Source organism: Pseudomonas sp. ANT_J28 (assembly GCF_008370005.1).
In the GTDB taxonomy this organism is placed as follows: domain Bacteria; phylum Pseudomonadota; class Gammaproteobacteria; order Pseudomonadales; family Pseudomonadaceae; genus Aquipseudomonas; species Aquipseudomonas frigoris.
The window spans coordinates 1-115343 of record NZ_VOBM01000013.1 but is presented as its reverse complement, the minus strand read 5'-3'; the positions used below and the strand labels follow the sequence as shown (position 1 = coordinate 115343).

Annotated in this window: 100 protein-coding genes, 1 other RNA gene and 2 pseudogenes (1 of these 103 running past the window's edge); 54 read left to right on the top strand and 49 right to left on the bottom strand. The window is 59.1% G+C overall.

Annotation, left to right across the window (positions count from 1 at the left end):
- Nucleotides 1–162: the start of a phage major capsid protein, P2 family gene (locus tag FQ187_RS11675; protein ID WP_149629575.1), read on the bottom strand. Its footprint begins 858 nt before the window's first position; the window shows 162 of its 1020 coding nt (coding positions 1–162); it begins with the start codon at nt 160–162; its stop codon lies beyond the left edge, outside the window.
- Nucleotide 163: 1 nt separating this feature from the next.
- Nucleotides 164–1090 carry a GPO family capsid scaffolding protein gene (locus tag FQ187_RS11670; protein WP_149629574.1) on the bottom strand — a complete coding sequence of 309 codons (927 nt, stop codon included), beginning with the start codon at nt 1088–1090 and terminating at the stop codon, nt 164–166.
- Nucleotides 1091–1252: 162 nt separating this feature from the next.
- On the opposite strand from FQ187_RS11670, the gene FQ187_RS11665 reads away from it, so the two are divergent.
- The 3 genes from FQ187_RS11665 to FQ187_RS11655 all read left to right on the top strand — a co-directional run bounded on the left by FQ187_RS11665 (nt 1253) and on the right by FQ187_RS11655 (nt 4407).
- Complete coding sequence (locus FQ187_RS11665) at nt 1253–3295, top strand: terminase large subunit domain-containing protein (RefSeq protein ID WP_149629573.1); 2043 nt, start codon at nt 1253–1255, stop codon at nt 3293–3295.
- Nucleotides 3207–4076: a phage portal protein gene (locus tag FQ187_RS11660; RefSeq protein ID WP_178122709.1), complete on the top strand. Its 870-nt coding sequence runs from the start codon at nt 3207–3209 to the stop codon at nt 4074–4076. The genes FQ187_RS11665 and FQ187_RS11660 overlap by 89 nt, the downstream gene beginning before the upstream one ends.
- A 73-nt stretch (nt 4077–4149) precedes the next feature.
- Complete coding sequence (locus FQ187_RS11655) at nt 4150–4407, top strand: ogr/Delta-like zinc finger family protein (RefSeq protein WP_149629572.1); 258 nt, start codon at nt 4150–4152, stop codon at nt 4405–4407.
- Between the two features lie 68 nt (nt 4408–4475).
- Here the strand turns inward: FQ187_RS11655 and FQ187_RS11650 are convergent, their stop codons facing one another.
- Both FQ187_RS11650 and FQ187_RS11645 read right to left on the bottom strand, forming a co-directional pair.
- Nucleotides 4476–4661: a hypothetical protein gene (locus FQ187_RS11650; protein WP_149629571.1), complete on the bottom strand. Its 186-nt coding sequence runs from the start codon at nt 4659–4661 to the stop codon at nt 4476–4478.
- 101 nt (nt 4662–4762) lie between these two features.
- Nucleotides 4763–5110, bottom strand: a complete 348-nt coding sequence (locus FQ187_RS11645; protein ID WP_178122711.1) for a helix-turn-helix domain-containing protein — start codon at nt 5108–5110, stop codon at nt 4763–4765.
- 92 nt (nt 5111–5202) lie between these two features.
- Between FQ187_RS11645 and FQ187_RS11640 the strand changes: the two genes are divergently transcribed.
- From FQ187_RS11640 to FQ187_RS11605, 8 genes are all read left to right on the top strand, one after another.
- Nucleotides 5203–5403, top strand: coding sequence for a DNA-binding protein (locus FQ187_RS11640; RefSeq protein WP_149629570.1), 201 nt, complete (start codon nt 5203–5205; stop codon nt 5401–5403).
- A 29-nt stretch (nt 5404–5432) separates the two neighbouring features.
- Nucleotides 5433–5912: a YmfL family putative regulatory protein gene (locus FQ187_RS11635; RefSeq protein ID WP_149629569.1), complete on the top strand. Its 480-nt coding sequence runs from the start codon at nt 5433–5435 to the stop codon at nt 5910–5912.
- Nucleotides 5909–6274, top strand: coding sequence for a hypothetical protein (locus FQ187_RS11630; protein ID WP_149629568.1), 366 nt, complete (start codon nt 5909–5911; stop codon nt 6272–6274). Before FQ187_RS11635 ends, FQ187_RS11630 begins: the two co-directional genes overlap by 4 nt.
- Nucleotides 6275–6346: 72 nt before the next feature.
- On the top strand, nt 6347–6580 hold the full coding sequence (locus FQ187_RS11625; RefSeq protein WP_149629567.1) for a hypothetical protein: 234 nt from the start codon (nt 6347–6349) through the stop codon (nt 6578–6580).
- Nucleotides 6581–6583: 3 nt separating this feature from the next.
- Nucleotides 6584–9379 (top strand): toprim domain-containing protein, encoded by a 2796-nt coding sequence (locus tag FQ187_RS11620; RefSeq protein ID WP_149629566.1) that lies wholly within the window; start codon nt 6584–6586, stop codon nt 9377–9379.
- A gap of 15 nt (nt 9380–9394) precedes the next feature.
- Nucleotides 9395–9688 carry a hypothetical protein gene (locus FQ187_RS11615; protein WP_149629565.1) on the top strand — a complete coding sequence of 98 codons (294 nt, stop codon included), beginning with the start codon at nt 9395–9397 and terminating at the stop codon, nt 9686–9688.
- Between the two features lie 64 nt (nt 9689–9752).
- Nucleotides 9753–10052, top strand: a complete 300-nt coding sequence (locus FQ187_RS11610) for a hypothetical protein (RefSeq protein ID WP_149629564.1) — start codon at nt 9753–9755, stop codon at nt 10050–10052.
- Nucleotides 10049–10324, top strand: coding sequence for a pyocin activator PrtN family protein (locus tag FQ187_RS11605; RefSeq protein WP_134100886.1), 276 nt, complete (start codon nt 10049–10051; stop codon nt 10322–10324). Before FQ187_RS11610 ends, FQ187_RS11605 begins: the two co-directional genes overlap by 4 nt.
- 1 nt (nt 10325) lies before the next feature.
- Here FQ187_RS11605 and FQ187_RS11600 read toward each other — a convergent pair whose 3' ends face one another.
- Nucleotides 10326–11450: a tyrosine-type recombinase/integrase gene (locus tag FQ187_RS11600; protein ID WP_149629563.1), complete on the bottom strand. Its 1125-nt coding sequence runs from the start codon at nt 11448–11450 to the stop codon at nt 10326–10328.
- Between the two features lie 101 nt (nt 11451–11551).
- Between FQ187_RS11600 and dusA the strand changes: the two genes are divergently transcribed.
- Both dusA and tal read left to right on the top strand, forming a co-directional pair.
- Nucleotides 11552–12562, top strand: coding sequence for a tRNA dihydrouridine(20/20a) synthase DusA (dusA, locus tag FQ187_RS11595; RefSeq protein ID WP_149629562.1), 1011 nt, complete (start codon nt 11552–11554; stop codon nt 12560–12562).
- A 178-nt stretch (nt 12563–12740) separates the two neighbouring features.
- Nucleotides 12741–13667, top strand: coding sequence for a transaldolase (gene tal / locus FQ187_RS11590; protein ID WP_149629561.1), 927 nt, complete (start codon nt 12741–12743; stop codon nt 13665–13667).
- A 72-nt stretch (nt 13668–13739) separates the two neighbouring features.
- On the opposite strand, the gene rssC is transcribed toward tal, so the two are convergent.
- From rssC to FQ187_RS11575, 3 genes are all read right to left on the bottom strand, one after another.
- A complete protein-coding gene (rssC, locus tag FQ187_RS11585) occupies nt 13740–14222 on the bottom strand; it encodes an anti-sigma factor antagonist RssC (RefSeq protein ID WP_007935262.1) in 483 nt (160 codons plus the stop codon).
- The gene (gene rssB, locus FQ187_RS11580; protein WP_149629560.1) at nt 14222–15403 is read right to left on the bottom strand and encodes a two-component system response regulator RssB; all 1182 of its coding nucleotides are present in this window, start codon (nt 15401–15403) and stop codon (nt 14222–14224) included. Before rssB ends, rssC begins: the two co-directional genes overlap by 1 nt.
- Nucleotides 15404–15756: 353 nt before the next feature.
- A complete protein-coding gene (locus FQ187_RS11575) occupies nt 15757–16446 on the bottom strand; it encodes a VacJ family lipoprotein (protein WP_149629559.1) in 690 nt (229 codons plus the stop codon).
- A gap of 181 nt (nt 16447–16627) precedes the next feature.
- Here FQ187_RS11575 and FQ187_RS11570 point away from each other — a divergent pair, with 181 nt between their 5' ends.
- Nucleotides 16628–17248, top strand: a complete 621-nt coding sequence (locus tag FQ187_RS11570; RefSeq protein ID WP_149629558.1) for an HAD family phosphatase — start codon at nt 16628–16630, stop codon at nt 17246–17248.
- A gap of 110 nt (nt 17249–17358) precedes the next feature.
- Nucleotides 17359–17622 (top strand): DUF4404 family protein, encoded by a 264-nt coding sequence (locus tag FQ187_RS11565; protein ID WP_129442940.1) that lies wholly within the window; start codon nt 17359–17361, stop codon nt 17620–17622.
- A gap of 172 nt (nt 17623–17794) precedes the next feature.
- Here the strand turns inward: FQ187_RS11565 and queF are convergent, their stop codons facing one another.
- Together queF and FQ187_RS11550 are read right to left on the bottom strand one after the other, a co-directional pair.
- Nucleotides 17795–18625, bottom strand: coding sequence for an NADPH-dependent 7-cyano-7-deazaguanine reductase QueF (gene queF, locus FQ187_RS11555; protein ID WP_149629557.1), 831 nt, complete (start codon nt 18623–18625; stop codon nt 17795–17797).
- A gap of 61 nt (nt 18626–18686) precedes the next feature.
- A pseudogene (locus FQ187_RS11550) lies at nt 18687–18922 on the bottom strand (plastocyanin/azurin family copper-binding protein); the annotation flags it as partial.
- Between the two features lie 186 nt (nt 18923–19108).
- Between FQ187_RS11550 and FQ187_RS11545 the strand changes: the two are divergent.
- Entirely contained in the window at nt 19109–19789 is a 681-nt protein-coding gene (locus FQ187_RS11545; protein ID WP_149629556.1) for a heavy metal response regulator transcription factor, read from the top strand.
- Nucleotides 19789–21135, top strand: coding sequence for a heavy metal sensor histidine kinase (locus FQ187_RS11540; RefSeq protein WP_149629555.1), 1347 nt, complete (start codon nt 19789–19791; stop codon nt 21133–21135). The genes FQ187_RS11545 and FQ187_RS11540 overlap by 1 nt, the downstream gene beginning before the upstream one ends.
- 48 nt (nt 21136–21183) lie before the next feature.
- On the opposite strand, the gene FQ187_RS11535 is transcribed toward FQ187_RS11540, so the two are convergent.
- From FQ187_RS11535 to FQ187_RS11525, 3 genes are all read right to left on the bottom strand, one after another.
- A complete protein-coding gene (locus FQ187_RS11535) occupies nt 21184–22428 on the bottom strand; it encodes a lipoprotein-releasing ABC transporter permease subunit (RefSeq protein ID WP_149629554.1) in 1245 nt (414 codons plus the stop codon).
- A 66-nt stretch (nt 22429–22494) separates the two neighbouring features.
- On the bottom strand, nt 22495–23178 hold the full coding sequence (lolD, locus tag FQ187_RS11530) for a lipoprotein-releasing ABC transporter ATP-binding protein LolD (RefSeq protein ID WP_178122708.1): 684 nt from the start codon (nt 23176–23178) through the stop codon (nt 22495–22497).
- Nucleotides 23179–23185: 7 nt separating this feature from the next.
- A complete protein-coding gene (locus FQ187_RS11525) occupies nt 23186–24436 on the bottom strand; it encodes a lipoprotein-releasing ABC transporter permease subunit (RefSeq protein ID WP_149629552.1) in 1251 nt (416 codons plus the stop codon).
- A 94-nt stretch (nt 24437–24530) separates the two neighbouring features.
- On the opposite strand from FQ187_RS11525, the gene FQ187_RS11520 reads away from it, so the two are divergent.
- Complete coding sequence (locus FQ187_RS11520) at nt 24531–25112, top strand: PilZ domain-containing protein (RefSeq protein ID WP_149629551.1); 582 nt, start codon at nt 24531–24533, stop codon at nt 25110–25112.
- 14 nt (nt 25113–25126) lie between these two features.
- Nucleotides 25127–25849, top strand: a complete 723-nt coding sequence (locus FQ187_RS11515; protein WP_056744312.1) for a glycerophosphodiester phosphodiesterase family protein — start codon at nt 25127–25129, stop codon at nt 25847–25849.
- Nucleotides 25850–25891: 42 nt separating this feature from the next.
- On the opposite strand, the gene sthA is transcribed toward FQ187_RS11515, so the two are convergent.
- From sthA to FQ187_RS11480, 7 genes are all read right to left on the bottom strand, one after another.
- Nucleotides 25892–27286, bottom strand: coding sequence for a Si-specific NAD(P)(+) transhydrogenase (sthA, locus tag FQ187_RS11510; protein WP_129442932.1), 1395 nt, complete (start codon nt 27284–27286; stop codon nt 25892–25894).
- A 207-nt stretch (nt 27287–27493) separates the two neighbouring features.
- Nucleotides 27494–28474 (bottom strand): FAD:protein FMN transferase, encoded by a 981-nt coding sequence (locus FQ187_RS11505; RefSeq protein ID WP_256667301.1) that lies wholly within the window; start codon nt 28472–28474, stop codon nt 27494–27496.
- 160 nt (nt 28475–28634) lie between these two features.
- The gene (locus tag FQ187_RS11500) at nt 28635–30074 is read right to left on the bottom strand and encodes an efflux transporter outer membrane subunit (RefSeq protein WP_149629549.1); all 1440 of its coding nucleotides are present in this window, start codon (nt 30072–30074) and stop codon (nt 28635–28637) included.
- 9 nt (nt 30075–30083) lie between these two features.
- Nucleotides 30084–32234, bottom strand: coding sequence for a glycosyltransferase family 2 protein (locus FQ187_RS11495; RefSeq protein ID WP_149629548.1), 2151 nt, complete (start codon nt 32232–32234; stop codon nt 30084–30086).
- 1 nt (nt 32235) lies between these two features.
- Nucleotides 32236–33420, bottom strand: a complete 1185-nt coding sequence (locus FQ187_RS11490) for a hypothetical protein (protein ID WP_256667299.1) — start codon at nt 33418–33420, stop codon at nt 32236–32238.
- Nucleotides 33421–33476: 56 nt separating this feature from the next.
- Nucleotides 33477–34682, bottom strand: coding sequence for an HlyD family efflux transporter periplasmic adaptor subunit (locus FQ187_RS11485; RefSeq protein ID WP_149629546.1), 1206 nt, complete (start codon nt 34680–34682; stop codon nt 33477–33479).
- 527 nt (nt 34683–35209) lie between these two features.
- Nucleotides 35210–36673 (bottom strand): glyceraldehyde-3-phosphate dehydrogenase, encoded by a 1464-nt coding sequence (locus FQ187_RS11480; protein WP_129442924.1) that lies wholly within the window; start codon nt 36671–36673, stop codon nt 35210–35212.
- Between the two features lie 363 nt (nt 36674–37036).
- Between FQ187_RS11480 and mfd the strand changes: the two genes are divergently transcribed.
- The 3 genes from mfd to FQ187_RS11465 are packed head-to-tail and all read left to right on the top strand — an operon-like array spanning nt 37037 to nt 43765.
- Nucleotides 37037–40486, top strand: coding sequence for a transcription-repair coupling factor (gene mfd, locus FQ187_RS11475; RefSeq protein ID WP_149629545.1), 3450 nt, complete (start codon nt 37037–37039; stop codon nt 40484–40486).
- Nucleotides 40487–40496: 10 nt separating this feature from the next.
- Nucleotides 40497–41063, top strand: a complete 567-nt coding sequence (locus tag FQ187_RS11470) for a CsiV family protein (RefSeq protein WP_149629544.1) — start codon at nt 40497–40499, stop codon at nt 41061–41063.
- An 11-nt stretch (nt 41064–41074) separates the two neighbouring features.
- Nucleotides 41075–43765, top strand: coding sequence for a DEAD/DEAH box helicase (locus FQ187_RS11465; RefSeq protein ID WP_149629543.1), 2691 nt, complete (start codon nt 41075–41077; stop codon nt 43763–43765).
- Between the two features lie 96 nt (nt 43766–43861).
- Here FQ187_RS11465 and FQ187_RS11460 read toward each other — a convergent pair whose 3' ends face one another.
- From FQ187_RS11460 to FQ187_RS11450, 3 genes are all read right to left on the bottom strand, one after another.
- Nucleotides 43862–44599: an S-methyl-5'-thioinosine phosphorylase gene (locus FQ187_RS11460; protein WP_149629542.1), complete on the bottom strand. Its 738-nt coding sequence runs from the start codon at nt 44597–44599 to the stop codon at nt 43862–43864.
- Nucleotides 44600–44611: 12 nt separating this feature from the next.
- Nucleotides 44612–45610, bottom strand: coding sequence for a beta-N-acetylhexosaminidase (gene nagZ / locus FQ187_RS11455; protein ID WP_178122710.1), 999 nt, complete (start codon nt 45608–45610; stop codon nt 44612–44614).
- 170 nt (nt 45611–45780) lie between these two features.
- Nucleotides 45781–46488: a TetR/AcrR family transcriptional regulator gene (locus FQ187_RS11450; protein WP_033061916.1), complete on the bottom strand. Its 708-nt coding sequence runs from the start codon at nt 46486–46488 to the stop codon at nt 45781–45783.
- 229 nt (nt 46489–46717) lie between these two features.
- Here FQ187_RS11450 and lexA point away from each other — a divergent pair, with 229 nt between their 5' ends.
- Nucleotides 46718–47326, top strand: coding sequence for a transcriptional repressor LexA (gene lexA / locus FQ187_RS11445; protein WP_007933171.1), 609 nt, complete (start codon nt 46718–46720; stop codon nt 47324–47326).
- Between the two features lie 10 nt (nt 47327–47336).
- The gene (gene sulA, locus FQ187_RS11440; protein ID WP_149629540.1) at nt 47337–47810 is read left to right on the top strand and encodes an SOS-induced cell division inhibitor SulA; all 474 of its coding nucleotides are present in this window, start codon (nt 47337–47339) and stop codon (nt 47808–47810) included.
- Nucleotides 47811–47904: 94 nt separating this feature from the next.
- Here sulA and FQ187_RS11435 read toward each other — a convergent pair whose 3' ends face one another.
- The 7 genes from FQ187_RS11435 to FQ187_RS11405 form a co-directional block, all read right to left on the bottom strand.
- Nucleotides 47905–48138 carry a hypothetical protein gene (locus tag FQ187_RS11435; protein WP_140893639.1) on the bottom strand — a complete coding sequence of 78 codons (234 nt, stop codon included), beginning with the start codon at nt 48136–48138 and terminating at the stop codon, nt 47905–47907.
- 139 nt (nt 48139–48277) lie between these two features.
- On the bottom strand, nt 48278–48802 hold the full coding sequence (locus FQ187_RS11430) for a DUF6586 family protein (RefSeq protein ID WP_074875126.1): 525 nt from the start codon (nt 48800–48802) through the stop codon (nt 48278–48280).
- 141 nt (nt 48803–48943) lie between these two features.
- A complete protein-coding gene (gene topA, locus FQ187_RS11425; protein WP_149629539.1) occupies nt 48944–51577 on the bottom strand; it encodes a type I DNA topoisomerase in 2634 nt (877 codons plus the stop codon).
- A gap of 114 nt (nt 51578–51691) precedes the next feature.
- On the bottom strand, nt 51692–51928 hold the full coding sequence (locus FQ187_RS11420; protein ID WP_046047845.1) for a DUF1653 domain-containing protein: 237 nt from the start codon (nt 51926–51928) through the stop codon (nt 51692–51694).
- Between the two features lie 100 nt (nt 51929–52028).
- Complete coding sequence (fadA, locus tag FQ187_RS11415) at nt 52029–53204, bottom strand: acetyl-CoA C-acyltransferase FadA (protein WP_149629538.1); 1176 nt, start codon at nt 53202–53204, stop codon at nt 52029–52031.
- 29 nt (nt 53205–53233) lie between these two features.
- Nucleotides 53234–55381 carry a fatty acid oxidation complex subunit alpha FadB gene (fadB, locus tag FQ187_RS11410; RefSeq protein WP_149629537.1) on the bottom strand — a complete coding sequence of 716 codons (2148 nt, stop codon included), beginning with the start codon at nt 55379–55381 and terminating at the stop codon, nt 53234–53236.
- 540 nt (nt 55382–55921) lie between these two features.
- Entirely contained in the window at nt 55922–56359 is a 438-nt protein-coding gene (locus FQ187_RS11405; protein WP_149629536.1) for a hypothetical protein, read from the bottom strand.
- Between the two features lie 104 nt (nt 56360–56463).
- Between FQ187_RS11405 and FQ187_RS11400 the strand changes: the two genes are divergently transcribed.
- Nucleotides 56464–56901 (top strand): universal stress protein, encoded by a 438-nt coding sequence (locus tag FQ187_RS11400; RefSeq protein ID WP_008151425.1) that lies wholly within the window; start codon nt 56464–56466, stop codon nt 56899–56901.
- Between the two features lie 192 nt (nt 56902–57093).
- Here the strand turns inward: FQ187_RS11400 and FQ187_RS11395 are convergent, their stop codons facing one another.
- Entirely contained in the window at nt 57094–59013 is a 1920-nt protein-coding gene (locus FQ187_RS11395; protein ID WP_149629535.1) for an ATP-binding cassette domain-containing protein, read from the bottom strand.
- A gap of 213 nt (nt 59014–59226) precedes the next feature.
- Here FQ187_RS11395 and FQ187_RS11390 point away from each other — a divergent pair, with 213 nt between their 5' ends.
- Nucleotides 59227–61155, top strand: coding sequence for a transglycosylase SLT domain-containing protein (locus tag FQ187_RS11390; protein ID WP_149629534.1), 1929 nt, complete (start codon nt 59227–59229; stop codon nt 61153–61155).
- Between the two features lie 79 nt (nt 61156–61234).
- Here FQ187_RS11390 and FQ187_RS11385 read toward each other — a convergent pair whose 3' ends face one another.
- Nucleotides 61235–63028 (bottom strand): ABC transporter transmembrane domain-containing protein, encoded by a 1794-nt coding sequence (locus tag FQ187_RS11385; RefSeq protein WP_178122707.1) that lies wholly within the window; start codon nt 63026–63028, stop codon nt 61235–61237.
- Between the two features lie 260 nt (nt 63029–63288).
- Between FQ187_RS11385 and FQ187_RS11380 the strand changes: the two genes are divergently transcribed.
- The gene (locus FQ187_RS11380; protein ID WP_033061931.1) at nt 63289–63468 is read left to right on the top strand and encodes a PA1571 family protein; all 180 of its coding nucleotides are present in this window, start codon (nt 63289–63291) and stop codon (nt 63466–63468) included.
- An 85-nt stretch (nt 63469–63553) separates the two neighbouring features.
- Here the strand turns inward: FQ187_RS11380 and pdxB are convergent, their stop codons facing one another.
- Entirely contained in the window at nt 63554–64696 is a 1143-nt protein-coding gene (gene pdxB, locus FQ187_RS11375) for a 4-phosphoerythronate dehydrogenase PdxB (RefSeq protein ID WP_149629533.1), read from the bottom strand.
- Between the two features lie 175 nt (nt 64697–64871).
- Between pdxB and FQ187_RS11370 the strand changes: the two genes are divergently transcribed.
- A complete protein-coding gene (locus tag FQ187_RS11370) occupies nt 64872–66281 on the top strand; it encodes an MATE family efflux transporter (protein ID WP_149629532.1) in 1410 nt (469 codons plus the stop codon).
- Here FQ187_RS11370 and tusA read toward each other — a convergent pair.
- Together tusA and rlmM are read right to left on the bottom strand one after the other, a co-directional pair.
- Entirely contained in the window at nt 66278–66529 is a 252-nt protein-coding gene (tusA, locus tag FQ187_RS11365; protein ID WP_149629531.1) for a sulfurtransferase TusA, read from the bottom strand. The two genes, FQ187_RS11370 and tusA, sit on opposite strands and share 4 nt — an antisense overlap.
- Nucleotides 66530–66706: 177 nt before the next feature.
- Nucleotides 66707–67780, bottom strand: a complete 1074-nt coding sequence (gene rlmM, locus FQ187_RS11355) for a 23S rRNA (cytidine(2498)-2'-O)-methyltransferase RlmM (RefSeq protein ID WP_033055643.1) — start codon at nt 67778–67780, stop codon at nt 66707–66709.
- A gap of 222 nt (nt 67781–68002) precedes the next feature.
- Here rlmM and acnA point away from each other — a divergent pair, with 222 nt between their 5' ends.
- The 3 genes from acnA to FQ187_RS11340 all read left to right on the top strand — a co-directional run bounded on the left by acnA (nt 68003) and on the right by FQ187_RS11340 (nt 73367).
- Nucleotides 68003–70744 carry an aconitate hydratase AcnA gene (gene acnA / locus FQ187_RS11350; RefSeq protein WP_149629530.1) on the top strand — a complete coding sequence of 914 codons (2742 nt, stop codon included), beginning with the start codon at nt 68003–68005 and terminating at the stop codon, nt 70742–70744.
- Between the two features lie 162 nt (nt 70745–70906).
- Nucleotides 70907–71698 carry a CPBP family intramembrane glutamic endopeptidase gene (locus tag FQ187_RS11345; RefSeq protein ID WP_149629529.1) on the top strand — a complete coding sequence of 264 codons (792 nt, stop codon included), beginning with the start codon at nt 70907–70909 and terminating at the stop codon, nt 71696–71698.
- Between the two features lie 103 nt (nt 71699–71801).
- Complete coding sequence (locus FQ187_RS11340) at nt 71802–73367, top strand: PAS domain-containing methyl-accepting chemotaxis protein (protein WP_149629528.1); 1566 nt, start codon at nt 71802–71804, stop codon at nt 73365–73367.
- A 205-nt stretch (nt 73368–73572) separates the two neighbouring features.
- Here FQ187_RS11340 and FQ187_RS11335 read toward each other — a convergent pair whose 3' ends face one another.
- A complete protein-coding gene (locus tag FQ187_RS11335; protein ID WP_149629527.1) occupies nt 73573–74250 on the bottom strand; it encodes an alpha/beta family hydrolase in 678 nt (225 codons plus the stop codon).
- 109 nt (nt 74251–74359) lie between these two features.
- Here FQ187_RS11335 and ccoN (FQ187_RS11330) point away from each other — a divergent pair, with 109 nt between their 5' ends.
- The 8 genes from ccoN (FQ187_RS11330) (at nt 74360) to ccoP (FQ187_RS11295) (ending at nt 81267) form a co-directional block, all read left to right on the top strand.
- Nucleotides 74360–75784: a cytochrome-c oxidase, cbb3-type subunit I gene (gene ccoN / locus FQ187_RS11330; protein ID WP_149629526.1), complete on the top strand. Its 1425-nt coding sequence runs from the start codon at nt 74360–74362 to the stop codon at nt 75782–75784.
- Nucleotides 75785–75794: 10 nt separating this feature from the next.
- The gene (ccoO, locus tag FQ187_RS11325; RefSeq protein WP_008157297.1) at nt 75795–76403 is read left to right on the top strand and encodes a cytochrome-c oxidase, cbb3-type subunit II; all 609 of its coding nucleotides are present in this window, start codon (nt 75795–75797) and stop codon (nt 76401–76403) included.
- A gap of 3 nt (nt 76404–76406) precedes the next feature.
- Nucleotides 76407–76613 (top strand): cbb3-type cytochrome c oxidase subunit 3, encoded by a 207-nt coding sequence (locus tag FQ187_RS11320; protein WP_149629525.1) that lies wholly within the window; start codon nt 76407–76409, stop codon nt 76611–76613.
- Nucleotides 76610–77563 (top strand): cytochrome-c oxidase, cbb3-type subunit III, encoded by a 954-nt coding sequence (gene ccoP / locus FQ187_RS11315; protein ID WP_149629524.1) that lies wholly within the window; start codon nt 76610–76612, stop codon nt 77561–77563. The genes FQ187_RS11320 and ccoP (FQ187_RS11315) overlap by 4 nt, the downstream gene beginning before the upstream one ends.
- A gap of 482 nt (nt 77564–78045) precedes the next feature.
- Complete coding sequence (ccoN, locus tag FQ187_RS11310) at nt 78046–79488, top strand: cytochrome-c oxidase, cbb3-type subunit I (protein ID WP_008157290.1); 1443 nt, start codon at nt 78046–78048, stop codon at nt 79486–79488.
- The gene (gene ccoO, locus FQ187_RS11305; protein ID WP_018925301.1) at nt 79488–80096 is read left to right on the top strand and encodes a cytochrome-c oxidase, cbb3-type subunit II; all 609 of its coding nucleotides are present in this window, start codon (nt 79488–79490) and stop codon (nt 80094–80096) included. The genes ccoN (FQ187_RS11310) and ccoO (FQ187_RS11305) overlap by 1 nt, the downstream gene beginning before the upstream one ends.
- A gap of 5 nt (nt 80097–80101) precedes the next feature.
- Nucleotides 80102–80287, top strand: coding sequence for a CcoQ/FixQ family Cbb3-type cytochrome c oxidase assembly chaperone (locus FQ187_RS11300; protein WP_003175465.1), 186 nt, complete (start codon nt 80102–80104; stop codon nt 80285–80287).
- Nucleotides 80284–81267 (top strand): cytochrome-c oxidase, cbb3-type subunit III, encoded by a 984-nt coding sequence (gene ccoP / locus FQ187_RS11295; protein WP_149629523.1) that lies wholly within the window; start codon nt 80284–80286, stop codon nt 81265–81267. Before FQ187_RS11300 ends, ccoP (FQ187_RS11295) begins: the two co-directional genes overlap by 4 nt.
- A 79-nt stretch (nt 81268–81346) precedes the next feature.
- Here ccoP (FQ187_RS11295) and FQ187_RS11290 read toward each other — a convergent pair whose 3' ends face one another.
- Nucleotides 81347–82360 carry a metallophosphoesterase gene (locus FQ187_RS11290; RefSeq protein WP_149629522.1) on the bottom strand — a complete coding sequence of 338 codons (1014 nt, stop codon included), beginning with the start codon at nt 82358–82360 and terminating at the stop codon, nt 81347–81349.
- Nucleotides 82361–82819: 459 nt separating this feature from the next.
- Between FQ187_RS11290 and ccoG the strand changes: the two genes are divergently transcribed.
- The 8 genes from ccoG (at nt 82820) to FQ187_RS11250 (ending at nt 91140) form a co-directional block, all read left to right on the top strand.
- Nucleotides 82820–84232: a cytochrome c oxidase accessory protein CcoG gene (gene ccoG / locus FQ187_RS11285; protein ID WP_149629521.1), complete on the top strand. Its 1413-nt coding sequence runs from the start codon at nt 82820–82822 to the stop codon at nt 84230–84232.
- Between the two features lie 11 nt (nt 84233–84243).
- Entirely contained in the window at nt 84244–84777 is a 534-nt protein-coding gene (locus FQ187_RS11280) for a FixH family protein (RefSeq protein WP_149629520.1), read from the top strand.
- A gap of 32 nt (nt 84778–84809) precedes the next feature.
- Nucleotides 84810–87260 carry a heavy metal translocating P-type ATPase gene (locus FQ187_RS11275; RefSeq protein ID WP_149629519.1) on the top strand — a complete coding sequence of 817 codons (2451 nt, stop codon included), beginning with the start codon at nt 84810–84812 and terminating at the stop codon, nt 87258–87260.
- Between the two features lie 22 nt (nt 87261–87282).
- A complete protein-coding gene (gene ccoS, locus FQ187_RS11270) occupies nt 87283–87501 on the top strand; it encodes a cbb3-type cytochrome oxidase assembly protein CcoS (protein ID WP_007905420.1) in 219 nt (72 codons plus the stop codon).
- On the top strand, nt 87494–88177 hold the full coding sequence (locus FQ187_RS11265) for a sulfite exporter TauE/SafE family protein (RefSeq protein WP_149629518.1): 684 nt from the start codon (nt 87494–87496) through the stop codon (nt 88175–88177). The genes ccoS and FQ187_RS11265 overlap by 8 nt, the downstream gene beginning before the upstream one ends.
- An 88-nt stretch (nt 88178–88265) precedes the next feature.
- A complete protein-coding gene (hemN, locus tag FQ187_RS11260; protein ID WP_149629601.1) occupies nt 88266–89648 on the top strand; it encodes an oxygen-independent coproporphyrinogen III oxidase in 1383 nt (460 codons plus the stop codon).
- Between the two features lie 129 nt (nt 89649–89777).
- A complete protein-coding gene (gene fnr, locus FQ187_RS11255; protein WP_046047868.1) occupies nt 89778–90512 on the top strand; it encodes a fumarate/nitrate reduction transcriptional regulator Fnr in 735 nt (244 codons plus the stop codon).
- A 79-nt stretch (nt 90513–90591) separates the two neighbouring features.
- Entirely contained in the window at nt 90592–91140 is a 549-nt protein-coding gene (locus FQ187_RS11250; protein WP_149629517.1) for an adenine phosphoribosyltransferase, read from the top strand.
- A 111-nt stretch (nt 91141–91251) separates the two neighbouring features.
- On the opposite strand, the gene recR is transcribed toward FQ187_RS11250, so the two are convergent.
- The 4 genes from recR to dnaX form a co-directional block, all read right to left on the bottom strand.
- Complete coding sequence (recR, locus tag FQ187_RS11245) at nt 91252–91854, bottom strand: recombination mediator RecR (protein ID WP_046047871.1); 603 nt, start codon at nt 91852–91854, stop codon at nt 91252–91254.
- 65 nt (nt 91855–91919) lie between these two features.
- Complete coding sequence (locus tag FQ187_RS11240; protein ID WP_149629516.1) at nt 91920–92954, bottom strand: NADP-dependent oxidoreductase; 1035 nt, start codon at nt 92952–92954, stop codon at nt 91920–91922.
- Nucleotides 92955–93140: 186 nt separating this feature from the next.
- The gene (locus FQ187_RS11235; protein ID WP_008028561.1) at nt 93141–93479 is read right to left on the bottom strand and encodes a YbaB/EbfC family nucleoid-associated protein; all 339 of its coding nucleotides are present in this window, start codon (nt 93477–93479) and stop codon (nt 93141–93143) included.
- Between the two features lie 67 nt (nt 93480–93546).
- On the bottom strand, nt 93547–95643 hold the full coding sequence (gene dnaX, locus FQ187_RS11230; protein WP_149629515.1) for a DNA polymerase III subunit gamma/tau: 2097 nt from the start codon (nt 95641–95643) through the stop codon (nt 93547–93549).
- Between the two features lie 222 nt (nt 95644–95865).
- Here dnaX and FQ187_RS30325 point away from each other — a divergent pair.
- Nucleotides 95866–96110 (top strand): annotated as a pseudogene (locus FQ187_RS30325) (hypothetical protein); the annotation flags it as partial.
- Here FQ187_RS30325 and FQ187_RS11220 read toward each other — a convergent pair.
- On the bottom strand, nt 96107–97807 hold the full coding sequence (locus FQ187_RS11220) for a bifunctional diguanylate cyclase/phosphodiesterase (RefSeq protein WP_149629514.1): 1701 nt from the start codon (nt 97805–97807) through the stop codon (nt 96107–96109). The pseudogene FQ187_RS30325 and the gene FQ187_RS11220 sit on opposite strands and share 4 nt — an antisense overlap.
- A 288-nt stretch (nt 97808–98095) precedes the next feature.
- Here FQ187_RS11220 and FQ187_RS11215 point away from each other — a divergent pair, with 288 nt between their 5' ends.
- Entirely contained in the window at nt 98096–98404 is a 309-nt protein-coding gene (locus tag FQ187_RS11215) for a helix-turn-helix domain-containing protein (protein ID WP_149629513.1), read from the top strand.
- 181 nt (nt 98405–98585) lie between these two features.
- On the opposite strand, the gene ffs is transcribed toward FQ187_RS11215, so the two are convergent.
- The 6 genes from ffs to FQ187_RS11185 all read right to left on the bottom strand — a co-directional run bounded on the left by ffs (nt 98586) and on the right by FQ187_RS11185 (nt 107761).
- Nucleotides 98586–98682: signal recognition particle sRNA small type (gene ffs, locus FQ187_RS11210), an RNA gene on the bottom strand.
- A gap of 110 nt (nt 98683–98792) precedes the next feature.
- Complete coding sequence (locus tag FQ187_RS11205; protein WP_149629512.1) at nt 98793–99959, bottom strand: putative zinc-binding metallopeptidase; 1167 nt, start codon at nt 99957–99959, stop codon at nt 98793–98795.
- Nucleotides 99960–100048: 89 nt separating this feature from the next.
- On the bottom strand, nt 100049–102406 hold the full coding sequence (ligA, locus tag FQ187_RS11200) for an NAD-dependent DNA ligase LigA (RefSeq protein WP_149629511.1): 2358 nt from the start codon (nt 102404–102406) through the stop codon (nt 100049–100051).
- Between the two features lie 91 nt (nt 102407–102497).
- Nucleotides 102498–103352, bottom strand: coding sequence for a cell division protein ZipA (gene zipA, locus FQ187_RS11195; protein ID WP_111450622.1), 855 nt, complete (start codon nt 103350–103352; stop codon nt 102498–102500).
- A 258-nt stretch (nt 103353–103610) separates the two neighbouring features.
- Complete coding sequence (smc, locus tag FQ187_RS11190; RefSeq protein ID WP_149629510.1) at nt 103611–107099, bottom strand: chromosome segregation protein SMC; 3489 nt, start codon at nt 107097–107099, stop codon at nt 103611–103613.
- Between the two features lie 2 nt (nt 107100–107101).
- Nucleotides 107102–107761 (bottom strand): GntR family transcriptional regulator, encoded by a 660-nt coding sequence (locus tag FQ187_RS11185; RefSeq protein WP_134421778.1) that lies wholly within the window; start codon nt 107759–107761, stop codon nt 107102–107104.
- Nucleotides 107762–108027: 266 nt separating this feature from the next.
- Here FQ187_RS11185 and xdhA point away from each other — a divergent pair, with 266 nt between their 5' ends.
- From xdhA to guaD, 4 genes are all read left to right on the top strand, one after another.
- Nucleotides 108028–109482 carry a xanthine dehydrogenase small subunit gene (gene xdhA / locus FQ187_RS11180; protein ID WP_149629509.1) on the top strand — a complete coding sequence of 485 codons (1455 nt, stop codon included), beginning with the start codon at nt 108028–108030 and terminating at the stop codon, nt 109480–109482.
- Entirely contained in the window at nt 109475–111874 is a 2400-nt protein-coding gene (xdhB, locus tag FQ187_RS11175) for a xanthine dehydrogenase molybdopterin binding subunit (protein ID WP_149629508.1), read from the top strand. The genes xdhA and xdhB overlap by 8 nt, the downstream gene beginning before the upstream one ends.
- Nucleotides 111875–112011: 137 nt before the next feature.
- Nucleotides 112012–112857 carry a xanthine dehydrogenase accessory protein XdhC gene (gene xdhC, locus FQ187_RS11170; RefSeq protein WP_149629507.1) on the top strand — a complete coding sequence of 282 codons (846 nt, stop codon included), beginning with the start codon at nt 112012–112014 and terminating at the stop codon, nt 112855–112857.
- A gap of 23 nt (nt 112858–112880) precedes the next feature.
- Complete coding sequence (guaD, locus tag FQ187_RS11165; RefSeq protein WP_149629506.1) at nt 112881–114185, top strand: guanine deaminase; 1305 nt, start codon at nt 112881–112883, stop codon at nt 114183–114185.
- Nucleotides 114186–114261: 76 nt separating this feature from the next.
- Here guaD and FQ187_RS11160 read toward each other — a convergent pair whose 3' ends face one another.
- A complete protein-coding gene (locus FQ187_RS11160) occupies nt 114262–115026 on the bottom strand; it encodes a GntR family transcriptional regulator (protein ID WP_149629505.1) in 765 nt (254 codons plus the stop codon).
- Between the two features lie 102 nt (nt 115027–115128).
- On the opposite strand from FQ187_RS11160, the gene FQ187_RS30135 reads away from it, so the two are divergent.
- A partial coding sequence (locus tag FQ187_RS30135; RefSeq protein ID WP_218580701.1) for a hypothetical protein occupies nt 115129–115343 on the top strand: 215 nt, incomplete at its 3' end.

Sequence of the window (115343 nt, the reverse complement as noted above, 5' to 3'; positions counted from 1 at the left end):
CAGGAAATCCGACTTGGCAGTAATTGCGTCGTTCAGTTCCTGGGCAACGCTCGGCTCAACGCTGAACTGCTTGCTGGACAACTCCACGCCGTAGGTTTCGGCGATGGCGAGTTGTAGCTGCGCGTACATTTTGGCGCCGTAGGCGCTCAGAGAATGGGCCATGTCAGAGCACCCGCGCTTTGGCTTTGTCGGCGGCGCCAGTGGTGCGCGGCAACTGACGACCCGTGGTGGTGTTCTGCAGCGTGCTGAACTGTTTGGAAAGGTTCGACAGCGCGGCCAGAACGGCATTGTTTGAGGCGCCGCCCTGACGGCGGAATTCGCGCTCTTCTTCGGCCGTAGTGACGATCTCGTCAACGGCTGCGCTCACATCATCGATCGGGGCTTGCTCGGGCTCAGGTGCTTCTGCAGCAGCAGGCTCGATCACAGCCTGAATGCCGGCAGCGACGACCAGCAGCTGCGCCAGCAGGGCTTTCAAAGCCGTTGCGGTAGCTTCATCCATTGGGGGTTTGCTCTCGGTTGGGGTTTGCGGGGTGGTGTCGGTGGGGCTGTCTTCCGCGCTGAAGCGCTTGAAGAAGCCAGTGAGCAATGCAGTCAGCTTGCCCAGCTCGCCCTTGGGTTCGTTTTCGCAGAAGGTGCCCAGCTCGACAGAAGACGCGAAGTAAGCCTCCCGGCTGGTACGGCTGGAAAAGTAGAGTTCCTGGGTGCCAGTGCTGGCGGGCTCGTCAGTGACAGCGATACCGGTCATGTAGGCTTTGCCACGGCCACGGAAATTCGGACGAATCTCAATGCTGGTGAAGACTTTCTCACCGGCATCGTTCAGGCGCAGCAGCTTGTCGTTGGGCTTTAACTGCGCCTCCAGAGCGACTTGGCCAGGCTCCAGATCCTCGCCCTCTTCGACCAGGCGCACGGCAAATACAGTGCCGTGCGAGCCGAACCAACGATCGTGCTCACACCAGATAACGGCGGTGTACAACGTCGGGTTGTAGGTTTCCGCGATGTCGCGCAGTTCCTGGGGCAGGATCTCGCGGCCATCCACGGTCGGGCCGCTAGTGGCAACACGTTTCCAGTAGGAGACAAGGGAACGGGGCATGAGTGGTGACTGCGCTCAATCGTTGAATGAGCCGCCACGATAGGGAGCCGTTTATCCCCAAACAAACGCTTTGCTTCGGCTCGATTCGTAGAAGAAAACTCTACGTAGAACGCCGCCTTTAACCCCGCGTTTTCAGGATTTTCGCCGCATAGACTGCGGCCCATGAACTACCCGACCGAAGTCAAAGAAGCCGCAAAACGCCTGTACTTACGCCGCTGTTCGGTGAAGGAAATCCAGGCGCATTTGAAGCTGCCCAACATCCGCATCGTCTATTACTGGATCCGGCAAGGGTGCTGGGACGAGATGCTGACGGACGAAGAACCGCTGACCGCCATCAGCCGGCGGATCACCCTGATCCTGGAGAAAACCGACACGCTCACAAAGGGCGAACTCGACGAGCTGGAGCGCCTGACCACCCTGCGCGAACGCCTGATTAAGCAGTCGTCAAAATCCGCGCCGGCGGCGCCGTCCGACAGTCCGGACGAATCCCGGGAGCGCCCGTCAGGCCAGCGCCGCGATCGGAGCGAAGGCGGTGGCAAGAAGCGCGAAAAGAAAGCCAAGAACGACATCAGTGGCCTGACCGAAGTCGACTTCCTCGATAAGTTCATCTCCAAGATGTATGGCTATCAAAAAGAGCTGTTCGCGGCGAAACAAAACCCGCTGACGCGGCGGGTCCGCAACATCCTGAAAAGCCGTCAGGTCGGCCTGACTTACTACTTCGCCGGCGAAGCGTTCATGGACGCCGTGCTGAGTGGTGATAACCAGGTGTTCCTGTCCGCCAGCCGCTCGCAGTCGGAGATCTTTCGCAGCTACATCATCCAGTTTGCCCAGCAGTGGTTCGGCATCGAGCTGACCGGCAACCCCATCACGCTCAGCAACGGCGCCGAACTGCGCTTTCTCAGCACCAACAGCAGCACCGCCCAGGGCTACCACGGGCATGTCTACGTGGACGAATACTTCTGGATCCGCGACTTCGAAAAACTCAGCACCGTGGCCAGCGCCATGGGTACCCACAAAAAATGGCGCAAAACCTATTTCTCGACGCCCAGTGCGGTGTCGCACCAGGCGTACCCGTTCTGGTCGGGTGAAGAGTTTCGCAACAGCAAACGGGGCAAAAAGGCGGGTGGTGTGTGGCCCATCGAATCGGCCTACACGCAGGGCGCGCTGTGTCCGGACGGCCAATGGCGCAAGACCATCACCATTGCCGATGCCATCGCCGGCGGCTGCGATTTGTTCGACCTCGAGCAGCTGCAGCTGGAGTACGACGAGGACAAATTCCAGCAGCTGTTCTACTGCAAATTCATCGACAGCTCGCAGAGCGCCTTCGGTCTCAAAGACCTGGAGCGCTGCTATTCCGATCTGTCGTTGTGGGAGGACTACAACCCCGAGCTGGATCGCCCGTTCGGCAACAGCCCCGTCTGGCTCGGTTACGACCCGAGCCGCACCCGCGACGACTCCACCTGTGTGGTCATCGCGCCGCCGCTCGAACCCGGGGCGAAATTCCGCATCCTGGAAAAGCACAGCTGGCGTGGGCACTCGTTCACCCACCAGGCCGCCCAAGTCAAAAAGCTGACCGAACGCTTTAACGTGCAACACATCGGCATCGACGTCACCGGCGTGGGCCATGGCGTGTTCGACCTGGTGCGCGATTTCTACGCCAGGGTCACGCCCATTCACTACAGCCTTGAGGCCAAAAACACCTTGGTGCTCAAGGCCCAGGACACGATTCAAGGCAGCCGCATCGAGTGGGACGCGGGCTGGACGGACATCGCCCAGGCGTTCCTGACGATTAAACGTGGCGCCACCAGCAGTGGCCAGATCACCTACAGCGCTTCGCGCACTGACGCCACCGGTCACGCCGACATCGCTTGGGCAATCATGCATGCCTTGGCCAACGAACCCCTAAACACCAACAAGCGGCGCCGCAGCCGCTACGTGACGAGCACCCATAGCAGCCATGGCCAACCACAAACGCAGAAAACCACCGCAAGCTCCACGACCACAGCAACCCATGCGGTCCTTCACGTTCGGGGAGCCCGAGCAAGTGCTGTCCGGCAACATCGGCGAGTACGTGGGAGTTTTTCCCAGCGACGACGGCAAGATCTACAAGCCGCCGGTGTCGCGTGTCGGCCTGGCCAAGCTGTTGCGCGCCAACGCGCACCACGGCGCCATTCCGAAGTTCAAGCGCAACCTGCTGCTGCGTGAATTCATCGCCTCGGCCGGCTGCACCACCGAGACGATGGGCCGCGCCGCGCTGGATTACATGGTGTTCGGCGAGGCGTACTTCTACAACGATACAAACGCCTTCGGACAGGTGCTGGAGCTGCAGCACCTGCCGGCCATCAACATGCGGGTCAAGGTCGGCGGCGGCTTCGTGATGCTGCTGCCCGACAGCAAAGAAATGGAGTTTGACCAGGACGAGATTTCGCACGTCCTGGACTACGACGTGGAACAGAACATCTACGGCGTTCCGGACTACCTGGGCGGCCTGCAGGCGCTGCTGCTCAACGAAGCCGCGACCCTGTTCCGTCGCCGGTACTACAGCAACGGCGCACACGCGGGCTACATCTTCTACACCAACGACCCCGATCTGACGGAAGAGGACGAGGAAGATCTGCGAGCACAGATCAGTGCCAGCAAGGGTGTGGGTAACTTTCGCTCGATGTTCGTCAACATTCCCAACGGCAAGGAAAACGCGATCCAGATCATTCCGGTGGGGGACTTTCAGGCCAAAGACGAGCTGGAGAAAGTAAAGAACATCACGCGCAACGACGTCATCGCGGCTTGGCGAATGAACCCTGCATTGGCCGGCATCATCCCGGAAAACAACGGCGGTTTTGGCGACATCGAGAAGATCGATCGCGTGTACACCAGTAATGAAATCCGGCCGATCTGCCAGCTGTTCAACCAGTTGAATGACCGCCTTCGCGAAGACAGGCGATTCGCCTGGAAATATCAGCTAACGCCAGTTGATACCACTGCATGATGTTACCAGCGTAGAGATAACCACTAAATCTTGTGGCAAGATGGTGGCGATTAGCTGCCCTGGGGAGGGACATATGCGAGTGACATGTAAGTGCGGGAACAAGGGGTTAATCCGGGATAGCAAGCCGCAGTCTCCGGATTTTGTGACGCTCTACTGCCAGTGCCTGGACGTCCAGTGCGGGCATACATGGGTAGCCCATCTGACGTTCTCCCACACACTGAGCCCGTCAGCGCAGACCTTCGAACGCATGTTGTTCGACCGACTCCGCGAAATGCCCAGGGCGAAACAGCGGGAGTTGTTCGAACAGCTTGGGGCGCAGGCGGTGGCGTGAGGCGCAAATCGCCAACTCTGATGCGTCGGCGATCGGTTACACCAAATCGGGATTAGACGATCAAGGCATCAGCTGTTGGCTGACTCTTTAGGACTGATGGCAAGAACCTCAGAAAGCCGGCGGAGCTGACCTTGCTCCTGTTCACTCAATGACCGGTAAAGGCCAATGAGACGGCACTCCGCTTTGCTCAGGTTATGCCATTCGAATTCGGCAAAACCCACGCAAACGGGCTCTTTTTTGACGCGATCCAACATGCTAACTACTCCATAAATTGCATGGCTGAATCGGCGTTGACGGGGCGAGGTCCAGATTTGAAACGAAGGGGCAGCGAATGCCGCACAAGCTTTGTTACAAGTTAATTCTGCTGACGAACAGCGTCATCAGCCATGGCTTGCAGAAAACGACGTATCGCCTCTTGGTCGAATGGCGTAATGCTTCTGAACTGATTTATCAATTCCTCCTCGGCCGCTGAAAACAGCTGACCGATCGGCGTGGAACGGCGGCCCGTCAGAACGTAAGCCGCATCAGCGCCTTGTTCTTCAAGTGCAGCAACATAACGAAGGTCGAGCGAACTCGCTCCCAGCTCATAGTTCTTTTGTGTCCCCCGACTGACTCCTAAAAGCACTCCAAACTCTGTTTGATTCAGCCCTAGACGCTCGCGCTCTTCCCTCAGGCGTTCACCTACTCGATCAGCTATGAGCATTTTTTTAGTCACCACCATTGACTTGATCAATTTTTTGACCAAGAATCGCCACAGACAAACACAAGTAAACACAACTAAACAGAGTGCGCACTATGCCCGCCACCGTTACAACCGAGCAAGCCCGAGAGTCGTTAGATCGCAGAGGTATGAGTATTGCGGAGTTCAGCCGAAAGCACGGTCTGAACAAAAATTTAGTCAGCGACCTATTGAACGGAAGGATCAAAGGTCGCCGGGGGGAGGCACATCGCGCCGCTGTACTTCTAGGTATCAAAGACGGCGTTATCGAACAGTAACGGCACTGACCAACAGGGAACAGTAGAAGATGAAAAGCCCCGTTCTAGAGACGCGCAAGGAAACTATGCGCGAGATCATTCGCAGCTACCCCAATGGACGCGAAGGCGCTGCAGCTCGCCTGGGAATGAAAGTCAAAAAGTTCGACAACCACGCTTATGAAAGCGCGGGCTGCAGTCCACTGACTGACGCTCAGGTTTACATGCTGGAGCAAGCAAGCGGCACCATCCATTTTCCAAATTATGTTGCGCAGATGTACGGCGGATTGTTTGTGGCGGTCGCCGACCCCGAAACGCTGGATAACGTCGAGCTGTATGCCCGATCGGTTCAGGTGTCAGCGAAACGCGGCTGCGTTGACCAGGCGATCGCCCGGGCACTGGAAGACGGCTCGATCAACGAAGAAGAAGCCGAAATCATCCTCAACGCTCACAACCTCCACATGGCGGCACGCCACGCCGAAGTGCTGGCAGCCATCGACCTGTACCGCGCCAAACCGGGGAAAGGCCAATGAACAATCTACCAGCAGTACAGGAGTATCAAGACATGCTCAAAGCCGCGGCTTTTGCGTTCCTTGAACGGCACCGGTGCGAACACCTGGGCGATGATCAGCAACTGTTCAAGCGAGCTGTTCAGCACCTCGTAGCAGATTACAACGCTGTGGCTCAGCACGCCGAACGGTTGGTGCATCTGGCCAGCAGCGAGATGTCAGCGGTGAGCGACCGGCAGCGACTGGACATTATCAGCAGCACATCCACGCACACCGTGATCTTTGATACAGCCACCGGCAACGCCTGGGCAATCCCGGTCAGCCTGATCTACGAACGCATCCTCATTGCTCCCGATAACGGGCGCTTCCGCATCACCACTTCGTAATACCCACCCAATAAATCCCCTGTCCCACCGCCGTGGGTTTGGGTGAGCTGCGCCCGAAATTGAGGTTTGACGATGGAAAACGCCCTGAACATCAACGCAAAACTGACGCCTCTAGAGGCTCAAGCGCTCTTGGCCAACCTGCGCGAGCAGTACCGTCTCAACTTCAACGAACTCTGGTACGCAGACCAATTCCGCCTGATTCCCGATGGACTGCGCCACGGCTCAATCCTCGCCAACTGCCCCGTGATGGCCGCTCAGAAACACCTTATCGGCGCCCTCTCCCTCTTCCTCAAGAAAGTGAAGTAACCCATGAAAGAGCAACTGCGCAGCGACGTGATCGAGCGCCTGAAAACCGATTACGGGCTTAAGCACCGGGCAAGCACTGACTACATGCGCGGCGGCACCTGCCCGAAATGCCGTCAGAAAACCCTGTACACACGGTTTTCGGCTCCATGGCTGGTGATCTGCGGCAGGCCTGAAAAGTGCGCTCACACGTTGCATGTGAAGGAGCTGTACGACGACCTGTTTGAGGACTGGAGCAAACGTGCGCCGGCAACCGATCAACACCCGAACGCAACCGCCCGTGCCTATCTGGAGTTCGCCCGGGGCTTTCGCATCGAGCTGATCCAGGGCTGGTTCACCCAGGAAAGCTTCTACTCCGGCGAACACAACGCCGGCAGCGCTACCGTTCGCTTTGCGTTGGAGAAGGGTGGCTGGTGGGAACGCCTGATCGACCGACCGCACCGCTTTGGAAAGATGAAAGCCCGGTTCAAATCGAAGGACAGCTATCGCGGCGTCTGGTGGTGCCCACCCTGCGTGGACCTGCTGGAAGCGAAAGAGATCTGGATCGTCGAGGGCATCTTTGACGCCATCGCCCTTGTTCACAACGACATCGTCGCGGTGTCGGCAATGTCCTCGAATGCCTTCCCCGAGGAGTCACTGCGAGCTCTCGCCCGTGACCGCGAAGGGAAGCTGCCCAAGCTGGTTTGGGCACTCGACAACGAATCGGGCGCCCACGCCTACACCAAGCGCTGGGCGAAGCAGGCGCGAGTCCTTGGGTTCGTCTGCGAGGCTGCCCAGATCCCGCTTCGTGACGGCCGGAAGAACGATTGGAACGATCTGCATCAGCGTTGGGGCTTCATCGAAGACGAAAGCGAACAAGCCGACCAGGTCGCTGCTGATCTCAAACAAGCACGTCACCAAGGCGCCCTGCTGCTGGCGGAGAGCGCCGCCGAAAAAGCGCTGCTGATGTACGACTGGAACAAGCGCGGTGAATTCCACCTGGGCTTCGGCAGCCGCCTGTACTGGTTCAAGTTGGACATGGAGAAATTCAACCGGGCGATGCAGGACATCGAGGACAGCGAAAACCACGACGACCAGTTGCTCAATCAATCACAACAGCGCGAGAAAGCGCTGCAGCAATCCGGGAGCGTGGTCGAGATCGCCAACTGCTACCCACAAGCCCTGTATTTCCAGCGAAACGAGGTCACGGACGAGTCCTGGTACTACCTGCGCGTTGACTTCCCGCACGACTCCGAAAGCGTGAAAAACACCTTCACCAGCGGCCAGCTTTCTGCTGCCAGCGAATTCAAAAAACGACTGCTCGGTATGGCTGCTGGCGCCATGTACACCGGGAGCGGTCAACAACTGGACAAACTTATGAAGGATCAACTGTTCGGCATCAAAACCGTGTCGACGATCGACTATGTGGGCTACAGCAAGGAATACGGCTGCTACGTCTACGACGACATTGCGATCAAGGATGGCGTCTCCTACAAGGTCAACAGCGAGGACTATTTCGAGTTCGGAAAACTGCGTCTGAAGACACTGCAAAAAGGCGTGCCCATCAAGCTGCAGCGCGATGGCAAAGACTTCAACGAAGCATGGCTGCAGTTGCTGTGGACGTGCTTCGGCGCACAAGGCCTGGTTGCGTTGGTGTTCTTTTTCGGCTCGCTGTTCTGTGAGCAGATCCGAGGATGCTACCAGTCGTTTCCTTTTCTGGAGGCCACCGGCGAGGCCGGCGCCGGCAAGACCACCCTGTTGAACCTCTTATGGAAACTGCTCGGCCGGGAAGGCTATGAAGGCTTCGATCCGATGAAGTCGACAAAAGCTGGCCGCTCGCGACTGATGGGCCAGGTGTCGGGGATGCCCGTCGTGTTCCTTGAGGCCGACCGTCACGGCGATGATCGATCGCACGCCAAGACGTTCGAGTGGGACGAACTCAAAGACTTCTACGGCGGCGGCACCTTGGCCACCAAAGGTGTGAAGACTGCCGGCAACGAAACCTATGAACCGCCGTTTCGCGGGACGATCGCTATCAGCCAGAACGCCGCTGTGGTCGCCCATGAGGCGATCATGACCCGGATCGTGAAACTTCACTTCATCCGTCCGATCGTCACCCCGCAAAGCCGTGTTGCGGCGGACAAGTTGAACGCCCTGGACGGCGGCACGCTGAGCCACTTCCTGATTCAAGCGGTAGGTAAAGAATCGGCCGTGCTCGAGCTTTTCGCCCAGCGCATGCCCGAACACGAAGCCAAGCTGCGCCGCCTGCATACCCACTGCTTTGCTTGCGGCACCGAGTATCCCAACGAACAAGGCAACTGCCGCAGTTGCGGGTATGACCTGCGCGGGTACATCCGCGTCGAGCGGATCAGCAAGAACCACGCGCAACTGCTTTCACTGCTCGACGCGCTGCGTTTGATTCTGAAACTGGACGAGCCCCAAGTCGCAGCTACCCAACGTCAGATCGTGCGTATGGCGATCGAACGTCAGGCCTCGATCAGCTCCGACCACCCGGCCGTTGTCGAGTTTTGGGAGGTGTACGACTACCTCGAATCGCTCAGTGGAGACCCCGTGGTCGACCACAGCAGTGACCCGAGCGTCATCGCAATCAACCTCAACGAATTCAGCGAACGCGCCGCCGAACACAAACAGAAACTGGCCGACGTGGCCACCCTGCGCGACCTGCTGAAAGAGTCCCGCTCCCACAAGTTCCTGGATAGCAACAAGGCCGTGCACAGCGCAGTACGTGCCGCGTTGAACAACCGCAACCCGTGTTCACTACCCCGGCCGACGACAGTGAAGTGCTGGACATTCAAGGCTTAAAGGAGAGTACGACCAATGCAAATTCAAGTGTTTATGGGCAATGCCGGCGACGGCAAAACCAGCAAGCTGCAGGCAGTTCAAGACCGACTGGAGTTTGCAGGCGAGAGCGCGCCGATCATCCAGGCAGGTGCTTACGGGGAGGACGGCTTGCTGGAGATTCTGGAAGTTCGGGCAGCAGGTGGTCAACGCGAGATTCTGGTGGACGACTGCAGCAGGCAACAGATTTTGAGCGTACTGGAGTGGCAATCGTGCACTGAGGAAGATTCTGATTACGCCGACCTGGTTATCCACCTTGCCCGCCAGGACTGACGGGCAAGAGAAACGATGTCGAGGAGTTGGCCTCCCCGACATCAACCACCACTGAGGGCAGACCATGCAAGCACAGCACCAAAGCAGCAGCGATTCGAAGGCTAACACATTGGCCAACATTGACGCCCAGTCCGCCCGGCATCTGATGGCTATTCGGATTGTCGGCACCGCGTTGTTCGACTACCAGGTGCGGAAAACCGCTTATGCGCGGATCCGCCTTGAGTGCCTTACCGGCTTCGCCAAAGAGCTTGGCGACATTGATGCGGCTGAGTTCGCCGTTGTGGCTCAGCTGTTAACTGGCGATTCATCGTCGTGGCACGACACAACTGATCGGACTTTCACACTTGAAGGAGCAACACTATGAAAACGTTATTTGTCCTCATGGCCCAATACGATGGCCAAGTTGTGATTCCCTTGGATCGAGTTTGTAAGGACTATTTTACCCATCTCACCACGGATATGTTTCAACGCAAGGTGGGGGCCGGACAAATAAAAATCCCCATTACGCGCATGGAACCGAGCCAAAAAAGCGCAAAGGGGATTCACATTACAGACCTTTCTGAATACCTGGATGCTCAGCGCGCCGCTGCCGTCAAAGAGAGCAATCAGCTGAATAGCGCACCACGCAGTAGCTAATTCACTTCAGCGTCCTGGCGCCCAATTTTATGGGCGCCTGTAGGATCTTCTCGTACCACTCCCATTTCGCATATACATCACCTCGTCCCCGCAGATGGGTATAACGCCGCATTGAGTTCCAATCGCGATGCCCCGACACACTCGCTACCCGAGGAATATCCCAGTCCATTTCGAAAAGCCGGCTAACGCCATCGTGGCGCAGGTCATGAAAGTGCAGGTTATCAATGCCAACCATATGACACGCTCTTGTCCATGAAGCGGATACAGACTCCGCGCTGTACGGAAATATCTCAGGCAGCACCTTCGGCATGGTTTGCATAATGGCCCATGCTTCCGGCGGCAAATGGCACCAGACATCATTGCCGATCTTCTGACCGGGGTTTTTCATGTCGCGTACCAATACCCGCTGGCCCACCTCATCTAGGTCTGCCCATTGAATCCGCGTTATCTCCTCCTGACGGCGTGTTGAGAACAACGCAAACCCCGTCATTTTGAGCATATTGATCGAAGTTGGACGACGGGTTTGGATACCCTGAAAGTGCTTTAATAGTTTGTCGAGCTCGTCCAAAGTGGGGCGCCGGTCACGCTCGCGACTTTTCATGTTGTACCCAAGCTTTTTTAACACCCGTCGGGCATCTGCCATTGCATGTGGCTCGATCTCATACCCCCAAGCGGGACGAGCAATCGAAAGCACCGCGCCAAGGTGTGCGAGATCGTTACCGGCTGTCTGTGGCTGAACGCCACCCCCCTCCTCATCCATACGCCAAAGCGCATACTCAACCAACAGCTGACTGTTGACGTCCTGGTCATTCAATTTACCCAGGTACGATTCACTGATTGCTTTGAGTGTGGCGAGCTTGGTTTTCCCGAGCGGTCGAACCTTTTTCATTTCTGCCAGATACCGGTCAATCATTTCCTTGATCGTCGCGCCTTTGCGGTTTGCTCGTTCGATCGCGCCCGGCTGATCCAACTCCGATTCTCGTTTTCGAACCCAAGCCTGTGCTGCCTGTTTTCGGGCGAAGGTCTGACTCTCTTGGTAAACTTGCGCACCATCGCGAGTCAGGCGTATCTGTGCCGTGTAACTGGTGCTGCCATCGGTGCGTTTCCGTGCTCTGATCGTGGCCATGGTCAATTGGTACAATTGCTAAAGGGATTGGTACATTGTAGCAACGGCCTTAAAAAAACGCCTATTTACCCTTTAAAACGGCCATAAATGCGCAGAGTAAAATGTTAGATAAATCAGCTACATACCCAGCAAACTCACGCCCTACACTGTCTAGACGCTTTAGCGTTGCACCTATGATGGATTGGACAGACCGCCATTGCCGTTTTTTCCTGCGCCTGCTCTCCAAGCACGCCCTCCTCTACACAGAAATGGTCACCACCGGCGCGCTGCTCAACGGCGATCACGACCGCTTCCTCCGTCACAACGAAGCCGAGCACCCGCTCGCCCTGCAACTCGGCGGCAGTGTGCCGCTGGACCTGGCGATGTGCGCGCGCATGGCGCAGGACCACGGTTACGACGAGGTCAATCTGAATGTCGGCTGCCCGAGTGATCGAGTGCAGAACAATATGATCGGTGCGTGCCTGATGGGGCATCCGCAGTTGGTGGCTGATTGTGTGAAGGCTATGCGTGATGCGGTGTCGATTCCGGTGACGGTGAAGCACCGCATCGGGATTAATGGCCGGGACAGTTACGAGGAGTTGTGTGATTTCGTCGGCACGGTTCGGGATGCCGGGTGCGCGAGTTTTACGGTGCATGCGCGGATTGCGATTCTGGAGGGGTTGTCGCCGAAGGAGAACCGCGACATTCCGCCTCTGCGCTATGACGTGGCGGCGCGGTTGAAAACAGATTTTCCGGAGTTGGAGATTATTCTCAACGGCGGGATCAAGACGCTGGAAGCCTGTCACGAGCATTTGCAGACGTTCGACGGCGTGATGTTGGGCCGCGAGGCGTATCACAATCCTTATGTGATGGCTGAAGTGGATCAGCAACTGTTCGGCAGCACGGCGCCGGTGATCAGCCGGGCCGAGGCGCTGGCGCAGTTGCGGCCTTATATAGCGGCGCATATTGATGCGGGCGGCTCGATGCACCACATTACTCGGCATGTGCTGGGGCTGGGTACCGGGTTTCCGGGGGCGCGGAAGTTTCGGCAGTTGTTGTCGGTGGATATTCATAAGGCTAAAGAGCCTTTGGTACTGCTGGATCAGGCGGCAGAGTTGCTTGAGGGGCGTTAACGGTCGCTTGGGTTGAACCTGTGGTCTGATTTGGCATCGTATTTACCGATACCGCGCCCCGCCTTTCAAACATCCGTTTTCCGGATGTTGCCGCTGGGCCCCTCGATACGTACACGCACCCTTGAGTGGCTGTCAGCGCTCGGGTAATGTCATTAGACCCATAGGACAGAGCACGCCCATGACTTCCAAGCTGGAACAACTCAAACAAATGACCACCGTGGTTGCCGACACCGGCGACTTCGAAGCTATCGCTCGCGTTAAACCGGTGGACGCTACCACCAACCCTTCCCTGCTGCTCAAAGCGGCGGCCATTCCCGGTTATGCCGAGTTGCTGAACGCTTGCGTCAGCGACTGCAAGGGCGATGTGGGCCTGGCCAGCGACCGTTTTGGCGTCGCGGTAGGGCAAGAAATTCTGAAAGTGATCCCTGGCCGTATTTCCACCGAAGTGGATGCGCGCCTGTCGTTCGACACTGACGCCGTATTGAAGCGTGCGCACCGTCTGATCGACCTGTACGACAAGGCCGGCATTGGCCGTGACCGCGTGCTGATCAAGATCGCTTCCACCTGGGAAGGCATCCGCGCTGCCGAGAAGCTGGAAAAGGAAGGCATTCAGTGCAACCTGACGCTGCTGTTCTCCTTCGCTCAAGCGGCGGCTTGTGCTGACGCAGGCGTATTCCTGATTTCGCCGTTCGTAGGCCGCATCTACGACTGGTACAAGAAGGCCAACGGCAACGACTACACCGGCGCGGATGATCCGGGCGTGCAGTCAGTGACGCGCATCTACAACTACTACAAGGCCAATGACTACAAGACTGTGGTCATGGGCGCGAGCTTCCGTAACCTGAATCAGATCGAGCAACTGGCCGGTTGCGACCGTCTGACCATCAGCCCGGATCTGATTGATAAGCTGGCGGCGGACACTGGCAAGCTGGAGCGCAAATTGGCCCCGGGTCATGCCGGTGAAGCTCGCTTGAACTTGAATGAAGCGCAGTTCCGTTGGTTGTCCAACGAGGACGCGATGGCGACCGAGAAACTGGCTGAAGGTATTCGTCAGTTCGCTCGCGACCAGGAAAAGCTTGAGGCGTTACTGCAAGCCAAGCTCTGATCCAAAAGCGCAAACGCAAAAAGGGCGACCCCTCACAGGTTCGCCCTTTTTTGTGTGCAGTCGCTTATGGAATCAGTGACGCTCGAGCGCGTTCACCAGATCATGAAACGCTTCACGATTGGAGTCGTTGAGGCCCATGAGGATCTTGTGCGCTTCGAGCACTTTGATCCGCACCACTTCTTCGGACTGATCCTGGTCTGGCAGGTCGGTCAGGCACTCAGGACACGGGATCGGGCGGTCAACGATGTTGAATACTTGCTCGAAGCCCATGGACTGCAGCAGACGGGTGATGTCTTCGTGGGTGGTGACGACGGTCGGCAGCAAGCCGACCTTTTGCCGCGACAGGATCGACAGCTTGGCCAAAAGGCCAAGGGTGGTACTGTCGATGCTGCGGGTTTCGGTCAGGTCGATCACGATCGCGTTGAAGTTCAACGCCGTGAAGATCCGCTCAATAGTCGCATCCAACGCCGAACACAGGGTCAGGCGAACTTCACCGACGAACTTCAGGACGAAGGTGCCATCCTGCTCGGCGAACTGGATTCTACCGGTACTCATTAAATATTCCTGCTCAGCACCAACAGGGCGATATCATCCGGCATCTCCCCTAGCGTGGCCAATCCAAAAACCTGCCGCAGACCATCCAGGCTGCCGCCCGCTGCCTTGACCCGCTGGGGCAAAGCCGCTTCTTTTTCTTTGAGTGTAGGCTCTGGCAAAAGGTCCAGAATGCCATCGGACATCAGCGTCAGGCTGAACGTCGGCGGCAGCTCCAGTACGTGGTCTTCGTAGGTGGCTTCATTAAAGAGGCCCACCGGCAGACCACGCCCTTCCAGATAACAAACACTGTCTGGCGTGTACAACACAGGCAACGGCAAATGACCACCGATGCTATAGGTCAACAAACCTGTCTCCTCGTCGATGACTCCACCGACCATTGTGACGTGTTTACCCAGCTTACAACTGATCAGGCCTCGGTTGATATGACCAAGGACCTCTGAAGGCTTGAATTCCGGCAATGTACCGCTGCGCTTGGATTCGAACAGCAAGCGCGTGGTCATGAACTTCAGCAGCACGGTAACGAAGGCTGAAGAGGCGCCATGACCGGAAACGTCCGCCAGATAGAAGGCTACCCGACGCTCGTCGACCCGAAAGTAGTCGACGAAATCACCCGACAGGTACAGCGAGGGGATGATCTGGTGAGCAAACTGGAACTCGTCGATGGTCCAGGGGCTGACCGGCAGCATGTTCATTTGCACCTGGCGACCGGCGTTCTGGTCTTCCTGGAGCAGGTTCAGGCTGGCGGCGAGCTCGCGGTTGGCCTTTTCCAGCTTCTCGCGGTAGCGCTGGTTTTCCAGCAGCAGGCGCGCACGATCCAGGGCCCGGCGCACAGAATGCTCGAGCACAGCCAGATCTTCGAGAGGCTTGATCAGGTAATCCGCAGCGCCCAGGCGCAGGGCCTCGACCGCGTCGTTCATCACGCCGGCGCCCGAAACCACGATCACCGGGGTTTGTGGCGACAGCTCGGTGACCTGGCGAATGAGTTCGAGTCCGCCCATCTGTGGCATGCGCAGATCGCAGATGACCAAGTCGGGCTTGTCTTGCTCGAATACCTGAAGACCCTGCTGGCCATTGCTGGCCTGCAAGACGCTGAAACCACTGTCTTCCAAATAGGCGGCGAGGCTCGCGCGCACTACTTCGTCATCATCGATTATCAGCAGCGTGGCACTGGTTTTTGGCATGTGGGCAAACGGCGCCAGAATTAGGTTGGCGTAGCAGGCAGGGGCTTTGTCCCGGCTCTCACTACTGGATTCGCTTTCTAGCCTCTCTACTGCACTGTTTTCGAGCGTTTGCCCTACACACAGGCACACCAGAGGTGCCCTTCTAAGGCGCAGACGGTACTCCCATCCGCGAGGCGTTTCAAGCTCACGCCGATGGTCACTTGACGTCTTTCGATTTCAAATCACCGGGAGTTATAAGAACAGGCAGAACCGTAACGTAATGGAAGGTTCAAACCCATCAGTCAAAGCAGCCGGGAAAGCCAAACGAAAGAAGGCGGCCCACTGGCCGCCCTCTTCGTTTTTACCGGTCGAAATCAAAAATCGTCTTCGACCTGGCCGTCTTTGACTTTGAATTCGCGGTTCTGCAGGTACGCATTGCGGATGAAGGTGTACTTGTCGCCGGTGATCAGCTTCTCACTCGACAGCAGATTTGCGCGGGTGTCGATGATGTTCAGGCCGAAAATCGAGTTACGCACGGGCACGTCGTTGATGTAAGGGTACGGGCCGGTGTAGCCGTCGACATACTTGGACGGCGCGTCACGCAGAGTGCTTGGGCCCAGCAACGGCAACATCACGTAAGGGCCGCTGCCTACGCCCCAGTAGCCAAGGGTCTGGCCGAAGTCTTCGTCATTGCGTTGCAGGCCCATCTTGGTGCCCACATCGAAGAAGCCCAGCAGGCCGAAAGTGGTGTTGAAGATCAAGCGTGCGGTGTCGACGCCAGCGGCGGCCGGTTTGGCCTGCAAGATATCGTTGGCAAGGTTGGTGACTTCACCGACGTTGCGGAACATGTTGTGGATGCCGTCTTCAAGGAACTGCGGCGTCACGAACTGATAGCCCTGAGCCAAAGGCTTCAGCGCATAGGTGTCGAGCACATCGTTGAACTTGTAGATCGGGCGGTTGAAGCTTTCCCAAGGGTCGTCTTCCGAGGCTGCCTGGGCAACGAACGGAACCAGCAATACGCTGGTAAACACACAAAACTGAGCTAGATGATTGCTCCAGCGCATAGAAAAACTCCTTGGATTGTACTGGCGCGGGCGCTTGGCCCAAGCGTTAAGCAGGCTAGTATAAGACGGAAAAGCCGCTTTAGGCAGCACCGCGCAAGGCATGATTGTGAGCGATTCACATCAGTGTCACTCAACTGTCACCGTCGCCCCCTAGCCTTGAGGCTATTTCAGGGACGTTGATATGCCGCACGCCGAAACCTTGCCCCACATTGCGCCCAGCCTGACCGCCGTACTGTTCGGCCTCAGTGGTTGCCTGGTGGATTTCGGTGCCCGCACACGTGCACACGGCATCCCCTCTGCCATGCACGCCGAGGCCACGCCCGGCGCGCTGGATAGCCTGCGCAGCTTGCAGCATCAGCAGATTCCCTGTGCTTGGCTCGATGAACTTCCCCCTGCCCTCAGCCATTCCCTGGCCGCTGCCTTGCCTTCATGGATCAAACCCTCGCAACACCCCGAAACAAACAATCCATGGCCGGCACCGCACGCCTGCTGGCAAGCCTTGATGACGTTGAATGTTGAACGACTGGAGGGTTGCGTTCTGGTCAGCGGCGAACCGCGATTGCTGCAAGCGGGGCTCAATGCCGGTTTGTGGACTATTGGGCTGGCGTCCTGCGGCTCACTCTGCGGCCTGGCGCCCAACGAATGGCAAGCGCTGACTCAGCAGGAACGGGAATTCAAACGAGGCAAGGCAACGGTGCAACTGTTCGGTCTTGGTGTGCATTCGGTGATCGATCACCTCGGTGAACTCGACACCTGCCTGGCCGACATCAGCCTGCGCCGGCTCAAGGGCGAAAAGCCCTGATCGAGATCATGCAGGTTGCGCGCGAGTGGATTAATCTAAAGGTCAAGCCATAGACCTTTGGCGTGCTGCTGCGGTCTATGCCAGTGCCTATCGATAAAAGGAAGAACGCCATGCCTGCCCGCGAACTGCAACAACAGCTCAATACTCTGCGCGAGCAATTGGAACAGAATCCACCGCTGACCGAAGCCGAGCGCGAAGACCTGCACGCGCTGATGCAACAAATCGAACTGGAAATTGAGTTGGAAACCAAAACCCAGGACTCCAGCCTCTCCGACAATGTGAACCTGGCCGTTGAACGCTTCGAAATCGAACACCCGACCCTTGCTGGCACCTTGCGCAACATCGTGCAAGCCCTGGCCAACATGGGGATCTGAACCCGCTGAATACAAAAAAGCCCCGCTAGTGATAGCGGGGCTTTTTAATGTCTGCGACTTGCAATGCAATCCCCTGTGGGAGCGGGCTTGCTCGCGAAGGCGGAGTGTCAGTCACCATTGATGTTGAATGTAACGGCCCCTTCGCGAGCAAGCCCGCTCCCACAGGGGTTATTTATTGACGGACCAGACGGTGGTTTGGCAGTTGAACGGTTTCAGTACTGCGATACGGGTTGATGTCCAACCCACCGCGCCGCACATACCGCGCATACACCGTCAGTTTCTCCGGTTTCAACAACCGTTGCAGGTCGAGAAAAATCCGCTCCACGCACTGTTCATGAAAGTCCGAGTGCTGACGGAAGCTCACGATGTATTCCAGCAAACTCGCGTGATCCAGCGCCGCGCCACGGTATTCCACCACCACGCTACCCCAGTCGGGCTGACTGGTAACCGGGCAGTTGGATTTGAGCAAATGACTGTGCACGTTCTCCTCCACGATGCGCGATTCATCGCAACGCAGCAGTTCCGGACGCGGATGCTCATAGTTGCTGACACTGATGTCCAGATCATCAATGCACACGCCCGGCAACGCCACGACGCCTTCGGCCTCGACGTCCTTCAGGCTGCGAATCCGCACGCCGACCGGTTTACCGGCAGCGGCCGACAGGTCTTTGGCCAACGTCGCTTCAAGGCTCGCGGTGTCGGCAAACGGAGTCTGGTTCAGGGAGTTGAGGTACAGCTTGAACGACTTCGATTCGATGATATTCGGCGAATCTGCCGGGATACTGAATTCGCCAATCGCCACCACTGGCTTGCCGGACGGCAACAGCCAAGACAGCTCGAAGCAGTTCCAGAAATCCACGCCCTTGTATGGCAGGGTTTCAGCCGTCAGGCCCAGTTCGGCCCATTTCGCGGTCCGCGGGATCGGGAACAGCAAGGACGGCGTGTAGGTGGCGATGTATTCGCTGGATTTGCCCAGCGGCGAGTGTTCGGCTGCGGGATGCATGGCGGAAACCTGACTGAAGAATCAGCGGATTCTACCAGCCTTTGCTCCCGCCTTTGAGTGCTTACTGACTGACAGTCAACTTGCCGACCATGCCGGCCTGGTAATGAGCGGGGATGTTGCAGGCAAATTCCAGGTTGCTGGCCTTGGTGAAGGTGCAGGTCAGCCCGGCGGTTTTGCCTAGTTCGACGAGCACATTGTTGGGGTCGTCGTGTTTCATTCCATGCTCCATACCGGCCATGGCGCCGTGGTCCATTTCCTTCAGGCCTGTGGCGTGAGCATGCCGGTCTGCTGCATCTCCGACGCGCACCAGTGATTTGCGCAAAAACATAGTCGTACTCCAACAAGATAAGGTTCAGCCTGTGGAAAACACTAAACTGCTGCGACTGCCCGCAACCTGACAACCAGATTACAACTTTGTCAGGTTGACCTGTATTGACGCTGCACACGATATAAAGCGTTCGTTCTATTTGCCTCGAGTCGCCCATGAAACTGCTGATCGTCGAAGACCAACCGAAAACCGGCCACTACTTGCGCCAGGGCCTGACCGAGGCCGGTTTCAATACTGAACTGGTGGCGGATGGCAGCACCGGCCAGCAACTGGCGCTGACCGGCGATTACGCGCTGTTGATTCTCGATGTAATGCTGCCCGGTCGCGATGGCTGGCAGATTCTGCAAGCGGTGCGCGGTGCCGGCCTCGACACGCCGGTACTGTTTCTGACAGCACGCGACGCGGTGGAGGACAGGGTCCACGGCCTCGAACTGGGTGCCGACGACTACCTGGTAAAGCCTTTCGCCTTCTCCGAGCTGCTGGCCCGGGTCCGGAGCCTGTTGCGCCGTGGTAACGCCACACCTCAGGAAACCAGCCTGCAACTGGCGGACTTGCGCCTTGACCTGATCCGCCGCCGGGTCGAACGCAGCGGTCGGCGCATCGACCTGACGGCCAAGGAATTCGCCCTGCTGGAAATGCTCCTGCGCAGGCAAGGCGAAGTCCTGCCCAAGTCGTTGATCGCCTCCCAGGTCTGGGACATGAACTTCGACAGTGACACCAACGTCATCGAAGTGGCGATCCGTCGTTTGCGCCTGAAGATCGACGATGAATTCCCGAACAAGTTGATTCACACCGTGCGCGGCATGGGTTACGTCCTTGAAGAGCGCCCCGCCTGATGCGTCGACTCTCGTTAAGCAGCCGTCTTGCGCTGCTGTTTGCGGCGTGCACCGCCGTGGTGTCGCTGTTTGCCGGGGTGTTGTTCAGCCGGGCCAGTGAAGCGCATTTCGTTGAACTCGATCAGCAGTTGCTGGACGGCAAGCTGATTGGTTTGCGTCGGGCACTTCATGACATTCAGTCGAGTGAAAGCGAAGTCAAACTGGCCGATGAATTGAGCCGACAGGCTGATCTGTCGCTGCGGATCACCGGCAGCGACGGCAAGCGCTGGTATGACAGTTCAACGCGCCTGCCCCAGCAATTGCCTACCCAGGCGGGTTTGTCCACGGTGAGCACCGACGGTACTGACTACCGCGTCCTCAACGCTCCGTTGTACCTCGACAAACCTGACTCGCCGCAGTTGACCTTGCTGCTGGACATCACCCATCACCAGCACTTTCTGCAACGCATGCAGCACCTGATCTGGCTGACAGTCGGTTTGTCGGCACTGGCCACCGCCCTGCTCGGCGCCTGGGCAGCGCGCAGTGGGTTGCGGCCGTTGCGGCGCATGAGTGCGGTTGCCAGCGGCGTTTCAGCGCAATCGCTCAATGCACGCTTGCCCGAAGAAAACATGCCGCCAGAACTCGCGGAAATGGCCCACAACCTCAACGCCATGCTCGGACGCCTTGACGAGTCTTTTAAGCGGCTCTCGGCCTTCTCCGCCGACATCGCCCATGAATTGCGCACGCCGTTGTCGAACCTGCTGACCCACACCCAGGTCACCCTCACCCGCCCACGCCCCATTGAGGATTACCGCGAAGCACTGCACAGCAATCTCGAAGAACTGCAATGGATGGCGCAACTGGTCAACGACATGTTGTACCTGGCCAAGGCTGACCACGGGTTGTTGATGCCCAAGCGCGAACCGCTGGAACTGGCGGAAGAAGCGGATTTATTGCTGGAGTTTTTTGCACCGTTGGCGGAGGACGCTCAGGTCAGGCTGAGTCGTGAAGGCAGTGCGCGCATGGAAGGGGATCGCAGCATGTTGCGGCGGGCGCTTTCCAATTTGCTGGACAATGCGTTGCGGTTTACGCCGGTCGAAGGCGAGGTTCGGGTGCGGATTGTTGATCAGCCTAAGGGCTTGAGCGTGACGGTCGAGAACAGCGGCGGCGGAATTGACGGGGCGTTGCTGCCGCGTATATTTGATCGCTTCTACCGGGCTGATCCGGCGTGCCAGGAAGGCAGTAGTGAACATGCGGGATTGGGGTTGGCGATCACTCAGTCAATCATCCGCGCCCATGGCGGGCAGATTCGTTGCGAATCAGATAACGGGGGGACGCGGTTTGTGATTGAGTTGCCGCGAACCTGATCGTTCCCGCGTAGAGTTTGGGAACGATCAGGGTGAGGTTATCAAAGCTTACGAATACCGCAACGCAGTAGCCGGCTCGACTTTCGCCGCACGCCATGCCGGGTAAACGGTGGCGAGGAAGCTCAGAATGAACCCGGCGGAGCAGATCAACACCACATCCGCACCCTGCAGTTCGGACGGCAAGTTACTGACGAAGTACACGTCGGAACTGAAGATGTGCTGCCCGCTGACCCGCTCCATCCAGCCCACCAGTTCACTGACGTTCAGCGCCGCAATCACGCCAAGCACACCACCAATCAACGTACCGACAACCCCGATCACTGTGCCCTGCACCATGAAGATCGCCATGATCTGCCGCGGCGTAGCGCCAATGGTCCGCAGGATCGCGATGTCCGCGCCTTTGTCGTTCACCACCATGATCAGGGTTGCGATGATGTTGAACGCCGCCACGGCGACGATCATCAGCAACAGCAAGCCGATCATGGTTTTTTCCATCTTCATCGCACTGAACAGACTGCCCTGTGTGTGAGTCCAGTCATCAGACTTGTAAGCGGTGCCCAGCCCGCCAGCAATATCGCTGGAAACCTTCGGCGCAGCGTACAAATCCTTTACCGCCAGGCGCACGCTCTGTACCTGATTCGGCGCCCAGTGCTGCATCTGCGCGGCATCGGCCACGTGGATCAGCGCCATGGAGCCGTCCAGTTCGGCGCCAACCTTGAACACGCCGACCACGTTCAACCGCTGCATGCGCGGGGTGATGCCGCCCGGTGCGGTGCTGACTTCCGGCACGATCAGGGTGATCTTGTCGCCGACGTTCAAGCGGAAGCGGCGTGCCGTGATCTCGCCGATCACCACACCAAACTCTCCCGGCTTCAAGGCATCGAGACGACCCTGAACGATGTGCTGGGCAACGATCGACACCTTGCCTTCCAGCGCCGGATCAACGCCGCTGACCTGGATCGGCTGCATCGTCCCCTTGTAGGACAGCATGCCTTCCATCTCGGTGAACGGCACGGCGGCCGTCACTTCAGGATTCTTCATGGCCGCCGCAGCGACGGGCTGCCAATCGTCGATCGGATTGACGCCGACGATAGTCGCGTGAGGCACCATGCCGAGGATGCGCGAGCTCATTTCGCGCTGGAAGCCGTTCATGACCGACAACACCACGATCATCGCCAGCACGCCCAGGGCGAGACCGATCATCGAAGTCATCGAGATGAAGGAAACAAAGCGATTGCGGCGCTTGGCGCGGGTATAGCGCGCGCCGATAAAGATCGATAACGGTCTGAACATTCGCTGGGGCACCGTATAAAAATAAGAGACCCGACGTACTTTTCAGTCACGCCGGGTTTCGGCCAATCAGATGGGCGTCAGGCAACCTTCCTGCAAATGCAGGACGCGATCCATCTGGCGAGCCAGGTTCATGTCGTGAGTCACCACCAGGAACGCCGTACGCATCGAGGTGCTGAGCTCCAGCATCAAATCCTGAATACCCTGGGCAGTGTGGGAGTCGAGATTGCCGGTCGGCTCGTCGAGCATCACCAGGCCTGGCTTGTTCACCAGAGCGCGGGCGATGGCCACACGCTGACGTTCACCACCGGACAATTCGGCCGGTTTGTGCTCCAGGCGATGGCCCAGCCCTACCCGCTCCAGCAATGCCGTCGCACGCTGACGCGCTTCAGGAATAGCCGTCTTGCCGATCAACAGCGGCATGCAGACGTTTTCCAGCGCGGTGAACTCAGGCAGCAAGTGGTGGAACTGGTAAACGAAACCCAGCGACCGATTGCGCAGTAAACCGCGGGCCTTTTCGTTCAACGCCGACAGCTCTTCACCGGCCAGCCAGACACTGCCCTTGGTCGGTGTATCGAGGCCGCCCAGCAGGTTGAGCAAGGTACTTTTGCCCGAGCCCGACGTACCGACAATCGCCACGCGCTCACCCGGATGAAGCTCCAGTTGCAGACCGGCCAGGACCTCTACCGACTCCGGGCCTTCCTCGTAGGATTTGCCCAGGTCGCGGCAGCTCAAGATTGCGTTATCACTCATGCCCAACTCACTCATAACGTAGCGCCTCCGCAGGCTGGGTGCGCGCGGCACGCCAGGCTGGATACAGGGTGGCGAGGAAACTCAGGACCAACGCGGCGGCGCAGACCATTAACACATCCTGGCTCTGCACTTGCGACGGCAGGTAATCGATGAAGTACACGTCGGCGTTCAGGAATTTGTGCCCGATCAGACCTTCGAGGGCCGAGATCGCGGCGCTGACATTCAGCGCGGCGAAGATCCCGACCACGGCGCCGATCAGCGTCCCGGCCACACCAATGACGGTGCCCTGCACCATGAAGATCGCCATGATCGAACCCGGCGTGGCGCCAAGGGTGCGCAGAATCGCGATGTCGCCCTTCTTGTCGTTCACCACCATCACCAGCGTGGAAATGATATTGAACGCGGCAACGGCGACGATCAGCAGCAACAGCAAACCGATCATGGCTTTTTCCATGCGGATCGCCTGATACAGATTGCCGTGGGTGCGCGTCCAGTCGCGGGCATAGAAATGGTCTTCGCCGAGTTGCTGGGCGATGCTCCACGCCACGCGTGGCGCCTGGAACAGGTCGTCGAACTTCAGGCGGATGCCCTGGACCTGATCCGGTTTCCAGCGATGCAGCTTGGCCAGATCCTGCAGATTGGTGATGCCCAGATAGCCGTCCAGCTCCCCGGCGCCGACATGGAAGATACCGACCACGGTAAAGCGTTTCATGCGCGGGAACATCCCGGCCGGGGTCACGGTGACTTCCGGCGCCACAAACGTCAGTTTGTCGCCGATTGCCGCCCCCAACTTGGCCGCGGCCTTGTCACCGATGACGATGCCGAAACCGCCCGGCGCCAGGTCGTCGAGTTTGCCCTGCTGCATGAAGTTATCAATGATCGAGACCTGCCGTTCCAGCGCAGGGTCGATGGCATTGAGCAGGACTTTGGAGACTTTGCCGTTGTTGGTCAGCAAACCCTGCATCTGGGTAAACGGCGCAACGGCCGTCACCTGCGGGTTCTGCTTGACCTTGGCGGCCAGGCTTTGCCAGTCGCTGATCGGTTCACCGGACTCGATGGTCGCGTGGGGCACCATGCCCAGCACGCGGGTGCGCATCTCATGATCGAAGCCGTTCATGACCGACAGCACCACGATCATCACGACCACGCCAAGGGCGAGTCCGATCATCGAGGTCAGGGAAATGAATGACACAAAATGATTGCGACGCTTTGCACGGGTATAACGCGTGCCAATAAATACGAAGAGAGGTCTGAACATGTCGGGGCTTGTTCGGAGGGAAAAGGAACGTCCTTGTGGCGGGGGTCGATAACCAGCTTTACACTCAGACCACCGCCGCTACCATGGGTTCGCCATGTCGACATTAGATGAAGAAGATCGCCGCGAATACTACCGTATCGAGGACACGATCGCACTGGAAATTCGGCCCCTGTCCGCTCCCGAAGCCGCAGGCCAGGAAGTGTTGCAGGATGCTTCCCCTCTGTTCAACTTGCTCAGCGAACTGCACCTGAGCGAATTCGAGTCACAGCACCTGCTGCGCCAGATCAGTGAGCGCGACCGGAATCTCGCGGCGTTCCTGAAATCCCAGAATAAACGCATCGATTTGCTGAGCCAGGTGATCGCAATCACCGTACTCGGCCAGATCGGCGAGCCGCAGCCGGTGATCATTTCCGAAGGCGGGATCGAATTTCAGTATCCGACGCCCATTGCCGAGGGCACGCACCTGTCGGTCAAACTGGTGCTGATGCCGCAAGCCCTCGGACTCTTGTTGCGGGCTCGCGTCACCCATTGCGATCGTAAAGGCGACGGCTACGACGTCGGCACCGAGTTCGAATACCCGACCGATGCCCAACGCCAATTGCTGGCCCGCTACATTTTGCAGAAGCAGGCCCAGGAACGACGCCTGGCCCGCGAACAAAACGAATCAGGCATTTAATTTAAGGAAGAACCGTGACTCTCATCTACGGCCATCGCGGCGCCAAGGGCGAAGCACCGGAAAACACGCTGACCAGTTTTCAGCAATGCCTCAAGCACGGCGTGCGCCGCTGCGAACTGGACCTGCACCTGTCCATGGACGGCGAGTTGATGGTCATCCACGACCCGACACTCAAGCGCACCACCGACCGTCGCGGCAAAGTCGTCGAACACACGGCGGCCGAGCTGGTGACCTACGACGCGCGCACTGGCGGACCAGGCTGGATCAAACCGTGCCCGATTCCAACACTGGAAGAACTGTTCGAGAAATGCGATTTCGAGCACTGGCAGCTGGAAGTCAAAAGCGCTTCACGCACCCGCGCCGCGACTACGGTGTTGGCGATTCGTGAGATGGCTCAGCGTTTCGGCCTGCTCGACAAGGTCACGATCACCTCGAGTTCGCGGGAAGTATTGAAAGCTGCGCTGGACTTCGTGCCGGATGTGTCCCGCGGACTGGTGGCCGAGTACGCCTGGCTCGACCCGCTGAAGGTCGCGCAAAGCTATGGCTGTGAGATTCTGGCGCTGAACTGGACCCTGTGTACGCCGGAACGCCTGCAGAAGGCGCAGCGCCAAGGGCTGCATGTGTCGGTATGGACAGTCAACGAGCCCGCGCTAATGCGCAGACTCGCCGACTTCGGCGTTGACAGCCTGATTACAGACTTTCCCGGTTTGGCCAGCGCCACGCTCGAGAATTGCTGAAATCGGTCTCCCCGGCCGGCTCAGGCCACCGGCCGGAGCCACTCAAAAAAGCCGGTTGAGGCCATCGTACGCCGCTACCCGATAGGCTTCGGCCATGGTCGGGTAGTTGAACGTCGTGTTGACGAAGTACTTCAGCGTGTTCAGTTCGCCCGGCTGGTTCATGATCGCCTGACCGATGTGAACAATCTCCGACGCCTGATAGCCGAAGCAGTGAACGCCAAGCACTTCCAGCGTTTCGCGATGGAACAGAATCTTCAGCATGCCCTGAGGCTCGCCGGCGATCTGTGCACGCGCCATGCCCTTGAAGAACGCCTTGCCCACTTCGTACGGCACCTTGGCCTGAGTCAGCTCCTGCTCGTTCTTGCCGATCGAGCTGATCTCCGGAATGGTATAGATACCGGTCGGCACGTCGTTGACGAAGCGCCAGCTATGGTTGTCAACGATGCTGCCAGCAGCCGAACGCCCCTGGTCGTGAGCGGCACTGGCCAGGCTCGGCCAACCAATCACGTCACCGGCGCCGTAGATGTTCGGCTTGCAGGTACGGTAGGCCTCGTCCACTTCGATCTGACCACGGCTGTTGACCTTCACGCCGATGTTTTCCAGACCCAACTGATCAGTGTTGCCGGTACGGCCGTTGCACCAGAGCAAGGCGTCGGCCTTGATCTTCTTGCCGGACTTGAGGTGCAGGATCACGCCGTTGTCCACGCCTTCGACGCGGTCGTAGTCTTCGTTATGGCGAACCGTGATGTTGTTGTTGCTGAAGTGATAGCTCAGGGCCTGGGAAATTTCCGAGTCGAGGAAGCTCAGCAACTGACCGCGGTTGTCCACCAGTTCAACCAGTACACCCAGACCGCTGAAGATCGATGCGTACTCACAACCGATCACGCCGGCGCCGTAAACGATGAGTTTGCGCGGGGTGTGGCCGAGGCTGAGGATGGTGTCGCTATCGTAGATACGCGGGTGATGGAAATCGATGTCCGCCGGGCGATACGGACGCGAGCCGGTGGCGATGATGATGTGCTTGGCCACCAGTTTTTCGACCACGCCGTTGGCGCAGACCACTTCAATGGTTTGCTCGTCGGCGAAGCTGCCGGTGCCGAAGAACACGTCGACGCGGTTACGGGCGTAGTAGCCGGTGCGCGATGCGACTTGTTTGGAGATGACTTTTTCGGCGCTTTTCAACACGTCCGGGAACGAGAACCAGCGTGGCTCACCAATGGCCCGGAACATCGGGTTGGTGTTGAACTGCATGATCTGCCGGACCGAGTGACGCAGTGCCTTGGACGGGATGGTGCCCAGGTGGGTGCAGTTGCCGCCGACCTGGCGACGGCTATCGACCATCGCCACCTTGCGCCCTGCTTTGGCGGCGTTCATTGCCGCGCCTTCTCCCGCCGGGCCGGAACCCAGCACCACCACGTCGTAGTTGTAAACAGCCATGCATACTCCTCAGAACAGGCCGCGGCGCCCTCGGCACCTGCGGCTAAATCACGCCGATCTGCGGCGTGAAGGAACAATTTGGGGCCAGTGCAGAACCCGGACACAGTCTATATAAGCGTCAACGCCGCGCACATTAACCCTTGGTCGCGTCGTAGGCTACTTTTGCCTGCACTACAACGCCAGTCTTCGATGCTTGAATCGCCGTCATCACTCGGTTTTTCCGCCACTCAAGCGTTCAAAAGCCTGATTGGTTCGTGTGACGAAACCTTTATCGGCACGAATCACAAAGAATGCACCAACGTCATGTTTTTCTGCGTAGTCCCAACCCCGTTCAGGCCCCAGAATCAGCAACAGCGTCGATAAACCATCGGCCATCAACGCTGAAGGATGAATCACCGTGACAGACGCCAGGGTGTGTAGGACCGGTGCCCCGGTGCGGGCATCGAAGGTGTGGGAATAACGCCGACCATCCTGCTCGAAATAGTTGCGGTAGTCGCCGGAAGTGGAAACGCCGTATCCGTCGACAGCGATGATTCGCTCGGCCACTTGCTGATCGTCGCGGGGTTCTTCCAGGGCGATCCGCCACGGCAAGCCGTTGAGTTTTTTGCCGGCTGCCTTGAGTTCGCCGGTGGCTTCGGCGAGGTAGTTGTGGATGCCCATCCCGTCGAGTTTTGCGGCAATCGTATCGACCGCGTAACCGGCGGCGATGCTATTGAAGTCGACCTCGACGGCGGCGTCCTTGCACAGCTGATCGCCATCGATACGCAGGTGCTGGTAACCGACTCGCTGCCTGACTTCGGCCAACGCGTGGGCCGAGGGGACTTTCTCATTACGAGCCTGCGGGCCGAAACCCCAGAGGTTGAGCAGCGGTTCCACCGTCAGGTCGAAGGAACCTTCGCTTTGTTCCGACAGACGCTGACCGACGCGCACCAGTTTGAGGATCGGCGCGGGCATTTTCTGACAGCGGTTGGCGGGTAGATCGTTGAAGCGTTCGATGTCGGAGTCCCTGCGGTAAGTCGACATTTGTTGATCGACTTCAGCAAGGATCTTTTCGACCTGAACACGGACCTCGGTCGGGGCGGGAAGCCCGGCATGGCGCAGGTACTTGATCGAATACGTGCTGCCCATGGTCGGGCCGCCGAAGCTTTCCATGGAATCGCCGTTGCCGCAGCCGGACAGGGCGCCCATCAGGACCACAAAACCGCACAGCCGCCATTTCAACAATCCTGCATCCCCTGAAGAACCCCCTGACACAACGCCAAGGCTCGCCATTATGCACATTCCCTGTGGGAGCGAACGGTACGGCGATCCGACTTGCCCGCGAAGACGCCCGCCAGAACACGACAACTTAACGATCCACAACCTTCAACGACTGACTCCACCCACCGCCCAACGCCTTATACAACGTCACCTGATTAATCTCCCGCGCCAGTTCCAGTTGCGCCCATTTCTGCTGCGCATCGAACAGCGAACGCTGTGCATCCATGGTGGAAAAATAGCTGTCCAGGCCGGACTCGAAACGCAACCGGGATTGGCGATACGCCTCCTGATAATCCCCTACCAGCTTTTTCTGAAACTCAACCTGGGTGAGCATTTCCTGGCGAGCATTCAAGGCATCGGCCGCCTCGCGAAAAGCGTTCTGCACCGTGGCTTCATAGGCCGCCACTTGACCGTCGAACCGAGCATGACTGGCATCCACCTGAGCCCGCCGCGCTCCCCCGTCAATCAACGGCAATGATCCCGCCAGCGCCACCGACCAGAACTCCGCCGGCCCACTGAGCAACCGGGAAAAATCCCCCGTCAGGCTGCCCAGAGCCGAGGTCAGGGAAAAGGTCGGGAAGTACGCACTGCGAGCGGCGCCGATGTCCGCGTTGGCGGCACGCAATTGGGCTTCGGCGGACATGATATCGGGTCGGCGTTCAACCAATGACGGGGGTAGACCGGCCGGCACGTCCAGCGTCGCCAACTGCTCCCCCAGCGCGCCGGTTGGCAGCAACCCCTCCGGCACCGGTTGCCCCACCAGCACCCGCAGCGCATTCATGTTCTGCGCCACTTGCATGCGATAGGTGTTGACCTGCACTGCCGCGGTATTGGTCTGCGCATCCGCCTGGTGTACGTCGATCCGCGCACTGGAACCAAGGTTGAAACTCTTGCGCAACAACTGCCCGTAGCGATCCTGGGATTGATAGGTGGTCTGGGCGAGGTTGAGTAAATGCTGGTTGGCCTTGAGGCTCAGCCAGGTGTTGGCAACTTCGCCGATCAGCGCCAGCCGCGCCGTCTGATAATCCGCCTCTGACGCCTCGTAACGCGCACCGGCGGCGTTTCTCTGACTGCGGATGCGCCCGAAAAAATCCAGTTCGTAGGAGGTGAAACCGCCCGTTGCCTGAAAGGTGTTCGCGATGCTGCCGGACGTATCACCACCGCCCGGTGTGCGCACGAGGGGTGGCAGCTTGCTGCGCCCGGCGTAGGTGTCGATGCCGATCGTAGGAAAAAGTCCCGACCGTGCGCTGTCATAACCGGCCCTCGCCTCTTCGACACTGGCCGCGAACTGCCGCAGGCTGCGGTTATTGCTCAGGGCCAGTTCGATCAACTGGCGCAGTCGGTCATCGACCACGAAGCCACGCCAATCCTTGTCGAACGCCTGCTTGCCGCTGCAACACTCACCGGCGGTGTTGGCCGGCCATTGCTGATCGATCGGCGCGTCGGGTTTCTCGTACGTGGGCTCCAGCGAACAACCGCCGAGCAACACCAAAGACATGAAACATGAAGTGGGTAAGCAACTGTTCATCGCGCGCACCTACAAGCGTTGGCCGAGCAAAGCTCGCAAGGGAGAAACCAGCACAGTCCACAGGCCGGGCCTGCCGACACTGATGTGCGGCAGTGGCTGTTTGTGTGAACGAACACTGACCGGCCGCCATCGAGGCAACGGGAAGTAAGACGACGCCTTGGCTCGCGCAGGCAAACGCAGTCCCGTGCGTTTTTCACCCAGCAATGAACGGCGCAGCAAGGTGCCGAACGCCAACGCCGGTTCAGCCTTGCTGACCACGTTGATAGTCGCGTCGCTGAACAGCCGCGCAATCAACCGCCGACGCAATGCTTCATCAAGGTCGGCAAACCTCAAGCCCAACTGGTCGTCGCCGTGATTGCGCATGACTTCGACGTCGAGCCACCCAAGTTTGTCGATCCATATCTGACCGCAAAGCCCCGGTTTGATCGAAGAGGCGAAGGCGCAGCTCAAGGACACGCCGCTGAGGGAAATATCCTCCAGGCGACCGGGAAGGACTTTGCCGCCAAAGCGGAAACCAGTGGGCTTATTGAAGGGAAAACGCTCTTCGCCGTGTAGCCGTGGCCGGTCGACACAGGCCACCAGGGTAGCCAGGTTGTAGACCAGCGCGACAACCGTCCAGCACAGATTGAACAGCATGTTGCCGTCGAACGAGGCGGCAGTGCTGATGGCGATGTAAGCACCGATCTGCGAGAACAGCGTCAGCGCGAAAAAGAATCCGAACAGCTTCCAGTGCACCATCGTGCGCGAACGATCGAGGCCTTTGGCAGTCACTTTGAACGGCCGCCCGAACGGCCGGATCATCGCGCTAGCAATGGTGGCAGTGACCGCCAGAGAGGCAACGATCTGCGTGACCTCGGTAAAAACAGGCAAGGTGCGCCGATCCGTGACCCAGGTCCCGTAACCCCAAAACGCAATCAACGCCGGCATGCCGAAGGCGAGGAAGTCGACCGGATTGGCGTAAAAACCGGCGATGCCGAAATACCAATACAGCACCGGCGAGACCAGCATCATCAAAATGAACGGCTTGGAGAACCAGTGCATCAGGCCATGCACGTAGTGCAAGCGGTCATTGAGCGTGTAGCCACTGCCACGCAGCGGACCGTCCTTGAGCAGCGCCACCTGAATGGTGCCCAGGCACCAGCGTCCGCGCTGGTTGATGTATTCGGTCAGGCCCTCGGCAGACAGACCGATCGACAGACGCTCATTCAGCCAGCGCGTGACGTAGCCTTTTTGCAGCAGTCGATACGTGGTGTAGATGTCCTCGCAGACCGAGCCTGTAGGAAAACCGCCGATCTCGTTGATCAAATCACGTCGCACGACGAAGGACGTACCGACGCAAAACGCCGCGTCCCAACCATCCTTGGCAGGCTGGAACACATCAAAGAACACCCGCTGCTCATCCACCCAGCAGGCAGACGTGCCGAGGTTGTGCTGAATCGGATCGGGGTTGTAATAGAACTGCGGCGTCTGCACCAAACCGACTTTCGGATCGTCGAACAACCCCAGAGTGCGCATCAGAATCGGTTGCTGCGGAGCGAAGTCGGCGTCGAGTACCAGAATAAAGGGCGCATTGCTGCCGGCCGCCGATTGGCGCAAGCCGTTGTTCAGATTGCCGGCCTTGGCGTGCGAGTTGTCGGGGCGCCGCGCGTATTGCACGCCGACCTCGGCGCAGTAATCGCGCAACCAGTCGCGACGCGTATCGTCGAGCACCCAGAGGGTGAAGTTGGGGTAGTCAATGGCCTGGGCGGCAACGATGGTTTTTTCGAGAATGTCCAAACCTTCGTTATACGTGGCGATAAACACGTCCACCGCTGGCACGTTCGCGCCCAGGGCGCGAAGGCGTCGCTCGCCCGCATCAGCCTCCTGGGTGTGATCCGAGCGACACAGCATCACGACGATAGAAAACAGCGTGTAACCAATCGCCAGCATCTCGAAGAACAAAAAGGCGTACGCCCAGACCGTGGCAAACCCGGAATGGCCGTCGGGTAACGTGTCGCGAATCCGCCAGGCGGCGTAGTTGACCAGCAATAACGCGGTGATTGCGCCGAAACCGGCACGCGCCGCCCATTGATCCCGATGGGTCAGACAGGTGAACAGAATCACCACCGCCAGCGTCCAGAAATTGATTTGCAGCAGTTGCAGCGAGTCCAGTGCCTGCATGTCAGTCAGCCTCTAGCGAACCGGTGAAAGGATTGACGCCGGTGGCTGCAATCGCCGCCCACGCTGTAGCGCCCAAGTGAGGCAGGTGGTAATAGAAAAAGTCATTGGTGACGGAGTCCGGGCCTATGGCCAGCCCGGTACTGATGCGCGGCGCCGGTGTTGCAAACAGCCAGCCATTGCCGGCCTCTTGGGCCAGCAACACACTCCACAGCGGTTGTGCCTTGTCACTCAGGCCGCTCAAACGCGCGACGGCTGCAGCCTGGGCGGTGCCTTCGGTCCATAAGCCGTCGGGGTCACGATTGAAACCGTAACCTTCGCCGGCACGGTGAGCGTGGTCGATGAATGCGAAGACCCGACGCCAGTCCTTGGGTGGATCGTGCAAAGCAATCAATGGCCAGATCTGCGCATCCAGACCAGAGCGCACGCGGTCCGAGGTTTGGCCATCCGCTACGGTACCGATCAGAAAACGCCCTTCTTCGACATCCCACTGGCTGGACACAAACTGCCGGGCAATCTGTGCCTGACGCGCCGCGCCCTGATCCGGCGCCACATCGTTGAGCGCGGACCACGCAGCCGCCAGATCGACGTTGTGCTCGGTGGATTTCCAGTTTTGCTGGATCTGTTTGGAGAAATAGCCGTAATACCCGCCGCTGAAGCCTGCCGGTGATTGCCCGTCGTAGGTGTTTTGCTGCGACCAGTGCAAGGCTTGTCGCGCAGCCTCTAGGTAAGACGCCTCGCCGCTTTGGCGAAAAGCCTCCAACAAGGCCAACGCTGCCCAGGCCTGATTGCCGGTGGCGCTGCTGACTTGATAGGCGTCCTGATTCCAGGCGTTGCGCTCGGTACTCCAGTAGCCCGGCAATTTCATAGACGGCGCACCGACCGGGCCGGCGGCGTAGGCATTGCGCAGTCGTCCATCCTGATATTCCGGATCGTGGCGCGTGGCGAACGCCAATGCATCGGCGATCCGCCGCGCCGACTCGGCCTTGCCACAGGCAAACAGCGCAATGCTCGCCAGCGCGTTATCGTAAGTGAACGCTACGCCACGCAACGCCAGAATCGGCGCAGGCTGGCCATCCAGCGGTGGATAGCTGGCCACCAGTACCGGACCTGCCGGCAAGGACGTCACGGCCCGATCCAGCGCCGCACAGGTCATCGCCGCCAATTGCGGCCTCGCTTGCGTGGCCATTGCAGACACTCCGCTGGCAAGCACCATCAAACCCAACATTCCTCGAAAAACGATATTCATGGCCGCGAGACCTCGGCACTCGCCCACAACCCGGGATTGCAGGTCATGGCGCGCTGAGTGTCAGTCAAATCGGCGGCAAACGTACCGACGACGTACACCGAGTTCTGTTCGGCGTAAGGGAACGGCACGCTGTAGGTGTTGGCGCGAATGTCCGAAGCGCTGGACAACAACTGCACCACGCTGGCTTTGAGCGGTTGATCCAGGCCGCGGATTTTCACTGTGAGGACGCTGTCACGGTCGATCTTGCTGGCCATGCGCTCGGGGAACACCGCAATGACGTAGCTCTGCGCGCAATCAGTGGCGCGCAGCAAAGTCGATCCGGCCTGCACCAGCGTGCCCTGCGGCGCCAACAGCTCCTGGACGGTGCCTGGCGAATACGCCACGACGTCGTAACCGGCCATCAACTTGACCCGATTCTGTTCGGTTTCGATCAGTTGGTTGAGGTTGTCGAGCTCCTGCTGATAGGTCGCGCGATTGCGCGCCTGATTCTCCAGGCTGAGTTTCAGCGTGGTCATTTGCGCACTGAGGTCGAACATGCGCAACTGATCGGGATCGAGGTAAACCTGTTTGTTGGCGGCACTCACATCGCCGTCGTTGATCCGCAATTGCGAACGCACCGACTCGGCCGCACCCTGCAAGGAAGCCAGCTGAGCTTTCGACGAGGCAACCACCGCGCCACTCACCGCCCCTTGAACGAACAACTCGAGATTGCGTTCGACGGTTTCCTGAGCATCCATCAACCGCGCACTGGCGGCACTGCTCTCGGCTTTCAAGGCCCTTTGGGTAAAGAGTTGGCGGGTATGGAATGCCGTTTGGTATTGCTGGCTGGTTTTCTCCAACGCCTCGTAATACTGCTGATCGTGCTCAGCCTGACTGGCTGAAGAGGACAGCTGTTGCTCAAGGGTCAGGCGCCGGGTTTGCAGGGTCAGCAAGGTTTCCCGATTCGCTCGCGGGTTTTCAACGACGGCGATTTTCTGGCCCTGGACAAACGTCGCACCGGGTTTGACCTCCAGTACGCTCACCACACCGTCAATTGGCGTTGTCAGCAGTATCACCGGTGCATTCAAAATCGCCCGTGTGGCTGAGGCCGACACCAAAGGCATCAGCAACGTCGATAACAACAGCCAAACAATAAACCCAAGAACTCCCAAACCAACCAAACGGGGTAACAGTGACAATAGCCTTGAGCGTTCTTCAGCCATGTTCAACTCTCCCGATAGACCAACCGCGTAAAGTCAGGCAATAGCAAGCCGTGACCGCAAGACACTTTCGGCAGGGTGAGCAACACAAAACGGTTTTCTGGACGGCAACTAAGCCGACGCTGTTTATCTGGATTTATTGTGATGTGAGCAGGAATGAGATTCCTGTCTTTTTGGAGAATTGCTGTACAGCGGAGTCATCGCAAGTGTTACGAGCCCTAGGCAGAGCGGGCGTTGTCATTGGCGACACTAGATTCAGCGCTTGGGGAGTGTCAAGCATCCGAAGCAAACAATTAAATGACGTCAAATATGTATCGCCTGATGGATTGGATCCGTTTTAATTATCCAAACCCAGATATCCGACAACTGTTTATTTTTATTAGGAGTTTTTATTTTTTATATTCAAATGAACTTTGTATCGAGCTTTAGATAATTCTTAATTCTCAGCCGGAAAGATTAAAACGATATAAGTAGAGCACACACAAAAACGCCCCGACCAAAGTCGGGGCGTTTTCATGTGCAGCTAACGCTTAGCGCGGGAATGTTGGCGGGTTTACACCGGCCATGTCTTCCATCACGCGAACCACCTGGCAGCTGTAACCGAATTCGTTGTCGTACCAAACGTACAGAACAACGCGGTTGTCTTGGCTGATGGTTGCTTCAGCGTCCACCACGCCTGCGTGGCGCGAGCCAACGAAGTCGGTGGAAACCACTTCCTGCGAATTGACGTAGTCGATTTGCTTATGCAGATCGGAGTGCAGCGCCATGTAGCGCAAGTACTCGTTCATCTCTTCACGGGTGGCGGCTTTCTCAAGGTTCAGGTTGAGAATGGCCATCGACACGTTAGGCGTCGGAACGCGGATCGCGTTACCGGTGAGCTTGCCGGCCAGCTCAGGCAAAGCCTTGGCAGCAGCGGTGGCAGCACCGGTCTCGGTGATCACCATGTTCAACGCGGCGCTACGGCCACGGCGATCGCCTTTGTGGAAGTTGTCGATCAGGTTCTGGTCGTTGGTGTACGAGTGAACCGTTTCAACGTGACCGTTGATGATGCCAAACTTGTCGTTGACGGCTTTGAGCACCGGCACGATGGCGTTGGTGGTGCAGGAAGCCGCGGAAACGATCTTGTCATCCGCGGTGATTTCACCGTGGTTGATACCGTGAACGATGTTCTTCAGCTTGCCTTTGCCAGGCGCGGTCAGAACAACGCGATCGATACCCGGGCAAGCCAAGTGCTGGCCCAGACCGTCGGCGTCACGCCATACACCGGTGTTGTCCACCAGCAGCGCGTCTTTGATGCCGTACTGGGTGTAGTCCACTTCCGTCGGGTTTTTCGCGTAGATAACCTGGATCAGGTTGCCGTTGGCGGTGATGGTGTTGTTGGCTTCATCAATGGTGATGGTGCCATCGAACGGACCATGAACCGAGTCACGACGCAGCAGGCTGGCACGTTTGACCAGATCGTTCTCGGCGCCCTTGCGGACAACGATGGCGCGCAGACGCAGGCCGTCGCCACCACCGGTTTTCTCGATCAGGATGCGCGCCAGCAGACGGCCGATACGACCGAAGCCGTACAGAACAACGTCGGTGCCTTTGCGGGCGGAAACATTTTGCTGACCAACGACGTCAGCCAGTTCTTCACGGACGAACTGCTCGGCAGTGCGGCCATTGCCTTCAGCCTTGAACTTGACTGCAAGCTTGCCCAGGTCTACCGAGGCGGCGCCGAGCTTGAGCTCGCTCATTGCCTTGAGCAGCGGGAATGTTTCGTGGACGGACAATTCGCTGTCATCGGACTGACGATGACGAGCAAAGCGGTGAGCTTTGAGAATCGCAATGACTGAACGATTGATCAGGCTGCGGCCATAGATCGAGCTCACCACGTTGTTATTGCGGTAGAGCTGACCGATAAGCGGAATCATCGCTTCTGCGAGTGCTTCACGGTCGATCCATTCACCAAGACACTGGTCGGGCTTCTGAGTCACGGGAACCTTCCACATGTAGGGGCAGAAAAAAGGGGCTACATTATGCCGCCGAGTGCCTCCCGTAGCAATGCGCGCCTGTCGCGCGACCAGTAACAAAATCCTCTTCAAAAAAATCACGCACGGTTCAAGCCCAATGAAACCGCGGCCTGCAGCGCAGTCATTTTTTGGGAGACAACGCTATCTTGTCTGTAACCCTCCGTAACACTCGGTCGTTTTGCCACTACATATTCAGCCATTTTTACTAAAAAACGGGCCGATTTTGTCTTTACCACTACATTTCGTCCAACCTGCGTAATAGACGCAGTCTGCAACTGACAGGCGGCACCCGAGGCCGCTACAATTACCGACTTTGTCGCAACGCTTGGAGCTCAACCTTCCGTGCCCGTTCTGCGTCTACCGCTTCTCCCTGCCGCGGCAGGTAAACAGCACTGGGGCAACCTGCCCGGTGCCGCCCTGAGCCTGGCCATTGCCGAGGCCGCCAGCGCTGCCAAGCGCTTCACCCTGCTGCTGACTGCCGACAGCCAAAGTGCCGAACGGCTGGAACAGGAGCTGAGTTTCTTCGCCCCGGATTTGCCGGTGCTGCATTTCCCGGACTGGGAAACCCTGCCCTACGATCTGTTTTCGCCGCACCAGGACATTATTTCCCAGCGAATCTCCGCTCTGTATCGATTGCCGGAGCTGAGTCATGGTGTTTTGGTCGTGCCGATCACCACAGCCCTGCATCGCCTGGCGCCGACCAAATTCCTGCTCGGCAGCAGCCTGGTGCTGGACATCGGCCAGAAGCTCGATGTCGAGCAAATGCGCACCCGGCTTGAGGCCAGCGGCTATCGCTACGTCGATACCGTCTACGAGCACGGCGAATTTACCGTCCGCGGCTCGCTGATCGATCTGTTCCCGATGGGCAGCAAGCTGCCTTTCCGCATCGACCTGTTCGACGACGAAATCGAGACCCTTCGTACATTCGATCCGGAAAACCAGCGCTCCATCGACAAAGTGCAAACCGTTCGCCTCCTGCCAGCGCGAGAGTTTCCGCTGCAAAAAGATGCAGTCACCCGTTTCAAGGCACGCTTCCGTGAGCGTTTCGATGTAGATTTTCGTCGCTGCCCGATCTTTCAGGATTTGAGCAGCGGGATTACACCGGCCGGTATCGAGTACTACCTGCCGCTGTTCTTCGACGAAACCTCCACGCTGTTCGATTACCTGCCGCAGGACACGCAAGTGTTTTCCTTGCCGGGCATCGAGCAGGCGGCGGAAAACTTCTGGAACGATGTGCGCAATCGCTATGAAGAGCGTCGCGTCGATCCGGCTCGTCCTTTATTGCCACCGGCTGAACTGTTCCTGCCGGTGGAAGATTGCTTCGCTCGCCTGAAGAACTGGCCGCGCGTGGTCGCCAGTCAACAGGACGTGGAAACCGGCGTTGGCCGCGAGCGCTTCCCCGCTCGGGAGCTGCCGAACCTGGCCATCGAAGCCAAGGCCACCCAACCGTTGGCGGCGCTTGCGGGTTTCCTCGACGAGTTCCCCGGTCGCGTACTGTTTACCGCCGAGTCCGCGGGCCGTCGTGAAGTGTTGCTGGAGTTGCTGGAGCGCCTGAAGCTGCGACCGAAAACCGTCGACAGCTGGCCAGACTTTGTCGCGAGTAAAGAGCGCCTGGCGATCACCATCGCGCCGCTCGACGAAGGATTGGTACTCGACCATCCGGCCTTGGCCCTGGTCGCCGAGAGCCCGTTGTTCGGTCAGCGCGTGATGCAGCGCCGTCGCCGCGAGAAACGCGCCGATGCCAACAACGATGCCGTGATCAAAAACCTTACCGAGCTACGCGAAGGTGCGCCGGTGGTGCATATCGATCACGGCGTCGGTCGCTATCTCGGGCTGACGATTCTGGAAATCGATAGTCAGGCCGCTGAATTCCTGACCCTCGAGTACGCCGAAAACGCCAAGCTTTACGTGCCCGTGGCCAACCTGCATCTGATCGCCCGATACACCGGCAGCGACGATGCCCTGGCCCCGCTGCACCGTCTCGGCTCCGAGACCTGGCAGAAAGCCAAACGCAAAGCTGCCGAACAGGTACGCGACGTGGCGGCCGAGTTGCTCGACATCTATGCCCGCCGCGCCGCTCGCGAAGGTTATGCGTTCGCCGACCCGAAAGCCGATTACGCGACCTTCAGTGCCGGCTTCCCGTTCGAAGAAACACCGGACCAGCAAACCACCATCGAAGCCGTGCGCACCGACATGCTCGCACCGAAACCGATGGACCGTCTGGTCTGCGGCGACGTCGGTTTCGGCAAGACCGAAGTGGCGATGCGCGCCGCGTTCATCGCGGTGCATGGCGGTCGTCAAGTGGCGATTCTGGTGCCGACCACCCTGCTCGCCCAGCAGCATTACAACAGCTTCCGCGACCGCTTCGCCGACTGGCCGGTGAGCGTGGAAGTGATGAGCCGCTTCAAATCAACCAAGGAAGTCAACGCCGCGGTCGCGGATCTGGCCGAAGGCAAGATCGACATCGTCATCGGCACGCACAAGCTGCTGCAGGACGACGTGAAAATCAAAAACCTGGGGCTGGTGATCATCGACGAAGAGCACCGTTTCGGTGTCCGTCAGAAGGAACAGCTCAAGGCCCTGCGCAGTGAAGTCGACATCCTCACCCTGACCGCCACGCCGATTCCGCGCACGCTGAACATGGCGGTGTCGGGCATGCGCGACCTGTCGATCATCGCCACGCCGCCGGCCCGTCGCCTGTCGGTACGGACGTTCGTCATGGAGCAGAACAAGAGCACGGTCAAAGAGGCCTTGCTCCGTGAGCTGTTGCGTGGCGGTCAGGTCTATTACCTGCACAACGACGTGAAGACCATCGAGAAATGCGCCGCCGACCTCGCCGAACTGGTGCCGGAAGCACGGATCGGCATCGGCCACGGGCAGATGCGCGAACGCGATCTCGAACAAGTGATGAGCGACTTCTACCACAAGCGCTTCAACGTGCTGATCGCCTCGACCATCATTGAGACCGGCATTGACGTGCCGAGCGCCAACACCATCATCATCGAGCGCGCCGACAAGTTCGGCCTGGCGCAGCTGCACCAGTTGCGCGGCCGGGTCGGTCGCAGTCACCACCAGGCTTACGCTTATTTACTGACGCCGCCGCGTCAGCAAATCACGCCTGACGCCGAAAAACGTCTGGAAGCGATCGCCAATACACAGGACCTCGGCGCGGGCTTCGTGCTTGCCACCAACGACCTGGAAATCCGTGGCGCCGGCGAATTGCTCGGCGACGGGCAGAGCGGGCAGATCCAGGCCGTCGGTTTCACGCTGTACATGGAGATGCTCGAGCGCGCGGTGAAGTCGATCCGCAAGGGCGAACAACCGAACCTCGATCAGCCGCTCGGCGGTGGTCCGGAAGTCAATCTGCGGGTACCGGCGTTGATTCCCGAGGACTATCTGCCGGACGTACATGCCCGACTGATTCTCTACAAACGCATCGCCTCGGCTACCGACGAGGAAGGCCTCAAGGACTTGCAGGTGGAGATGATCGATCGTTTCGGTCTGTTGCCGGAACCAACCAAGAACCTGATGCGCATTACCGCGCTGAAATTACAGGCCGAGCTACTGGGCATCAAGAAAGTCGACGGCGGACCGCAAGGTGGCCGAATCGAGTTCGCGACGCAAACCCCGGTCGACCCGCTGACGCTGATCAAGCTGATCCAGAGCCAGCCCAAACGCTACAAATTCGAAGGCGCCACGATGTTTAAATTCCAGGTGCCGATGGAGCGCCCGGAAGAGCGCTTTAATACTGTAGAGGCGCTGTTTGAGCACCTCATTCCGAAAACTGCTTGAAGGACGCCGCATGCGCCTGTTTCGCTTACTGACCTTGTTGATAACCTTGGTCGCCCCTACGGCATTTGCCGATGACTTGTATCAGATTGAAATGATTCTGGTCCGCCAAAACGCCGTGCCCGCTATCGTCAGCCGCGCCGCGCCGGAAGATTGGGCTGCCGGAGCTCAGCCCATCAGCCCCGACAGTCTGCGCACACCGAGCCTCAATGGCGAAGTGGAAAAACTCACCGCCAGCAATGAATACACGGTATTGCTGCACAAGGCCTGGCAACAGAACCTTGGCGAAGAAGCCAGCAAAGTTGCGATCAGCGAGGGCAAAGAACAGTTCGGCCAGTTCCCGATCGAGGGCACACTGAGCATGAAACTGGGACGATTCACCGATGTGGATGCAGACTTCTGGGTCAACCAGATCGACGCCAACGGCATGGTCACCGCCAGCGAACGCATGAAACAGGAAAGCCACACCAAGAACGGCCAGTTGAACTTCCTCGACAACGGTCACTTGGGCATGTTGATCAAGATCACCTCGTTGACCGCCCCTGCGCCTCGGCCAGTCCCCGATGAAATCCCGGACTGATTGAAGTCCTTATGCCCCCCACCCTGAGCAAACCCCTGGCACCATCCTGGGTCAGCCGATTCAAGGAACAGAGCCTGGAGCGTGGCCGCCGCTACGCGCTGGAGAACCGCGTCAGGATCGTCGAGGCCGGCGACGCCACGATCATTGCCGCCTGCGAGGGCTCTGGCGGTAACGTTTACCGTCAGACCATTCGCCTGCGCGAGTCAGCCAAAGCCACGTTGCTGATGATTGACGCCACCTGCACCTGCCCGGTCCACAGCAACTGCAAACACTGCGCGGCGGTGCTACTTAAAGTGCAGGAAACCCTGGCTTACCCCGCCGCCGCACAAGACGCCGAGCTACTCGAGAAACTTCAAGCCGTACTAGAAAACCGTAGCTCCAAGGCGCCGCCGCAAGTGCTGGTGGATAACGTGCAACCGGTGCCGCGCCTATGGCTGGCGAGCATCGAGTTCAGCGCCTTCGAACCGCGCAACGGCAAGATGCAGCGTTATATTCAGCATCGCGCGGCGTTGTCTTTCAGCTATCTGGATGAATACGTTTCCGGGCAGAAGAACGCCGACATTCTGATTCGTCAGGAGACGCAAACGTTACGGATAAAACGTCACCCGGACGTCGAACAGACCTACCGGGAACAATTGCGAATCCTCGGCTTCAAGGTCGCCACCCGGCAAAGCAAGGCCTTGCCGGAAAGTGCCGGCGAACTTTTCGAGATGGTCAACGACAGCGCATGGCTGACCTTCACCCTCAATGAACTGCCGAAGCTGCGCACCCAGGGTTGGGAGTTGCAGATCGACGAAGACTTCGGTTTCGACCTGACTGCCGTGGACGACTGGTACGCCACCGTCGAACAGGCGCCGGAGCGCGACTGGTTCGATCTGGAACTGGGGATCATCGTCAACGGCGAGCGACTCAGTCTGCTGCCGATCCTGTTGAACCTGATGCGCTCCCACACCGAGATCCTCAACCCGGAACGCCTCGCCCGACGTCGCGACGACGAGTTGATCCTGGTGAACATTCCCAATCGCCCGAACTCCGAGTACGGCCCGTTGCAAGTCGCCCTGCCCTTCGGCCGATTAAAACCGGTGCTGGCGACCCTCGGTGAGTTCTACCTGCAAGGGCCGGGCGAGACGACGCTACGCCTGAGCAAGGCCGATGCCACGCGACTGAATCCACTGGAAGACCTGCCGTTGCTCTGGGAGGGTGGCGAGCAAATTCGTACCTTTGCCCAGCGGCTGCGGGACATCAAGGACTTCACCGCGACCGCGCCGGAAGGCTTGAACGCGACCTTGCGCCCCTATCAGCTGGAAGGCCTGAGCTGGATGCAGTCGTTGCGGCAACTGGAAGTCGGCGGGATCCTCGCGGACGACATGGGTCTGGGCAAAACCCTACAGACCCTGGCGCACATTCTCAGCGAAAAGAACGCCGGACGCCTCGATCGGCCGTGCATGGTGGTGATGCCCACCAGCCTGATTCCCAACTGGCTGGATGAAGCGGCGCACTTCACACCGCAACTCAAAGTGCTGGCGCTGTACGGTGCCAGCCGCAAAAAGCATTTCGACACGCTGTCCGATTACGACCTGATCCTGACCACCTATGCGTTGCTGCCCAAGGACGTCGAACGTCTCGCCGCGCAGCCTTTGCACGTGTTGGTTCTGGACGAGGCGCAATACATCAAGAACCCCAACAGCAAGGCCGCCCACGCCGCCCGCGAATTGAATGCCCGTCAGCGTCTGTGCTTGAGCGGTACGCCGCTGGAAAACCACTTGGGCGAGCTGTGGTCGCTGTTTCACTTCCTGCTGCCCGGCTGGCTGGGTGACGTGAAAAGCTTCAACCGCGATTACCGCGTCCCAATTGAAAAACGCGCCAGCGAAGTACGACTTCAGCACCTCAACGGTCGGATAAAACCGTTCCTGCTGCGTCGAACCAAGGAACAAGTGGCGACCGAGTTGCCGCCGAAAACCGAAATCATCCATTGGGTCGAGCTGAACGAAGCCCAGCGCGACGTGTACGAAGCCATGCGTCTGGCGATGGACAAGAAAGTCCGCGACGAGATCACTCGCAAGGGCGTGGCGCGCAGCCAGATCATCATTCTTGAGGCGCTGCTGAAGCTGCGTCAGGTGTGCTGCGATTTGCGTCTGGTCAACGATGCCACCCTACCCACTCGCGGCAGCACGTCGGGCAAGCTCGACAGCCTGATGGAAATGCTTGAGGAATTGTTCGATGAAGGTCGGCGGATCCTGCTGTTCTCGCAGTTCACTTCAATGCTGTCGCTGATTGAAGATGAGCTGAAGAAACGCGGAGTCGATTATGCGCTGCTGACCGGGCAGACCCGCGACCGACGCGCACCGGTAAAAGACTTCCAGAGCGGCAAGCGTCAGATCTTTCTGATCAGCCTGAAGGCGGGTGGCGTCGGCTTGAACCTGACCGAAGCCGACACGGTGATTCACTATGATCCGTGGTGGAATCCGGCGACGGAAAATCAGGCGACGGACCGGGCGTATCGCATTGGCCAGGAGAAACCGGTGTTCGTCTACAAGATGATTGCCAGGGGCACAGTGGAAGAGAAGATTCAGCATCTGCAGAAGGAAAAATCCGACTTGGCGGCTGGCGTGCTGGATGGGCGCAAGACTGGGGACTGGAAGTTGCAGAGTGATGATATTGAAGCATTGTTTGCGCCGCTGCCGGACAAGCTGGAAAAATAGCGGCGATTATTGAGTCGTCATCGTCGGAACGCCGCCCGGAGCAAGCTTGCTCCGGGCGGCGTTCCGACGATGGGGTCAACTCGGTGTGGCGACTGCTCAGCCCTTAAGTACCCGAGCTAATGCCGACCTCACCGAGCCCATCCCGTCATGTAGCGCTTGCTCAATCTCAGCCATGGTGATCACCGACGTGGACTTGCCCGCTGCAGGGTTCACTACCAACGCCAGACAGGCGTAATCCAGTTCCAGCTCGCGAGCCAATGCCGCTTCAGGCATCCCGGTCATGCCAACGATGTCGCATCCGTCGCGCTCCAGTTTCGCGATTTCAGCAACGGTTTCCAGCCGTGGCCCTTGGGTGCAGGCGTACACGCCTTGACTGCTGTAGCTGACACCTTCGGCCGCCAGTGCCGCGATCAACTGCTGACGCAGTGGCTCACTGTAGGGAAAGCTGAAATCGATGTGTGTGACCTGCTGCAGATCGTCGGCGAAATAGGTGTGTTCGCGACCACTGGTGTAGTCGATCAGCTGATGCGGCACGCAGAAATGTCCGGTACCCATCGCGGAATGGATCCCGCCCACGGCGTTGACCGCCAGAATCGCTTCGGCACCAGCCTGCTTCAGCGCCCAGAGGTTGGCGCGGTAGTTCACCTGATGCGGCGGAAAACGGTGAGGATGACCGTGGCGCGCGAGGAACAGCACTTCCTTGCCGGCGTACTCGCCAATCTGCACTTCAGCCGAAGGCGCACCGTAAGGGGTGTCCACCGCCAATGACTGACGAATGCTCAGGCCTTCGAGTTGAGTCAGGCCGGTGCCACCGATAATCGCGTAAACCGTCATAACGAAAAGTCCTCAATCAATCAGTTGAGCTTCTTTGAGCGCGCCCACGGCTGTCAGCCAGCGCGGGTCTTGACGGTATTCAGTGCTGGCGTACGACTGGCCGCGCATCCGCGCAATGCGCTCGGACGGCTTGACCTTCAGACGCTGGGCGGCACTCAGGGCCAGTTCAGCGGCCGCGCGATCGTTGCACACCAGGCCCATGTCACAACCGGCCGTCAGCGCCGCTTCGATACGGCTGGCAGCATCGCCGACCACGTGGGCGCCGGCCATGGACAGGTCATCGCTGAAGATCACACCGTCGAATTGCAGCTCGCCACGCAGGATGTCTTGTAACCAGCGGCGGGAGAAGCCGGCAGGTTGGGAATCGACTTGCGGATAGATAACGTGGGCCGGCATGACTGCAGCCAACTGCTTGCTCAGTCGGGCGAACGGCACCAGGTCATTGGCGCGGATTTCGTCGAGGCTGCGCTCATCAACAGGGATCGCAACGTGGGAATCGGCCTCGGCCCAGCCGTGACCGGGAAAGTGCTTGCCGGTGGCGGCCATGCCAGCGCTGTTCATGCCGCGAATGAAGGCACCCGCCAGCAACGCTGCACGCTCGGGATCACCTTCAAATGAACGGGTGCCGACTACGGCGCTGCGCTGGAAGTCGAGGTCCAGCACCGGAGCGAAACTCAGATCGAGGCCGACAGCCATCACTTCAGTCGCCATGATCCAGCCGCACTGTTCGGCGAGGTACTCGGCATTCGGGTTGTCAGCGATGGCGCGCATGGCTGGCAGTCGTACGAAGCCCTGGCGCAAACGCTGAACCCGGCCGCCCTCCTGGTCGACTGCCAGCAGCAGATCGGGGCGAATGGCGCGGATGGCGGCGCTCAACTCGCGCACCTGACGCGGGTGTTCGATATTGCGGGCGAATATGATCAGGCCGCCCACTTCGGGCTGGCGCAACAATTGGCGATCTTCAGCCGTCAGCCAGGTACCGGCGACGTCCACCATCAACGAGCCTTGCAGGCCAGCAGTCATAGAGATTCCTTGATAACGATAAACCCGGCACGCACGAAATCGCCGCCATGGGCTGTGCCCGGCAGGTCGGCGATATAAATGGGAAGCGGGTTCAGAACGAGAGTCGGCATGGGCGGCTAGCTTAGCGGATGTCAGCTGCCGCGCCCACCCGTGTGCGGTTAAACCTTGGCGGCAACCGGGGTTGATTTGCTGCGTGGACGCAATTGCGCAGTGGCCATGGCAGCGTCGGTCACGCCGGTTTCGGCGCGCATGCCCGCAGCCAGGAACGGCACCATCAGACGCATTACTTGCTCAATGGAGGTATTGACGCCGAAGTCAGTCTCGGCAATTGCGCGCAGGGCTTTGATACCGGACATGCTGAACGCGGCGGCGCCGAGCATGAAGTGCACACGCCAGAACAGCTCAATCGGCGGAATCCGCGGTGCAGCTTCGTTGACCAACATCATGTAGCGGCGGAATACCTTGCCGTACATGTCTTCCAGATAACGTCGCAAGTGCCCTTGGCTCTGACTGAAAGCCAGACCCAGCAAACGCATGAAAATCGACAGATCGTTGCCGCTGCGTGGTTGCACCACCAGGGCTTGCTCGACGAGGATTTCCAGCAGCTCTTCAAGCGTCGGCTTGTTCTCCGGCTTGGCTTGACGCCGCTCCAGCTCTTTATCAAGGCTTAAGCAGAACGGCCCGAGAAAGCGCGAGAACACTGCCTGGATCAGCGCCTTCTTCGAACCGAAGTGATAGTTCACCGCAGCCAGATTGACACCGGCCTTGCTGGTGATTAGACGCAATGAGGTTTCAGCAAAACCTTTTTCCGCGAACAATTGCTCGGCAGCATCAAGAATGCGTTCAACGGTTTCCGACTGGGCCATGGCTACTCCGCCTGACAAACACTTGTTTGAAACATACGTTTCAGCCTGTGTCTTGTCAAGCCTGGCCGTTCGTTTTGGGAATGGTCGGTCAGCTATTTAACCATACAACTCGCAAGCGCGAATCCGCAGGCTTATCGACCGTCTGGCAGCCGGCAAAAAAAGGGGCATTGCCAAGACCGTTTCACTGTATATAATCCCAGTCACTGTATAAAAAGACAGAGCGATCAATATGCTAAAGCTGACGCCACGCCAAGCAGAGATTCTGGCCTTCATCAAACGCTGCCTCGAAGACAACGGCTACCCGCCAACCCGTGCGGAAATCGCTCAGGAACTGGGTTTCAAGTCGCCCAATGCGGCGGAAGAACACCTCAAGGCCCTGGCACGCAAGGGCGCGATCGAGATGACGCCTGGCGCTTCCCGTGGCATTCGCATCCCCGGCTTCGAAGCCAAGGCCGACGAATCCACCCTGCCGATCATTGGCCGAGTGGCTGCCGGCGCTCCGATCCTCGCCCAGCAGCACATCGAAGAGTCCTGCAACATCAACCCATCGTTCTTCCATCCACGCGCCGACTATCTACTGCGGGTTCATGGCATGAGCATGAAGGACGTGGGCATTTTCGACGGTGACCTGCTGGCAGTGCACACCACCCGCGAAGCCCGCAATGGCCAGATCGTAGTGGCACGGATCGGCGACGAAGTGACCGTCAAGCGTTTCAAGCGCGATGGTAGCAAGGTCTGGTTGATTGCCGAAAACCCTGAATTCGCCCCTATCGAAGTGAACCTGAAAGATCAGGAACTGGTGATCGAAGGCTTGAGTGTCGGCGTCATTCGCCGCTAAAGGAGGCTCTATGCAGTTCCCACATACATCACAGCAAGCCCAACTGCCGTTGTTCGAGGCTTTTATGGTGCAGCCATTGGCGCCGATCCTGAAAGACGTGGTCGAGTCACCCTGGAGCGCCGAGCCCGAAGTCTTCAGTGAGCTGTCGCTGCGTGGTGCAGCCGGGAACTGCCTGAACCTTCTTGCGCCGATTCTCAGGGAACTGAGCCAGGATCAGGACGCGCGCTGGCTGACGCTGATCGCCCCGCCCGCCAGCCTGACCCAGACATGGTTGCGGGACGCCGGCCTTAACCGCGAACGCATCCTGCTGCTGCAACCGCGCGGCACTCAAAGCACTCAGCAGTTGACCTGCGAGGCCTTGCGCCTGGGCCGTAGCCACACGGTGGTCAGCTGGCTCAACCCATTGAGCACAACTTCACGGCAACAGTTGATCAGCGCCGCCCGGATCGGGGACGCACAAAGCCTGAATATTCGATTGGGTTAACTGACAAATAATGCGCGCGTTGAACAGCGCAGGGCTTCTCCAAGGATAGAGAAGTCGACCTGTAGCGATATCAGCAAAAAACCGACAGACGGGATCAATGAAGAACCCGAGACCCCTCGTCCGTATTGAATTCGCCTTCAACCAAGCGTCCGGCCATCTGAACGCCGACGCTCAACATCGCCTTGGCGACTTCCACGTGCTGGCCCTGCAGGAACGCTTTGGCATCCTCGGAGAAATCCAAAGTAACCAGAGAACCCTCGTCCTCAGCCCTGCGCAGCTCGATACGGCCGTCTGGTAACTCGACAATTTCTAGAAAGGACGTTGGCATAAAGGTCTGTTCTCCACGAAAGGCGGGGATTATATAGGCATCGGCCAGGCTTCGCTCGGGATCTTGACCAGATGTCATTGCGAAGAAATATCTGCTAGCACTCATCCCTGAGCGGGCAACCCATCGGGTCATCCTTCCCTCAGCACTCGTTCAACCCTTCGCGAAACCGAATCGCCAGCCCCTTGAGGTTCTGACGCCAGCTCTCCAGCTCTTCCCGGCTCAGCTCTTGTGGAGCCTCTTCTTCATCCAGGTTAACGGCCAGGATCAGCGGCTGCGTCACGTCACCCTTAGGCTTGTGCGGCGCCCGTGGCGGCTGAAACAGCGCAGCGTGGGCTGCCAGCAGTTTGGCCAGCCAGGTTTCCGGATTATTGGCCAACTCGACCATCTCGGCCATTTCCGGAATCGCGATGGCTTCAAGCACTTCGCGAGTCAGCAGCAACTCGGCCCGAGGCGCATTGGCCTGAGGCAAGCGATAGAAACCGGCGATTTCATGGCACAGTCCCAGCAACGCACCGTACAGGTGAAACAGGGCCGACTCGCGTCCGGCCTGGATCAGCGCCAGGGAGTTCATCGCCCGCCCCTCTTCGGCTCTGGCGAGCGCTTCCAGCGACAGGCCGGCGAAGTAAATCTTCTGGTTGGTACGGGTATAGAGTTCGTGGGCCATGACGGCAGTCTCCACAACGAAATAATTGTTTCACGCAGGTCAGACAGTGTCGGGGATCACCCGAGTTCACCGCAAGCACAAAACAAAAAGGCCGCATGAAAACCAGAAGGTTGTCATGCGGCCTTTTCAGTACAGCACCTGTTAAGCCTTAGCGGTCTTCGCCGGGCGCTTGTCTTCAACCGTCCACTTGCCGCCGTCGTAGTACGCCTTCCAGCCAGTCGGCTTACCGTCGACTTCAGTCTGTACGTACTGCTCTTTGGTTTTACGGCTGTAACGGATCACAGCAGGCAGGCCGTCCGGATCTTTCTTCGGTGCTTCGCAGAGGAAGTGGTACTTCGGATCGATCTCATCCTTGTGCGGCACAATTTCCATGACCAGCGGAGCACGCGTCTCGCGGTTTTTCGGGAATTGACTGGCCGCCAGGAACAGGCCGGAAGCACCGTCGCGCAAGATGTAGGTGTCGTTGACCTTTTCGCATTTCAGCTCAGGCATCTTCACCGGATCCATCTTCGGCGGCGCTGCATCACCGCTTTTCAGCAGTTTGCGGGTGTTCTTGCACGTCGCATTGGTGCAGCCGAAGAACTTGCCGAAACGGCCGGTCTTGAGCTGCATCTCGCTGCCGCACTTGTCACATTCCAGGCTCGGACCTTCGTAGCCTTTGATGCGATAAGTGCCCTCTTCGATTTCGTAACCGGAGCAATCCGGGTTGTTACCGCAGATGTGCAGCTTGCGCTTCTCATCCAGCAGGTATGCGTCCATCGCCGTGCTGCAGATCGGGCAGCGATGCTTGCCACGCAGCACCAGCGACTCCGATTCACCCTCGTCATCCGCCGCGATTTCGTCGCCCGGCACCAGGTTGACCGTGGCCTTGCAGCGCTCTTTCGGCGGCAGGCTGTAGCCCGAGCAACCAAGGAACACGCCAGTCGATGCAGTACGAATCTGCATCGGACGCCCGCACAATACGCACGGAATGTCAGTCATCACCGGTTGGTTGGCGCGCATGCCGCCTTCGGCGCTTTCGGCTACTTCGAGTTTCTTCTTGAAGTCGCCGTAGAACTCGTCGAGTACGTTCTTCCAGTCGCGTTCACCCTGGGCCACGTCATCGAGGTTCTCTTCCATGCCGGCGGTGAAGCCGTAGTCCATGAGATTGGAGAAACTCTCGGCTAGACGTTCGGTAACGATGTCGCCCATCTTTTCCGAATAGAAACGACGGTTGTGCAGCGCTACGTAGCCACGATCCTGGATGGTCGAAATGATCGCCGCGTAGGTCGAAGGACGACCGATACCGCGTTTTTCCATTTCTTTAACCAGGCTGGCTTCCGAGTAACGCGCCGGCGGCTTGGTGAAGTGCTGGGTCGGATCAAGCTTGATCAGCTTCATCGCGTCGCCTTGGGCCATGTCCGGCAACACGTCGTCATCGCCAGGCTTGGCAATTTGCGGCATGACGCGGGTGTAACCGTCGAATTTCAGGATGCGGCCTTTGGCGCGCAGCTCGAAGTCAACAGCACCGACGGTGACCGTGGTCGACAGGTATTGGGCCGGCAGCATCTGGCAAGCGAGGAACTGGCGCCAGATCAGCTCGTAGAGGCGCTCAGCATCACGCTCCATACCCGACAGCTTACTTGGTTCGGTGTTGGCATCGGAGGGACGAATCGCTTCGTGAGCCTCTTGTGCGCCTTCCTTGCTGCTGTAGACATTCGGGGTTTCCGGCAGGTACTTCTTGCCGAACTCGCCTTCAATATAAGTACGCGCCATCGTTATGGCATCGACCGAGAGGTTGGTGGAATCGGTACGCATGTAAGTGATGTAGCCGGCTTCGTACAGACGCTGGGCCATCATCATGGTTTTCTTCACGCCGAAGCCCAGGCGGTTACTCGCAGCCTGCTGCAGAGTGGACGTAATGAAAGGTGCCGACGGCTTGCTGCTGGTCGGTTTGTCTTCGCGTTTGACGATGCTGTAGCTGGAAGCCTTAAGCTTCTCCAGCGCGGCCATGGCCTGGGCTTCGTTGAGCGGCTTGAAGGCTTCGCCTTTTTCGCGAGCCACGTCAAAGCGCACGGTTGCGCCCTTGGCGGTACCGAGGTCGGCGTGAATTTCCCAGTACTCTTCCGGGTTGAATGCGCGGATTTCACGTTCACGCTCAACGACCAGCTTCACGGCAACCGACTGCACACGACCGGCGGACAGGCCACGTGCAACCTTGGCCCACAGCAGTGGCGAAACCATATAACCCACCACGCGATCGAGGAAACGACGCGCCTGCTGGGCGTTTACACGATCGATGTCCAGCTCGCCCGGTTTGGAGAAGGCTTCCTGAATCGCCTTCTTGGTGATTTCGTTGAACACCACGCGCTTGTAGCGGCTGTCATCACCACCGATGGCTTCGCGCAGGTGCCAGGCAATGGCTTCCCCCTCGCGATCCAAGTCGGTTGCGAGATAGATGGTGTCAGCATCTTTGGCGAGCCGGCGCAGCTCTTCGATGACCTTTTCTTTGCCCGGGAGGATCTCGTACTTGGCTTTCCAGCCATGATCGGGATCGACACCCATGCGCGAGACCAGCTGCTTGCGCGCTTTCTCTTTCGGGGTGAGCACCGGACCTTCGCCCGCGGCAGCCTTGCCGCGCTTGGCGGCTGGCTCTTTGCTGGCGCTAGCCGAACCGCTGGTGGGCAGGTCTCGGATATGGCCGATACTCGACTTCACCACGTATTGGTTACCCAGATACTTGTTGATGGTCTTGGCCTTAGCCGGGGATTCCACAATGACCAGCGATTTGCCCATGGATCAGAAAATTCCTGAATTCTAGAAGTGAAAGGCGGTTGGCGCCTGACGCGGCACCGCTATATATAGTGGCTACAAGGTGAGGTCAAGCGCAGGGTCTTGCGCGCACTCAGCTTATGGCTTGGAAAAAAGGCTTGGTTCAGCTTGCACCAAAGCAAAGCGTGGCACCTGTTCGCCGTCAACCTCGACCGACTCCAGGAACATGCTCAAGGGACGTACCCAAAAGCCGTAATCGCCATACAGGGCTTGGTAGAAGACCACTTCTTCTTCGGTTTCCGAATGCCGCGCAATACTGAATACGCGGTACTGCGGACCTTTGTAATGTTGGTAGAGCCCAGGTTGTATCGGCATGGTTTGGCCCTCGCTCAAATCTTTTAAAAATAAAAACAAAAAATAAATTCAGAAAAACAAAAACCGGGGCACTTGGCCCCGGCTTCCGTCAACGGAACGCTTAAACGCGTTCGAAGACGGTGGAGATGCCTTGGCCGAGACCAATGCACATGGTGGCTACCCCGAAGGTGCCGCCATTTTGCTTCATCACGTTCAACAGAGTGCCGGAGATACGTGCACCGGAGCAACCGAATGGGTGACCCAGGGCAATCGCGCCGCCGTGCAGGTTAACCTTCTCGTTCATCTTGTCGAGCACTTTCAAATCTTTCAGCACTGGCAGGGCCTGTGCGGCGAAAGCTTCGTTGAGCTCGAAGAAGTCGATATCGTTAATGCCAAGACCCGCGCGCTTCAGTGCTTTTTGTGTGGCCGGTACTGGACCATAGCCCATGATTGCCGGGTCTACACCTGCCACCGCCATCGAACGAATCACCGCCATAGGCTGAATGCCCAGGTCCTGTGCACGCTGCGCCGACATCACGATCATGCACGAAGCACCATCAGTGATTTGCGACGAAGTACCGGCTGTCACGGTGCCGCCCTTGGGGTTGAACGCTGGCTTCAGAGCCGCCAGGCTTTCCAGGGTAGTTTCCGGACGAATGGTTTCGTCGTAGTTGAACAGTTTCAGGAAACCGTTCTCGTCGTAGCCCTGCATCGGGATGATTTCGTCTTTGAACTTGCCTTCCAGTGTCGCCTTGTGAGCGAGTTGGTGGGAGCGCACGCCGAAAGCGTCCTGTTGCTCGCGAGTGATGCCGTGCATTTTGCCCAGCATTTCAGCGGTCAGGCCCATCATGCCCGAGGCTTTCGCCGCGTACAGAGACATGTGCGGGTTCGGATCGACACCGTGCATCATGCTGACGTGACCCATATGCTCGACGCCGCCAACCACGAACACGTCACCGTTGCCGGTCATGATCGCTTGCGCAGCAGTGTGCAGAGCACTCATCGACGAACCACACAGACGGCTGACGGTCTGGCCGGCAGCGGTGTGCGGGATCTGAGTCATCAGGGACGCCATGCGGGCGATGTTCCAGCCCTGCTCCAGGGTCTGGTTCACGCAGCCCCAGATCACGTCTTCGACTTCGCTCGGATCAACCTTGACGTTGCGTTCCAGCAGTTTACTGATCAGGTGCGCCGACATGTCTTCGGCGCGGGTGTTGCGGTGCATGCCGCCCTTGGAGCGGCCCATCGGAGTACGACCGAAGTCGACAATCACGACGTCTCTAGGATTCAAGCTCATATATTCACTCTCACTCTAGTTGGGGGCGCTTAACCGAAGAACCGCTGGCCGGTTTTGGCCATTTCACGCAGTTTTGCGGTCGGGTGGTACAGCGCACCCAAATCAGCGTACTGGTCAGCCAGGGCAACGAACTCTGCAACACCGATCGAATCGATGTAGCGCAGCGCACCGCCACGGAATGGAGGGAAACCAATACCGTAGACCAGACCCATGTCGGCTTCGGCAGCGGTTTCGACAATGCCGTCTTCCAGGCAACGCACGGTTTCCAGGCACAGCGGGATCATCATCCAGTTGATGATGTCTTCGTCGGTGACTTCGCGCTGCTCGAAAACGATCGGCTTGAGCACTTCCAGCACCGACGGATCGGCCACTTTCTTCTGCTTGCCGCGCTTGTCGGTCTCGTAGGCATAGAAGCCCTTGCCGTTCTTCTGGCCCAGGCGCTTGGCTTCGTAAAGCACGTCGATGGCCGAACGACGGTCGTCTTTCATGCGGTCCGGGAAGCCTTCAGCCATCACGTCGCGACCGTGGTGGCCGGTGTCGATGCCGACCACGTCCATCAGGTATGCCGGACCCATTGGCCAGCCGAATTTTTCCATGACCTTGTCAATACGGACAAAGTCCACACCGGCGCTGACCAGTTTGGCGAAACCGCCGAAGTACGGAAACAGCACGCGGTTGACCAGGAAGCCCGGGCAGTCGTTGACGACGATCGGGTTCTTGCCCATTTTCTTGGCGTAGGCAACGGTGGTGGCAACTGCCAGCTCGCTGGACTTCTCGCCACGGATCACTTCTACCAACGGCATCATGTGCACCGGGTTGAAGAAGTGCATGCCGACGAAGTTTTCCGGACGTTTGAGGGCTTTCGCCAGCAAGGTGATGGAAATGGTCGAGGTGTTGGACGCGAGGATGGTGTCCTCTTTGACCTTGTCTTCGACTTCGGCCAGAACGGCTTGCTTGACCTTGGGGTTCTCCACGACCGCTTCAACCACCAGGTCGACGTGACCAAAATCACCGTAGGACAGGGTCGGACGAATGCCATTGAGCACTTCAGCCATTTTCGCCGGGGTCATGCGACCTTTATCAACGCGGCCCACCAGCAATTTGGCAGCTTCGGCCAGGCCTTGCTCGATGCCGTGCTCGTTGATGTCTTTCATCAGGATCGGCGTGCCTTTGGAAGCCGACTGATAAGCGATACCGCCACCCATGATGCCAGCGCCCAATACGGCAGCCTGCTTCACGTCTTTGGCAATTTCGTCGTAGGCCTTGGCCTTTTTCTTCAGCTCCTGATCGTTCAGGAACAGACCGATCAAGCTCTGCGCGGCAGAGGTCTTGGCCAGTTTGACGAAACCGTTGGCTTCGACTTCCAGCGCCTTGTCGCGACCGAAGTTCGCGGCTTTCTGGATAGTTTTGATCGCTTCGACCGGTGCCGGGTAGTTCGGGCCCGCTTGACCGGCCACGAAACCTTTGGCGGTTTCGAACGACATCATTTGTTCGATGGCGTTGAGCTTGAGCTTTTCGAGCTTCGGCTGACGCTTGGCCTTGTAGTCGAACTCGCCGGAGATGGCGCGCTTGATCAGCTCCAGAGCAGCTTCCTGCAGTTTCTCAGGGGCAACCACTGCGTCGACTGCGCCAACTTTCAGCGCGTCTTCAGGACGGTTTTCCTTGCCGGCAGCAATCCATTCGATGGCGTTGTCGGCGCCGATGATGCGCGGCAGGCGCACGGTACCGCCGAAGCCCGGGTAGATGCCCAGCTTGACTTCCGGCAGACCGATCTTGGCTTTGGTGGACATGACGCGGTAGTCCGCCGCCAGGCACATTTCCAGACCGCCACCCAGGGCAATGCCGTTGATCGCGGCGACAGTCGGGACGTTGAGGTCTTCGAAATCGCTGAAAATCTTGTTGGCTTCCAGGTTGCCAGCAACAAGCTCTGCATCAGGCAGCTTGAAGTTCTCGACAAATTCGGTGATGTCGGCGCCGACGATGAACACGTCCTTGCCACTGCTGACGATCACACCCTTGATCGAAGCATCTGCCTTGATGGTGTCTACGGCCTGACGCAGTTCGTTCAGGGTTAGACGGTTGAACTTGTTGACGGACTCACCCTTGAGGTCGAATTTCAGTTCGACGATGCCACTTTCAAGAGCCTTAACCGTGATGGCTTTACCTTCGTAAATCATCAACTGATCTCCACGATATGGAAGCTGAACAGTACACGTCGGACGCAGGCGAATGGCTCGGCAGGGACGTTTAACGTCAATGCTACGCCCATCCACCCGGCACACCCGCCAACGCGATAGTCGGGATTCTGTAGGAGCGGTCTGTAATACAAACGCTCAATTCATACGCCCGTTTGATTTGGGTACGTTACCTTCACGGAATTTCCGACAATTGTCAATCGCCCAAAATACGGGTTGAAACGCGACTTTCCGGTCATTTCCGTAACACGAAGAGTTACAACACGCGGCTGCATGTGACGCCATTCATAGGGTCAATAGTTAGAAAAGTCGCCCTAATTCGCTGCAGCCTTTGTTTAACAAGCTACGCTGGCGGGATCTTGAGGAAAAAACTTGAACGCTTTTGGTGAATGCCCAGCGTAAGATCAGCGGCACACAGAATTACCGGCCTGCCTGGCCAACTCCAGCCCGATGATGATGTCGGGCTTTTTATTGCCTGTCTGCCAGACGTTTCGCGCCATTGCGGCGCGAAATTTCCGCGATTTATGCCAGCGCTTTCAGCACCGCATCAATATCCTGCAAAACCGTCGCTTCGCCCTTCTCACCCCAATACAACGTGATCATCTGCTTGTCTGCTTCGACCTTGTAAACGTTGTCTGGCAACTTTTCGAAATGAATCAGCATCGCCGGATCCTCGCAGACCTCCTGCCACTGATTGACCCACACACCCGGCGCTTTTTGCCAGTAACTCCAGCACGCCGGCCGATTGCCACGCCGTGGTCGATGGTACTGAGCGCAAGGGCTCGGCGGCTCCTGGCTCAGCCAGTGCGGCCAGTCCTGAGGCGCCAGTTGCATCGCTAATCCGATGCGTCGCGCCTCCATGCGCAGGGCCATGCGGCCGCTCTGGTGGCGCGACGGTCGCAACCATGCCAGCGGACTCAGTACCACCAACATGATTGACACCACTATCCAGACCGTCATATGTGTACTCCCGATTCTTGATGAGCGCATTGAGTCACTTTGAAACCAATGCGCTTGAAACCAGCCATACTTACCAATATTGCAATCCTCAGGAGGAGCACCTCATGCCCTACAACCACATTCTGGTCGCTGTAGATCTAACCGAAGAGTGCGATCCTGTAATCCACCGTGCTCGCGAACTGTCGGTGAGCAATGGGGCGAAATTGTCCCTGGTGCACATTGTCGAGCCGATGGCCATGGCCTTTGGCGGCGATGTGCCCATGGACCTGTCACAACTGCAACAACAGCAGTTCGATCAGGCCAAGGAACGCCTGGACCGACTGATCGTGAAGTATCCGGAACTCTCCAAGGAATACAGCCACCTGACCTACGGCCAGCCACGCCAGGAGATCCACCACCTGGCCAAGGAACAAACCTGCGACCTGATCGTGGTGGGCAGCCATGGCCGACATGGCCTGGCATTGCTGCTGGGTTCCACCGCCAATGACGTGCTGCATGGTGCGCCCTGTGATGTGCTCGCGGTGCGCCTGATCAAAAGCTGAAACGCATATCCCCTGTGGGAGCGGGCTTGCTCGCGAAAGCGGTGTAACAGTCAGCATATTTGTTGAATGTTAAGCAGCTTTCGCGAGCAAGCCCGCTCCCACATTGGATTTACGCCAGCTCTGTAGATCGCATCCCATACCAAAAGCCCGGCGCTCATCACTGAACGCCGGGCTTTTTTATAGCAGGATCAATCAGGCATCCAGCTCGGCCCAGCGCTCGACCATTACGTCGAGCTCAGCCTGCAACTGCTCCAACTGAGCGATCACCGCAGCGGTCTCGGCAGCAGGACGCTGATAGAAACCGGCATCGGCCATTTGCGCCTCAACGGTAACGATCTGCTTCTCCATGGCTTCGATCTGACCCGGCAACATTTCCAGCTCACGCTGCAACTTGTAGCTGAGCTTCTTCTTCGCCACCGGCGCTTCGACTACAGAAGCGACTGGCGCAGCTTCGGCCGTCACGACAGCGGAGGTCAGGTCGGCTTTGCCGGACTTGCTCTCGGTCACGCCCAACAGGCGCGGCGAGCCGCCCTGACGCAGCCAGTCCTGATAACCACCGACGTATTCGCGAACCTTGCCTTCACCTTCGAAGACCAGGGTGCTGGTGACCACGTTGTCGAGGAATGCCCGGTCGTGGCTGACCATCAGCACGGTGCCGTTGAAGGTCAGCAAGACCTCTTCCAGCAACTCGAGGGTTTCGACGTCGAGGTCGTTGGTCGGTTCATCGAGGACCAGCAGGTTCGCCGGCTTGCTGAACAGTTTCGCCAACAACAGACGCGCACGTTCACCACCTGACAGCGCCTTCACCGGCGTGCGGGCACGCTGCGGGCTGAACAGGAAGTCGCCGAGGTAGCTCAGCACGTGGCGGCTCTGACCATCGATATCGATGAAGTCGCGACCTTCTGCGACGTTGTCGATTACAGTCTTTTCCAGGTCCAGCTGATGGCGCAACTGGTCGAAGTAGGCCACGTCGATGCGCGTCCCCTCTTCGACTGTGCCGCTGGTTGGCTGCAGACCGCTGAGCATCAGCTTCAGCAGTGTGGTTTTACCAGTACCATTGGCGCCCAGCAGACCAATTCGGTCGCCGCGCTGCAGGACCATCGAGAAGTCCTTGATCAGGAACGGGCCGCCTGGGTGAGCGAAGCTCACGTTCTCGAGAACCATGACCTGCTTGCCGGACTTGTCAGCGGTATCCAGTTGGATGTTGGCCTTGCCGGTGCGCTCACGACGCTCGCTACGCTCGTTGCGCAGGGCTTTGAGGGCGCGGACGCGGCCTTCGTTACGGGTGCGGCGAGCCTTGATGCCCTGGCGGATCCAGACTTCTTCCTGGGCCAGTTTTTTGTCGAACAGCGCGTTGGCGGTGTCTTCAGCGGCCAGCGAGGCCTCTTTGTGCACGAGGAAGCTGGCGTAGTCGCCGTTCCAGTCGATAAGGCCACCGCGATCCAGTTCGAGAATGCGGGTCGCGAGGTTCTGCAGGAATGAACGGTCGTGCGTGATGAACAGCACAGCGCCCTGGAAATCCTTCAGCGCTTCTTCGAGCCAGGCAATTGCACCGATGTCCAGGTGGTTGGTCGGTTCGTCGAGCAGCAGCAGATCGGGTTCGGAAACCAGAGCCTGAGCCAGCAGGACGCGACGACGCCAGCCGCCGGACAACTCGGCGAGGGTCTTGTCGGCCGGCAACTGCAGACGGCTCAACGTGCTGTCGACCAATTGCTGCAAACGCCAGCCGTCACGGGCTTCGAGGTCGTGCTGGACGTGCATCAGTTTGTCCAGGTCGGCGTCGGTGACGATGTTCTGGCTCAGGTGGTGATACTGCGCGAGCAGCTCGCCGACACCGTCCAGACCTTCGGCCACCACGTCGAACACGGTCCGCTCGTCGGCTACCGGCAATTCTTGCGGCAATTCGCCAATCTTGAGCCCAGGTGCGCGCCAAACGGAGCCTTCATCAGGCTTCTGGTCGCCCTTGACGAGCTTCATCATGCTGGACTTGCCAGTGCCATTGCGGCCGATGATGCACACCCGCTCACCACGGGCGATCTGCCAGGACACCTTGTCCAACAACGGCATAGCGCCGAAAGCAAGGGACACATCGCTGAATTTGAGCAGGGTCATGAGCTTCTCCAAAAACCGGGCGCGCATTCTACCTGACTTGAGGCTTCAGAAGGCCGGCAATTTCACCTTCGCGACACTCTGCATGACAAATGTTGCGAACTGATGCTGACAGGCCGGCAAAGCTTTCGCCCGCTGCTGGCAAAAGGCTAAGCTACAGACAATTCAGCGCGGGCATTGCCCGCGCTTGTCATGATTTCTCTGCCCGGACGTCTCATGCGCAGTCGCCTTTTCAGTCTTTTATCCTGCTTTCTTCTTTCTGCCACTGCCGTTCAAACCGCCCAGGCGGTGGACCTGTCCACCCAGCGCCAGTATTACGATGAAGCCAAGCGTGCCCTCGCCAAGGGGGATACCGGTCCTTATTTCCGTTACAGCCAGGCCCTCAGCGATTACCCGCTGGAGCCGTACCTGGCGTATGACGAACTGACCGCTCGTCTTAAGACCGCGAGCAATGCCGAAATCGAGAAATTCCTCGCCGAGCACGGTGACCTGCCCCAGGCCAACTGGATGAAGTTGCGCTGGTTGCGTTGGCTGGCCGAACGCGGCGACTGGGCGACCTTCGTCAAGTACTACGACCCCAAGCTCAATTTCACCGAACTGGACTGCCTGAACGCGCAGTATCAGATCGGGAATAACCAGAAAGCCGAAGGTTACGCCAACGCCAATAAACTCTGGCTGACCGGCAAATCCCAACCCGCCGCGTGCGATGCGCTGTTCGGGCAATGGGCTGCCGAAGGCCAGTTGACCGAGCAAAAACGCTGGGAGCGCACCAAACTAGCCGCCCAGGCGCGCAACTATCCGCTGGCCAACAGCCTGGTAAACGGCCTGACCACCCTCGCCCCTCGTGGTCGTTTGCTGATTGATGTGGCGCAGAAACCCGAACTGCTCAACCAACCGTCGCGCTTCACCCCCGCCGATGAACCGATGTCCGACGTGGTCAGCCTTGGCCTGCGACGCCTGGCAAGCCAGGATCCGGACAAGGCCATGGACCTGCTCGACGGTTATGCCAGCAGCATGCACTTCTCCCGTGATGAAAAAGTGGCCATCGCCCGTGAAATCGGCTTGACCCTCGCCAAGCGTTTCGACCCTCGCGCGCTGGACATGATGACCAAGTACGACCCGGAGCTGCGTGACAACACCGTGTCCGAATGGCGCCTGCGTTTGCTGCTGCGCCTGGCCCGCTGGGACGACGCCTATCAGCTGACTCGCCGCTTGCCGCAGGATCTGGCGACCACCAACCGCTGGCGCTACTGGCAGGCCCGCAGCCTGGAACTGGCGCAGCCGCAGAACCCGGAAGCGCAAGCGCTCTACAAGAACCTGGCTCGAGAGCGAGATTTCTATGGCTTCCTCGCCGCTGATCGTTCGCAATCACCTTATTCGCTGGTCAACAAACCCTTGGTATTGAGCCAGGCGCTGATCAACAAGGTCCGCAATACCCCAGGCGTGCGTCGGGCGCTTGAGTTTCACGCTCGCGGACAGATCGTCGATGGTCGCCGCGAGTGGTACCACGTCAGCCGCCACTTCAGCCGCGACGAAATGGTCGCCCAGGCGAAACTGGCCTACGACCTGAAATGGTATTTCCCGGCGATCCGCACCATCAGTCAGGCGCAGTACTGGGACGACCTGGACATCCGCTTCCCGATGGCCCACCGCGAAACCCTGGTGCGTGAAGCCAAGGTTCGTGGCCTGCATTCGAGCTGGGTATTCGCTATCACCCGCCAGGAAAGTGCTTTCATGGACGACGCCCGTTCCGGCGTCGGCGCCAGCGGCCTGATGCAACTGATGCCCGGCACCGCCAAGGAAACTGCGCGCAAGTTCAGCATTCCACTGGCCTCGCCGCAGCAAGTGCTCGATCCGGACAAAAACATCCAGCTCGGTGCCGCTTACCTGAGCCAGGTCCACAGCCAGTTCAACGGCAACCGCGTCCTCGCCTCTGCCGCCTATAACGCCGGCCCGGGTCGCGTGCGTCAGTGGCTGCGCGGGGCGGACCACCTGAGCTTCGACGTCTGGGTGGAAAGCATCCCGTTCGACGAAACCCGCCAGTACGTGCAAAACGTGCTGTCGTACTCGGTGATCTATGGCCAGAAGCTCAACTCACCGCAACCGCTGGTGGATTGGCATGAGCGCTACTTTGACGATCAATGAGCCTGCTTTGAAGCACTGACAAAAATGCCCGCATCGATTGATGCGGGTATTTTTTATGGTGCTCTACTTGATCGGTTACTTAGTCGGTTACTTGGTCGGTTGGGGCATGGTGCCCATCACTGAACTGCAACGCTGCCAACCGCGCATACAACGCGTTGCTCGCAATCAATTCCTGATGCGTGCCCACCGCTACCAGTTTCCCCTGATCCATCACCGCGATCCGGTCAGCGTTTTTCACCGTCGCCAGCCGGTGGGCGATGACCAGCGTGGTGCGGTTTTTCATCAGGCTCGGCAGGGCTTGCTGGATCAGGTGTTCGCTCTGGGCGTCAAGGGCGCTGGTGGCTTCGTCCAGTAGCAGAATCGGCGCGTCCACCAGCAATGCGCGGGCGATGGCCAGGCGTTGGCGTTGGCCACCGGACAAACCGAGGCCTCCGTCACCAAGGTGGGTCTGGTAGCCGTTGGGCATTTGTTCGATGAAGTCGTGGGCGTAAGCGATTTTCGCCGCTTCCTGGACCTGAGCAAGGGTTGCTGTCGGATTGCCGTAGCGGATGTTCTCTTCGATACTGCCAAAGAACAGCGCCGGGGATTGCGAGACCAGGGCGAAGCAGCGGCGCAGGTCCAACGGATCGAGTTGAGTCAGCGGCACGCCATCGAGCAAGATGCGTCCTTCGGCCGGGTCGTAAAAGCGCAGCAGCAAGTCATACACGGTCGACTTACCGGCACCAGAGGGCCCGACCAACGCGAGGGTTTCACCGGCATTGATCGTCAGATTCAAACCATCGACCGCATAGCTTTCGGGACGCGACGGGTAGGAAAAGCGCACGTCTTGCAGCACCAGGTCACCCTTCACCCGTTCAGGCAAGGTCACCAGGCCAGTAGTCGGTGACTGGATAATGTTTTCTGAGCGCAGCAACTCGGCAATCCGCTCGGCGGCGCCGGCGGCACGCTGCAGTTCGCCAATCACTTCGCTCAACGTGCCGAATGCGCTGCCGACGATCAGGCTGTAAAACACAAACGCCGCCAGCTCGCCCGCGGAAATCCGCCCGGCGATGACATCCATTCCGCCAACCCAGAGCATCACCCCGACGGCGCCAAGCACCAGTACGATCACCAGGGTAATCAGCCAGGCTCGCTGGAAGATCCGCTTGCGAGCGGTGTTGAAGGCCTCCTCCACCGTGGCGGCAAAGCGCTGCTCGTCCTGGACCTGATGGTTGTAGGCCTGCACGGTTTTGATCTGGCCCAGGGTTTCGGAAACATAGCTGCCGATATCGGCAATCCGGTCCTGGCTCAGGCGTGACAGGCTACGCACCCGACGGCCGAAGATCAGGATCGGCGCGATCACCAACGGCAACGCGACCACCACGATGCTCGTGAGCTTGGGATTGGTGATAAACAACAGTACGATCCCGCCGATCACCATCAATAGATTGCGCAAAAACAGCGACAGCGAAGAGCCGATCACCGATTGCAGCAGCGTGGTGTCAGCGGTCAACCGCGACTGGATCTCGGAGCTGCGGTTGTCTTCGTAGAATCCTGGGTGCAGGTAGATCAGATGGTTGAACACCCGACGGCGGATGTCCGCGACAACGCGTTCGCCGATCCATGAGACCAGGTAAAAACGCGCGAAGGTGCCAATCGCCAGCCCGACCACCAGCAACATAAACAAGCCGATGGACTGGTTGAGCAAATGCGGCGACTGGGTCATGAAACCCTGATCCACCAGCAGGCGAATCCCCTGCCCCATGGACAAGGTGATGCCCGCCGTGACAATCAATGCGAGCAAGGCACCGACGGCCGGCCAGCGATAAGGCGCGATGAAACGCAGGGCCAGGCGCATGGCGCGCCGTTGACGGGAAGAGAGGATGGAGATCATTCGATGGCGCAACCAGTAGGGTTTGACGCGATCAAGCCTACACCGGTCGATGGGCTTGAACGCTGTAAATCATAATGAGTCAGGTTAAATATGACCGCAAAGCCTAGGCCCTAGACGGTATTGGTCTAAAGTCCGGGTGGCAACGCAGCCGTATTTCTGATCGACTGATGTTGCCGCCCTGGAAAGATCGCAGGGAGTTGTCACAGCCCGGTCACCTGGCGGTTCTATAGTAAGCACACAACCTGATGAGGAGACAGGCCATGTCCTTGCAAAACAGCAGCGAAGACAAGATTGAAGTGATCCGCACACAGCCAGACCAGTCTCTGGGTTGCTCGATTATCGATAAGGATGGGCGCGAAGTACCGATCACTGAAGGCATGATCCAGGACGCTTGCCGCGAACTGGAAAAGCGATTGGTCAAGCCTGCCGAACAAAAGTGATATAGCCACCGTCTTCTTGACCCGGCCTCTGATGGCCGGGTTTTTTATGGCTGCCTTTTGAGGGTGCTGCGCACTCAATCGGGGTTCAGACAGCCGAAGCCCCCAACGCCACAACGATCTTCTGCAACTCAGGCGAATCCCCCTCGATCCGCACCTGCAACCCATCAATCTCACGCCGCAACGGATAATGTTTGCGCAGTGCATCGAACGCTGCACGCTGCTCATTCACATTGCCTACAAGGCTGCGACGGAAATCCGCATCATCACGGCGCGGGTCGTACACGCCACGGCACAACATGGCCAGCGACCAGGCCGGATCGCTGCCAGCGTTCAAGGTCACTTGCGACAACCAGGGTGCGGGCAGCAAATCGCTCAAGCTGATCCGGGCCGCTTGCCCGAGAAAATCGCAATAGGCCTGATAAATCTGCGCTGTCCCACGCTGTCTGCCGTCGAGGCTGTAACCGGCAATGTGCGGCGTCGCCAGCACACAGAGTTCGGCCAGTGCCACATCGACCTCAGGCTCACCTTCCCAGACATCCAGCACTGCTTGCAGGTCTTCGCGTTGCAGCAGCACCTGGCGCAGCGCGGCATTGTCCACCACCGGGCCACGACTGGCGTTGATCAGCCAGGTGCCGGGTTTGAGCTGGCTCAAACGGTTTTTATCGAGCAGATGCCAGGTCAACTGGGCGCCGTGTTTCTTCAACGGCGTGTGCAGACTGATGACATCGCACTGCTCGATGATCTGTTCGAGGCTGACGTAATCGCCACCTTCAGCGGCTTGTCTTGGCGGATCGCAGACCAGCACATTCCAGCCCAGACCTTGCAGAACCTTGACCAACCGGCCGCCCACTTCACCGGCACCGACGATGCCGTAGGTGCGTTGAGTCAGGTCGGCGCCTTCGATTTCGGCCAGGGTCAGCAGACTGCCGAGCACATAGTCGACCACGCCCCGGGCGTTGCAGCCGGGTGCGCTGGACCAGGTGATGCCGGCCCGCTGAAAGTAATCCAGATCCAGGTGATCCGTGCCGATGGTGCAGGTGCCGACAAAGCGTACCTTGCTGCCTTCGAGCAACGCGCGGTTAACGTTGGTCACCGAGCGCACCAGCAGCACATCAGCCTGTTCGACGGTGGCGCGGTCAATGGAACGTCCCGGCACCCGGCGGATTTCACCGAAACCTTCGAAGAAGGCATCGAGCAGCGGGATATTTTCGTCGGCAACAATCAGCATGGCAGGCTCCTTTGGCGGATCGGCAGTGTAGGCGGAGATGGAGGGGATGGGCCACTGGGGATGCAGAAACATTCAAAATCCGATTACAAATCCACAACACAGGACTTTTCCTGACCACTGCGTCAGGGCGTAGAATGCGCCGCCTTGCGCATCAACATCTTTGGACGTTTCGCCCTTGAATTCCGTGACTGACCGCCCCGCCGCTATTTCCCTCACCCGTCCGGCCCGGGTTCGCCTGGAGCTGAAAAACCTGCTCGGCCTGGCCTTGCCGATCATGATCGCGCAACTGGCGACCACTGCCATGGGCTTCGTCGATGCGGTGATGGCCGGCCGCGTCGGGCCAAGGGATCTGGCGGCGGTGGCGCTGGGCAACTCGATCTGGGTGCCGGTGTTTCTGTTGATGACCGGCACGCTGCTGGCTACTACTCCGAAAGTCGCCCAGCGTTTCGGCGCCGGCACCCACAGCGAGATTGGCCCGATCGTGCGCCAGGCACTGTGGCTGGCCTTGGTGGTGGGCTTGATGGCGACCGGCATGTTGTTCAGCGCCGAACCGATTCTGCACTTCATGAAGGTCGATCCCGAACTGATCGGCCCGTGCATGCAATACCTGCATGGCATCGCCAGCGGTTTGCCCGCCGTTGCGTTCTACCATGTGCTGCGCTGCTTCAGTGACGGCCTGGGGCGTACGCGTCCGGCCATGGTGTTGGGTCTGTGCGGGCTGGCGCTGAACATTCCGCTGAACTACGTCTTCATCTATGGCCACTTCGGTGTGCCGGCCATGGGCGGTGTCGGTTGCGGCTGGGCCACGGCGATCGTGATGTGGGTGATGGCGCTGGGCATGGCCGGGTGGGAGCGCTGGGCGCCGGCGTATCAGTCGAGTGAGTTGTTCAGCCGTTTCGACTGGCCGCAGTGGTCGGTGATCAAACGCCTGCTGGGCATCGGCCTGCCAATCGGCATCGCGGTGTTCGCCGAGTCGAGCATCTTCGCGGTGATTGCGCTGCTGATCGGCAGCCTCGGCGCCACCGTAGTGGCCGGGCATCAGATCGCGTTGAACTTCAGCTCGCTGGTATTCATGATCCCCTACTCCCTGGGCATGGCCGTCACCGTACGCGTCGGCCAGGCACTCGGCCGTCAGGAGCCGCGCGAGGCCCGCTTCGCCGCCGGTGTCGGCATGGGCACGGCGCTGGCCTATGCGTGCGTTTCCGCGAGCATGATGCTGTTGCTGCGTGAACACATCGCAACCATCTACACGGCTGATCCTACGGTGATTCAGGTCGCGGCGATGCTGATTGTGTATTCGGCGCTGTTCCAGTTTTCCGATGCGATCCAGGTCACCGCAGCCGGCGCGTTGCGCGGCTATCAGGACACTCGGGTGACGATGATCCTGACGCTGTTCGCTTACTGGGGGATTGGTTTGCCGGTGGGTTACGCACTGGGCCTGACCGATTGGTTCGGCGCGCCGAGCGGCCCGAGCGGGCTGTGGCAGGGTTTGATCGTGGGCTTGAGTTGCGCGGCACTGATGCTGTCGATCCGCCTGACGCGCAGTGCACGCAAGCGGATTCGCATCAGCCATTCGGCGGGTTAAACGAGTTTCTTGCGGATCCAGTAGAGGTAGGTGCCTGCCTCTTCGTGCTGCGCCACCAGTTCGTGGTCGAGAAACACACAGAACTTGGGAATATCGCGACGGGTCGACGGGTCTGTGGCGATCACCTTCAGCAGGCCGCCGGGCACCAGATCACGGATGTGCTGGTGCAGCATCATCACCGGTTCCGGGCAGTTGAGGCCGGTGGCGTCGAGGGTGCCGTCTACCGGCCTATCAATCATTTCACTCATGATTCACTCCTGAAACTTGCCGGCATTGTCGCGCATTGCCGGGTGTTCGGTCATCTGTGTCGTACACCGGACCTGTGGGAGCGGGCTTGCTCGCGAAGACGGGCTGACATTCAACATTGATGTCGACTGACCCACCGTATTCGCGAGCAAGCCCGCTCCCACATTGGTCCGCGTAAATCAGCGGGACTTGGGTTTCTTCACGTCGATCCGGCGCAGGTGGCACGTCACTTCTTCACGGTCGTGGTACAGCTGCTTGCAGCCGATCTCGACCCGAATGCCGCGTTCCTTGAACCCGTCGGCAATGCGTTCCAGCAAGCGCTTCACTTCGGCGTAACGCTGTTTCATCGGCAGCTTGAGGTTGACCACCGCTTCGCGGCAATGCCCCTCGCCAATCCATTCTTCCAGCATTGCGGCGTTGCGCGCCGGTTTCTCGACGATGTCGCAGACCATCCAGTCCACCGGTTGCTTGGGCTTGAAGGTGAAACCGTCGGCCATCAAGTGTTGCACCAGACCGGTGTCCATCAGGCTTTCGGCCATCGGGCCGTTGTCGATCGCCGTCACCAGCATGCCGCGGTTGACCAGTTGCCAGGTCCAGCCGCCGGGTGCGGCGCCGAGGTCGACGCCGGTCATGTCGCTGTGCAGACGCTCATCCCACTGATCGCGCGGGATGAAGTGGTGCCAGGCTTCTTCCAGCTTCAGGGTCGAACGGCTCGGCGCCTCTCGTGGGAACTTAAGCCGCGGAATGCCCATCGGCCACATCGCCGAGTTATTCGACTCGGCCAGCCCCATGAACACTTCGCGGCCACTTTTGAAGGTCAGCAGCAGGCGCGGTTTGTGGGCATCTTCAACCAGTTTGCCAGCGGCCATCAGCGCCTTGCGCAGGTGGCCTTCGAACTTCTTGCAGAAGTTCGACAGTTCCTTGCCATCGTTGGTGTCGACCATTTCCAGCCACAGGCTGCCGCACAGCGGGAAGTCCGCCATGTGCGCGAGGATCACGCTGATGCGGTCGGTTTCCGGCAGATCGATGAAGATCCCGCGAGCCCACTGGCGCGGGAAGATCAGATCGGCGAAACGCTGGCCACGCATCAGACGCTCGGCGCCGTCTTCTTCGGTGCAGATGAATTCGGCGCAGGCGCTGGCGGTCTTGGCCTTGGCATAACCGGCCACGTTCAGCCGCGCGGCATGTTCGGAAATCTCGGAACAGACTTCGCTTTCGAAGCCCGGCCGGCAATGCATAAAGAGGGTGTTCATTCTTACTCCTGGGCAGATGGCGAGAAATTCAACCACTGCGCGATGCCCAGACTTGCGTTGAAGCAAAGCCTGTCACGAAAACGGGCGCATGATAGCCGAGTTCGGAACCTTGGACTTGGCCATAGAGTCCAGTAATTAGCCTTAAGCACCAAACAGGACTAGGTTTAAACCTCTGTTCGTTCCCTCAGTCCGTAGCCGTGCGGACTCAAAGGAGTCATTTCAATGCCGTCCCTCGATAGCCTGAACACCCTTAAAACCCTGCAAGTCGACGACAAGACCTACCACTATTTCAGTCTGCCCGACGCTGCCAAGAGCTTGGGCGACCTGGACAAGCTGCCAATGTCGTTGAAAGTGCTGCTGGAAAACCTGCTGCGCTGGGAAGATGAAAAAACCGTCACCGGCGCCGATCTCAGGGCGATTGCCGCCTGGCTCAAGGAACGTCGCTCCGACCGTGAAATTCAGTACCGTCCCGCGCGGGTATTAATGCAGGACTTTACCGGCGTTCCCGCCGTGGTCGACCTGGCCGCCATGCGTGCCGCGATGGCGAAGGCTGGCGGCGACCCGCAGCGAATCAATCCGCTCTCCCCCGTGGATCTGGTGATCGACCACTCGGTGATGGTCGACAAATTCGCCAGCGCCAGCGCCTTCGAACAGAACGTCGACATCGAAATGCAGCGCAACGGTGAACGTTATGCGTTCCTGCGCTGGGGTCAAAGCGCCTTCGACAATTTCAGCGTGGTACCGCCGGGCACCGGCATCTGCCACCAGGTCAATCTCGAATACCTGGGCCGCACGGTCTGGACCAAGGACGAGGACGGGCGCACGTATGCCTTCCCGGACACCCTGGTCGGCACCGACTCCCACACCACCATGATCAACGGCCTCGGCGTGCTCGGCTGGGGCGTCGGCGGGATCGAAGCGGAAGCGGCGATGCTTGGCCAACCGGTGTCGATGCTGATCCCGGAAGTGATCGGCTTCAAACTCACCGGCAAGCTCAAGGAAGGCATCACCGCCACCGACCTGGTGCTCACCGTCACCCAGATGCTGCGCAAGAAAGGCGTGGTCGGCAAATTCGTCGAGTTCTACGGCGACGGCCTCGCCGACCTGCCACTGGCCGACCGCGCGACCATCGCCAACATGGCCCCGGAGTACGGCGCCACCTGCGGCTTCTTCCCGGTGGACGATATCACCCTGGACTACCTGCGTTTATCCGGCCGCCCCAGCGAGACCGTGAAACTGGTCGAGGCGTACAGCAAAGCCCAGGGCCTGTGGCGCCTGCCGGGCCAGGAACCGGCGTTCACCGACAGCCTGGCGCTGGACATGGGTAGCGTCGAAGCCAGCCTTGCAGGGCCAAAACGCCCTCAGGACCGGGTATCGCTGCCGAACGTCGCGCAAGCGTTCAGTGACTTCGTCGACCTGCAATTCAAACCCACCAGCAAGGAAGTCGGTCGTCTCGAAAGTGAAGGCGGCGGTGGCGTCGCGGTGGGCAATGCCGATCTGGCTGGTGAAGCCGACTACGAATACGACGGTCAGATTTATCGATTGAAAAACGGCGCGGTGGTGATCGCGGCGATTACCTCCTGCACCAACACCTCCAACCCGAGCGTGATGATGGCCGCCGGCCTGGTGGCGAAGAAAGCCGTGGAGAAAGGCCTCAAGCGCAAACCGTGGGTCAAGAGTTCGCTGGCCCCAGGCTCGAAAGTGGTCACCGACTACTACAAGGCTGCCGGCCTGACTCAATACCTTGATGAACTGGGTTTTGCCCTGGTCGGCTACGGCTGCACCACGTGTATCGGCAACTCCGGGCCATTGGCGGAGCCGATCGAAAAAGCCATTCAGGCCGCCGACCTGACCGTCGCCTCGGTGCTGTCAGGCAACCGCAACTTCGAAGGTCGCGTGCATCCGCTGGTGAAAACCAACTGGCTGGCCTCCCCGCCGCTGGTCGTCGCTTATGCGTTGGCCGGTACGGTGCGCATCGACATCAGCAGCGAGCCTTTGGGTACCGACAAAGAGGGCAATCTGGTGTATCTACGGGACATCTGGCCAAGCACCAAAGAGATCACCGACGCGGTGAACCAGGTCAACACCGCGATGTTCCACAAGGAATACGCCGAAGTGTTTGCCGGCGACGAGCAATGGCAGGCGATTGAAGTGCCGCAAGCGGCGACGTATGTCTGGCAGGACGATTCGACTTACATCCAGCATCCACCGTTCTTCGATGACATCGGTGGGCCACCGCCGGTGGTCAAGGACGTCGCCGGTGCCAGAGTCCTCGCATTGCTCGGCGATTCGGTAACCACCGACCACATCTCCCCGGCCGGCAACATCAAGGCCGACAGCCCCGCAGGCCATTACTTGCGCGAGAAAGGCGTGGAACCACGGGACTTCAACTCCTACGGCTCCCGTCGCGGCAACCACCAAGTGATGATGCGCGGCACCTTTGCCAACATCCGCATTCGTAACGAGATGCTCGGCGGCGAAGAAGGCGGCAATACGATTTACATTCCCACCGGGGAGAGGATGCCGATTTACGATGCGGCGATGCGTTATCAAGCCTCGGGCACGCCGCTGGTGGTGATTGCCGGGCAAGAATATGGCACCGGATCGAGTCGTGACTGGGCGGCCAAGGGCACCAATCTGCTGGGGGTCAAAGCGGTCATTGCGGAAAGTTTCGAACGGATTCACCGTTCCAATCTGGTGGGCATGGGCGTGTTGCCATTGCAGTTCAAGCTGGATCAGAACCGCAAGAGCCTGAACCTGACCGGTAAGGAGACACTGGATATTCTGGGTTTGACCGGCGTCGAGCTGACGCCGCGGATGAACTTGACGCTAGTGATCACCCGTGAAGACGGCAGCCACGAGAAAGTCGAGGTGTTGTGCCGGATCGATACCCTTAATGAGGTGGAGTACTTCAAATCGGGGGGCATTTTGCATTACGTGTTGCGACAGTTGATTGCGTCGTAACCGGCCGCTGACACAAGCACCGCCTTCGGGCGGTGTTTTCGTTTGAGTCCCGAGTGTCCTTATAATCACGCGCCTATTTGGCATTGTTCAAAAGTATGTGCCCCACACAAAACCACTGTGGGAGCGAGTCAACCCGCAACACTCCGGACACAAGGACTTTCAATGCTTGCTCTGCCATGGAACTACCTGGCCCTGCTCTCCCTCGGCTATGGTTTGGCACTGACCTACGGTCACCTCGGCTGGCTGGCCGGGATATCCGTCGCGCTGCTGCTGGTCGCCGGTTTCGCCGTGCGCCAGCAAAAGGTTCACGCCGGCCGCTACCTCGGTCACGGGTTGTTCATTGTCCTGGTCCTGGCACTGGCGATGCACTGGCTTCCCGGTTTCTACAATGGTCGTGGTATTGCCCCTCAGCGATTCACCGACGATGCCGTGCCGTTTTTCATGTACCTGAATCAGGACAAACCCCTGATCGGGTTCTGGCTATTGCTGGCTTGCCCATGGATTGTCGGCCGGCATTCGCTGCGCCTTTCCATCCATGCCACCGCGCTGGGGCTGACGTTGAGTGCCGTGCTGGCCTTGGGTGGCGCGCTGTTGCTGGGCGTGATCAGCTGGGCACCGAAGTGGCCGGATCAAGCCTGGCTGTGGCTGGTTAACAATCTGCTGCTGGTGACCCTGATCGAGGAAGCGCTATTTCGCGGCTACATCCAGGGCGGTCTGACCCGGCACTTCAAAGAACTGCCCTACGGTGAAAACCTTGCCCTGCTCCTCGCCTCGCTGCTGTTCGGCCTGGTGCATGTGGGCGCAGGCTGGCAATGGGTGTTGCTGGCGAGTCTGGCGGGTGTCGGCTATGGTCTGGCCTACCGTTTTGGTGGCTTGGGTGCGGCCATCGCCACCCATTTCGGCCTGAACCTGCTGCATTTCGGCCTGTTCACTTATCCGATGCTTGCCGGCTGACGCAAGGGTCGTTTTGCGACGCGCCACTGATTACTGAAAAATAATCTCAATAAATGGCTGACGGTGCCGACAACCCGTCAAAGCCTTGCGGATTGAAAAAGCCATGCGTAACAACCAGCCTAATACACAACGCGAACGGACCTTCCCGGCTCAGCAACGGTTGATTTCCACCACCGATGCCAAGGGCGTGATCACCTATTGCAACGACGCCTTCGTCGAGATCAGTGGGTATTCTCGTGAGGAACTGATCCGTGCGCCGCATAACCTGGTCCGTCACCCTGACGTCCCGGCCGCGGTATTCGCGCACATGTGGGGCACACTGAAACAAGGCTTGCCATGGATGGGCATTGTCAAGAATCGCTGCAAGACCGGTGATCACTACTGGGTTAACGCCTATGTCACGCCGGTTTTCGAAGGCAATCAGGTGGTCGGTTACGAATCGGTGCGGGTCAAACCCACCGCCGAGCAGATCCGCCGTGCCGAAGCGCTCTACCAACGCATCAACCAGGGCAAGTCGGCGATTCCTTCAACGGACAAATGGCTGCCGGTGCTGCAGGACTGGCTGCCGTTCATTCTCGTCAGCCAGCTGAGCTTCATGATCGGTGCGTCGCTCAATTCCCAATGGGGGTTTGCGTTGGCCGCCGGCCTGTCGGTGCCATTGGGCCTGTTGGGGTTGAGCTGGCAACAGCGCGGCCTCAAGCGTCTGCTGCACCTGGCCGGGCAGACCACCTCCGACCCGCTGATCGCGCAGATGTACACCGACAGTCGCGGTGCCCAGGCGCGTCTGGAGATGTCGATCCTCAGCCAGGAAGCCCGCATGAAAACCTGCCTGACCCGTCTGCAGGACACCGCCGAGCACCTGAGCGACCAAGCGAAACAGTCCGACACCCTGGCGCATAACAGCTCCAACGGCCTGGAACGCCAACGTGTCGAAACCGAGCAAGTGGCCACCGCCGTCAATCAGATGGCCGCCACCACGCAGGAAGTCGCCAGCCACGTGCAGCGCACGGCCGATGCGACTCAGGAAGCCAATCGCCTGACCGGTCGCGGCCGCGACATCGCCGGGGAAACCCGCGAAGCCATCCAGCGCCTGTCGGTGGTGGTCGGTGAAACCGGCCTGACCGTGACCCAACTGGCCAAGGACAGCGACGAAATCGGCGGCGTGGTCGATGTGATCAAAGGCATCGCCGACCAAACCAACCTGCTGGCGTTGAACGCGGCTATCGAAGCGGCGCGCGCCGGTGAAATGGGTCGCGGTTTCGCGGTCGTGGCGGACGAAGTGCGGCAACTGGCGCAACGCACCAGCGAATCCACCGGGCAGATCCACGCTTTGATTGCCAAGCTCCAGCAAACTGCCAGCACGGCGGTGCAAACCATGGAGGCTGGACATCGCCAGGCTGAAGAAGGTGTGGCGCGGGTTTTGGAAGCGGACCGGGCTCTGGTGGGGATCAGCGAAGCGGTGGCCAACATCACCGACATGACCACCCAGATCGCTGCGGCGACCGAAGAGCAAAGCGCTGTCGCCGAAGAAATCAGCCGCAACATCAGCAACATCTCGCACCTGGCTGACCAGACGTCGGAACAGGCGCAACACTCGGCGTTGTTGAGTGAAGAGCTGACAAAGACTGCGAATACCCAGTATTCGTTGGTGGAGCGGTTTAACCGCTGACTGCTGCTTTAAAAAACAAAAACCCGGGAGGCGATACTTCCGGGTTTTTTATTGCCAACCTGAAAATGATGGCGCCTGGAAGGGCCTCTTCGCGGGCAAGCCCGCTCTCACGGGGTTTAGTGTTGACCACAATTATCGAGCAACACCACCAATCACTGTGGGAGCGGGCTTGCCCGCGAAGAGGCCCTGTCCGGCACCGCAAATCTCACTGAAGAAACTCAGCAACCTTCTGCGCCGCAGCCGCCAGATGTTGCTCATGGATAAACCCGGAAGCCTTCAACGGCTTCAAATCATGATCCCCCGCCACCAGCCAGAACACCTCGATACTCGGTGCCAACGTGTACGCCTCAACGGCCTCGCGATTGCCCAACGCATCCCTTTCGCCCTGAACAATCAACGTGCGCGTCTTTAACCCGGCCAAATGCTCAACCCGTGGTTTCTCCGGTTTCCCCACCGCATAAAACGGATACCCGAGGCACACCAACACATCGGCCTCCAGTTCATCCGCCAAAAGACTGGCCATCCGCCCGCCCATGGACTTGCCGCCAATGGCCAGACGCCCAGCGACATGGCGTCGCACCACGGCATAGACCTCACGCCAGCACTCGAGCAGTTTCGGCGCAGGGTTCGGTGGACGCTTGCCACCATTGATGCGCCGTTGCGCCATGTACGGAAACTCGAAGCGCAGCACGTTGATCCCAGATGCAGCAAGGCGCGCAGCCATGTCGTTCATCCAGCCGCTGTCCATTGGCGCACCGGCGCCATGGGCGAGAATCAACGTTGCCGATGCACGTCTTGTGGCGGCATTCCACAACCATCCATGATCCCGCACACACCGCGCCCATTGATCCCCGTCAATACTGGCCTTGTGCTCTTTGTCCATGCTTGCCTCGCTTTTAGTCTGCCTATAACTCCAGGCGAAGGGAGCGTCTGCCGTGCGGCTTACTCGCAAAGGCGGGACTTCACTTCGGCTGAACCGTGGATGGGGAACCATGAACACTTCTATCAGTACCGCCTACAACTACAAGGTGGTCCGCCAATTCGCCATTATGACGGTGGTGTGGGGCATCGTCGGCATGGGGCTCGGGGTTTTTCTCGCGGCTCAATTGGTTTGGCCTGAACTCAACTTCAATCTGCCGTGGACCAGCTTCGGGCGCCTGCGCCCGTTGCACACCAACGCAGTGATCTTCGCCTTCGGCGGTTGCGCCCTGTTCGCCAGTTCGTTCTATTCGGTGCAGCGCACCTGCCAGACCCAACTGTTCGCGCCGAAAGTTGCCGCATTCTGCTTCTGGGGCTGGCAAGTGGTAATCCTGCTGGCGGCGATCAGCTTGCCGCTGGGTTACACCAGCTCCAAGGAATACGCGGAGCTGGAATGGCCGATCGACATTTTGATCACCATCGTCTGGGTCGCTTACGCCGTGGTGTTCTTCGGCACGCTGGCCAAGCGCAAGACCAAGCACATTTACGTCGGCAACTGGTTCTTCGGTGCGTTCATCATCACCGTGGCGATTCTGCATATCGTCAACAACCTTGAACTGCCGGTGAGTTTCACCAAGTCCTACTCAGTGTACGGAGGTGCGACCGATGCCATGGTTCAGTGGTGGTACGGGCACAACGCCGTAGGCTTTTTCCTCACCGCCGGTTTCCTCGGGATGATGTACTACTTCGTGCCGAAACAGGCCGAGCGTCCGGTGTATTCCTATCGCTTGTCGATCGTGCACTTCTGGGCGTTGATCACCCTGTACATCTGGGCCGGTCCGCACCATTTGCACTACACCGCACTGCCGGACTGGGCACAGTCGCTGGGCATGGTGATGTCGCTGATCCTGCTGGCACCGAGCTGGGGCGGGATGATCAACGGGATGATGACGCTCTCGGGTGCCTGGCATAAGTTGCGCAGCGACCCGATCCTGCGCTTCCTCGTGGTGTCCCTGGCCTTCTACGGCATGTCGACCTTCGAAGGGCCGATGATGGCCATCAAAACGGTCAACGCCCTCTCCCACTACACCGACTGGACCATCGGCCACGTGCACGCCGGCGCCCTCGGTTGGGTCGCGATGATCTCCATCGGCGCGCTGTACCACATGATCCCGAAAATCTTCGGCCGCACGCAGATGCACAGCATCGGCCTGATCAACGCGCACTTCTGGCTCGCCACCATCGGCACCGTGCTCTACATCGCTTCGATGTGGGTCAACGGCATCGCCCAGGGCCTCATGTGGCGTGCGATCAACGATGACGGCACGCTGACCTACTCCTTCGTCGAAACCCTGGTGGCCAGCCACCCAGGCTTCGTCGTTCGGCTGGCGGGCGGTGCGATCTTCTTCAGCGGCATGTTGCTGATGGCCTACAACACCTGGCGCACCGTGCGGGCCTCGCAGCCTGCCGAAGTCGCTGCTGCCGCGCAGATCGCCTGAGGAGGCCGCCATGAAACACGAAACAATCGAGAAAAACGTCGGCCTGCTGATGTTGCTGATGGTGCTGGCCGTGAGCATTGGCGGTCTGACGCAGATCGTCCCGCTGTTCTTCCAGGACGTGACCAATAAACCGGTGGAAGGCATGAAGCCCTACACCGCGCTGCAACTGGAAGGTCGCGACATTTACATCCGCGAAGGCTGCGTCGGCTGCCATTCGCAGATGATCCGGCCGTTCCGCGCCGAGACCGAACGCTACGGGCACTACTCGGTGGCCGGTGAAAGCGTCTGGGATCATCCGTTCCTGTGGGGCTCGAAACGCACCGGTCCGGACCTGGCCCGAGTCGGCGGTCGCTACTCCGAAGACTGGCACCGCGCGCATTTGTACAACCCGCGCAACGTGGTGCCGGAATCGAAAATGCCCGGCTATCCGTGGCTGGTTGCCAATCAACTCGACAGCAGCCACACCGAAACCAAGATCAAGGCGATGCGCACCCTCGGCGTGCCTTACACCGACGATGACATCGCCGGCTCAGTCGCCTCGCTCAAGGGCAAGACCGAAATGGACGCCCTGGTCGCTTACCTGCAAGTGCTCGGCACATCCATCAAGAGCAAGAGGTGAGCCATGATCTTTGACATGAGCAGTGGAATGATCCGCGGCCTGGGCACGGTCGTGGTGTTCGTGGCCTTCGTCGGCCTGACGCTGTGGGTGTTCAACGGCAAGCGCAGTTCGGAATTCGCCGAAGCGCGCCTGCTGCCGTTCGCCGATGAGCCACAAGCCGATATCGCCAACACCCAAGAACCTGCAACAACAAGGAGTACCCGGCCATGACCACCTTCTGGAGTACGTGGATCTGCGTACTGACCATCGGCAGCCTGATCGGCCTGACCTGGCTGCTGATCGGCACCCGCAAGGGCGAAACCAAGGGCAGCGTCGACCAGACCATGGGCCACAGCTTCGACGGTATCGAGGAGTATGACAATCCGCTGCCGCAGTGGTGGTTCATGCTGTTCGCCGGCACGCTGGTGTTCGCCGTGGGTTATCTGGTGCTTTACCCCGGCCTGGGCAACTGGAAAGGCATCCTGCCGGGTTATGAGGACGGTTGGACCGGCGTCCACGAGTGGGAAAAGGAGATGAACAAGGCCGACGCGAAGTTCGGGCCGATCTTCGCCAAATTCGCGGCGATGCCCGTGGAAGAAGTGGCCACAGACCCGCTAGCGCTGAAAATGGGCGGTCGCCTGTTTGCCTCCAATTGCGCGGTCTGCCATGGCTCGGATGCCAAGGGTGCTTTCGGCTTCCCGAACCTGTCTGACACCAGCTGGCGCTGGGGTGGCGACGCCGACACCATCAAAACCACGATCATGGGCGGTCGCATGGCCGCGATGCCGGCCTGGGGTGAAATCCTCGGTGATGCTGGTGTGAAAAACGTTGCCGCCTATGTACGTCATGGACTGGCCGGCCTGCCTTTGCCGGCCGACAGCGGCGCCGATCTGAACGCCGGACAGCAAGCGTTCAGCACCATGTGCGTAGCCTGTCACGGGCCAAACGGCCATGGCACTGAAGCCATGGGGGCGCCGAATCTGACGCAACCGGCCGGCTTCATCTACGGTACAAGCCTGGCGCAACTGCAACAGACCATTCGTCATGGCCGCCAGGGCCATATGCCGGCGCAGAACGAACTGCTCGGCAACGACAAGGTGCAATTGCTGGCCGCTTACGTTTACAGCTTGTCTCATGGATTGACCACCGAGCGTTTGCAGGCTGAAGGCAAACACGAATAAATCTCGACCGCTCTGCTGCCGCATTCTCCCGGATGCGGCAGTTCCCTGCCCCTTTGCGACCAAGTGTCGCACCCCTCCGTTAGTCCTCCTTTCGATTCCCCAGATTCGGGTCTAAGCTTCCCCGATGCGGACTGGCATGAGCCGGTTCCAGGTCGACCCAACCCGATGTGTTCGACGAATCTGCTCGATGACAAGCCGCAAAGGCTGGTAGATACCGGCTGTCGTGCCATTTGCCATCTGTCACCCGATCGTTGTGTTTGAACACACCCCGTTACATCCGACCTGACCCCCTCACCATTTTCGTCCGCTGCGACATTTTGTCCTTGGGCAATTTTGTCCCTACGCGGCGCATGGAAAGGCCGCAGAATCAGCTTTTGAAAGCATTGACCCAGGTCATGGCGCGTTGCAATGACCCCCCGCTTTCTCCATACTTGCGGCCGATTTTTACTCCTAATAAAACACCCAAACCGTGGAACCTTAGAATGAGCACAGCAATCAGTCCGACTGCTTATAACTATAAGGTAGTCCGCCAGTTCGCCATCATGACGGTGGTCTGGGGGATCCTTGGCATGGGGCTTGGTGTCTTCATCGCCTCACAGCTTGTATGGCCGGAATTGAACTTCGGTCTGCCGTGGACGACTTTTGGACGCTTACGCCCGTTGCACACCAACCTGGTGATTTTCGCCTTCGGTGGTTGTGCACTGTTTGCCACTTCTTATTACGTCGTGCAGCGAACCTGCCAAACGCGACTGATTTCCGACAGCCTCGCCGCCTTCACCTTCTGGGGTTGGCAAGCGGTGATCGTCGGCGCGATCGTGACCTTGCCGCTGGGTTACACCACCACCAAGGAATACGCGGAACTGGAATGGCCCCTGGCTATTCTGCTGGCCATCGTCTGGGTTACTTACGGTCTGGTGTTCTTCGGCACCATCACCAAGCGCAAGACCAAGCACATCTATGTGGGTAACTGGTTCTACGGTGCCTTCATCGTTGTGACGGCGATGCTGCACATCGTCAACCACGCTTCCCTGCCGGTCAGCTTCTTCAAGTCATACTCGGCCTACGCCGGTGCGACTGACGCGATGATCCAGTGGTGGTATGGCCACAACGCGGTGGGTTTCTTCCTGACCACGGGCTTCCTGGGGATGATGTACTACTTCGTTCCGAAGCAGGCCGAGCGTCCGATCTACTCCTATCGTCTGTCGATCGTGCACTTCTGGGCGCTGATCACCCTGTACATCTGGGCCGGTCCGCACCACCTGCACTACACCGCGCTGCCGGACTGGGCTCAGTCGCTGGGCATGGCGATGTCGATCATCCTGCTGGCACCAAGCTGGGGCGGCATGATCAACGGCATGATGACCCTGTCGGGCGCCTGGCATAAGCTGCGCACCGACCCGATCCTGCGCTTCCTCGTTGTGTCGCTGGCCTTCTACGGCATGTCGACCTTCGAAGGCCCGATGATGGCCATCAAGACCGTCAACTCGCTGTCTCACTACACTGACTGGACCATCGGCCACGTACACGCCGGCGCCTTGGGCTGGGTAGCGATGATCTCGATCGGTGCCATCTACCACATGATCCCGAAACTGTTCGGTCGTGTTCAGATGCACAGCATCGGCCTGATCAACACGCACTTCTGGCTCGCGACCATCGGTACCGTTCTGTACATCGCTTCGATGTGGGTCAACGGCATCACCCAGGGTCTGATGTGGCGTGCAATCAACGACGACGGCACCCTCACCTACTCGTTCGTCGAAGCGCTGCAAGCCAGCCATCCTGGTTTCATCGTTCGCGCCCTGGGCGGTGCGTTCTTCGCCAGCGGCATGCTGTTCATGGCCTACAACGTATGGCGTACCGTACGTGCCTCGAACCCGGCTGAAGCCAAAGCTGCTGAACAGATTGCTGTAGTTGGAGCTCACTGATGAAGCATGAAGCAGTCGAGAAGAACATTGGCCTGCTGGCCTTCTTCATGGTTATCGCCGTCAGCATCGGCGGCCTGACCCAGATCGTTCCGCTGTTTTTCCAGGACGTCACCAACAAGCCGGTCGAAGGCATGAAGCCTCGCACCGCCCTTGAACTGGAAGGCCGCGACATCTACATCGCCAATGGCTGTGTCGGCTGCCACTCGCAGATGATCCGCCCGTTCCGCGCTGAAACCGAACGTTACGGCCACTACTCGGTCGCCGGTGAAAGCGTCTGGGACCACCCGTTCCTGTGGGGTTCCAAGCGTACCGGTCCGGACCTGGCCCGTGTTGGCGGTCGTTACTCCGATGACTGGCAGCGTGCGCACTTGTACAACCCGCGCAACGTGGTGCCTGAGTCGAAAATGCCGGCCTACCCGTTCCTCGTGGAAAACAAGCTCGACGGCAAAGACACCGCCAAGAAAATGGAAGTCTTGCGCACGCTCGGCGTCCCTTACACCGACGAAGACATCGCCGGCGCCAAGGATGCTGTGAAGGGCAAAACCGAAATGGACGCGCTGGTGGCCTATCTGCAAGGCCTGGGCACCATCATCAAAAGCAAACGGTGATTTAGATGGATATCGGGATGATTCGTGGCCTGGGCACCGTTGTTGTGATGGTGGCCTTCATCGGTCTGGCGTTGTGGGTGTTCAGCCCCAAGCGCAAATCGGAGTTTGAAGACGCGACCTTGCTGCCTTTCGCGGATGATCCCGAAGCCATCAAGCACGTCGAGCAAGCTTCTAGGAGTAACAAAGAATGACTACGTTCTGGAGTCTGTACGTCACAGTCCTCAGTCTCGGCACGATCTTCGCCCTGACCTGGCTGCTGCTGTCCACCCGCAAGGGCCAGCGCAGCGAAGCCACCGAAGAAACGGTTGGCCACTCCTTCGACGGGATCGAGGAGTACGACAACCCATTGCCGAAATGGTGGTTCATGCTGTTTGTGGGCACCATCATCTTCGCCCTGGGCTACCTGGTGCTGTACCCGGGCCTGGGTAACTGGAAAGGCCTGCTGCCGGGTTACAACTACCTCGATAACGACAAGCAGACCGCGTTCGCCAACGGCAAAAGCGGCTGGACCGGCGTTCACGAGTGGGAAAAGGAAATGGCCAAGTCGGACGCCAAGTTCGGCCCGATCTTCGCCAAATTCGCTTCCATGCCAATCGAAGAAGTCGCCAAGGACCCTCAAGCCCTGAAGATGGGTGGCCGCCTGTTCGCCTCCAACTGCTCGGTCTGCCACGGTTCCGATGCCAAGGGCGCTTATGGCTTCCCTAACCTGACCGACGCCGACTGGCGCTGGGGCGGTGAAGCGGAAACCATCAAGACCACCATCATGGGCGGTCGTCACGCTGTGATGCCGGCCTGGGCAGAAGTGATCGGCGAGCAAGGCGTTGCAAACGTTGCCGCGTTCGTACTGACCACCCTCGATGGCCGCAAACTGCCGGAAGGTACCAAGGCTGACCCGGTTGCCGGGCAGAAGCTGTTCGCTGCCAACTGCGCGGTATGCCACGGCCCAGAAGGCAAAGGCACGCCAGCGATGGGCGCGCCTAACCTGACTCACCCGGCCGCGTTCATCTACGGTTCGAGCTTCGCTCAACTGCAGCAGACCATTCGTTACGGCCGTCAGGGCCAGATGCCTGCGCAAGAACAGCTGCAAGGCAACGACAAGGTTCACCTGCTGGCCGCTTACGTCTACAGCCTCTCTCACGGTGAGAAAGCGCCAGTGGCGGACGCCCAGTAAGGCAAACGCTTGATGCAACAAAAAACGGCCCCGCCAATGTGAATTGGCGGGGCCGTTTCAGTTTTTACCGAGCGCCTGTTTACTTAAGAACAGGGATGGTCTTATCGAGCTTTCGGCTAGGCCAGTTACTGTTACGTACAACGTTCACATTCAGCTCTTTACGATCCTTGGAGAAGCTGGCAATCAGATAGGTTTGCTGAGACGCGGCACCGCTCATAAATACGGGAACATGACCAAAGTAGTCATGTTTTGTCCCACTGTAATAGCCCCCCGAGACAAAGTGGTCGTGCCCACCAAAAACCGCTGTCACCTGATATTTCGCAATCATGCCCCTGAACCTTGCGATCTGCTCATCACTTCCCGCCCAATCAAAAACCTTGTGCATATTAAGAATGATGATCTTGCCTTGTTCCCGAGCAACCTTTAAATCTCGTTCCAGCCAATCGAGCGACGGGGTAATGTCATACACAGTAGGTGCAATGGGATTACCATCAGAGAACTTGACGGCATAGGTCGGTTCATTGTTCAGCTGAACCATATGAACATCATCAAAATCCTTCGAATAAGCGAGACTGCCGGAATAATGACTCGACCCTAACACCGCGCCCCGCACAGACAAATCCATCGAAGAAACCTTCCCCCAATAACGCGCTTTTAGATCATTTACACTTCCAGCGGCGCAATTATTCAGAAAGCAGTCATCCACATTATTCGCGTAATCATGATTACCCAGCCCATAGTCATATAATCCACCCAACTTATCCTCAAAGACGGACTTCATGTAAGAGCGCTGCCCGCCATGACCAAACGCGGTGATATCACCATTGATCATTACGGGAATACGTGCCGCCCCGCCATTCAGCTGCCTGAAACTTGCAACGTCGGAATACTGCAAGCCAATTAGCTCCCTGGAACGCTCCTCCTTGTTTGGATCAGACACATTTTTATCTGTGAGATCACTCCAGGGGTATTGTGGATCGGAAATAAATATCAAATGCCCTGGTATTTGTTCAACGGTCGCTGCATGAGAAGCAGGAACAACCACACACAGCGCAAAACACGCCACCAACTGACGAAACTTAAACAAACTCATAGAAATCCATTTCCATTATTTAACAAAGTTAGTGCTGCCTTAACGGATAAGCACTTCACATACAAAACTAATCAAGTAGAAAAACAAATACAACCCACCATCACCGACAAAGCAATAAAGCATGTTTCTCGATACACTGGTTCATTACCCCGTTACTGAGTCCGCATACAATCAACTAAGGATCACCTACACCAAACTCCCATCGTGACCCTGCCCCCATTACGGGCAGATCCCGACAACTGCACAATCTGAAAAACCGTCCATACTGAACAAGTCAATTGATCTGAATCACGACTTGTTACATTTGCTACACCATTCAGATTTTTTCCCCAACGCGACCAAAGGTCGCACCCTTGACCTAGAGCGACAGGCGTATCATTACGCCACTGCAACACCTCTTTTTGACCGCGGTCGGCACGTACTGACCGAGGCATTTTTCCACTGCCGTGGGATGCAATGATGAGTAACCAGATTCCGGTACACGACGTCACCCCTGCCAAGAACGCGAACAACAGCGTCGACCTCTACGCCTCTCGAGAAAAAATCTACACCCGCGCCTTCACCGGCCTGTTCCGCAACCTGCGGATGATGGGCGGTGCCGGGCTGTTTCTGCTGTATTTCGGTACGGTCTGGCTGAGCTGGGGTGGCCATCAGGCCGTCTGGTGGAACCTGCCGGAACGCAAATTCTTCATTTTTGGCGCAACCTTCTGGCCTCAGGACTTCATCCTGCTCTCCGGGATCCTGATCGTCAGTGCCTTCGGCCTGTTCTTCATTACCGTGTACGCCGGGCGGGTCTGGTGTGGCTATACCTGCCCACAGAGCGTCTGGACCTGGATTTTCATGTGGTGCGAGAAGGTCACCGAAGGCGACCGCAACCAGCGCATCAAGCTCGACAAAGCGCCCATGAGCGCCAACAAATTCCTGCGCAAATTCAGCAAACACACGTTGTGGCTGCTTATCGGCTTCATCACCGGCATGACCTTCGTCGGTTACTTCTCGCCGATCCGCGAACTGACCATCGACTTCTTCACCGGCGAAGCCGACGGCTGGTCGTATTTCTGGGTCGGCTTCTTCACCCTCGCCACCTACGGCAATGCCGGGTGGTTGCGCGAGCAGGTGTGCATTTACATGTGCCCTTACGCGCGCTTCCAGAGCGTGATGTTCGACAAAGACACCCTGATCGTTTCCTACGACCCGCGTCGTGGTGAAGGCCGCGGCCCGCGCAAGAAAGGCGCTGACTACAAGGCCATGGGCCTGGGCGACTGCATCGACTGCACCATGTGCGTCCAGGTTTGCCCGACCGGTATCGACATCCGCGACGGCCTGCAAGTCGAATGCATCGGCTGTGCGGCCTGCATCGATGCCTGCGACAGCATCATGGACAAGATGGATTACCCGCGCGGCCTGATCAGCTACACCACTGAGCACAACCTGTCCGGGCAAAAAACCAATAAACTGCGCCCGCGCCTGATCGGCTATGCCACGGTGCTGCTGGCGATGATCGCTTTGCTGATGACCGCATTCTTCATGCGTTCACTGGTCGGTTTCGACGTCAGCAAGGACCGCGTGTTGTACCGCGAGAACGCCGAAGGCCGAATCGAAAACGTCTACAGCCTGAAGATCATGAACAAGGATCAGCGCGACCACACCTACGTGCTCGAAGCCGCTGGCCTGCCGGACCTCAAGCTGCAAGGCAAGCGCGAGATCAAGGTCGCCGCCGGGGAGATTTTCAGCCAGCCGGTCGAACTGTCCAGCGCGCCGGAGAAACTGCCATCGAGCACCAACGAGGTGAAATTCATCCTCAAGGATGCCGATGACAACAGCGTCCACATTGAAGCCAAGAGCCGGTTCATCGGCCCACAAGTTCGTTGAGAGAAGTGATCATGCCCACAGCAACTGCCGCAAGTCCCTGGTACAAGCACCTTTGGCCGTGGATCATCATCGCCATCCTGGCGTGTTCCGTGACCCTGACCTTGTCCATGGTGACGATCGCGGTGAAAAACCCGGATAACCTGGTCAACGACAACTATTACGAGGCCGGCAAAGGCATCAACCGCTCCCTGGACCGTGAGCTGCTGGCGCAGACCCTCCTGTTGCGCGCCAGCGTGCATCTGGACGACGTGACCGGTGAAGTCGACCTGCGCCTTAGCGGCAACAGCAAACCGAAAACCCTGGAGCTGAACCTGATCTCGCCGACCCAGCCAGAGAAGGATCGCAAAATCACCCTGGCACGCAGCGAAACCGAACAGGGCCGCTACATTGGCCAGTTGAACGACAAGGTCGATGGTCGCCGCTTTGTCGAATTGCTGGGTGTTCAGGACGACAAAATCTGGCGCATGTTCGAAGAAGAACAGGTCAGCCATGACAAGGATCTGCTGCTGGGTGATGAACCGCTGCAAGGCGCCGAACACTTGTAGGAGCCTTTCCCGGACGATATAGACTCCACCTCATGACCAGTCCAACCCCCTGCTACCACTGCGCCCTGCCCGTCCCGGCCGGCAGCCGCTTCACCGCTGCCGTCCTCGGTGAAACCCGCGAGTTCTGCTGCCCGGGTTGCCAGGCCGTGGCCGAAGCCATCGTGGCCGGCGGACTGGAAACCTATTACCAGCATCGCAGCGAGTCATCGGCCAACCCTGAAGCCTTGCCGGTGCAGTTGGTAGACGAACTGGCGCTGTACGACCGCGCCGACGTGCAAGCCCCCTTCGTCCGCCACGAAGGCGAACTCGCCGAAACCACCCTGTTGATGGAAGGCATCAGTTGCGCCGCCTGCGGCTGGCTGATCGAGAAACACCTGCGTGGCTTGCCGGCGGTGGCCGAAGCGCGCCTGAACCTGTCCAACCATCGCCTGCACGTGCGCTGGGCCGATGCGCAACTGCCACTGAGCCAGGTACTCAGCGAATTGCGCCATATCGGTTACGCCGCGCACCCCTATCAGGCCGACCGCGCCAGCGAACAACTGGCCAGCGAAAACCGTCTGGCCCTGCGCCAACTTGGCGTGGCGGGGCTGCTGTGGTTCCAGGCGATGATGGCGACCATGGCCACCTGGCCGGAATTCAACATCGACCTCAGTCCCGAGCTGCACACCATCCTGCGTTGGGTCGCGCTATTTCTCACCACACCGATCGTCTTCTATAGCTGCGCGCCATTCTTCAAAGGCGCCATGCGCGACTTGCGCACCCGCCACCTGACCATGGACGTTTCGGTGTCGCTGGCGATTGGCAGCGCCTACATCGCCGGGATCTGGACCTCGATCACCGGCGTTGGTGAGCTGTATTTCGATGCCGTCGGCATGTTCGCGCTGTTCCTGCTGGCCGGGCGTTATCTGGAACGTCGCGCCCGCGAACGCACCGCCGCCGCCACTGCGCAATTGGTCAATCTATTGCCCGCCTCGTGTCTGCGCCTGAGTGCCGACGGCCAGAGCGAGCGGATCCTGCTCAGCGAACTGCGTGTAGGCGATCAGGTGCTGGTACATCCCGGCGCGACCCTCCCGGCTGACGGCAAGATTCTCGACGGCCAGTCGAGCATCGACGAATCCCTGCTCACCGGCGAGTACCTGCCACAACCGCGCACGCCGGGCGATGCCGTCACCGCCGGCACCCTGAACGTCGAAGGTGCGCTGACCGTGGAAGTCCTGGCCCTCGGCCAGGACACCCGACTGTCCGCCATCGTCCGCCTGCTGGACCGCGCCCAGGCCGAGAAGCCGCGGCTGGCAGAAATGGCCGACCGCGCCGCGCAATGGTTCCTGTTGCTGTCGCTGATTGCTGCCGCCGTCATCGGCCTGATCTGGTGGGAACTGGATTCCTCGCGAGCCTTTTGGATTGTGCTGGCGATGCTCGTTGCGACGTGCCCGTGCGCCCTGTCCCTGGCCACGCCGACCGCCCTCACCGCCGCCACTGGCACGCTGCACAAACTCGGCTTACTGCTGACTCGCGGCCACGTGCTGGAAGGTCTGAACCAGATCGACACGGTGATTTTCGACAAGACCGGCACGCTCACCGAAGGGCGACTGGCGTTGCGTTCGATTCGCCCGCTCGGCGAACTCAACAGCGATCAATGCCTGAGCCTGGCCGCCGCCCTGGAAAACCGCTCCGAACACCCGATCGCCCGGGCTTTTGGCCGCGCGCCGCTCGCTGCCGAAGAAGTCCACAGCACGCCGGGGCTTGGCCTCGAAGGGTTGGTCGGTGAGCAACGCCTGCGTATTGGCCAACCGGGTTTTGTCTGTGAACTCAGTGGTGCTGTAGTGCCGTTGATGCCGGACGAAGCCGGCCAATGGCTGTTGCTCGGCGACAGCCTGGGACCGTTGGCATGGTTTGTTCTCGACGACCGTCTGCGTGCCGATGCACCCGCCCTGCTCGCGGCCTGCAAGGCTCGCGGCTGGCGCACATTGCTGCTGTCCGGTGACAGCTCGCCGATGGTCGCCAGTGTCGCCGCGGAACTGGGCATCGATGAAGCCCGTGGCGGCTTGCGTCCGGACGATAAATTGCAGGTCCTGCAACAGCTACACAAAGAAGGCCGCAAGGTGTTGATGCTGGGTGACGGGGTCAACGACGTGCCAGTGCTGGCCGCCGCCGACATCAGCGTGGCCATGGGTTCGGCCACCGATCTGGCGAAAACCAGTGCCGACGCGGTATTGCTGTCGAACCGCCTCGATGCATTGGTCCAAGCCTTCAGCCTCGCGCGGCGCACCCGTCGGGTAATCATCGAGAACCTGCTGTGGGCCGGGCTGTACAATGGCCTCATGTTGCCGTTCGCCGCCCTCGGCTGGATCACGCCGGTATGGGCCGCGGTCGGCATGTCCATCAGTTCGTTGACCGTGGTGCTGAACGCCCTGCGCCTGACTCGCATGCCAAATACGCCTGCGGTCAGCGCCACGCCAGAAACCCGTCCGCTGCCGGCCTGAGCCGCGCGGGCATGGAGTCCAGATGCCAGCTCTCTACGTGATGATCCCGGCCGCACTGCTGATCGTGGCCATCGCTATTTACATCTTCTTCTGGGCAGTCGACAGCGGTCAGTACGACGACCTCGACGGCCCGGCCCACAGCATCCTGTTTGACGACCAGGACCCGAACCACAAGGCCGCGGTCGATGAAGCCAGCGGCCATCCGGCCAAGCCGGACGACAAGGCGCCACCTCATGCTTGAGTTGGCGCCGCTGCTGGTGTCTGCGGTGATCCTCGGTCTGCTCGGCGGCGGGCATTGCCTGGGCATGTGTGGCGGCTTGATGGGCGCATTGACCCTGGCGATTCCCAAGGAACAACGCAGCCGACGCTTTCGACTGCTGCTGGCCTACAACCTGGGGCGAATTCTCAGCTATGCAACAGCTGGCCTGCTGATCGGTCTGGCCGGTTGGGCTGTGGCTAACAGCCCGGCGGCGATGTTCATGCGCGTCATCGCTGGATTGCTGTTGGTCACCATGGGCCTATACCTCGCCGGTTGGTGGAGCGGCCTGACCCGCATCGAAAGCCTCGGTCGCGGCCTGTGGCGGCACATCCAGCCGGTTGCCAACAAACTGCTGCCGGTGTCGAGCATCCCCCGCGCGCTTCTGCTGGGCGCGCTCTGGGGCTGGCTGCCATGCGGGCTGGTTTACAGCACTTTGCTGTGGTCGGCGAGCCAGGGCAATGCACTGGACAGTGCGCTTTTGATGCTCGCGTTCGGGCTCGGCACCTGGCCGGTGTTGCTCGCCACGGGGTTGGCGGCTGAGCGGGTCACGGCGTTGTTGCGCAAACGTAGCGTGCGGATGACGGGCGGATTACTGGTGATCCTGTTCGGCATCTGGACCTTGCCGGGGCCGCATCAGCATTGGTTGATGGGGCATTAATCGACCGTTGATGCAAATCAAGATGCCCCACCGTGCCTCCCCCTAGACTCGCTGACACTGCCAGCCTATCCGGGGGAATGCCCGCATGATGCTCGACGCCATTCGTTGGGACACCGATCTGATCCGCCGTTACGACCTGACGGGACCGCGCTACACCTCCTACCCGACCGCGGTGCAATTCGACGGTCAGGTCGGCACGTTCGACCTGTTCCACGCCCTGCGCGACAGCCGTAAAGCCCTGCGCCCGTTATCGCTGTATGTGCACGTGCCGTTCTGCGCGAACATTTGCTACTACTGCGCCTGCAATAAAGTCATCACCAAGGATCGCGGCCGGGCCTTGCCCTATTTGCAGCGTCTGGAGCAGGAAATCCAGCTGATCGCCTGCCACCTCGACCCCGAGCAGAAAGTCGAGCAACTGCACTTTGGCGGCGGTACCCCGACCTTTCTCAGTCACGATGAACTGCGCCAGTTGATGGCCCAGTTGCGCAAAAGCTTCAACTTGCTGGACGACGATTCCGGCGACTACGGCATCGAAATCGACCCTCGCGAAGCCGACTGGTCGACCATGGGCCTGCTCCGTGAGCTGGGTTTCAATCGGGTCAGTATCGGTTTGCAAGACCTCGATCCGGCAGTGCAACGGGCGGTCAACCGCCTGCAAAGCCTGGAACAAACCCGCGCGGTTATCGACGCTGCCCGCACGCTGCAGTTTCGCTCGATCAACATTGACCTGATCTACGGCTTGCCAAGGCAGACACCCGAGAATTTCGCTCGCACCGTCGATGAAGTGATCAACCTGCAACCGGACCGCCTCTCAGTGTTCAACTACGCGCACCTGCCGGAACGCTTCATGCCGCAACGGCGAATCAACAGCGACGAACTGCCGACACCGGCGCAAAAACTGGAAATGCTCCAGGGCACCATCGAGCAGTTGACCAAGGCCGGTTACCGCTACATCGGCATGGACCACTTCGCGCTGCCCGACGATGAACTGGCGATTGCCCAGGAAGAATCGACCCTGCAACGCAACTTCCAGGGCTACACCACCCACGGCCATTGCGACCTGATTGGCCTGGGCGTGTCGGCCATCAGCCAGGTCGGCGACTTGTATTGCCAGAACAGCAGCGACTTGAATCAGTACCAGAACACGCTGGCCAGCGCGCAGCTGGCCACCAGCCGTGGTCTGCTGTGCAACGCCGATGACCGCCTGCGGCGTGCAGTCATCCAACAACTGATCTGTAACTTCAGCCTGGAATTCGCCGAGATCGAACACGCCTTCAACATCGACTTTCAGGGTTACTTCGGCGAACTCTCGCCACAGTTGCAGGCAATGGCTGAAGACGGCCTGATCGAACTGGATAACGAACGGATCACCGTACTGCCCGCCGGACGATTGCTGGTGCGTTCGGTGTGCATGGTGTTCGACGCCTACCTGGAACAGCAAAATCGCCAGCGGTTTTCGCGGGTGATCTAGCCATCACTTCACCGGCCGCTCTGCGAAACGCAGACTTTACGACCTTGCGACAAAATCGCCGCGTGCCTGAATGTCCTCCCGTGGGTTACCCTTACGGCTTATGTGTGTTTTCCCACAAGGATTGAAGAAATGTCCGAGCCAGTAAAACTGCGCGCTCATAGTCAGGCCCATTGCAAGGATTGCAGCCTGGCCCCCCTCTGCTTGCCACTTTCTTTGAATCTGGAAGACATGGATGCGCTGGACGAAATCGTTAAACGTGGCCGCCCGCTGAAAAAGGGCGAATTCCTGTTCCGCCAGGGCGACACCTTCGATTCCGTTTATGCAGTACGCTCGGGCGCCCTGAAGACCTTCAGCCTGAGCGATGGCGGTGAAGAACAACTCACCGGTTTCCACCTGCCAAGCGAACTGGTCGGCCTGTCGGGCATGGACACCGAAAAACACCCGGTCTCGGCGCAAGCAATGGAAACCACATCGGTGTGTGAAATCCCTTTCGAACGCCTCGACGAACTGGCGCTGCAACTGCCGCAACTGCGCCGTCAGTTGATGCGTGTGATGAGTCGCGAGATTCGCGACGATCAGCAAATGATGTTGCTGCTGTCGAAGAAAACCGCCGACGAGCGCATCGCCACGTTCCTGGTCAACCTGTCAGCCCGTTTCCGCGCCCGGGGTTTCTCGGCCAACCAGTTCCGCCTGAGCATGTCGCGCAACGAAATCGGCAATTACCTGGGCCTGGCGGTGGAAACCGTGTCCCGGGTGTTCACGCGCTTCCAGCAAAACGAACTGATTGCGGCTGAAGGCAAGGAAATCCATATCCTCGACCCGATCCAGCTCTGCGCTTTGGCCGGCGGCTCGCTAGACGGCTGATTTCAGCGATGGCGGCTGAGCGAAACGGTTCAGCCGCCGTTATACTGCGTCGTTTGCAGCCTGCCAGGATTCTTCGACTATGGCCTTCGACTCCTTCGACATCAAATCCCTCATCCGCCCTGTGATCGACTTTCCCAAGCCGGGCGTGATCTTTCGCGACATTACCCCATTGTTCCAGTCGCCCACGGCCCTGCGCCTAGTGATGGACAGCTTCGCCCACCGTTATGTCGAGGCCGACTTCACCCACATCGGTGCGATGGACGCGCGTGGCTTTCTGATCGGTTCGGTCCTGGCCTATCAGTTGAACAAGCCGCTGGTGCTGTTCCGCAAGCAAGGCAAACTGCCGGCCGACGTGCTGGCCGAGGGTTATGCGACCGAATACGGCGAAGCCTTCCTCGAAGTCCACGCCGACAGCCTGTGCGAGGGCGATTCGGTGGTGATGTTCGATGACCTGATCGCCACCGGCGGGACGCTGATTGCGGCGGCGAACCTGGTTCGACGAATGGGCGCCCGGGTTCATGAAGCGGCGGCGATCATTGATTTGCCAGAGTTGGGCGGGTCGCAGCGACTGGAAGATATGGGGATTCCGACGTTTTGCCTGACGCAATTTGCGCTGTCTGATAAATAGGCGGCGTCTGGGCTGACGTCTTCGCGAGCAAGCTCGCTCCCACAGGGGTTTTGTGAACACCACAAATCCAATGTGGGAGCGAGCCTGCTCGCGAAGGCGTCAATTCAAACACTACAAAACGATCGGCTTACGCCCCGCAAACGAATGCGCCAACGTCCCGCCATCCACCAATTCCAGCTCGCCGCCCAATGGCACGCCGTGGGCGATACGCGAGGCGATCAGGCCTTTGTTGCTGAGCAATTGGGCAATGTAATGCGCTGTGGCTTCACCTTCCACGGTCGGGTTGGTCGCGAGAATGACTTCAGTGAACGTGCCCGCCTCTTCGATCCGCGCCAGCAGTTGCGGAATACCGATGGCCTCAGGCCCGAGCCCATCAAGCGGCGACAAATGCCCCTTGAGCACAAAGTAGCGACCACGGAAACCGGTCTGCTCCACCGCGTAGACGTCCATCGGCCCTTCCACCACGCAGAGCAAGGTGTCGTCGCGACGGGTATCGGCGCATTGCGGGCAGAGGTCGTCTTCGGTCAGCGTGCGGCACAACCGGCAGTGACCCACCCCTTCCATGGCCTGGCTCAGCGCCAAGGCCAATCGCGAGCCGCCGCTGCGATCACGTTCGAGCAACTGCAACGCCATGCGCTGGGCGGTTTTCTGACCCACACCTGGCAAAATTCGCAGGGCGTCGATCAGTTGGCGAATCAAAGGGCTGAAGCTCATGGGGAAAAGTCCGACAAAACAACGAGACGCGGTTTATACCCGCGCCTCCGTTTAGCGTCAATTACTCAGTCCTGGGCAACCCGCACAACCAGTTTGCCGAAGTTGCGTCCTTCCAGCAGACCGATGAACGCTTCAGGTGCCTGCTCCAGGCCATCGACCACGTCTTCACGGAACTTCACCTTGCCATCGCGCACCCACGGCGCCATGGCGCTGATGAATTCCGGCTGACGATCACCGTAGTCGTCGAACACGATGAAACCCTGGATTCGCACACGCTTGGTCAGCAGCGTACGCTGCAATTGCGGCAGACGATCCGGGCCGGTCGGTGCTTCGTGAGCGTTGTAGGACGCGATCAGGCCGCAGAGTGGAATTCGCGCCTTGGGCTTGAGCAGCGGCAGCACGGCATCGAACACCTTGCCGCCGACGTTTTCGTAATAGATGTCGATGCCCTCGGAGCACGCCTTGGCCAATTCTTCGGCGAAGTTCGGGCTCTTGTGATCGATGCAGGCATCAAAACCCAGCTCCTCGACCACATAACGGCACTTGTCCGCGCCACCGGCCACGCCGACCACGCGCAAGCCCTTGATCTTCGCGACCTGACCGACCACCGAACCCACGGCGCCGGATGCGGCCGCAACCACCAGGGTTTCGCCGGCCTTGGGCTGGCCGATGTCCATCAGGCCCATATACGCGGTCATGCCGGGCATACCCAACACGCCCAACGCCATTGACGGGCTCGGCAGCCCGGACGGCACCGGAATGATGTCGCGACCGTCGCTGAGGCTGTGGCTCTGCCAACCGGTAGAACCGACCACCAGATCACCTTCGTGAAATTTCGGATTCAGCGAGCGCTCGACCCGGCTGACAGCGCCACCGGTCATCACCTCACCGATTTCAACCGGTGCGGCGTAGGACGGCGCGTCGCTCATGCGTCCGCGCATGTAGGGATCGAGTGACAGGTAAAGGGTCTTGAGCAGCACCTGACCGTCGGCCAGGTCCGGCAGCGCAACGCGCTCCAGGCGGAAATTCTCCGGCGTCGGCGCGCCTACCGGGCGGGACGCCAGGACGATACGTTGGTTGAGGGTCAATGCTTGTGGCATGTGAGCTTCTCCTTTTGATCGATGAATTCGGCGGTATAGGGAGCAGACCTTTATGCGGGTGTCGCGTTCGATGTTTCTACTGATCATTCCCACGCAGAGTGTGGGAATGATCGGTGTGGCACAAACAAAAATGCCAGGCGCGATGCCTGGCATTTTTTTGTAGCCCATCCGACGCGCTTTGGCTAATCAGAATGGCAGTTTCATACCCGGTGGCAGTTGCATGCCAGCGGTCATGCCGGACATTTTGTCCTGGCTGTTGGCTTCGATCTTGCGCACGGCATCGTTTACGGCGGCGGCGAACACAGCCTCCAGCATCTCTTTGTCGTCTTCGCTCAAGCCTTCGACCAGGCTTGGATCGATGGTCACGCGCTTGACGTCGTGACGACCGGTCATCACCACGGTGACCATATCGCCGCCGGCTTTACCGGTGACTTCGGCGTTGGCCAACTCTTCCTGCATCTTGGCCATTTTTTCCTGCATCTGCTGTGCCTGCTTCATCAGGCCGGCCATGCCACCTTTCATCATGGGAATCACCTCAAAAGTACTTGGATAAAAACAGCGCCCGGCCCTTTTGGCCGAACGCCTTCAGTTATTAGCCCTGAGTGACCAGGGTCTCGACAGGTTCAATAGTATCGTTACGGACCACCGCACCGAACTGCTGCATCATTTGCTGGATGAACGGATCACCGTGGATCGACTCTTCGGCCTCGCGCTGACGGTTCGCACGGCGGCGGGACGCAGCCTGGGCCGGGGTTTCCTGCTCGGGCTTGATCAACTCCATGCGCAGGGTCAGCGTACGCCCGTGAAACTGGTTCAACGCATCATTCAAGCGACGCTGTTGGGTCGAGTTGAACAGCGCGCTGTGGGCCGGGTCCAGGTGCATCAGCCAGTGGTCACCCTCGACGGCGATCAGCGTGCAGTTGGCGGCGATGCTTCCGGTCATGCCGGAGATCGGCAGTTTCGGGAACAACTCCAGCCATTGCAACGCCAGACCGGTGGCCGGCATCGCGGCCGGTTCAGGTTCGGCTTCCGGCGCTGGCTCGGCGGTGTGCTCGCTGGCCAGTTCATCGAGGTAGCTGTAGGCCGACTCCATGTCTGGCTCGATATAGTCCTCATCCAACGGCGGCTCATCGTCCAGGTCCATGCCCGGCGTCGCGGCATCCACGTCGGCTACCGACGGCTCCGGAATCGGCGCAGCGGCCCACTCCGGTGCGTCCAGCACTACGCTGTCGGGCGTCGGCAATGGCATCGGCGCCAAATCGGGCTGTTCGCTGGCGGTTTCCAGCACTGGCTCGACGGCGGGTTGCTGAACGACCTCGGGTGCGATCGGATCGTTCCAGGGCAGATCGACGACGACTTCGACCGCTGCTGCCTCAACAACAGGCTCGGGCGCAACGACGGGCGCGACCGGCTCGGGCTCGGGCTCGGGCTCGGGCACTTGCACTGGAGTAACCACCGCCGCAACCGGCACAGCCGCGACGGGTGCAACTGCCGCAGCGACTACCGGCGCTACAACGGGCGCGGCAGCCACTGAGTTTGCGGAATCAACTGTGGCCTGGCTGATCCCCACTGGCTTTAGCGGTTGCCTCGGGGCGTCCGTGGTGTCTGCCGGTCGGAACGCGAGCATCCGCAGCAGGACCATTTCAAAGCCACCGCGCGGGTCTGGCGCCAGCGGCAAGTCGCGGCGACCGATCAGGCCCATCTGGTAATAGAACTGCACATCTTCGGCCGGCAAGGCCTGGGCCAGCGCCAGCACCCGATCACGGTCGCCATGACCGTTATCGACGCCTTCAGGCAGGGCTTGGGCTATGGCAACACGGTGCAGCACGTTGAGAATTTCCGAGAGCACGCCGTTCCAGTCCGGGCCTTGTTCAGCCAGATGACGAACGGCTTCGAGCAAAGCCTTGGCGTCGCCTTCGATCAGCGCGTGTAGAACGTCGTAGACCTGACCGTGATCGAGCGTGCCGAGCATCGCCCGTACGTCGGCGGCCATGACTTTGCCTTCACCGAAGGCAATCGCCTGGTCGGTCAGGCTCATGGCGTCGCGCATCGAACCGTCGGCAGCACGCCCCAGCAGCCACAGCGCGTCGTCTTCGAACGGCACGTTCTCGACACCCAGCACGTGAGTCAAATGCTCGACCACACGCTCCGGCGTCATGTTCTTCAGAGAGAACTGCAGGCACCGCGAAAGAATGGTTGCAGGAAGTTTCTGCGGATCGGTCGTCGCCAGGATGAACTTGACGTAGGGCGGCGGCTCTTCAAGGGTTTTCAACAGCGCATTGAAGGAATGGCTGGAGAGCATGTGCACTTCGTCGATCAGGTAGACCTTGAAGCGCCCACGGCTCGGTGCGTACTGAACGTTGTCGAGCAGTTCGCGGGTGTCTTCGACCTTGGTCCGGCTCGCGGCGTCGATCTCGATCAGGTCGACGAAGCGGCCTTCATCGATCTCGCGGCACACCGAGCACTCGCCGCAAGGTGTTGAAGTGATACCTGTTTCACAGTTCAGGCATTTGGCGATGATCCGCGCGATGGTGGTCTTGCCGACCCCGCGGGTACCGGTAAACAGATAGGCGTGGTGCAGCCGCTGGCTGTCCAAGGCATTGATCAGAGCCTTGAGCACATGGGTCTGGCCGACCATTTCGCGGAACGAGCGCGGACGCCATTTACGTGCAAGAACCTGATAACTCATCGAAAACCGTCGCAACGAAGGAACAGAAGCGGCTAATGCTAGCGGAGCAAGGCCAAAATTGCATCCGATGCGCTCGTCTAATCTGGCTAAGATAGTCTTTGGGGGGCTTTGGCTCGGGTTTTATCAGCACCGGAGCGTTTATGCGGCTGGCCTTGGGGGCACTGCTGTTGATCAGCCTGAATGTCACTGGCGCCGAGCTGCCGCTGCGCTTCGTGGTGCCCCAGCCGGTCAGATCCGCTGACCACAGTGACCCCTGCGGACTTGTCGCGACAATCCATCGGCACGGTACTCGGCTACAGCTACCCGACCCTGCAACCGCTGTTCGACGCCGGCCAACTGCATCGCGAGGTGCCCGTGCAGCGCATTTTGCGCACCTTGGTGCGATTGAAAATGTCCGGGGAAATCGACGACATTACCGGTTCTACATTGGTGGCGAGCCACTCAAGGCGCCCAACGGCAAGCCTTAACCCGCCTGCTCCAGCACCTGCCATTGCGGCGGCGCTACAAAACCCTCGACCCAGCCCGGTACTTCTGCGGGCGGCATCGGCCGGGCAATGAAATAGCCTTGAGCAACTTCGCAGCCCAGACGCAGCAGCAATTCACCGTGTTCGATACTTTCCAGCCCTTCGGCGATCACCTGCCGGCCAAAGGCCCGGGCCAGGCCAATGACGGCCATGGTCAGGGCCAGATCATCCCGATCATTAAGGATGTCGCGCACGAACGATTTGTCGATCTTGATGGTTTGGGTTTGTAAACGCTTGAGGTAGCTCAGGGACGAATAGCCGGTGCCAAAGTCCCCCAGTGAAAACTGCACCCCCAACGCCTGACAGGCCTGTAAACAGGCACTGACATGCTGAATGTTCTCGATTGCCACCGACTCGACGATTTCCAGATCGAGCATCTGCGGGGCCACCTGGGCATGCCGGGCGAGCACGTGCTTGAGCCGGTCGACGAAATCCGCGCGCTGGAAATGTCGTGCCGCGATATTAATGCTGACTGGCCAGCCCTGCCCCGCTTGCTGCCAATGGTGCAACTGCGACAGGACCTGATCCATTACCCACTCACAAATATCGATGATCAGGTCCGTTTCTTCCACCAGCGGCAAAAACTCCCGGGCCGGCATCATGCCGTGTTGCGGATGCTCCCAACGTAACAACGCCTCGAAGCCGACAACCTCGCCACGACGCATGTTCACCTTGGGCTGGAAATGCACACGCAACTCACCGGCAGCCAGCGCCTGGCGCACGCGCTCGACCGTCTGGTGAGTGGCCTTGACCTCCTGATCCCGGGACACGTCGAACAAATGAAAGCGATTGCGACCGCGTTGTTTCGCCACGTACATGGCCTGATCGGCATGACGCAACAAGGTTTCGGCATCTTGATTGTCGTCGGGGAACAGTGTGACGCCGATACTGGCAAACACATTGATGCCCTTGCCATGCAGCGAGTACGGCGCCGAAATGGCGCCCAGCACCCGGTTCAACGCCGCACGCAGTTCCGGCAGATCGCGCACGTAACGCAACACCAGCACAAACTCGTCACCGGCCAACCGCGCCACCACATCTTCGCCGCGCACAATACTGCGCAAACGCTTGGCCACCTCGACCAACAGCAGATCGCCACTGGCATGTCCGTAACCATCGTTGACCGCTTTGAAGCCGTCGAGGTCGAGCATGCATACCGCCAGCGGGATGTTTTCGTGACGGGAGAACTCCAGCGCCTGATCCAGCAAATCCGAGAGGAATGCGCGATTCGGCAGCCCGGTCAGCACGTCATGCCCCACCCGCCATTGCAGTGAATGCAGCAATTGGTGTTTTTCGCTGATGTCGAAACGAATCGAAAGATAACGGTCAACCCGTCCGGTGGTGTTATCGAGCACCGGCACCATGGTGCTGTCGACCCAATACAGGCTGCCATCCTTGGCGCGATTACAAATTTCGCCTTTCCAGACCTTGCCCAAGGCGATGGTGCGCCACATAGCCGCGAAGAAATCGGGGGTATGCAGACCGGAGTTGAGGAGACGATGGTTCTGTCCGAGCAGTTCTTCGCGGCTATAGCCGGAGACAGCACAGAACTGATCGTTGACGTGGGTGATCCGGCCGCTCAGATCGGTCTCGGAAAAAATCGCGGCAGCATCCACGGCCCTGCGGTATTTCTCATCCATGAGTCAGGCTCGCTGTGGCTAGCGGTGGTACCGCTCGACCCGTGCAGGATGCGCGGAAGAGATGTTTTTATAGGTAATGCGCAGCAACACGATATCACTCCATGTACAGTGTTTGATGGCCTCCTGACAGCAGAGATCAACTAACCTTAAAGGCCCCAAATACCCATTTTGAGCGGCAATTCTACGAAACGCATCACATTTTGCAAAGCAAGGTGATGGATCATGCAGTTGTCTAATGCAAAAATCTATCGTTAAGTTCTTGATTCTAAATGGGAATTAAGCGATGCAATTTCAAGTTTGGGTGCGGCCATTCGGCGCTACCGCAAGGTCGCTGGGCTTACTCAGGCTGAACTCGGTGAAAAAACCGGTTTTGACCCCAAAACCATCAGCCGCTTCGAAACCGGCACCTACACCCCCAGCGTGGAAGCCTTGTTCCTGTTTGCCGATGTGCTGGGTGTGAAGCTGAAAGCCTTTTTCGCAGATTTAGGCGATGAAGATGAACAGCGGGCGTATCTGTTCGGTGTCATACATAAAGCCACCCCGAAGGATCTGGGAAAGCTGATTGCAGCGGTTGACCAGGCCTTGTCCAAGCCTTAGTGCCAGAAATAAAAAAGAAGGCCGAGCTGTCGCATTCGAAAGCTCGGCCTCCTTTTATGTGTTCGCTCTGAAAACCGGAAACGAAAAAAAACCGCCCTGGACAAGATCCGTGGCAGAGCAACAAGAATGTATTTTTAGACAGATAACGCGCGAGAGGACTCGCGGTGCGTTATGGAGGCAACCCCACCAGCCACACCCCGGCACACAATGTTCCCGCTGTGGCTGCTTCCTTCCGGATCTGACCAGGTTCACGGGTAATCGTTGCGGGGGGACCGATGGGGTCACCATAACGACGCCCGCCTGACGGCGAGCCGCGCCATTGTACCTATCTGAGACGAAGTTACAACCGTTCGGGCGGATTAAAAATATGAGAGGGCTCAAGCACTTGCTACTGCGCCTGCAACACCTCATCCGCCCGGCCGCCCTCCTGCTGGATCACCAGGTGGATGAAGTGCAGCTTGGCGATCACTGCCGGCGGCAGGACGAACGGATAGAAATCCGGCTGCCCCATGCTGCGCGACAACTCATTAAGCATGCCGGCCAGTTCGATCCACGCATTGACGAACGACAGGAACGCCGCGCCACCGGGATGCTGTGGATCGTAGAGGGTGCTTGGGGGAAACGGCTGATAGTCGAAATCCATCTCCCTGGCACTCATTCCGAACCCCAACGCCGTATCCACCGCGTCCATCATGTGCAGGTAATGAGCCCAGGTTTCGGCCAAATCCTCCCACGGGTGCATGGTCGCGTAGGCGCTGACGTAATGTTGCTGCCAGTCAAGCGGTGCGCCTTGCTGGTAATGACGTTCGAGAGCGTCGGTGTAGCTGGCGCGTTCGTCGCCGAACAGGCCGCGGAACGGTTCCAGCCAATGGCTGTTGGCGATCAACCGATCCCAGTAGTAGTGCCCGACTTCATGCCGAAAATGCCCGAGCAACGTGCGATAAGGTTCGTGCATCTGCACCCGAATCTGCTCGCGATGAGCATCGTCGGCTTCTTTGATATCTAGGGTGATCAGACCGTTGGCGTGACCAGTGGTTGGCGGCTTGCCTTCGAGGTCGACACCAATGAAATCGAAGGCCAGCCCGGTCTCTTCGTCCACGGTTTTGGGAATCACCTGCAAACCCAAGCTGACCAACTGTGCGACCAGCCGCCGCTTGGCCGTTTCGACCTTGCGCCAGCGTTCGTGGTTTTCGGCAATCGACAGGTCGGGGATGGTGTGGTTTAGGCTACAGGCGATGCATAACGCATCGTGGTCATTGGCGGGCAATAACCAATTGCACGCGGCCGGGGAATCGAGGTTGGCGCAGCGGCGCAAGACACCCGCTTCGGGATCAGCGTCGAGCAACCAGGTATCAGCCTGCAAGCCGGGCTGCAGCGACGATAGGCGACTCTGCTCCGGCTGATACCCCAACGCCGCCGAACACGCCAGACACTGGCTGTTGCGAAAAAACAGCGACTGCCCGCAGCGGCACTGCCAGACCTTGCTGTTGCGCGAGCTTTCGCCGATGAAGGGCGCGGCGATGCGTGAACTGAGCTGTTCGAAGAAGCGGTACATGACGATCTCTCCCTGGGGCTTGCCAAGACTAGATCATTCCCGCGCGAAGATCGTTCCACGCTCTGCGCGCTCTGCGTGGGAACGATCAACTAGACCGCAATACCGTGCTTGCCGAGAAACTCGACAAACGCCTCTTCATCGAGAACCTTCAACCCCAGCTCATTCGCCTTTGCCAACTTCGACCCTGCCCCCGGCCCAGCCACCACACAATGAGTCTTCGCCGACACCGAGCCCGCTACCTTGGCACCGAGGCTTTCAAGTTTGTCCTTGGCGATGTCGCGGCTCATCAACTCCAGAGAACCGGTCAGCACCCAGGTCTGCCCAGCCAGCGGCAATCCTTCAACGACTTTCTTCTCGCTCTGCCAGTGCATGCCGAAATCGCGCAGCTGTTTCTCGGCGGCTTCAGCAATTCGACGATGTTGCGCAACCGCAAAGAACTCGCGAACTGAAGTGGCCTGTTTTTCCGGCAGTGCCTGGCGCATATCCAGCCAGTCGGCGCTGAAAACCCCTTCAAGCGAACCAAACTTGTCCGCCAGTTTCTGCGCCCCACCCGGCCCGACCGAAGGTATGTGCAGCTTGTCGAGGAAACCACCCAACGTGGTGCTGGCAGCAAACTCGGCGCCCAACTCGCCCTGATCCTGAATCTGCAGGCCGTGCTTGAGCAGATCCTTGATCACCTGCTGGTTATGCGCATCTTCGAAGAAGCTGTGAATCTCATGAGCCACTTCCAGACCAACATCCGGCAAGTACGTGAGCACTTGCGGCAACGCCTGCTGAACCCGCTCCAGCGATCCGAGAGAACGCGCCAGCACCTTCGCCGTCTCTTCGCCGACATCGGGAATCCCCAGGGCGTAGATGAAACGTGCCAGGCTCGGCTGCTTGCTGTCTTCGATGGCGCTGAGCAAGTTCTTGCTCGACAACTCGGCAAAGCCTTCCAGATCGACGATTTGCTCAAACGTCAAGGCGTACAGATCGGCCGGCGAATTCACCAGGCCTTCATCCACCAATTGCTCGACACTCTTCTCGCCCAGGCCTTCGATGTCCATGGCGCGACGGGAGACGAAGTGAATGATTGCCTGCTTGAGTTGCGCACCGCAGGCCAGACGACCGACGCAGCGGTACACCGCGCCTTCGCTGACGGTCTCGCGACCTTTGCTGCGTTTGACCAGTTGCGTGCGCTCGACATGGGAACCGCAGACAGGGCATTTCTCGGGAATCTGTACTGGCCGTGCGTTGTCCGGACGGCGCTCGATGACCACTTGCACCACCTGCGGAATTACATCGCCGGCGCGACGGATGATCACCGTGTCGCCGATCATCAGGCCCAGACGCGCCACTTCGTCCATGTTGTGTAGTGTGGCGTTGGCCACGGTCACACCGGCGACCTTGACCGGTTTCAAGCGCGCCACCGGCGTCACCGCACCGGTACGACCGACCTGGAATTCCACATCAAGCAATTCAGTGAGTTCTTCCATCGCCGGGAATTTGTGCGCGATCGCCCAGCGCGGTTCACGAGCACGGAAGCCCAGCTCACGCTGAGAGGCAATGCTGTTGACCTTGAACACCACGCCGTCGATTTCGTAGGGCAGCGAATTGCGGCGCTCACCGATGTCGCGGTAGTAATCCAGGCATTCAACAATGCCCTGAGCCAGTTTCAACTCATGACTGATCGGCATGCCCCAGGCTTTGAGTTGCTGAAGATTGCCAATGTGCGTATCAGCAATATCGGCCGAAATCTGGCCGATGCCGTAGCAGCAAAATTCCAACGGACGGTTGGCGGTGATCTTCGAATCGAGCTGGCGCAAACTGCCTGCCGCCGCGTTGCGCGGGTTAGCGAAGGTCTTGCCGCCGACTTCCAGCTGCGTGGCGTTGAGGCGTTCGAAACCGGCTTTGGACATGAACACTTCGCCGCGCACTTCCAGGGTCGCCGGCCAGCCAGTACCGTGCAGCTTGAGCGGAATGTTGCGCACGGTACGGACGTTGACACTGATGTCTTCGCCCGTGGTGCCGTCGCCGCGAGTCGCGCCGCGCACCAGCACGCCGTCCTGATACAACAAGCTGACCGCCAGGCCATCGAGTTTGGGTTCGCAGCTGTATTCCACCGCCGCGCCGCCGCCAAACAAGTCGCCTGCCGGCAGGTCGAGACCTTCAGTCACCCGACGATCGAACTCGCGCATGTCGGTTTCTTCGAAGGCGTTACCGAGGCTGAGCATCGGTACTTCGTGACGCACCTGAGTGAACGCCGACAGTGCCGCGCTGCCGACGCGCTGGGTCGGCGAGTCGCTGGTGATCAGTTCGGGATGGGCCGCTTCGAGGGCCTTGAGCTCGTGGAACAACCGATCGTATTCGGCGTCCGGAATGCTCGGCTCGTCCAGCACGTGGTAGCGATAGTTGTGCTGATCCAGCTCAGCACGCAGCTCTAGAATGCGGTGTTTGGCGGCAGTCATCGGTGTTCTCTCATAAAGCAAAAGAGCAGCCGAGGCTGCTCAATCTATTTTGCTGATCGTCCCGCGCGCGGCGCGGGAACAACCTTTTGAATCAACGCTTCTGGGTCAGGGCGCGACGTTCGAATTCAACGATGCGCTGACGGTAATGCTCAATCGTCTGAGCCGTCAGCACGCTGCGCTGGTCGTCTTTCAGTTCGCCGTTCAGCTCCTGGGACAGTTTTCGCGCAGCGGCCACCATCACGTCGAAGGCTTGCTTCGGATGACGCGGGCCTGGCAGACCGAGGAAGAAGCTCACTGCCGGTGTGCTGAAGTGGTCGATGTCGTCCAGATCGAAGACGCCCGGCTTGACCGCATTAGCCATCGAGAACAGGACTTCGCCGTTGCCGGCCATGCTTTCGTGGCGGTGGAAGATGTCCATCTCGCCGAAACGCAGACCACTTTCCAAAATATTCTGCAACAGCGCCGGGCCTTTGAAGCCGGCGGCGTCGCGGCAGATCACGCTGATAACCAGCACTTCTTCGGCTTGCGGTTGTTCCTTGTCGCTGGCCGAACTCGAAGCCTTGGTGTCATCCGGGAAATCGTCGTCACGGCTGCTGAAGCTCGGGCCGCCGTCCAGGTCCAGACTTAGGTTCATGTCGCCTTGGGAAGGCTCGCCATGGCCACGCTTGCCGCGCTTGGAACCCGACTCACGCGGCTCGCGGGCAGGCATGCTCACCGACGGCAGATCGTGCTCGTCCAGTTGCGGTTCTTTATGCGTATCCAGCACGCGGGGCGGGCCCAACAGCTCGGCGCTGGTGTCCTCGTCCGGCAAGTTGGACAAACTTCGGTCGAGACGGAATTTCAGTTTCCCCTTGCCGCCGCGCATGCGACGCCAGCCATCGAAAAGAATACCGGCAATGACAATAATGCCGATGACGATCAGCCACTCGCGCAGACCGATTTCCATGTAATCCCGTGCCTCTATAAAAAATGCTGAAAAATAAGAGGTTTACAACTCGTAAACCGCTTTAAAACGTGGCGCCAACTCTATGTTCTGACAGGCGTTTTGCCCACGTATACGAAAAATTGACATTAAACTAGCACGACCAAAGGCAACTTTACACCGTCTGTCACAACGGCTTGCGCGAATATGTCGATTGGCCAGCAAGTCAGGACAGGTAAATAAGTCCTACAACTCAAAAATACCTCTCCTACAAACGTCGACTCAGGCATCCACCATCGCCATCGCCTCCTCGACATCCACTGCCACCAGACGCGAACAACCCGGTTCGTGCATCGTCACCCCCATCAGTTGCTCGGCCATTTCCATGGCGATCTTGTTGTGGGTGATATAGATGAACTGCACCGTCTGCGACATCTCTTTGACCAGCCGTGCGTAGCGTCCAACGTTAGCGTCATCCAATGGCGCGTCAACTTCATCGAGCATGCAGAACGGCGCCGGATTCAACTTGAAGATGGCAAAAACCAGAGCCAAGGCAGTCAGGGCTTTTTCGCCACCGGAGAGCAAATGGATAGTGCTGTTCTTCTTTCCTGGCGGCTGCGCCATGATCGTTACCCCTGTATCGAGTAGATCTTCGCCCGTCAGTTCCAAATAGGCGCGTCCTCCACCGAAAACTTTTGGGAAAAGGGCCTGTAAACCGCCATTGATCTGATCAAAGGTATCTTTGAAGCGGTTTCGGGTTTCCTTGTCGATCTTGCGAATCACGTTCTCGAGCGTGTCCAGTGCTTCCACCAGATCATCGTTCTGCGCATCCAGATAACGTTTACGCTCGGATTGTTGCTGGTACTCGTCAATGGCCGCCAGGTTGATCGCACCGAGACGCTGAATCCGCGCGGCAATGCGTTCGAGTTCTTCTTCAGCATCCTTTTCGTTAGCCTCGGCCACCAGCGTGGCGAGTACGCCATGAAGGTCGTAGCCGTCTTCCAGCAACTGATCTTCGAGCGCCTTGCGGCGCACGGTCAGGGCCTGCCATTCCATGCGCTGTGTTTCCATCTGCCCCCGAATCAATTGCGATTGCTGCTCCGCCTGGTTGCGACGTTTTTCCGCATCACGCAATTCACGGTCAGCGTCTTCCAGCGCGATCTGCGCAGTCTTGAGTTCTTCGTCGACGGTCATGCGCTTGTCGAGCAACTCTTCGAGTTTGAGGCGCAACTCTTCCAGCGGCGCCTCGCCCTCCTCCAGGTTGAGGCTGAGCTGTTCGCGCTTCTCGGTCAGGCGCTCGGACTGCATTTCCAGACGTTCCAGCGCCTGACGTGTCGAGTCGTGTTGTGCCTTGAGCGAACCCAGACGCACCGCCAGTTGATGGGCGTGATCCTTGTGCTGCCGGGCTTCCTGACGCACGCGATCCAGTCGCTCGCGCAAGCTGTCGCGCTGAGCCAGCAGCAACTCGCGCTGCTCGGTGTCCAGCGCCATGCTGTCGAGGGCTTCCTGCAATTGCAGGCGCGCCTCGCCGATATTTTCGTGCTCCAGAGCGCGTTGCTCAGCCAATTCGGTGAGCTCTTCGTCCAGGCGTGTACGACGCAAGGTCAGTTGTTCGGCCTTGGCTTTACCGGCGGACAATTGCGCTTTCAGCTCACCTTGCTGACGCGCTTCGTCTTGCAGCAGACGGCGCAAATGTTCGCGTCCGTTTTCCTGCTGACGCTGTTGCGCCCTGAGATTCTGAAGTTGGGTTTCCAGGGTTTCGACCGTGGCTTCGCGCTCTTCGCGCTCAAGGCCCAAACGCTGGATTTCCTGGGCACGGGCGAGCACACCGCTTTCCGCTTCGCTGGCCCGGCGTACGCGCAAAAAGTGCCGACCGACCCAGTAACCGTCGCGGCTGATCAAGCTTTCGCCGGCCGCCAATTGACCGCGCAGGGCCAACGCCTGTTCGAGACTGTCTACCGGTTTGACCTGCCCCAACCATGGCGCCAGATCGATCTGCGCTTCAACTTTATCGAGCAAGCTGCCGGGCACGCGCACGCCATCAGTGGCCGGGCTGAGCAAGCGCAAATCGCCCTGAGCAAAACCGGCCAGATCGAAATCGCCGAAGTCATCCACCAACACCGCTTGCAGGTCAGCGCCGAGCACGGTTTCCACCGCCAGCTCCCAACCGGCTTCGACTTTCAGGCCTTCAGCCAGACGCGGACGGTCCGCCAAATGTTGTTCGCGCAGCCATTCAGCGGTGCCGGTGCCCGGATCGAGTGCGGCTTGCTGCAAGGCCTCAAGGGAGGCGAGGCGACCGTTCAGACGCTGCAAATCGCCCTGAGCCTGTTGCTGATTTTGCAGCGCTAATTGCAATTCCTGACGCAGTTGCTCAAGGCGTTCGACCTGGGCTTCTTCACTGGCCTGCAAATCTTCCAGCGTCGCTTCACTCGCGGCCAGTTGCTCGCTGAGTTCCATGATCGCCGCGTCTTCCGGGTCCGCCGAGAGCAACGTGCGCTCCTCGCCAAGACGCTTCTGACGATCGGCCAGTCGCTCCATGCTGGTTTCCAGCTGCTGGATCCGCGACTGCTGAACTTCGGATTGGCGACGCGGTTCGGCGGCCGTCAGGTTGAAGGTGTCCCACTGCTCCTGCCACCCGTGCATGGTGGTTTCGGATTCTTCCAGCGCGGCGGCAGCCTCTTCGGCGGCGGCGCTGGTGACTTCCTGTTCGGGGGTGAGCATGTCGAGCTCTTCGCCGAGGGTCAGCAGCAAGGTGCGGTCGTGGCCCAGGTGAGATTCGGTTTCCAGTCGCGCGCGCTCGGCTTCTTTCAGGTCGTCCTGCAATTGGCGCAAACGCTGCTGACCGTGTTGGATGCTCTGCTCGACCCGGGCGATGTCGCCGCCGACCGAATAGAAGCGCCCCTGCACCAGATTGAAGCGTTCGGACAGGTCGTGGTGCCCGTCCCGCAAGCGTTCGATAGCCGCATCGGCGTTGCGTTGTTCAGCGACCAATGCTTCGAAGGTGACTTCCTGATTGCCGATAACCGCTTCGCGCTGACCGACCTGTTCGTTCAAGGCCTGCCAGCGCAGGGCCGACAGTTGGGCCTTGAGCTGACGCTCCTCGCCCTTGAACTCCTGATACTTCTTGGCGGCCTCGGCCTGGCGGTACAAGCGTTCAAGCTGACGCTCGAGCTCTTCGCGCAGGTCGGTCAGGCGGGCCAGGTTTTCGTGGGTGCGGCGGATGCGGTTTTCAGTCTCGCGCCGACGCTCCTTGTACTTGGAGATGCCCGCCGCTTCTTCAATGAAGTTGCGCAAGTCTTCGGGCTTTGACTCGATCAGCTTGGAGATCATCCCCTGTTCGATAATCGAGTAGCTGCGCGGGCCCAGGCCTGTACCCAAAAAGATGTCGGTGATATCGCGACGGCGGCACTTGGTGCCGTTGAGGTAATAGGTGGTCTGGCTGTCGCGGGTCACTTTGCGGCGAATGGAAATTTCCGCGTAGGCCGCGTATTCGCCGAGCAGGGTGCCGTCGGAGTTATCGAACACCAGTTCGATGCTGGCCTGGCTCACCGGTTTGCGGCTGGTGGAGCCGTTGAAGATGACGTCGGTCATCGACTCGCCGCGCAGGTTCTTGGCCGAACTTTCGCCCATCACCCAGCGCACGGCGTCGATGATGTTCGACTTGCCGCAACCATTGGGCCCGACCACCGCCGCCATGTTACTGGGGAAGTTCACCGTGGTCGGGTCGACGAAGGATTTGAACCCCGCCAGCTTGATGCACTTTAGCCGCACGCTTAAGCGTCCGTCAGGGCAGAAACCACCAGATCGCAGCTGCGCTGGGCATACGCCGTCAGCACAATGCGGATCTGCGGAAAATCACGGGCCAGCACGGCGGCGAGCAAGCGTTCGAACAGTTCGAGGAACTCGCTCATCGAGGCCTTGCGCTGTTCCAGGGCGAGGAAATACGCGCGGCTCATGGCCGGCTGCAGATTCTCGACGGTTTCCTGCAAGTACGGGTTGTTGGCGAACGGATACGCGGCGCGCATCACACTGAAGCTGTCGTCGACAAAGGTGCGAATGTCCTGGCGCTCGTAGCTGGCGGTCAGACGCTGCTGGATTTGCACGAACGGCGCCATGTCGGCCTGGACTTGCCAGCCGCTGGCCACTGCATTGCCCAGCAGGATGTAGAGCTCGCTCATCAGCGTGCACAGGCTCTGGACCTTGTGAACCGTGAGCTCGGTCACGTGGGCGCCGCGTCGCGGCAGGATCGCGATCAGGTGGCGACGTTCGAGGATCAGCAAGGCTTCACGGACCGAACCGCGGCTGACATTGAGGGCCAGTGTGACCTTCTGTTCCTGGATGCGCTCCCCGGGCTTCATTTCGCCACGAATGATGCGTTCGGCGAGGTGGTGAGCAATTTGCTCGGCGAGGCTGTCCGGCGCCTTGAACGTCATGGTTGTCCTTCAAACTCTTCGATTTGCACAAGCGGCGCAGTGTAGCGCACATGAAGGGTCATGGCGGAGTGCCCACTCGGCGGTTTTTGGCACGATTCAAGCAAAAAGCAGGCTGACGCGTCAGGGTCAATAATGAAGGTACGCGTCGTTGATCGGCAAAATGCTATTTCCTGACCTTTAAGTCAGAAAATCATTGACCGCAAAGTCAGACCTGATAAATTCGGTTCAAGTCGGTTAACAACAATAATGAGTCTGCGAGGCCTTCCGTGATCCAGTTTTTACTTAACCAGGAACTCCGTAGCGAGCACGCCCTGGACCCAAACCTGACCGTGCTCAATTATCTGCGCGACCATGTGGGCAAACCCGGCACCAAAGAAGGCTGCGCCAGCGGTGACTGCGGCGCGTGCACCGTGGTGGTCGGCGAGCTGCAAACGGATGACGATGGCCGCGAACACATTCGCTATCGCAGCCTCAACTCGTGCCTGACATTCGTTTCGTCATTGCACGGCAAACAACTGATCAGTGTCGAAGACCTCAAGCACCAAGGCGAACTGCACAGCGTGCAGAAAGCCATGGTCGAGTGCCACGGTTCGCAGTGCGGTTTCTGCACACCAGGCTTCGTGATGTCGCTGTTTGCGCTGCAAAAGAACAGCGATCAACCGGATGCTCATAAAGCCCACGAAGCGCTGGCCGGCAACCTCTGCCGCTGCACCGGCTATCGGCCGATCCTGCAAGCCGCCGAACAATCCTGCTGCGGCAAGCAAACGGATCAGTTCGATGCTCGCGAAGCCGACACCATCGTTCGCCTTAAAGCCATCGCCCCTACCGATATCGGCGAACTCAACAGCGGCGACAAACGCTGCCTGGTGCCGCTGACCGTGGCCGATCTGGCTGATCTCTACGACGCTTATCCACAAGCCCGCCTGCTGGCCGGGGGTACGGATCTGGCGCTGGAAGTCACCCAGTTCCACCGCACCCTGCCGGTGATGATCTACGTCGGCAACGTCGCCGAGATGAAACGTATCGAGCGTTTCGACGATCGCCTGGAAATCGGTGCCGCCACTGCCCTTTCCGATTGCTACGAAGCCTTGAAGGCCGAATACCCGGACTTCGGCGAATTGCTGCAACGCTTCGCTTCATTGCAAATTCGCAACCAGGGCACCCTCGGCGGCAACATCGGCAACGCTTCGCCGATTGGTGACTCACCTCCCCTGCTGATTGCACTCGGCGCGCAGATCGTTTTGTGCAAAGGCGAAACCCGCCGCCGCATGGCCCTGGAAGACTACTTCATCGATTACCGGGTTACCGCGCGTCAGGAAAGCGAGTTCATCGAAAAGATCATCGTGCCGCGTGCAAGCGCCGAACAACTGTTCCGTGCGTACAAGGTTTCCAAGCGTCTGGACGATGACATTTCCGCCGTCTGCGCCGCGTTCAACCTGCGCATCGACAATGGCGTGATCGCCGACGCCCGCGTCGCCTTCGGCGGCATGGCTGCTACACCAAAACGTGCCAAAAGCTGTGAAGCCGTTCTGCTCGGCGCCACCTGGAACAGCGACACCGTCGAACGCGCCTGCGCTGCGCTGGCCGAAGATTTCACGCCGCTCTCGGACTTCCGCGCCAGCAAGGAATACCGCCTGCTCAGCGCGCAAAATTTGCTGCGTAAATACTTCATCGAACTGCAAACACCGCACATCGAGACTCGGGTGACCGCTTATGTCTAATCATCACGCCGTAGAGAAGACCCAGGCCGAATTGGCTGAACTGTTCGCCAAGGACCTGACCACCGGTGTCGGCCGCAGCGTCAAGCACGACAGCGCCACCAAACACGTGTCCGGTGAAGCGCAGTACATCGACGACCGGCTGGAATTTCCGAACCAGTTGCATGTTTACGCACGGCTGTCGGACCGCGCCCACGCGAAAATCATCAGCATCGACACCCAGCCTTGTTATGCCTTCGAAGGCGTGCGCATCGCTATCACCCACAAAGACGTGCCGGGCCTGAAAGACATCGGCCCATTGCTGCCGGGCGATCCGCTGCTGGCCATCGACGACGTGCAATTCGTCGGTCAACCGGTGCTCGCCGTTGCGGCGAAAGACCTGGAAACCGCGCGCAAAGCCGCCATGGCCGCGATCATTGAATACGAAGATCTGGAGCCGGTGCTGGACGTGGTCGAAGCCCTTCGCAAACGCCACTTTGTGCTCGACAGCCACACGCATCAGCGCGGTGATTCGGCCGGTGCCCTGGCAACCGCCGAGCATCGTATCCAGGGCACGCTGCACATTGGCGGCCAGGAACACTTCTACCTCGAAACCCAAATCTCTTCGGTGATGCCTACCGAAGACGGCGGGATGATCGTCTACTGCTCGACGCAGAACCCCACCGAAGTGCAGAAGCTCGTTGCCGAAGTGCTCGACGTGTCGATGAACAAAATCGTCGTCGACATGCGCCGCATGGGCGGTGGTTTCGGCGGCAAGGAAACCCAGGCCGCGAGCCCTGCGTGTCTCTGCGCAGTTGTTGCGCACCTCACCGGCCAACCGACCAAGATGCGCCTGCCGCGCGTCGAAGACATGCTGATGACCGGCAAGCGTCACCCGTTCTACGTCGAATACGACGTGGGCTTCGACAGCACCGGTCGGCTGCACGGCATCGCCCTGGAACTGGCCGGTAACTGCGGCTGCTCGCCGGACCTCTCGGCGTCGATTGTCGACCGTGCGATGTTCCACGCCGACAACTCGTACTACCTGGGCGACGCGACCATCAATGGTCATCGCTGCAAAACCAACACCGCCTCGAACACTGCTTACCGTGGCTTCGGCGGCCCGCAAGGCATGGTCGCCATCGAAGAAGTGATGGACGCCATCGCCCGCCATCTGGCACTCGATCCGCTGGCCGTGCGCAAGGCCAACTACTACGGCAAGACCGAGCGAAACGTCACCCATTACTACCAGACCGTCGAGCACAACATGCTCGAGGAAATGACCGCCGAACTCGAAGAAAGCAGCCAGTACGCCGAGCGCCGCGAAGCGATTCGTCGGTACAACGCCAACAGCCCGATCCTGAAAAAAGGCCTGGCGCTGACCCCGGTGAAATTCGGTATTTCCTTCACCGCCAGCTTCCTGAACCAGGCCGGTGCACTGATCCACGTCTACACCGATGGCAGCATCCACCTGAACCATGGCGGCACCGAAATGGGTCAGGGCCTGAACACCAAAGTCGCGCAGGTCGTGGCTGAAGTGTTCCAGGTGGAAATGGACCGCGTGCAGATCACCGCGACCAACACCGACAAAGTCCCGAACACCTCGCCGACCGCCGCTTCCAGCGGTGCCGACCTTAACGGTAAAGCCGCACAGAATGCGGCGGAAATCATCAAGAAGCGCCTGGTCGAATTCGCCGCGCGGCAGTACAAAGTCAGCGAAGAAGACGTGGAATTCCACAACGGACACGTGCGGGTTCGCGATCATATCCTGACCTTCGAATCGCTGATCCAGCAGGCGTATTTCGCTCAGGTTTCGCTGTCGAGCACCGGGTTCTACAAGACCCCGAAAATCTTCTACGACCGTAGCCAGGCACGGGGCCGGCCGTTCTATTACTACGCCTTCGGCGCAGCGTGCTGCGAGGTGATCATCGACACCCTCACCGGCGAGTACAAAATGCTGCGCACCGACATCCTCCACGACGTCGGCGACTCACTGAACCCGGCGATCGACATCGGTCAGGTCGAGGGTGGTTTCATCCAGGGCATGGGGTGGCTGACCATGGAAGAACTGGTGTGGAACAACAAAGGAAAACTGATGACCAACGGCCCGGCCAGCTACAAGATCCCGGCGGTGGCGGACATGCCGCTGGACCTGCGGGTGAAGCTGGTGGAAAACCGTAAAAATCCGGAAGACACGGTGTTCCACTCCAAGGCCGTGGGCGAGCCGCCGTTCATGCTCGGCATCGCGTCGTGGTGTGCGATCAAGGACGCCGTGGCGAGCCTTGGCGACTACAAGCATCAACCGAAAATCGATGCGCCGGCGACGCCGGAGCGGGTGTTGTGGGGCTGTGAGCAGATGCGTCAGTTGAAGGCGGCGAAGGCCGTGGAAGCCGAGCCTGAGTTGGCTTCGCTCTAAGACCGAGGCGCGGCTATCGCGAGCAAGCTCGCTCCCACAGGGTTATGTGGTGATTTATGGACCAATACAAATCCAATGTGGGAGCGAGCTTGCTCGCGATGAGGCCCGAACAGACAACAGAGATGTCGAGGTGAAACATGTACAACTGGATCGACGCCCTCGCCGACCTGCAATCCCAGGGTGAACCCTGCGTGTTGGTGACCATCATCGAAGAGCTCGGCTCGACGCCGCGTAACGCCGGCTCGAAGATGGTCATCAGCGCCAACCAGACCTTCGACACCATCGGTGGCGGGCATCTGGAATACAAGGCCATGCAAATCGGCCGCGAGATGCTTGCCAGCGGTAAGCAGGACACCCACCTTGAGCGCTTCAGCCTCGGCGCCAGCCTGGGTCAGTGCTGCGGCGGCGTGACGGTGTTGCTGTTCGAACCGATGGGCCAGGTCCAGGCGCAGATTGCCGTGTTCGGTGCCGGCCACGTCGGCCGGGCGCTGGTGCCGCTGCTCGCCAGCCTGCCCTGCCGGGTGCGCTGGATCGACTCGCGGGAAGCCGAATTCCCGGAACAGATCCCCCACGGCGTACGCAAAATCGTCGCCGAAGAGCCGGTGGACGAAATCGATGACCTGCCCGCCGGCAGCTACTGCATCGTCATGACCCACAATCACCAACTCGACCTCGAACTCACCGCCGCGATCCTCAAGCGCAACGACTTCGCCTACTTTGGCCTGATCGGTTCGAAGACCAAACGGGTGAAATTCGAACACCGTTTGCGTGACCGTGGTTTCGACAGCGCCGTGCTGCAACGCATGCGCTGCCCGATGGGCATCGGCGAAGTCAAAGGCAAGTTGCCTGTGGAAATCGCCATTTCCATCGCCGGCGAAATCATCGCCACTTATAACGCCAATTTCGGCCAGCACACCGCCAGCGCCGGATCATCGATCGCCAAACTGCTGCCTGCTTCACGCCGCAGCCAAGCTTCGAATTAAAAAGCCACGAACTGAGAATTCCCATGCCTCTGACTCGCAAAGCCTACCGCGCCGCCATTCTGCACAGCATCGCCGATCCTGCCGAAGTCGGTATCGAAGCCTCTTACGAGTATTTCGAAGATGGCCTGCTGGTGGTTGATAACGGCCAGATCAGCGCCCTTGGTCACGCCAGCGACTTGCTGCCGACCCTGCCAGCCGACATCGAGATCACCCATTATCAGGACGCACTGATCACCCCCGGCTTCATCGATACCCACATTCACTTGCCGCAAACCGGCATGGTCGGCGCCTATGGCGAGCAACTGCTGGACTGGCTCAACACCTACACCTTCCCGTGCGAAAGCCAGTTCGCCGACAAGGCTCACGCTGATGAAGTCGCGGACATTTTCATCAAGGAACTGCTGCGCAACGGCACCACCACGGCGCTGGTGTTCGGCAGCGTGCATCCGCAGTCGGTGAATTCGTTCTTCGAGGCCGCCGAACAGCTGGACCTGCGGATGATTGCCGGCAAGGTGATGATGGACCGCAACGCGCCGGACTACCTGACCGACACCGCCGAATCCAGCTACGTCGAAAGCAAGGCTCTGATCGAGCGCTGGCACGGCAAGGGTCGCCTGCACTACGCGGTGACCCCGCGCTTCGCCCCGACCAGTACTCCGGAACAGCTGACCCTCGCCGGCCAGTTGCTCAGCGAATTCCCTGACCTGTACATGCAGACCCACATCAGCGAAAACCTCAAGGAAGTCGAGTGGGTCAAGGCGCTGTTCCCGGAGCGCAAGGGTTACCTGGACGTCTACGACCACTACAAACTGCTCGGCGAGCGCTCGGTATTCGCCCATGGCGTGCACCTGTGCGATGACGAGTGCGCGCGACTGGCGGAAACCGGCTCGGCGATCGCCTTCTGCCCGACTTCGAACTTCTTCCTCGGCAGCGGCCTGTTCAACCTGCCGATGGCCGAGAAGCACAAGTTGAATGTCGGCATCGGTACGGACGTCGGTGGCGGCACCAGTTTCTCGCTGCTACAAACGTTGAACGAAGCGTACAAGGTCATGCAGCTGCAAGGTGCGCGACTGAGCCCGTTCAAATCGCTGTACCTGGCCACCCTCGGTGGCGCTCGCGCACTGCGGTTGGAAGACAAGATCGGCACTCTGCAACCAGGCACTGATGCGGACTTCCTGGTGCTGGACTACAACGCCACACCGCTGCTGAGCTATCGCTTGAAGCAGGCCAACAACATTGCCGAGACGTTGTTTGTGTTGATGACGCTGGGGGATGACCGGACGGTGTTGCAAACGTATGCGGCGGGGAATCAGGTGCATCAGCGCTAAGATCTCTGCGCGCTTATACTCAAAAAAAAATCCCCCGCAACCGGAAGGCTGCGGGGGATTTTTTATCATCGGTACTTCAGAGCTTCGCGACCGGTCGCCCGGGCTTCTTGGTCTGCAACAAATGCGAGAACACCGCATGCAAATCATCCGACGCGCTTTCTTCGTCCAGGTTGAGTTTGCTGTCGATGTGATCCATGTGATGCATCATCAAATCCACCGCCAACGTCGCGTCCCGCGCTTCGATGGCGTCGATCAGTTGGGTGTGCTCGTCGTAGGAACAGTGAGAGCGATTGCCACTTTCATACTGGGCAATGATCAACGACGTCTGGGACACCAGGCTGCGCTGGAAGCTGATCAGCGGCGCGTTTTTCGCCGCTTCGGCCAACTTCAAGTGGAACTCGCCCGACAGACGAATACCGGCGCCGCGATCGCCACGGGAGAAGCTGTCGCGCTCGTCGTTGACCATCTGGCGCAACTCGGCAATCTGCTCGGCAGTGGCGTGCTGCACCGCCAATTCAGTGATCGCACGCTCCACCAGACGCCGGGCCATGAACACCTGGCGAGCCTCTTCGACACTTGGGCTGGCGACGACAGCGCCACGGTTCGGCCGCAGCAGCACGACGCCTTCATGGGCCAGGCGCGACAGCGCGCGGCGAATGATGGTGCGACTGACCCCGAAAATTTCCCCCAGCGCTTCTTCGCTCAACTTGGTACCGGGCGCCAGACGCTGTTCGAGGATGGCCTCGAAGATATGCGCATAGACAATATCGTCCTGGGTACCGCTGCGGCCGGCTTTGCCTGCTCGCGGTTGTTTCTTTAGGGGTTGCAACTGTTCGTTCATGGGCACTCGAGTCGGAAGAACTGCGGCGAATTGACCGTGACTGTAATACGGCACAGTGGGTCGCTGGCAAGTATCGCGTAAAAAACACTGCGATTGTACACAATGGAGGGTGGCAACACGACTGTACGGCTGTTTGTCACTTCCGCTGTATTGCAACGACTGGTTACTTTTGAGTTTAGGCTTGAACGCAGAATCCGCAGCCCTGTGGGAGCGGGCTTGCTCGCGAAGGCGGCCTCACAAGCAACACACATTCCAGATATGAAAAAGCCCGCTGACCTTCTCGGTTCAGCGGGCTTCTTTTTGCGCGGTGACTCAGT

Coding starts and splice junctions, on each gene's coding strand:
- FQ187_RS11435 (WP_140893639.1), bottom strand. CDS start 48,138: ATGCCAACGTCCTTTCTAGAAATTGTCGAGTTACCAGACGGCCGTATC.
- dusA (WP_149629562.1), top strand. CDS start 11,552: ATGTTAGATAAATCAGCTACATACCCAGCAAACTCACGCCCTACACTG.
- FQ187_RS11540 (WP_149629555.1), top strand. CDS start 19,789: ATGCGTCGACTCTCGTTAAGCAGCCGTCTTGCGCTGCTGTTTGCGGCG.
- FQ187_RS11640 (WP_149629570.1), top strand. CDS start 5,203: ATGCCCGCCACCGTTACAACCGAGCAAGCCCGAGAGTCGTTAGATCGC.
- FQ187_RS11605 (WP_134100886.1), top strand. CDS start 10,049: ATGAAAACGTTATTTGTCCTCATGGCCCAATACGATGGCCAAGTTGTG.
- ccoN (WP_149629526.1), top strand. CDS start 74,360: ATGAACACTTCTATCAGTACCGCCTACAACTACAAGGTGGTCCGCCAA.
- FQ187_RS11465 (WP_149629543.1), top strand. CDS start 41,075: ATGCCCCCCACCCTGAGCAAACCCCTGGCACCATCCTGGGTCAGCCGA.
- FQ187_RS11240 (WP_149629516.1), bottom strand. CDS start 92,954: ATGCCACAAGCATTGACCCTCAACCAACGTATCGTCCTGGCGTCCCGC.
- FQ187_RS11620 (WP_149629566.1), top strand. CDS start 6,584: ATGAAAGAGCAACTGCGCAGCGACGTGATCGAGCGCCTGAAAACCGAT.
- FQ187_RS11265 (WP_149629518.1), top strand. CDS start 87,494: ATGCTTGAGTTGGCGCCGCTGCTGGTGTCTGCGGTGATCCTCGGTCTG.
- FQ187_RS11495 (WP_149629548.1), bottom strand. CDS start 32,234: ATGCAGGCACTGGACTCGCTGCAACTGCTGCAAATCAATTTCTGGACG.
- FQ187_RS11625 (WP_149629567.1), top strand. CDS start 6,347: ATGGAAAACGCCCTGAACATCAACGCAAAACTGACGCCTCTAGAGGCT.
- FQ187_RS11490 (WP_256667299.1), bottom strand. CDS start 33,420: ATGGCCACGCAAGCGAGGCCGCAATTGGCGGCGATGACCTGTGCGGCG.
- dnaX (WP_149629515.1), bottom strand. CDS start 95,643: ATGAGTTATCAGGTTCTTGCACGTAAATGGCGTCCGCGCTCGTTCCGC.
- FQ187_RS11485 (WP_149629546.1), bottom strand. CDS start 34,682: ATGGCTGAAGAACGCTCAAGGCTATTGTCACTGTTACCCCGTTTGGTT.
- FQ187_RS11205 (WP_149629512.1), bottom strand. CDS start 99,959: ATGTACCGCTTCTTCGAACAGCTCAGTTCACGCATCGCCGCGCCCTTC.
- topA (WP_149629539.1), bottom strand. CDS start 51,577: ATGGGCAAATCGCTGGTCATTGTGGAATCCCCGGCTAAGGCCAAGACC.
- FQ187_RS11280 (WP_149629520.1), top strand. CDS start 84,244: ATGCCCACAGCAACTGCCGCAAGTCCCTGGTACAAGCACCTTTGGCCG.
- xdhC (WP_149629507.1), top strand. CDS start 112,012: ATGTACAACTGGATCGACGCCCTCGCCGACCTGCAATCCCAGGGTGAA.
- xdhB (WP_149629508.1), top strand. CDS start 109,475: ATGTCTAATCATCACGCCGTAGAGAAGACCCAGGCCGAATTGGCTGAA.
- ccoO (WP_008157297.1), top strand. CDS start 75,795: ATGAAACACGAAACAATCGAGAAAAACGTCGGCCTGCTGATGTTGCTG.
- rssC (WP_007935262.1), bottom strand. CDS start 14,222: ATGAGTACCGGTAGAATCCAGTTCGCCGAGCAGGATGGCACCTTCGTC.
- fadB (WP_149629537.1), bottom strand. CDS start 55,381: ATGATTTACGAAGGTAAAGCCATCACGGTTAAGGCTCTTGAAAGTGGC.
- ccoS (WP_007905420.1), top strand. CDS start 87,283: ATGCCAGCTCTCTACGTGATGATCCCGGCCGCACTGCTGATCGTGGCC.
- tusA (WP_149629531.1), bottom strand. CDS start 66,529: ATGAGTGAAATGATTGATAGGCCGGTAGACGGCACCCTCGACGCCACC.
- FQ187_RS11345 (WP_149629529.1), top strand. CDS start 70,907: ATGCTTGCTCTGCCATGGAACTACCTGGCCCTGCTCTCCCTCGGCTAT.
- FQ187_RS11250 (WP_149629517.1), top strand. CDS start 90,592: ATGGCCTTCGACTCCTTCGACATCAAATCCCTCATCCGCCCTGTGATC.
- FQ187_RS11430 (WP_074875126.1), bottom strand. CDS start 48,802: ATGGCCCACGAACTCTATACCCGTACCAACCAGAAGATTTACTTCGCC.
- FQ187_RS11450 (WP_033061916.1), bottom strand. CDS start 46,488: ATGGCCCAGTCGGAAACCGTTGAACGCATTCTTGATGCTGCCGAGCAA.
- FQ187_RS11290 (WP_149629522.1), bottom strand. CDS start 82,360: ATGAGTTTGTTTAAGTTTCGTCAGTTGGTGGCGTGTTTTGCGCTGTGT.
- ligA (WP_149629511.1), bottom strand. CDS start 102,406: ATGACTGCCGCCAAACACCGCATTCTAGAGCTGCGTGCTGAGCTGGAT.
- FQ187_RS11565 (WP_129442940.1), top strand. CDS start 17,359: ATGCCTGCCCGCGAACTGCAACAACAGCTCAATACTCTGCGCGAGCAA.
- FQ187_RS11185 (WP_134421778.1), bottom strand. CDS start 107,761: ATGACGTTCAAGGCGCCGGACAGCCTCGCCGAGCAAATTGCTCACCAC.
- FQ187_RS11535 (WP_149629554.1), bottom strand. CDS start 22,428: ATGTTCAGACCGTTATCGATCTTTATCGGCGCGCGCTATACCCGCGCC.
- FQ187_RS11420 (WP_046047845.1), bottom strand. CDS start 51,928: ATGCCGATACAACCTGGGCTCTACCAACATTACAAAGGTCCGCAGTAC.
- ccoP (WP_149629523.1), top strand. CDS start 80,284: ATGACTACGTTCTGGAGTCTGTACGTCACAGTCCTCAGTCTCGGCACG.
- FQ187_RS11635 (WP_149629569.1), top strand. CDS start 5,433: ATGAAAAGCCCCGTTCTAGAGACGCGCAAGGAAACTATGCGCGAGATC.
- FQ187_RS11610 (WP_149629564.1), top strand. CDS start 9,753: ATGCAAGCACAGCACCAAAGCAGCAGCGATTCGAAGGCTAACACATTG.
- lexA (WP_007933171.1), top strand. CDS start 46,718: ATGCTAAAGCTGACGCCACGCCAAGCAGAGATTCTGGCCTTCATCAAA.
- FQ187_RS11480 (WP_129442924.1), bottom strand. CDS start 36,673: ATGTGGAAGGTTCCCGTGACTCAGAAGCCCGACCAGTGTCTTGGTGAA.
- sulA (WP_149629540.1), top strand. CDS start 47,337: ATGCAGTTCCCACATACATCACAGCAAGCCCAACTGCCGTTGTTCGAG.
- FQ187_RS11525 (WP_149629552.1), bottom strand. CDS start 24,436: ATGTTCAGACCTCTCTTCGTATTTATTGGCACGCGTTATACCCGTGCA.
- FQ187_RS11385 (WP_178122707.1), bottom strand. CDS start 63,028: ATGATCTCCATCCTCTCTTCCCGTCAACGGCGCGCCATGCGCCTGGCC.
- FQ187_RS11505 (WP_256667301.1), bottom strand. CDS start 28,474: ATGGGCGCCCTGTCCGGCTGCGGCAACGGCGATTCCATGGAAAGCTTC.
- sthA (WP_129442932.1), bottom strand. CDS start 27,286: ATGGCTGTTTACAACTACGACGTGGTGGTGCTGGGTTCCGGCCCGGCG.
- hemN (WP_149629601.1), top strand. CDS start 88,266: ATGCTCGACGCCATTCGTTGGGACACCGATCTGATCCGCCGTTACGAC.
- FQ187_RS11390 (WP_149629534.1), top strand. CDS start 59,227: ATGCGCAGTCGCCTTTTCAGTCTTTTATCCTGCTTTCTTCTTTCTGCC.
- acnA (WP_149629530.1), top strand. CDS start 68,003: ATGCCGTCCCTCGATAGCCTGAACACCCTTAAAACCCTGCAAGTCGAC.
- FQ187_RS11220 (WP_149629514.1), bottom strand. CDS start 97,807: ATGGATGAGAAATACCGCAGGGCCGTGGATGCTGCCGCGATTTTTTCC.
- fadA (WP_149629538.1), bottom strand. CDS start 53,204: ATGAGCTTGAATCCTAGAGACGTCGTGATTGTCGACTTCGGTCGTACT.
- FQ187_RS11340 (WP_149629528.1), top strand. CDS start 71,802: ATGCGTAACAACCAGCCTAATACACAACGCGAACGGACCTTCCCGGCT.
- rlmM (WP_033055643.1), bottom strand. CDS start 67,780: ATGAACACCCTCTTTATGCATTGCCGGCCGGGCTTCGAAAGCGAAGTC.
- FQ187_RS11650 (WP_149629571.1), bottom strand. CDS start 4,661: ATGTTGGATCGCGTCAAAAAAGAGCCCGTTTGCGTGGGTTTTGCCGAA.
- FQ187_RS11160 (WP_149629505.1), bottom strand. CDS start 115,026: ATGAACGAACAGTTGCAACCCCTAAAGAAACAACCGCGAGCAGGCAAA.
- ccoN (WP_008157290.1), top strand. CDS start 78,046: ATGAGCACAGCAATCAGTCCGACTGCTTATAACTATAAGGTAGTCCGC.
- FQ187_RS11235 (WP_008028561.1), bottom strand. CDS start 93,479: ATGATGAAAGGTGGCATGGCCGGCCTGATGAAGCAGGCACAGCAGATG.
- FQ187_RS11570 (WP_149629558.1), top strand. CDS start 16,628: ATGCCGCACGCCGAAACCTTGCCCCACATTGCGCCCAGCCTGACCGCC.
- queF (WP_149629557.1), bottom strand. CDS start 18,625: ATGCATCCCGCAGCCGAACACTCGCCGCTGGGCAAATCCAGCGAATAC.
- FQ187_RS11615 (WP_149629565.1), top strand. CDS start 9,395: ATGCAAATTCAAGTGTTTATGGGCAATGCCGGCGACGGCAAAACCAGC.
- guaD (WP_149629506.1), top strand. CDS start 112,881: ATGCCTCTGACTCGCAAAGCCTACCGCGCCGCCATTCTGCACAGCATC.
- zipA (WP_111450622.1), bottom strand. CDS start 103,352: ATGGAAATCGGTCTGCGCGAGTGGCTGATCGTCATCGGCATTATTGTC.
- FQ187_RS11575 (WP_149629559.1), bottom strand. CDS start 16,446: ATGCGCTGGAGCAATCATCTAGCTCAGTTTTGTGTGTTTACCAGCGTA.
- ccoP (WP_149629524.1), top strand. CDS start 76,610: ATGACCACCTTCTGGAGTACGTGGATCTGCGTACTGACCATCGGCAGC.
- FQ187_RS11400 (WP_008151425.1), top strand. CDS start 56,464: ATGCCCTACAACCACATTCTGGTCGCTGTAGATCTAACCGAAGAGTGC.
- rssB (WP_149629560.1), bottom strand. CDS start 15,403: ATGCCAAAAACCAGTGCCACGCTGCTGATAATCGATGATGACGAAGTA.
- FQ187_RS11470 (WP_149629544.1), top strand. CDS start 40,497: ATGCGCCTGTTTCGCTTACTGACCTTGTTGATAACCTTGGTCGCCCCT.
- tal (WP_149629561.1), top strand. CDS start 12,741: ATGACTTCCAAGCTGGAACAACTCAAACAAATGACCACCGTGGTTGCC.
- FQ187_RS11500 (WP_149629549.1), bottom strand. CDS start 30,074: ATGAACAGTTGCTTACCCACTTCATGTTTCATGTCTTTGGTGTTGCTC.
- FQ187_RS11405 (WP_149629536.1), bottom strand. CDS start 56,359: ATGACGGTCTGGATAGTGGTGTCAATCATGTTGGTGGTACTGAGTCCG.
- fnr (WP_046047868.1), top strand. CDS start 89,778: ATGTCCGAGCCAGTAAAACTGCGCGCTCATAGTCAGGCCCATTGCAAG.
- FQ187_RS11275 (WP_149629519.1), top strand. CDS start 84,810: ATGACCAGTCCAACCCCCTGCTACCACTGCGCCCTGCCCGTCCCGGCC.
- FQ187_RS11395 (WP_149629535.1), bottom strand. CDS start 59,013: ATGACCCTGCTCAAATTCAGCGATGTGTCCCTTGCTTTCGGCGCTATG.
- FQ187_RS11380 (WP_033061931.1), top strand. CDS start 63,289: ATGTCCTTGCAAAACAGCAGCGAAGACAAGATTGAAGTGATCCGCACA.
- FQ187_RS11545 (WP_149629556.1), top strand. CDS start 19,109: ATGAAACTGCTGATCGTCGAAGACCAACCGAAAACCGGCCACTACTTG.
- FQ187_RS11665 (WP_149629573.1), top strand. CDS start 1,253: ATGAACTACCCGACCGAAGTCAAAGAAGCCGCAAAACGCCTGTACTTA.
- FQ187_RS11520 (WP_149629551.1), top strand. CDS start 24,531: ATGTCGACATTAGATGAAGAAGATCGCCGCGAATACTACCGTATCGAG.
- lolD (WP_178122708.1), bottom strand. CDS start 23,178: ATGAGTGATAACGCAATCTTGAGCTGCCGCGACCTGGGCAAATCCTAC.
- FQ187_RS11630 (WP_149629568.1), top strand. CDS start 5,909: ATGAACAATCTACCAGCAGTACAGGAGTATCAAGACATGCTCAAAGCC.
- pdxB (WP_149629533.1), bottom strand. CDS start 64,696: ATGCTGATTGTTGCCGACGAAAATATCCCGCTGCTCGATGCCTTCTTC.
- FQ187_RS11670 (WP_149629574.1), bottom strand. CDS start 1,090: ATGCCCCGTTCCCTTGTCTCCTACTGGAAACGTGTTGCCACTAGCGGC.
- ccoO (WP_018925301.1), top strand. CDS start 79,488: ATGAAGCATGAAGCAGTCGAGAAGAACATTGGCCTGCTGGCCTTCTTC.
- FQ187_RS11335 (WP_149629527.1), bottom strand. CDS start 74,250: ATGGACAAAGAGCACAAGGCCAGTATTGACGGGGATCAATGGGCGCGG.
- FQ187_RS11320 (WP_149629525.1), top strand. CDS start 76,407: ATGATCTTTGACATGAGCAGTGGAATGATCCGCGGCCTGGGCACGGTC.
- FQ187_RS11600 (WP_149629563.1), bottom strand. CDS start 11,450: ATGGCCACGATCAGAGCACGGAAACGCACCGATGGCAGCACCAGTTAC.
- FQ187_RS11300 (WP_003175465.1), top strand. CDS start 80,102: ATGGATATCGGGATGATTCGTGGCCTGGGCACCGTTGTTGTGATGGTG.
- ccoG (WP_149629521.1), top strand. CDS start 82,820: ATGAGTAACCAGATTCCGGTACACGACGTCACCCCTGCCAAGAACGCG.
- recR (WP_046047871.1), bottom strand. CDS start 91,854: ATGAGCTTCAGCCCTTTGATTCGCCAACTGATCGACGCCCTGCGAATT.
- FQ187_RS11645 (WP_178122711.1), bottom strand. CDS start 5,110: ATGCTCATAGCTGATCGAGTAGGTGAACGCCTGAGGGAAGAGCGCGAG.
- FQ187_RS11460 (WP_149629542.1), bottom strand. CDS start 44,599: ATGACGGTTTACGCGATTATCGGTGGCACCGGCCTGACTCAACTCGAA.
- FQ187_RS11655 (WP_149629572.1), top strand. CDS start 4,150: ATGCGAGTGACATGTAAGTGCGGGAACAAGGGGTTAATCCGGGATAGC.